General features: G+C 63.1%; 91 protein-coding genes and 3 tRNA genes (1 of these 94 cut by a window edge). 54 read left to right on the top strand and 40 right to left on the bottom strand.

Features of this window, described 5'->3' with window-relative positions; all coding sequences use genetic code 11:
• The 3 genes from UB31_RS34970 to UB31_RS34980 all read right to left on the bottom strand — a co-directional run.
• A protein-coding gene (locus tag UB31_RS34970) for a PepSY-associated TM helix domain-containing protein (RefSeq protein ID WP_045014118.1) crosses the window boundary here: on the bottom strand, nt 1-564 show its beginning. It extends 573 nt beyond the left edge of the window; only the first 564 of its 1137 coding nucleotides appear in the window; the start codon lies at nt 562-564; its stop codon lies beyond the left edge, outside the window.
• Nucleotides 565-586: 22 nt separating this feature from the next.
• Nucleotides 587-2839: a TonB-dependent siderophore receptor gene (locus tag UB31_RS34975; RefSeq protein ID WP_045014119.1), complete on the bottom strand. Its 2253-nt coding sequence runs from the start codon at nt 2837-2839 to the stop codon at nt 587-589.
• 176 nt (nt 2840-3015) lie between these two features.
• A complete protein-coding gene (locus UB31_RS34980; protein WP_045003115.1) occupies nt 3016-3531 on the bottom strand; it encodes a MarR family winged helix-turn-helix transcriptional regulator in 516 nt (171 codons plus the stop codon).
• A 170-nt stretch (nt 3532-3701) separates the two neighbouring features.
• Here UB31_RS34980 and UB31_RS34985 point away from each other — a divergent pair, with 170 nt between their 5' ends.
• The 3 genes from UB31_RS34985 to UB31_RS34995 all read left to right on the top strand — a co-directional run bounded on the left by UB31_RS34985 (nt 3702) and on the right by UB31_RS34995 (nt 6577).
• Nucleotides 3702-4892 carry an aromatic ring-hydroxylating dioxygenase subunit alpha gene (locus UB31_RS34985; protein WP_045014120.1) on the top strand — a complete coding sequence of 397 codons (1191 nt, stop codon included), beginning with the start codon at nt 3702-3704 and terminating at the stop codon, nt 4890-4892.
• A gap of 53 nt (nt 4893-4945) precedes the next feature.
• The gene (locus UB31_RS34990; RefSeq protein ID WP_045014121.1) at nt 4946-6241 is read left to right on the top strand and encodes a spinster family MFS transporter; all 1296 of its coding nucleotides are present in this window, start codon (nt 4946-4948) and stop codon (nt 6239-6241) included.
• A 132-nt stretch (nt 6242-6373) separates the two neighbouring features.
• Nucleotides 6374-6577: a hypothetical protein gene (locus UB31_RS34995; RefSeq protein ID WP_045003118.1), complete on the top strand. Its 204-nt coding sequence runs from the start codon at nt 6374-6376 to the stop codon at nt 6575-6577.
• A gap of 114 nt (nt 6578-6691) precedes the next feature.
• Here UB31_RS34995 and UB31_RS35000 read toward each other — a convergent pair whose 3' ends face one another.
• The gene (locus UB31_RS35000) at nt 6692-8914 is read right to left on the bottom strand and encodes a tetratricopeptide repeat protein (protein WP_349643880.1); all 2223 of its coding nucleotides are present in this window, start codon (nt 8912-8914) and stop codon (nt 6692-6694) included.
• Nucleotides 8915-9113: 199 nt separating this feature from the next.
• On the opposite strand from UB31_RS35000, the gene UB31_RS35005 reads away from it, so the two are divergent.
• The 4 genes from UB31_RS35005 (at nt 9114) to UB31_RS42735 (ending at nt 11382) form a co-directional block, all read left to right on the top strand.
• Nucleotides 9114-9190 (top strand) — tRNA-Asp (locus UB31_RS35005).
• 251 nt (nt 9191-9441) lie between these two features.
• Entirely contained in the window at nt 9442-9741 is a 300-nt protein-coding gene (locus UB31_RS35010) for an HU family DNA-binding protein (RefSeq protein WP_045014123.1), read from the top strand.
• A 116-nt stretch (nt 9742-9857) separates the two neighbouring features.
• Nucleotides 9858-11108 (top strand): peptidase T, encoded by a 1251-nt coding sequence (gene pepT / locus UB31_RS35015; RefSeq protein ID WP_045003121.1) that lies wholly within the window; start codon nt 9858-9860, stop codon nt 11106-11108.
• A 73-nt stretch (nt 11109-11181) separates the two neighbouring features.
• Nucleotides 11182-11382: a GDCCVxC domain-containing (seleno)protein gene (locus UB31_RS42735; RefSeq protein WP_045014124.1), complete on the top strand. Its 201-nt coding sequence runs from the start codon at nt 11182-11184 to the stop codon at nt 11380-11382.
• Between the two features lie 56 nt (nt 11383-11438).
• Here UB31_RS42735 and UB31_RS35025 read toward each other — a convergent pair whose 3' ends face one another.
• Complete coding sequence (locus UB31_RS35025) at nt 11439-12062, bottom strand: class I SAM-dependent methyltransferase (protein ID WP_045014201.1); 624 nt, start codon at nt 12060-12062, stop codon at nt 11439-11441.
• A 235-nt stretch (nt 12063-12297) separates the two neighbouring features.
• On the opposite strand from UB31_RS35025, the gene UB31_RS35030 reads away from it, so the two are divergent.
• The 12 genes from UB31_RS35030 (at nt 12298) to UB31_RS35080 (ending at nt 26532) form a co-directional block, all read left to right on the top strand.
• The gene (locus UB31_RS35030; protein ID WP_045014125.1) at nt 12298-12648 is read left to right on the top strand and encodes a hypothetical protein; all 351 of its coding nucleotides are present in this window, start codon (nt 12298-12300) and stop codon (nt 12646-12648) included.
• A 161-nt stretch (nt 12649-12809) separates the two neighbouring features.
• On the top strand, nt 12810-13364 hold the full coding sequence (locus tag UB31_RS35035; protein WP_045014126.1) for a sigma-70 family RNA polymerase sigma factor: 555 nt from the start codon (nt 12810-12812) through the stop codon (nt 13362-13364).
• Between the two features lie 162 nt (nt 13365-13526).
• A complete protein-coding gene (locus tag UB31_RS35040) occupies nt 13527-13817 on the top strand; it encodes a hypothetical protein (protein ID WP_045003216.1) in 291 nt (96 codons plus the stop codon).
• Between the two features lie 171 nt (nt 13818-13988).
• A complete protein-coding gene (locus tag UB31_RS35045; protein WP_045014127.1) occupies nt 13989-14384 on the top strand; it encodes a hypothetical protein in 396 nt (131 codons plus the stop codon).
• Nucleotides 14385-14517: 133 nt separating this feature from the next.
• A complete protein-coding gene (locus tag UB31_RS35050; protein ID WP_045014128.1) occupies nt 14518-14916 on the top strand; it encodes a FixH family protein in 399 nt (132 codons plus the stop codon).
• A complete protein-coding gene (locus tag UB31_RS35055; protein ID WP_045014129.1) occupies nt 14913-16367 on the top strand; it encodes an efflux RND transporter periplasmic adaptor subunit in 1455 nt (484 codons plus the stop codon). The genes UB31_RS35050 and UB31_RS35055 overlap by 4 nt, the downstream gene beginning before the upstream one ends.
• Nucleotides 16364-19522, top strand: coding sequence for an efflux RND transporter permease subunit (locus tag UB31_RS35060; protein ID WP_045014130.1), 3159 nt, complete (start codon nt 16364-16366; stop codon nt 19520-19522). Before UB31_RS35055 ends, UB31_RS35060 begins: the two co-directional genes overlap by 4 nt.
• 146 nt (nt 19523-19668) lie before the next feature.
• Entirely contained in the window at nt 19669-20040 is a 372-nt protein-coding gene (locus tag UB31_RS40920; protein WP_082078723.1) for a hypothetical protein, read from the top strand.
• Nucleotides 20041-20095: 55 nt separating this feature from the next.
• A complete protein-coding gene (gene ihpA / locus UB31_RS35065) occupies nt 20096-21370 on the top strand; it encodes a divalent metal ion exporter subunit IhpA (RefSeq protein ID WP_045014131.1) in 1275 nt (424 codons plus the stop codon).
• Nucleotides 21367-22344, top strand: coding sequence for a divalent metal ion exporter adaptor subunit IhpB (gene ihpB, locus UB31_RS35070; RefSeq protein ID WP_045014132.1), 978 nt, complete (start codon nt 21367-21369; stop codon nt 22342-22344). The genes ihpA and ihpB overlap by 4 nt, the downstream gene beginning before the upstream one ends.
• The gene (locus UB31_RS35075; protein WP_045014133.1) at nt 22337-25549 is read left to right on the top strand and encodes an efflux RND transporter permease subunit; all 3213 of its coding nucleotides are present in this window, start codon (nt 22337-22339) and stop codon (nt 25547-25549) included. The genes ihpB and UB31_RS35075 overlap by 8 nt, the downstream gene beginning before the upstream one ends.
• A 2-nt stretch (nt 25550-25551) precedes the next feature.
• Nucleotides 25552-26532 carry a cation diffusion facilitator family transporter gene (locus tag UB31_RS35080; RefSeq protein ID WP_045003132.1) on the top strand — a complete coding sequence of 327 codons (981 nt, stop codon included), beginning with the start codon at nt 25552-25554 and terminating at the stop codon, nt 26530-26532.
• A 215-nt stretch (nt 26533-26747) separates the two neighbouring features.
• Here the strand turns inward: UB31_RS35080 and UB31_RS35085 are convergent, their stop codons facing one another.
• Nucleotides 26748-27608, bottom strand: coding sequence for a class I SAM-dependent methyltransferase (locus UB31_RS35085; protein WP_045014134.1), 861 nt, complete (start codon nt 27606-27608; stop codon nt 26748-26750).
• Between the two features lie 217 nt (nt 27609-27825).
• On the opposite strand from UB31_RS35085, the gene UB31_RS35090 reads away from it, so the two are divergent.
• Nucleotides 27826-28188 (top strand): hypothetical protein, encoded by a 363-nt coding sequence (locus tag UB31_RS35090; protein ID WP_050031614.1) that lies wholly within the window; start codon nt 27826-27828, stop codon nt 28186-28188.
• A gap of 13 nt (nt 28189-28201) precedes the next feature.
• On the opposite strand, the gene UB31_RS41825 is transcribed toward UB31_RS35090, so the two are convergent.
• The 8 genes from UB31_RS41825 to UB31_RS35125 form a co-directional block, all read right to left on the bottom strand.
• Nucleotides 28202-28366, bottom strand: a complete 165-nt coding sequence (locus UB31_RS41825; protein ID WP_156162956.1) for a hypothetical protein — start codon at nt 28364-28366, stop codon at nt 28202-28204.
• Nucleotides 28367-28492: 126 nt separating this feature from the next.
• Nucleotides 28493-28569, bottom strand: a tRNA-Val gene (locus tag UB31_RS35095).
• A gap of 49 nt (nt 28570-28618) precedes the next feature.
• Nucleotides 28619-29023 (bottom strand): GFA family protein, encoded by a 405-nt coding sequence (locus UB31_RS35100; protein ID WP_045014135.1) that lies wholly within the window; start codon nt 29021-29023, stop codon nt 28619-28621.
• A gap of 82 nt (nt 29024-29105) precedes the next feature.
• A complete protein-coding gene (gene lon, locus UB31_RS35105) occupies nt 29106-31529 on the bottom strand; it encodes an endopeptidase La (RefSeq protein ID WP_045014136.1) in 2424 nt (807 codons plus the stop codon).
• A gap of 324 nt (nt 31530-31853) precedes the next feature.
• On the bottom strand, nt 31854-33125 hold the full coding sequence (gene clpX / locus UB31_RS35110) for an ATP-dependent Clp protease ATP-binding subunit ClpX (RefSeq protein ID WP_045014137.1): 1272 nt from the start codon (nt 33123-33125) through the stop codon (nt 31854-31856).
• Between the two features lie 461 nt (nt 33126-33586).
• Nucleotides 33587-34219: an ATP-dependent Clp protease proteolytic subunit gene (locus tag UB31_RS35115; RefSeq protein ID WP_045003137.1), complete on the bottom strand. Its 633-nt coding sequence runs from the start codon at nt 34217-34219 to the stop codon at nt 33587-33589.
• A gap of 269 nt (nt 34220-34488) precedes the next feature.
• Nucleotides 34489-35850 (bottom strand): trigger factor, encoded by a 1362-nt coding sequence (gene tig / locus UB31_RS35120; protein ID WP_045014138.1) that lies wholly within the window; start codon nt 35848-35850, stop codon nt 34489-34491.
• Nucleotides 35851-36031: 181 nt separating this feature from the next.
• Nucleotides 36032-36116: transfer RNA gene (locus UB31_RS35125), tRNA-Leu, on the bottom strand.
• A 153-nt stretch (nt 36117-36269) separates the two neighbouring features.
• Here UB31_RS35125 and UB31_RS35130 point away from each other — a divergent pair.
• A complete protein-coding gene (locus UB31_RS35130) occupies nt 36270-37577 on the top strand; it encodes a multicopper oxidase family protein (protein WP_045014139.1) in 1308 nt (435 codons plus the stop codon).
• A gap of 190 nt (nt 37578-37767) precedes the next feature.
• Here UB31_RS35130 and UB31_RS35140 read toward each other — a convergent pair whose 3' ends face one another.
• Nucleotides 37768-39267: a bifunctional ADP-dependent NAD(P)H-hydrate dehydratase/NAD(P)H-hydrate epimerase gene (locus tag UB31_RS35140; protein WP_045014140.1), complete on the bottom strand. Its 1500-nt coding sequence runs from the start codon at nt 39265-39267 to the stop codon at nt 37768-37770.
• Between the two features lie 375 nt (nt 39268-39642).
• Here UB31_RS35140 and UB31_RS35145 point away from each other — a divergent pair, with 375 nt between their 5' ends.
• A complete protein-coding gene (locus tag UB31_RS35145) occupies nt 39643-39981 on the top strand; it encodes a P-II family nitrogen regulator (protein WP_007603495.1) in 339 nt (112 codons plus the stop codon).
• A 152-nt stretch (nt 39982-40133) separates the two neighbouring features.
• Complete coding sequence (glnA, locus tag UB31_RS35150; protein WP_045003141.1) at nt 40134-41543, top strand: type I glutamate--ammonia ligase; 1410 nt, start codon at nt 40134-40136, stop codon at nt 41541-41543.
• 83 nt (nt 41544-41626) lie between these two features.
• On the opposite strand, the gene UB31_RS35155 is transcribed toward glnA, so the two are convergent.
• Nucleotides 41627-42400, bottom strand: coding sequence for a gamma-glutamyl-gamma-aminobutyrate hydrolase family protein (locus tag UB31_RS35155; protein WP_045003142.1), 774 nt, complete (start codon nt 42398-42400; stop codon nt 41627-41629).
• A gap of 244 nt (nt 42401-42644) precedes the next feature.
• On the opposite strand from UB31_RS35155, the gene UB31_RS35160 reads away from it, so the two are divergent.
• Nucleotides 42645-43790, top strand: a complete 1146-nt coding sequence (locus tag UB31_RS35160; protein ID WP_045014141.1) for an AI-2E family transporter — start codon at nt 42645-42647, stop codon at nt 43788-43790.
• Between the two features lie 6 nt (nt 43791-43796).
• Here the strand turns inward: UB31_RS35160 and UB31_RS35165 are convergent, their stop codons facing one another.
• The 6 genes from UB31_RS35165 to UB31_RS35190 form a co-directional block, all read right to left on the bottom strand.
• Entirely contained in the window at nt 43797-44093 is a 297-nt protein-coding gene (locus UB31_RS35165) for an antibiotic biosynthesis monooxygenase family protein (protein WP_045003144.1), read from the bottom strand.
• Nucleotides 44094-44192: 99 nt separating this feature from the next.
• Nucleotides 44193-44429 (bottom strand): hypothetical protein, encoded by a 237-nt coding sequence (locus tag UB31_RS35170; RefSeq protein ID WP_045014142.1) that lies wholly within the window; start codon nt 44427-44429, stop codon nt 44193-44195.
• Between the two features lie 69 nt (nt 44430-44498).
• The gene (locus tag UB31_RS35175) at nt 44499-45731 is read right to left on the bottom strand and encodes a GGDEF domain-containing protein (RefSeq protein WP_045003146.1); all 1233 of its coding nucleotides are present in this window, start codon (nt 45729-45731) and stop codon (nt 44499-44501) included.
• Between the two features lie 229 nt (nt 45732-45960).
• Nucleotides 45961-46437 carry a 30S ribosomal protein S9 gene (rpsI, locus tag UB31_RS35180; protein WP_045014143.1) on the bottom strand — a complete coding sequence of 159 codons (477 nt, stop codon included), beginning with the start codon at nt 46435-46437 and terminating at the stop codon, nt 45961-45963.
• 2 nt (nt 46438-46439) lie between these two features.
• Nucleotides 46440-46904, bottom strand: coding sequence for a 50S ribosomal protein L13 (gene rplM, locus UB31_RS35185; protein WP_018455120.1), 465 nt, complete (start codon nt 46902-46904; stop codon nt 46440-46442).
• Nucleotides 46905-47063: 159 nt separating this feature from the next.
• Nucleotides 47064-47492: a PaaI family thioesterase gene (locus UB31_RS35190; protein WP_045003148.1), complete on the bottom strand. Its 429-nt coding sequence runs from the start codon at nt 47490-47492 to the stop codon at nt 47064-47066.
• A 99-nt stretch (nt 47493-47591) separates the two neighbouring features.
• On the opposite strand from UB31_RS35190, the gene UB31_RS35195 reads away from it, so the two are divergent.
• From UB31_RS35195 to UB31_RS35210, 4 genes are all read left to right on the top strand, one after another.
• A complete protein-coding gene (locus tag UB31_RS35195) occupies nt 47592-48416 on the top strand; it encodes an enoyl-CoA hydratase (RefSeq protein WP_045014144.1) in 825 nt (274 codons plus the stop codon).
• Between the two features lie 101 nt (nt 48417-48517).
• Nucleotides 48518-49102 carry a CoA-binding protein gene (locus UB31_RS35200; RefSeq protein WP_045014145.1) on the top strand — a complete coding sequence of 195 codons (585 nt, stop codon included), beginning with the start codon at nt 48518-48520 and terminating at the stop codon, nt 49100-49102.
• 129 nt (nt 49103-49231) lie between these two features.
• Nucleotides 49232-50512 (top strand): O-acetylhomoserine aminocarboxypropyltransferase, encoded by a 1281-nt coding sequence (locus UB31_RS35205; protein ID WP_045003151.1) that lies wholly within the window; start codon nt 49232-49234, stop codon nt 50510-50512.
• A 120-nt stretch (nt 50513-50632) separates the two neighbouring features.
• Nucleotides 50633-50977: a hypothetical protein gene (locus UB31_RS35210; RefSeq protein ID WP_045014146.1), complete on the top strand. Its 345-nt coding sequence runs from the start codon at nt 50633-50635 to the stop codon at nt 50975-50977.
• On the opposite strand, the gene UB31_RS35215 is transcribed toward UB31_RS35210, so the two are convergent.
• Nucleotides 50974-52056 carry a COX15/CtaA family protein gene (locus tag UB31_RS35215; protein WP_045014147.1) on the bottom strand — a complete coding sequence of 361 codons (1083 nt, stop codon included), beginning with the start codon at nt 52054-52056 and terminating at the stop codon, nt 50974-50976. The two genes, UB31_RS35210 and UB31_RS35215, sit on opposite strands and share 4 nt — an antisense overlap.
• Nucleotides 52057-52152: 96 nt before the next feature.
• On the opposite strand from UB31_RS35215, the gene UB31_RS35220 reads away from it, so the two are divergent.
• Nucleotides 52153-52374 (top strand): DUF2842 domain-containing protein, encoded by a 222-nt coding sequence (locus UB31_RS35220; protein ID WP_045003154.1) that lies wholly within the window; start codon nt 52153-52155, stop codon nt 52372-52374.
• Here the strand turns inward: UB31_RS35220 and UB31_RS35225 are convergent.
• Nucleotides 52364-53407: a polysaccharide deacetylase family protein gene (locus UB31_RS35225; protein ID WP_045014148.1), complete on the bottom strand. Its 1044-nt coding sequence runs from the start codon at nt 53405-53407 to the stop codon at nt 52364-52366. The two genes, UB31_RS35220 and UB31_RS35225, sit on opposite strands and share 11 nt — an antisense overlap.
• Nucleotides 53408-53536: 129 nt before the next feature.
• Here UB31_RS35225 and UB31_RS35230 point away from each other — a divergent pair, with 129 nt between their 5' ends.
• Entirely contained in the window at nt 53537-54718 is a 1182-nt protein-coding gene (locus UB31_RS35230; protein ID WP_045014149.1) for a GNAT family N-acetyltransferase, read from the top strand.
• A 107-nt stretch (nt 54719-54825) separates the two neighbouring features.
• On the opposite strand, the gene UB31_RS35235 is transcribed toward UB31_RS35230, so the two are convergent.
• The gene (locus UB31_RS35235) at nt 54826-57066 is read right to left on the bottom strand and encodes a GumC family protein (RefSeq protein ID WP_045014150.1); all 2241 of its coding nucleotides are present in this window, start codon (nt 57064-57066) and stop codon (nt 54826-54828) included.
• 202 nt (nt 57067-57268) lie between these two features.
• On the opposite strand from UB31_RS35235, the gene UB31_RS35240 reads away from it, so the two are divergent.
• The 3 genes from UB31_RS35240 to UB31_RS35250 all read left to right on the top strand — a co-directional run bounded on the left by UB31_RS35240 (nt 57269) and on the right by UB31_RS35250 (nt 61487).
• On the top strand, nt 57269-58402 hold the full coding sequence (locus tag UB31_RS35240; protein ID WP_045014151.1) for a glycosyltransferase family 4 protein: 1134 nt from the start codon (nt 57269-57271) through the stop codon (nt 58400-58402).
• A 119-nt stretch (nt 58403-58521) separates the two neighbouring features.
• Entirely contained in the window at nt 58522-60069 is a 1548-nt protein-coding gene (locus tag UB31_RS35245; RefSeq protein ID WP_045014152.1) for an undecaprenyl-phosphate glucose phosphotransferase, read from the top strand.
• Nucleotides 60070-60230: 161 nt separating this feature from the next.
• Nucleotides 60231-61487: an O-antigen ligase family protein gene (locus UB31_RS35250; protein WP_045014153.1), complete on the top strand. Its 1257-nt coding sequence runs from the start codon at nt 60231-60233 to the stop codon at nt 61485-61487.
• Here the strand turns inward: UB31_RS35250 and UB31_RS35255 are convergent.
• The gene (locus UB31_RS35255) at nt 61456-61932 is read right to left on the bottom strand and encodes a MarR family winged helix-turn-helix transcriptional regulator (protein WP_045014202.1); all 477 of its coding nucleotides are present in this window, start codon (nt 61930-61932) and stop codon (nt 61456-61458) included. The genes UB31_RS35250 and UB31_RS35255 overlap by 32 nt on opposite strands.
• A 147-nt stretch (nt 61933-62079) precedes the next feature.
• On the opposite strand from UB31_RS35255, the gene UB31_RS35260 reads away from it, so the two are divergent.
• Nucleotides 62080-63276 (top strand): FAD-dependent monooxygenase, encoded by a 1197-nt coding sequence (locus UB31_RS35260; protein ID WP_045014154.1) that lies wholly within the window; start codon nt 62080-62082, stop codon nt 63274-63276.
• 133 nt (nt 63277-63409) lie between these two features.
• Here the strand turns inward: UB31_RS35260 and UB31_RS35265 are convergent, their stop codons facing one another.
• From UB31_RS35265 to UB31_RS35275, 3 genes are read right to left on the bottom strand one after another with little or no spacing between them, the layout of a single operon-like run.
• Nucleotides 63410-64588 carry a saccharopine dehydrogenase family protein gene (locus UB31_RS35265; protein ID WP_045014155.1) on the bottom strand — a complete coding sequence of 393 codons (1179 nt, stop codon included), beginning with the start codon at nt 64586-64588 and terminating at the stop codon, nt 63410-63412.
• 9 nt (nt 64589-64597) lie between these two features.
• Nucleotides 64598-65380 carry a DUF169 domain-containing protein gene (locus UB31_RS35270; protein ID WP_045003221.1) on the bottom strand — a complete coding sequence of 261 codons (783 nt, stop codon included), beginning with the start codon at nt 65378-65380 and terminating at the stop codon, nt 64598-64600.
• A gap of 54 nt (nt 65381-65434) precedes the next feature.
• Complete coding sequence (locus tag UB31_RS35275; protein ID WP_045014156.1) at nt 65435-66202, bottom strand: YdcF family protein; 768 nt, start codon at nt 66200-66202, stop codon at nt 65435-65437.
• A 218-nt stretch (nt 66203-66420) separates the two neighbouring features.
• Between UB31_RS35275 and UB31_RS35280 the strand changes: the two genes are divergently transcribed.
• The 3 genes from UB31_RS35280 to UB31_RS35290 all read left to right on the top strand — a co-directional run bounded on the left by UB31_RS35280 (nt 66421) and on the right by UB31_RS35290 (nt 68311).
• Nucleotides 66421-67362, top strand: a complete 942-nt coding sequence (locus UB31_RS35280; RefSeq protein WP_045014157.1) for an acetamidase/formamidase family protein — start codon at nt 66421-66423, stop codon at nt 67360-67362.
• A gap of 201 nt (nt 67363-67563) precedes the next feature.
• Nucleotides 67564-67761: a hypothetical protein gene (locus UB31_RS35285; RefSeq protein WP_007603456.1), complete on the top strand. Its 198-nt coding sequence runs from the start codon at nt 67564-67566 to the stop codon at nt 67759-67761.
• Between the two features lie 73 nt (nt 67762-67834).
• Nucleotides 67835-68311: a GcrA family cell cycle regulator gene (locus UB31_RS35290; protein WP_045014203.1), complete on the top strand. Its 477-nt coding sequence runs from the start codon at nt 67835-67837 to the stop codon at nt 68309-68311.
• A gap of 281 nt (nt 68312-68592) precedes the next feature.
• Here UB31_RS35290 and UB31_RS35295 read toward each other — a convergent pair whose 3' ends face one another.
• Complete coding sequence (locus UB31_RS35295) at nt 68593-70149, bottom strand: porin (protein ID WP_045014158.1); 1557 nt, start codon at nt 70147-70149, stop codon at nt 68593-68595.
• Nucleotides 70150-70559: 410 nt separating this feature from the next.
• On the opposite strand from UB31_RS35295, the gene UB31_RS35300 reads away from it, so the two are divergent.
• The gene (locus UB31_RS35300; RefSeq protein WP_045003173.1) at nt 70560-71066 is read left to right on the top strand and encodes a MarR family winged helix-turn-helix transcriptional regulator; all 507 of its coding nucleotides are present in this window, start codon (nt 70560-70562) and stop codon (nt 71064-71066) included.
• A 19-nt stretch (nt 71067-71085) separates the two neighbouring features.
• Here UB31_RS35300 and UB31_RS35305 read toward each other — a convergent pair whose 3' ends face one another.
• From UB31_RS35305 to UB31_RS35315, 3 genes are all read right to left on the bottom strand, one after another.
• Nucleotides 71086-72201: an alpha/beta hydrolase family protein gene (locus UB31_RS35305; RefSeq protein ID WP_045003174.1), complete on the bottom strand. Its 1116-nt coding sequence runs from the start codon at nt 72199-72201 to the stop codon at nt 71086-71088.
• A 252-nt stretch (nt 72202-72453) separates the two neighbouring features.
• Nucleotides 72454-73425, bottom strand: a complete 972-nt coding sequence (locus UB31_RS35310) for an SDR family NAD(P)-dependent oxidoreductase (RefSeq protein ID WP_045014159.1) — start codon at nt 73423-73425, stop codon at nt 72454-72456.
• Nucleotides 73426-73567: 142 nt separating this feature from the next.
• On the bottom strand, nt 73568-74476 hold the full coding sequence (locus UB31_RS35315) for a dihydrodipicolinate synthase family protein (protein ID WP_045014160.1): 909 nt from the start codon (nt 74474-74476) through the stop codon (nt 73568-73570).
• A 328-nt stretch (nt 74477-74804) separates the two neighbouring features.
• Here UB31_RS35315 and UB31_RS35320 point away from each other — a divergent pair, with 328 nt between their 5' ends.
• Nucleotides 74805-75044 (top strand): hypothetical protein, encoded by a 240-nt coding sequence (locus UB31_RS35320; RefSeq protein ID WP_045003179.1) that lies wholly within the window; start codon nt 74805-74807, stop codon nt 75042-75044.
• A gap of 192 nt (nt 75045-75236) precedes the next feature.
• On the opposite strand, the gene UB31_RS35325 is transcribed toward UB31_RS35320, so the two are convergent.
• Together UB31_RS35325 and UB31_RS35330 are read right to left on the bottom strand one after the other, a co-directional pair.
• Nucleotides 75237-76709: an outer membrane protein gene (locus tag UB31_RS35325; protein WP_082078724.1), complete on the bottom strand. Its 1473-nt coding sequence runs from the start codon at nt 76707-76709 to the stop codon at nt 75237-75239.
• 203 nt (nt 76710-76912) lie between these two features.
• Nucleotides 76913-77884 (bottom strand): alpha/beta hydrolase fold domain-containing protein, encoded by a 972-nt coding sequence (locus UB31_RS35330; protein WP_050044909.1) that lies wholly within the window; start codon nt 77882-77884, stop codon nt 76913-76915.
• Nucleotides 77885-78008: 124 nt separating this feature from the next.
• Between UB31_RS35330 and UB31_RS35335 the strand changes: the two genes are divergently transcribed.
• Both UB31_RS35335 and UB31_RS35340 read left to right on the top strand, forming a co-directional pair.
• On the top strand, nt 78009-78632 hold the full coding sequence (locus tag UB31_RS35335; protein WP_045014162.1) for a TetR/AcrR family transcriptional regulator: 624 nt from the start codon (nt 78009-78011) through the stop codon (nt 78630-78632).
• 240 nt (nt 78633-78872) lie between these two features.
• Nucleotides 78873-79448: a hypothetical protein gene (locus tag UB31_RS35340; protein ID WP_045003184.1), complete on the top strand. Its 576-nt coding sequence runs from the start codon at nt 78873-78875 to the stop codon at nt 79446-79448.
• Nucleotides 79449-79599: 151 nt separating this feature from the next.
• Here UB31_RS35340 and UB31_RS35345 read toward each other — a convergent pair whose 3' ends face one another.
• Complete coding sequence (locus UB31_RS35345) at nt 79600-80352, bottom strand: GntR family transcriptional regulator (RefSeq protein WP_045014163.1); 753 nt, start codon at nt 80350-80352, stop codon at nt 79600-79602.
• Here UB31_RS35345 and UB31_RS35350 point away from each other — a divergent pair.
• The 11 genes from UB31_RS35350 to UB31_RS41840 all read left to right on the top strand — a co-directional run bounded on the left by UB31_RS35350 (nt 80351) and on the right by UB31_RS41840 (nt 91802).
• The gene (locus tag UB31_RS35350) at nt 80351-81868 is read left to right on the top strand and encodes an MFS transporter (RefSeq protein WP_245306119.1); all 1518 of its coding nucleotides are present in this window, start codon (nt 80351-80353) and stop codon (nt 81866-81868) included. The genes UB31_RS35345 and UB31_RS35350 overlap by 2 nt on opposite strands.
• Nucleotides 81865-82974: an FAD-dependent oxidoreductase gene (locus UB31_RS35355; RefSeq protein WP_082078725.1), complete on the top strand. Its 1110-nt coding sequence runs from the start codon at nt 81865-81867 to the stop codon at nt 82972-82974. The genes UB31_RS35350 and UB31_RS35355 overlap by 4 nt, the downstream gene beginning before the upstream one ends.
• Complete coding sequence (locus tag UB31_RS35360) at nt 82971-83498, top strand: hypothetical protein (RefSeq protein ID WP_045014165.1); 528 nt, start codon at nt 82971-82973, stop codon at nt 83496-83498. Before UB31_RS35355 ends, UB31_RS35360 begins: the two co-directional genes overlap by 4 nt.
• Before the next feature lie 423 nt (nt 83499-83921).
• Nucleotides 83922-85190: a tyrosine-type recombinase/integrase gene (locus UB31_RS35365; RefSeq protein ID WP_045014166.1), complete on the top strand. Its 1269-nt coding sequence runs from the start codon at nt 83922-83924 to the stop codon at nt 85188-85190.
• 261 nt (nt 85191-85451) lie between these two features.
• Nucleotides 85452-85730, top strand: coding sequence for a hypothetical protein (locus UB31_RS41835; protein WP_156175698.1), 279 nt, complete (start codon nt 85452-85454; stop codon nt 85728-85730).
• Nucleotides 85730-86254, top strand: coding sequence for a hypothetical protein (locus UB31_RS35370; RefSeq protein WP_045014167.1), 525 nt, complete (start codon nt 85730-85732; stop codon nt 86252-86254). The genes UB31_RS41835 and UB31_RS35370 overlap by 1 nt, the downstream gene beginning before the upstream one ends.
• A complete protein-coding gene (locus UB31_RS35375; RefSeq protein WP_045014168.1) occupies nt 86241-86744 on the top strand; it encodes a hypothetical protein in 504 nt (167 codons plus the stop codon). The genes UB31_RS35370 and UB31_RS35375 overlap by 14 nt, the downstream gene beginning before the upstream one ends.
• Nucleotides 86745-87065: 321 nt before the next feature.
• Nucleotides 87066-90068 carry a bifunctional DNA primase/polymerase gene (locus UB31_RS35380; protein WP_197090885.1) on the top strand — a complete coding sequence of 1001 codons (3003 nt, stop codon included), beginning with the start codon at nt 87066-87068 and terminating at the stop codon, nt 90066-90068.
• Nucleotides 90069-90235: 167 nt separating this feature from the next.
• Nucleotides 90236-90877, top strand: a complete 642-nt coding sequence (locus UB31_RS35385; RefSeq protein WP_210168186.1) for a hypothetical protein — start codon at nt 90236-90238, stop codon at nt 90875-90877.
• 140 nt (nt 90878-91017) lie between these two features.
• Nucleotides 91018-91563 carry a hypothetical protein gene (locus UB31_RS35390; protein WP_045014171.1) on the top strand — a complete coding sequence of 182 codons (546 nt, stop codon included), beginning with the start codon at nt 91018-91020 and terminating at the stop codon, nt 91561-91563.
• A 74-nt stretch (nt 91564-91637) separates the two neighbouring features.
• On the top strand, nt 91638-91802 hold the full coding sequence (locus tag UB31_RS41840; RefSeq protein WP_156175700.1) for a hypothetical protein: 165 nt from the start codon (nt 91638-91640) through the stop codon (nt 91800-91802).
• 448 nt (nt 91803-92250) lie between these two features.
• Here UB31_RS41840 and UB31_RS35395 read toward each other — a convergent pair whose 3' ends face one another.
• Nucleotides 92251-92649: a hypothetical protein gene (locus UB31_RS35395; RefSeq protein WP_045014172.1), complete on the bottom strand. Its 399-nt coding sequence runs from the start codon at nt 92647-92649 to the stop codon at nt 92251-92253.
• Between the two features lie 617 nt (nt 92650-93266).
• On the opposite strand from UB31_RS35395, the gene UB31_RS35400 reads away from it, so the two are divergent.
• A complete protein-coding gene (locus UB31_RS35400) occupies nt 93267-93851 on the top strand; it encodes a recombinase family protein (protein ID WP_045014206.1) in 585 nt (194 codons plus the stop codon).
• A gap of 363 nt (nt 93852-94214) precedes the next feature.
• The gene (locus UB31_RS35405) at nt 94215-94892 is read left to right on the top strand and encodes a Crp/Fnr family transcriptional regulator (protein WP_045014173.1); all 678 of its coding nucleotides are present in this window, start codon (nt 94215-94217) and stop codon (nt 94890-94892) included.
• A gap of 251 nt (nt 94893-95143) precedes the next feature.
• On the opposite strand, the gene tnpC is transcribed toward UB31_RS35405, so the two are convergent.
• From tnpC to tnpA, 3 genes are all read right to left on the bottom strand, one after another.
• Nucleotides 95144-96772, bottom strand: coding sequence for an IS66 family transposase (gene tnpC / locus UB31_RS35410; RefSeq protein ID WP_044999807.1), 1629 nt, complete (start codon nt 96770-96772; stop codon nt 95144-95146).
• Between the two features lie 70 nt (nt 96773-96842).
• Nucleotides 96843-97190 (bottom strand): IS66 family insertion sequence element accessory protein TnpB, encoded by a 348-nt coding sequence (gene tnpB / locus UB31_RS35415; protein WP_044999806.1) that lies wholly within the window; start codon nt 97188-97190, stop codon nt 96843-96845.
• Nucleotides 97187-97582 carry an IS66-like element accessory protein TnpA gene (tnpA, locus tag UB31_RS35420; RefSeq protein ID WP_044999804.1) on the bottom strand — a complete coding sequence of 132 codons (396 nt, stop codon included), beginning with the start codon at nt 97580-97582 and terminating at the stop codon, nt 97187-97189. Before tnpA ends, tnpB begins: the two co-directional genes overlap by 4 nt.
• Between the last annotated feature and the right edge of the window lie 35 nt (nt 97583-97617).

Below are 97617 nucleotides of genomic sequence, written 5' to 3' on the forward strand. Positions count from 1 at the left end.
GTCCAGCCAGCGCACGCGGCGCGAGGCATGATCGCGGATGGTCGCAAAGCGCAGGCGGCGGGTGAACGGCCAGTAGAGCACCACGCCGGAGACGATCGCGACGGCGAACAGCAGGCCCATCCCGCCAAGAAACAGCTTTCCGGCCTGGCCTGCGAACATGTCGGTGTGCAGCTTGAGCACGATCAGCATCGGCCCGACACCGACCGGCCCGAGCAGCTTGGCCGAGACCGCATCGAAGGCGCGCAAGGTGGCGTTGTCGGGCGCACCATCGGGAGCGTTGTTGGTGAAGGCAATCACGATCCCGGGCTCGTCCTTGTCCCATGAAACGTATTGCAGGACGCGACCGGGATCGGCGGCGAGCGCGGCGTCAGCGACGACTTGGGGCGTCGCGCGCGCCGCGCTCGCATGAGCTTCGGGCTGGGGGGCGTAGCCCAGGAGCTCATCGATCTCGTGATGGAAGATCAGCGGCAGGCCGGTCAGACAGAGCAAAAGCAGGAACAATGTCGAGATCAGGCTGGTCCAGGTGTGGACCACGGACCAGAGCCTGACCGTGCGCGCCTTCACAAAACCCTCCCCTCGCCTGCGCCTACCATTTGTAGGACACGCTGGCGGTGACGCGCCGGCGATCGCCGTAGAAGCAGGACGAGGCCGAGGCGCAGCTCGCGACATAGATCTTGTCGGTCAGATTGATCACGTTGATGGCCGTGCGCCAGTTCTGCCATTCGTAGTGGACCGCGAGATCGCCGAGCACCACCGCGGGAACTTCCAGCGTGTTGGCCGTGTCGGCCCAGGACGAGCCGACATAACGCACGCCGCCGCCGAACCCGAATCCTTCGAGCGGCCCGTCCTTGAAAGTGTAGTCGGCCCAGCCCGAGATCAGCATCTCCGGCGTGTTGGTCGGCGTCTTGCCGATCAGGGTTGGATCGAGATCCTTGCTGGTGAAGAGGTGGTAAGCGGTGAACGAGCCGATCAGCTTCAGCTCCTTCGTGGCGTTGGCCACCGCCTCAAGCTCGATACCGCGCGAAGTGACCTCACTGGTCTGGTTTTGCAGCGTGACGATGGCGCCCGGCGCAGCGGACGGCACGTTCTGGCGTTTCAGATCGAACACCGCGGCGGTGAAGTAGCCGTCAAATCCCTTGGGCGCGACCTTCACGCCGATTTCGGCCTGCTGGCCCGTCTCCGGCAGGAACAGCTGGTTCGTCGCGTTGAGGCCGATGATCGGATTGTAGCTCGTCGCGTACGACACATACGGCGCGATCCCGTTGTCGAAATTGTAGATAAGTCCGGCGCGCCCGCTGAACTTGCTGTCGTCGCGCTGGCCGACGGTGGCGCCGGTGTCACGGGCGGCCTGCGTCGTCTCCACCCAGTCATTACGGCCGCTCAGCACCAAAGTGAAGTTGCCGAGCTTCATCTGGTCCTGGAGATAAGTGCCGGCCTGCTTCTGCGTGATCTGGAAGTTTCGGAACGGAGCGGTCGGTAGCGGAACCTCGGCTGCCCCATAGGCGGGATTGAGCACGTTGATCGAGGACACGCCGAACCCGAAGGCCTCATAGTCGTCGATCTGGTAGCCCTTCAGGTCGACCCCGAACAACATCGTGTGCTTTACCGGACCGGTGTTGAAACGGTACTCTAACTGGTTGTCGAGATCGGCCTGGTTGGCAGTGTTCTTCGCGTACCAATTGTAGCGATTGAGAGTGGCCGTCGCCGCATTGCCCCAATCGCTGCCGACGTAACCGCGATAAGTCACGTCGACATGCGCAAACCGCGCGTTCTGCCGGAACGTCAGATCGTCGGTGAGATTGCGCTCGAACTGATAGCCGAGCATCTCCTGCTCGCGCGTGAACTTGTCGACGCTGGGATCGCCGGCGAAGAAGCTGGTCGGAATCTTGCCGAACGGCGCGCTGGTCACCGTGCCCTGATAGGGCAGGAAGTTGATGCCGCGGGTATCCTGCTTCGAGGCCGATGCCAGCACGGTGAAGGTCGTGTCGGCATCCGGCTTCCAGGTGAACGACGGCGCGATGAAGTAGTTGTTGTCCGGCGTGAAGTTGACCTGTGTGTTGCCGTTCTGAACCTGGCCGACGACCCGGTAGAACAGCTTGCCGTCCTGGGGCTGCGTCGCGACGGGACCACCGGCATCGAAGCCGACATAGGCATTGCCGAAATTGTTGACGCCGGTCTCGATGTAGCGGACCGGCTCGGTCGGCGGCATCTTGCTGATGACGTTGACGATGCCGCTCGGGCTCGATCCGCCATAGAGCACGGCCGACGGGCCGCGCAGCACCTCGACCCGCTCCATGTTCGGCGGCTGGAGCTTCCAGCTCGCATAGGACGTGTAGAACAGCTGCATGCCGTCGAGGAACAGCCCGATGTCATCGGACTTGAAGCCGCGGATCAGCCACCAGTCGTTGCGCGTATCAGCGCCGAAGGTGCCGGCGCGCACGCCGGCGGTGTAGCGCAGGACCTCGTCGAGCTTGTTCGGCTTCTGGTCGCGGATCTGCTCCGCACCGATCACCGAGACCGCCTGCGGCGTCTCCATGATCGGCGTGTTGGTCTTGGTGCCGGACGAACTGCGGTTGGCGACGTAGCCGTGGACGGGGCCGCGCGCAGTCTCGACGAAGCCGACATTACGTTGCGGCTGCGGTTTCCGGTTGTTGGCCACGGCCGTTGAACGCTGCGCGCGGCGCGGAGCAGTCGTCGCCGCGCGGCGGCGCTGTTCCGGCGCGGTGACGGTCACCGACGGCAGGCTCTGCGCGCCGCTTTGCGCCGACGATTGCGCGAGCGACGCCTGCGGCATCAAAACCCAAGCGGACGCGGTCGCCAACACGGCCGACCGCAGCATACGAAGACTGTTCAACGCGCCACCCCAACACTGCATGTTTGATGCGTCATGCCGCCAGTCCCGTGACGGCATGCGTTTGCGGTGACGCTTATGTGAGGGCGCGCGATTTCCCTAATTGAAAGCTTCTTAGAGACGCTCTTAGAAGCGATCCAACATGTCCAGAGATTGCTGAGAGATCAGCGCGGCGCTTTCTCGGCCTCGAGCATCTCTTCCGCTGTCGCAGTGAGACGCTCGATCTGTGCGAGCAAGGTGTCGAACTCGTCCTTGCTCAGATGTTCCAGCAGCCGTCGATTGCGCTCCTGCGCACCGGCGACGATCGCATCATGCGCGGCGAGTCCTGCCGGCGTCAGCGACACCAGCACTTCGCGGCTGTCTTTGGGGTTGGCCGATTTCACGATCAGCTTGCGCGAGACGAGCTCAGCGAGCGCGCGGCTGATCTGTCCCTTGTCCTGGCCGACCGCTTCGGCGAGTCGCGCCACGCTCATCGGCGGACGCCGGCCGAGCGAGGCGACGAGGCCGAATTCGACCGAGGACAATCCGGCGAGCCGCTTGTAGCGCAGGATGGCGCCGCGCTTGAGCAGATTGGCAAGCACCATCAGCCGCGACGACAGCATCACGGTGATCGGTGCGGGCGCCCCGCTGTCGTCGGCCTCGGGCGATGCGCGCCCGTCCCTGCTCTGTGTCTCGCTCATGTCTCACCTGTGCCAAGAAAGCCGTGGTGTGCCAAGCCCGCGCACTGCAGCATCCAAATGCAATTAAGAGGCATTTTGAAAATCGTTGACAATGTCATCGATCTACCCTTCACTGGGTCAACAGATGAAGATGACTCGGGTCACCCAAGACCTGCGGCGGGAGGATCAGCATGAACATCACCCAGCGGGATCGCGATCTCGGCACCGCCTATGCGATGAAGCCGGCGCATACGCGCACCGAACTCACCTCGGTCGTGCGCGGCACGCCGATGGGCGAACTGCTCCGCCGCTACTGGCATCCGGTCGGGCTCACGCGTGATGCCACCGACACGCCGAAGAAGGTGCGCACACTCGGTGAGGACCTGATCCTGTTCCGCGACAAGCATGGCCGGGTCGGCCTGTTGCACGCCCGTTGCTGCCATCGCGGCACCACGCTCTATTACGGCAAGGTCGAGGAAGACGGCATCCGCTGCTGCTATCACGGCTGGAAGTTCGACACCGAGGGCCACTGCCTGGACCAGCCTTGCGAACCCGATGGCGGTCAATTCAAGGACAAGGTGCGTCAGCCCTGGTATCCGGTCGAGGAGCGCTACGGGCTGATCTTCGCCTATATGGGCCCGGCCGAGAAACGTCCGGTGCTGCCGGCTTACGAATGCCTGGAAAACATGGACGACGGCGAGTTCGTCGAGGCCGACGATTCCTCGATCGGCGGCGGCGGGCCGGCGATCATCCCCTGCAACTGGCTCCAGCATTTCGAGAACGTGGTCGATCCCTATCACGTGCCTGTCCTGCACGGTTCGTTCTCAGGGCCGCAATTCACCAACATGATGGCCTCGATGCCGGAGGTGACGTTCGACAAGACGCCGCGCGGGATCGCCGTGCGCTCGATCCGCAAGCAGGACGACGGCAAGGTGTTTTACCGCGTCACTGAAGCGGCGCTGCCCACCTTGCGCGTGGTGCCGAACCCGCGCGTCGCGCAGTTTGCCCGTGTCGAGTCGATCGGCTGGACGCTGCCGATCGACGACACGTCTTTCCGCATCTACGTCGCCGGCCGCATCAAGACGTCCGGCGACATCGGCCGCATGCGCTCGAAGTTCAACGGCAAGTTCTGGTGGGACATGACGGAGGCCGAGCACCAGCAATTCCCCGGCGATTACGAGGCCCAGGTCGGCCAGGGCGCGACGACCATCCATTCCGAGGAGCATTTTGGCCAGAGCGACCGCGGTATCCTGATGATCCGGCGCATGCTCAGCGATCAGCTCGATGCGATGGAAGCGGGCCGCGACCCGATCGGCGTATCATTTGACGCAGGCGCACAGCCGGTCGAGTTCGAAGCGGGGAACTACATCCGCGAAGGCTGACAGCCCGCAAGGGCTGGACCAACGACAACAACAAAGACACATTGGGGGAAGCGATGGTCGATGTGACGTCACAGGTGCCGGTGCAAACGGCCGCCGCGGCAACGCCGTCGGCGCGGCGCTACTACGTGCTGGGCCTGCTCACCATCATCTACGCGCTGAACTTCCTCGACCGCACGATCTTCAATGTCCTGATCGAGCCGATCAAGAAAGAGTTCCAGCTCAGCGACACCATGATGGGCCTGCTCGCCGGCTTCGGCTTCGCGCTGTTCTACTCCCTGCTCGGCATTCCCATCGCGCGCGTGGCCGACCGGCTCAACCGCCGCAACATCGTGGCGATGGCGTTCGCGTTCTGGAGCGCGATGACGGCGCTGTGCGGCATGGCGTCGAGCGTGACCGCGCTGGCGTTCGCCAGAATCGGGGTCGGCATCGGCGAATCCGCCGGCTCCCCCGCCTCGCAGTCGATCGTCGCCGATCTCTTTGCCAAGAACGAGCGCCCGCGCGCGCTCGGCATCTACGCCGTCGGCACCTATCTCGGCGTTTTCCTCGGCTATTTCGTCGGCGGCTATGTCAACCAGCACTATGGCTGGCGGATGGCGTTCTATGTCGCGGGCCTGCCCGGCATCCTGCTCGCGGCTGTCCTGTGGCTGACGGTCTCCGAGCCGAAGCGCGGCGCGATGCAGGAGAGTTTCGTGCCCGAGCCGCTCGGCCCGACGCTGCGCTTCCTGGCCTCGCAGCAAAGCTTTGTCATCGTGCTGGTCGGTTTCTGCCTCACCACCTACACCAATTATGCGACCGCAGCCTGGATCCCGCCGTTCCTCGCCCGCGTGCATCATCTGTCGAGCGCCGAGATCGGCACCTATGCCGGCACCTTCAAGGGACTCGCCGGCATGGCCGGTACCCTGCTCGGCGGCTTCGTGGTGGCCAATATCAGCCGCCGCGACGATCGCTGGAAGCTGTGGGCGCCGGCGATCACCTCAGGCCTCGCCGGCCCGGTGTTTGCGCTGTGCATGCTGACGCAGGATTTCGCGATGATGGTGGCGATGCTGGCGCTGACCTCGTTCCTGGTCGGCTTCCACCTCGGGCCGATCTTCGCGATCGCACAGACTGTGGCAAAGCCGAGCATGCGGGCGCTGGCCTCGGCGCTGATTGCGCTGACCGCGACCTGCTTCGGCCAGGGCGTCGGCCCGCTCGCCGTGGGCGTGGTCAACGACGCCCTGAAGGGCAGTTTTGGAGCCGACGCCGTGCGCTATTCCCTGCTCTCGGCGGCGGTCACGACCTCGCTCGGCGCCCTCCTGTTCGTCTGGGCCGCCCGGTCGATCCGGGCCGATATCGGCCGGGCCGCCGCCTGAGGCCGCCAGCCTGGCGAAACCAACCGGGCGCATTAATGAAACCATTTTGCGGAACCCGCGAAACCATCCGGAAACAGATGGTCTCTAGAAAAAGAGCCAACAGACGGGGGCAAAGCCCGTCGGGAGGCTCAGATGAACCATTCAATTCACTCTGCTGATCGCGGTACCCACATGAAGATCGTAGTGGTGGCACTGGTGGCCGGTATCGCAGTGGCCGCCTTCGGGATCGCAGCCCGCACCAACGCCGATTACAGCCAGACCGCCCAGTCCACCCACGTGCTCAAGGCCGGCAAGCCGGTGGTGATCACGAGCTCGGGGACCTCGGAAATCCGCTAATCGCGGAAAAGGTCCGGTTTGAGACGAAACGGCCGCTCCAGGGCGGCCTTTTGCTTTCCAGCAGAGGCTTAAGGCCGCGAGCCAAGCCTTTGAATTAACAGGCTTGGAATCAAATCAGTGGGCCTGCGAGGCGCAATAGTCGCGCCAGAATTGGCGGTAGGCCGCCTCGACGTGGCGAGTATAGATCTCGCCGTTGCCCGCGGCGGACGCCGCGATCCGTGCCGGCAGGTCCTCGCGCAGCGCAGCCAGCTCGGCGGGAGCCTCTGCAAACCGCTTTGCGATCGCGATGTATCCTTCGTCATCCTCCGCGACCCACTCGTCGAGCCCAATGGCCTTGAGAATACCACCGGCTGCCCGGCCCGAGGTCGAATGGCCGAGCTTGGCGACCACCGGGACGCCCATGTGAAGGGATTCCCAGGTGCCGGCGCCACCGTTCTGCGGGAACGGGTCGAGCGAGATGTCGATGTTCGCGTACTCGGACATATGCTCGTCGCGTGAACTCGGCCCCAGACACACCACGCTCTCGTCGGCGACGTCTTGTTCCACGAAACGGGCGACCAGACGGTCGCGCAAACCGGTATCGGCAAGCGCTCCGTGCTTGACGACGATTTTCGATCCCGGCACCGCACGCAGCAGCCTCGACCACACCGCCAGCACCTCATCGGAAATCTTGTCGATCCTGTTGAAGGTGCCGAAGGTGACATAGCCGTTGCGCAACATTGGCAGGTCGGACCGGTGCAGGCCCGACGACGGCGCCGTCATCGTCAGAATGCACGGCAAGTCGTGGATCTTTTCAGCGAAGACATCGCGCACCGCGTGCGGGATCGTAACCGGGTCCGCCAGGAGATAGTCCATGGTCTTCAGGCCCGTGCCGGTCGGCGCACCCCAGGCCGACACCTGGATCGGCGCAGGCTTGCGCGCAAAGACCCCCAGGCGATTGCCGGACGAATGCCCCGAGAGGTCGACGAGGATATCGACCTTGTCGGCCTCGATGCGATCCGCCAATTGCTCGTCGGACAGCGGCACCGCATCCACCCAACGATCCGCAAATGCGCGAAACTCGTCGGTGATCTCATCCTGCAACGGCGAGTTGGAATAACAGACAATCTCGAAATCGGCGCGATCGCGGTGGCGCAACACCGGCATGAAGATGAATCCCGCTGAATGCCGCCGGAAGTCGCCGGAGACATAACCCACCACCAGCCGCCTGTCCGGATCGAGCAGCCGCGGCGCGAGGCTCCGCCGCGGTTGCACCGCCCCGATCGCATCCCACCAGCCTTTGCGCGCCGCCTGGAGCATTGCAAAGTCCGCGCCCGGCAGGAAATCCAGGGCAAAGATCTTGTTGCCGATCGCGTCCTCATAAGCCGGATAGATCTCCAGCGCTCGGTCGTAATGCGCGATGGCCGCCGCAATGTCGCCGTGGCTCGCGAAGCACACCCCCATCAGGTTGATTGCGATCATGGACTCTGAATTCAGCTCGAGCAGCTTCTTGCAGGCCACCATCGCCTCGGTCGCATTGTGCATGATGAGGCTGACAGCCGCCTTGGTTCGCAATGCCAGTTCAAGCGTTGGCGCCAACGCAAGCGCCGCATCAACATCCGCATTCGCCTGACCAAGGCGTTGAAGCCGCAGATGAAGCCGTCCGCGATGTGCCAAGACCTTCTCATTGCCCGGCCTGAGCGCAAGGGCCGCGTTGAACGCGATTTCGGCTGCCGCATAGTTCCGGAGTTCGAGCAACGCAATGCCGCGGCCGGCCATCGCCTCCTGATGCGTCCGCTGGAATGACAAGGCGCGTTCGAAGCTTTGGAGGGCCTGCTCCGCCAGCTCGAGCGCCAGTTCGGCCATCCCGCGATTGCAGTAGGCGTCGGCGTAATCGGGCTTCAGCTTGATGGCCCGGTCATGGAGCTCGATCGCCTCCCGCGGCAGCCCGAGATGCATCTGGGTATTGCCGAGGTTGGTGAGCGCCATCGGAAAATTCGGATTGAGCGCCACACCCTTCTCCTGAATGGTCCGCGCGTCCTCATAGCGCTTGAGCTCGAACAAGACGGTGCCGAGGTCGCAATAGGCGTTGGCCGAGCGCGGGCTGGCGGCCACGGCGGCGCGAAGCACCGGCTCGGCCTCCTCCGGTCTTTTGACGTCGCTGAGAAACACTCCGAACAGATGCAGCGTCTCGAAATGATCGGGAAGGACCTGGAGGATCTGCCGGCAGATCGCCTCAACCTCGGCATGCCGGCCATTGCTGTAGGCCTGGTAGGCCGCCGCCAGCGCGGCGTCCGCGTCCTTCTTGAATTTCTTCTGGAGCCTTGCGTTCTGGAAGGCGCGCGAACCGACGGTCAAGCCAATTGTCCCCGGAAATTGCCTGTGGAGCTTGTAACACTATTGATTGATTCGGAGCCCCGAGGCAGCCGTCCTGGCCGTGGCAATACGGTCCTGCCCTGCTCCGCCCGGCGTTTGATCCCCGTGAATGCAACGTCCTTGACTTCACCATGTCCCCCCTTTAAGTCCCCCCTCGTTCCGCGCGCGTTCAGCGAGCCACGCGGGAGTAGCTCAGTTGGTTAGAGCGCCGGCCTGTCACGCCGGAGGTCGCGGGTTCGAGCCCCGTCTCTCGCGCCATTTTTTGGCAACACCTTCAAAACCTTAGCAGAAAACTCTCAGGCTGATTGACCGCGTCGTGCCAGACGTCGGTCGTTCTGCTCGTCCGGGACCGGCGGGAACGCCCGGAATCGCCTGAAAGATCACGCGAAAATCCCCCCGTCTCACAGCTGACGTAGTCAGTCCCATCCCGAATCGTCTAGGCCTGCGGGAACTTGGCAGTTTGGGAGCCCTGCGAGCTTCCGCGAGACAACCGAGGAAGGCCAGACAGCATGGCGAAGAAGGCACCCAGTCCAGTCACCGTCACGCTCAAACACCTTGCGGCCGACATCGCGGAAAGCCAGGACCTCTCGAAGAAGCGCGCCGAGGCCGTCCTCACCGAGATGGTCGAACTGATCACGAGGCACCTCAAGAAGGGTGACCGTGTCCGCATCGTCGGTCTCGGTATCCTCCAGGTCCGCAAGCGCGCCGCCCGCACCGGCCGCAACCCCGCTACCGGCGAGCCCATCCACATCAAGGCCAGCAAGAAGGTCGCGTTCCGTCCGGTCAAGGAACTGAAAGAGGCGATCTGACGCTACCTTTCGTTAAGCCTGATCCGCCTTCGTCCGGCCGCAACGCGGCCCGCTTTTCTGGTATACCGGTTGCTTCCCAAGACCTGCTTCCAAAAGACCCGGCGGTTTGACCAGAAATGTCCTCCCTCACCTTCACGCATACCGTGACCGAGCGCTTCCTGCGCTACGTCACCATCGACACCCAGTCCGATCCGGAATCCCCGGCCTCGCCATCCACCGAGAAGCAGAAGGATCTCGGCCGCGTGCTCGTCACCGAGCTGAAGGCCATCGGCATCGCCGACGCCCATCTCGACGATTACGGCTACGTCTATGGAACGATCCCGGCCAACACACCTAAGAAGGTGCCGGTGATCTGCTTCTGCTCGCACATGGACACCTCACCCGACGTCACCGGCAAGAACGTCAAGCCGCAGGTGGTGAAGAACTATCGCGGTGGTGACATCACGCTGCCGGGCGACACCAACCAGGTGATCCGCTTCACTGAACATCCCGCGCTGAAGAACCAGATCGGCAACGACATCATCACCACCGACGGCACCACGCTGCTGGGCGCCGACAACAAGGCCGGTGTCGCCGAGATCATGGATGCCGCGCATTTCATCATCAACAATCCGGATGTGAAGCACGGCACCATCAAGATCCTGTTCACGCCCGACGAGGAAATCGGCCGCGGCGTCGACAATGTCGACATCAAGAAGCTGGGCGCCGATTTCGGCTACACCATGGACGGCGAGAGCGCAGGCTCCGTCGAGGACGAGACCTTCTCGGCCGACGGCGCCACCATCACCATCACCGGCGTCAGCGCCCATCCCGGCTACGCCAAGGGCAAGATGGAGCACGCGATCAAGATCGCGGCCGCGATCGTCGAGCGGCTGCCAAAGGAAGGCTGCTCGCCGGAGACGACGTCAGGCAAGCAGGGCTTTCTGCATCCGGTCGGCATCGAGGGCGCGCTGGAGCAGGCGACGCTCGCCTTCATCGTGCGCGATTTCACCGAGGAGGGATTGAAGGAGAAGGAGATCCTGCTCGAGGGCATCGTCAAGGACGTGATGAAGGACTACCCGCGCTCCACCTACAAGTTCGAGGTGCGAGAGCAGTATCGCAACATGAAGCAGGTGATCGACCGCCACCCGCACATCCTCGAATACGCCATCGAGGCGATCCGCCGCGCTGGCTTGCGCCCGATGCGCACCGCCATCCGCGGCGGCACCGACGGCTCGCGCCTCTCGTTCATGGGCCTGCCCTGCCCCAACATCTTTGCCGGCGAGCATGCGTTTCATTCGCGTCTGGAATGGGTCAGCCGGCAGGACATGGAAAAGGCGGTGCAGACGATCGTGCACCTTGCGATGATCTGGGAGGAGAAGGCTTAGGGCTGCCCGGCAGGTTCTCCCGAGCCGACGACGAATGAAGGCAGGTGCCGTGGCGACTTGGAGTTCATCGCGAATGCAGTTGGAATCGACGCTGACCTGTCCGGAATGCGGCCATCGAGCGCACGAGGCCATGCCGACGGATGCCTGCCAATTTTTTTATGACTGCAAGGGCTGCGGCAAGCGACTGAAACCGAACGCCGGCGATTGCTGCGTATTCTGCTCTTTCGGATCGGTGCCCTGTCCACCGATCCAGGCCGGCGATTGCTGCTCGTAGATTGCGGCGAATAAGGCCAATGCGTACTCCAAAGCCACCGAACTGAAGCGCGCCGACTATTCTAGTCTGAGGAAGGTACTGAACTGAAAGTTCTGGACCGACTCCCACGGCGTCTTGTGCTGGTGTCGGCGGGTGTCCTTCAGTATGAACGCGGAACCGAGCAACACGCCGATCGTGTCGGCACTATGTCGCGTCACCGGCAAGCCGCTGCACTTCTCAGGTCCGTCGAGCGCGAACGTGCCAATGATCGCGTATCCACCGACCTTCAGTCCATGCCGAAGCCGTTCGATGTAAGCGGCTTGCTCCTCGGACGTGTTGAGAAAGTGGAAAGCTGCCCGGTCGTGCCATACATCGTACGTCGTCGCCGGACGCCACGCGGTGACGTCTGCGACAATCCATTTCACCCAATCGGCATCGCGACCAAGTCGCTCACGCGCCGCCGCGAGTGCCGCGGTCGACAGATCGAGCACCGTGACATCCCGGTGTCCCATGGCCAGCAGCGCGTCGACCAGCCGCGATGCGCCTCCTCCAATATCTACGATCGCGGACGACTTGGTGGCACCCGTGAGAGCAATGAGGTCGAGCGAGGGCGCCGGGTTTTCCTGAAACCAGCTGACCTGGCGCTCGCTCTTGGTCTCATATACGTTTTCCCAATGAGTCCGTCGGTCGGAATTGGTCATGGCTCTCTCCCGATGCCCCCCGATCCTAGAAAACGAGCCGGGCGCAAAATAATCGCTTCTGTCCATGGAACGATCCAGCACAAGGCACGTTGGCGATCCAAGTCCCAAGGATAGAGATTGTGAGCACAAAGGCCTCAGCCGGTCAGCCCCGGGCTGGGGCCTTTTCGCGTCTCGCTGGCCAAATTGTGATGGCGGCCCGGTTTACGGGTTCCGTCCCGGCATGCGACAAGGACACATGCTCCTGAAACGGTTCGCCAATGCTGTGGCGATGCTGCTGGTCGCGTCCGGGCTCCTGCTCGCGCCGCTGGCAACGCCTGTGCTTGCCGCGCCCGTCTCCGGCATGACGGATGCGGCCATGCCGACGATGTCCACCGACATGCCCTGCTGTCCAGATCAGAGCAAGGATTGCCAGTCCTGCCCTGTCCTTGCGCTGTGCCTGCTCAGCATCTCTCTGCCAGCCCCTTCCGGCATCGCATCGTTGATCGCCCGTAATCCGTTGCAGCGTGCGCCCGCCGTAAACGATGACCTCCTGATCGACGGACTGGGCGCTAATCCGCCGGACCATCCCCCTCGAACCCTCGTCTGATCGGCGCATCCGCGCCGGACTGGAGACGCGCGGCTGAAGGCAGCGCGCGCCGTCTCGTGCCGTCCCCATCAGACACTATCGAGGAACTACATCATGACGACGTTGAACGTCGCGTGCCGTCACTGCCGTGGAACACACCTCCGCCTGGAGGTCGACAAGGCATGACGCAATCCCAGGAAACCGAGTTCAAGGCCTTGGTGTTGCGCAGCCATTATGGCGACCCGGCCGCCTACCGCACGCTTCTCTCCAGGCTAGCTCCGCGCCTGCGCGCCTACCATAAGCGCAAACTGACGATGGCCGGGCGCGGCGTCGAGGAAGCGGAAGATCTGGTGCAGGAAACCCTGCTGGCCATTCACCTCAAGCGTCACACCTACGATCCCGATGCGCTGTTCACACCCTGGCTTCACGCCATCGCGCGCTACAAGCTCATCGACCACCTTCGCCGTGGTAGGGCATCGGTACGCGAGGTGCCAATCGACGAATATCACGACCTGATGGCCGCCGATGATCACGTTGCCCGCGAATGCACGCGCGATATGGCCACATTGCTCGACCGGCTTCCAACACAGATGCGGCTCGCGATCGAGTCCGTGAAGCTCGAGGGCAAAACCGTGTCCGAGACCGCCACACGTTATGGCATGTCGGAATCGAACGTGAAGATCAGCATCCATCGTGGCCTGAAGGCGCTGGCTGCTCTCATTGCAAGGCGGGATTGATTTCCCTCGCATGGACAACCTATTAACCGCCGCGATCGGGACCATCGCGGTGGTTTCGCGCCTCGCTTCACCTTGGCGTGAGGATGTAACCCGATGACGAAAAGCTCCGAACTCGTTTTCAGAGGCCGCACGGAGCGCGCTTCGACGAACAAGGAGCCAACAATGTCTACGCGGTTCACCAAGCCCGTTCTTGCGTTTTCCGTCCTCGCATCGCTGATGGCGTCGGCAACTGCCAATGCAGGCACGACGATTTCCGATCAACGATACTGGCCGAATGAGGTCGGCTCCGGGTCGTATCATGCCCGCACCACCCAACATCCAGCGCACGATGCTTTCGCCGCAGCTGGAACGGCCATCTCGCCCGCGATGTCCGCACCGCGCGACATTGACGCTTCGGCCACACGCTATGTGGGCGGCCCCAAATCCTCGATCGCACCGTCACGAGGCTTTTAGCGCGGCGCGCCGTCCGCTAGATGCGCGTGCGGGACAGAACGCCTAGCGCGCTGGTGATTTGATTGTCGTTAACGATCTCTCCCCCAGAGAAAGCCGGTGATGTCCCGTCCATGGCCAAATCGTGATAGTGAGCCAATTTGCGGGTTCCGCGGTAACGTGCGACAATAATCGATGCTTCTGAAACGGTTCGCCAACGCTGTGGTAGTGCTGCTGGTCGCGTCCGGGCTCCTGCTCGCGCCGCTGGCAACCCCTGTGCTTGCCGGACCTGCTTCGGGCGCCTCGCACGATATGCCGGGGATGTCCGATGACCTGCAAGCCCTGTCGGATGGCACTCAGACCATGGCTGACGACATGCCCTGCTGCCCGGACCAAACCGGGATCAAGGATTGCGGGTCGTGCCCGTTCGTGGCGCTGTGTCTGCTGAGCATCTCTCTCCCCGCCCCGTCCGGCGCCATGGCATTGATCGAGCGCCACGCCCGGCACAATTCGCTCGCGCTGAGCGATGATCTCCTGATCGACGGGCTCGGCGCCAAGCCTCCCGACCATCCCCCTCGAACCCTGGCCTGACCGGCGCTCACGCGCCTGATGAATGTGCGCGTCGGAGCCGACGCGCGCATCGCTGCCTGCCGTCTTGCCGCGCGTCACGCCCTGTGGCGTGCAGTCCTGGCGGCCCCATCAGACCCATCGAGGAATTGAAATCATGAAGATGTCCAACGTCGCGCGCGCCGCCATGGCCGCGCTGATCGGTGCTGCCGTTGCGGGCACCGCCCATGCCGAAATCAAGAACTACGAATTCCAGCTCGTTCAACCGACCATCAAGGCCGGAGCCGATCGCATCGTGACAGTGCGACTGGTCGACAAGACCTCCGGCAAGGCGGTGCCCGATGCGGTGATCTTCGCCAGCCGGCTCGACATGACGCCGGACGGCATGCAGGAGATGGCCACCAAGGTCACGCCGATGCCGGGCACCGAACCCGGCACCTATCGTTTCAAGGCGACCTTCGGCATGGCCGGGCGCTGGCAGCTCTCGCTCGGCGCCAAGGTGCAGGGCGAAACCGGGACGGTCGAAAACAAACTCGTCGTCACGGCCGAGAAATGAACCGCGCCAGCCTTGTGAGCACTGCCGCTGCGATGATCGCAGCGGCAGGTGTCGCGCTATTCGCCGCCGGCGCCATGCCGCGACAGCCGGACGTCAGCGAATTTATATCCACTGCGAACGCAGCGGACATAAATGACCCGATCTACTATCAGGACCCTGACGGCAAGCCGTTCTATTCGTCGACGCCAAAGAGAACGCCGGACGACCGAGACTATCGCGCTGTCCCCGCGAGCGCCGATATCAGCTTCGATGAGCCGGGCTCGCCGCCGGAGATGAACGCGGCCGAGACCAAGGGCGATCGCAAGATCAAATATTACCGCAACCCGATGGGCCTGCCCGATACGTCGCCGACGCCGAAGAAGGACTCGATGGGGATGGACTACATCCCCGTCTACGAGGGCGAGGACAGCGACGACGGCTCGGTGAAACTGTCGCCCGGCAAGATCCAGCGCAGCGGGGTCAAGTCCGAGCCGGCCGAACTGCGCCGGCTCCGGACGCTGGTTCGCGCGCCCGGCACGATCCAGCTCGACGAGCGGCGCATCTCGGTGGTCGCCATGCGCGCCGAAAGCTTTGTGCAGAAGGTCGCAGACGTCACCACCGGCAGCCGCGTGGCAAAAGGGCAGCCGCTGATGGATATCTATAGTCCGGCGGTGTCGTCCGCGGCGGCCGAGTATCTCGCGACCATCACCTCGAAGGCGACCGCAGGCATCGAGCCCTATGGCCGGGGCTCCCGGCAGCGGCTGGTCAATCTCGACGTCCCCGAACCCATCATCGCCGAGATGGAGAAAAATCATTCGGTACCGATCACGATCCAATGGTCGTCCCCGCGTGCCGGCATCGTGCTCCAGCGCAACGCGATCGAGGGCATGCGCGCCCAGCCCGGCGACGTGCTGTTTCGTATCGCCGACATCGCGGTGGTGTGGGCCACGGTCGACGTCGCCGAGCGCGACCTCGGCAGCATCGCCGTCGGCCAGCCCCTGACGGTACGGGCGCGCAGCTATCCCGGCCGGGATTTTGACGGCCGGATCAGCGTCATCTATCCGCAGGTGAACAGGGAGACGCGCACCGCGCGGGTGCGGATTGAGCTCGCCAACGCCGATTCTGCGCTGCTTCCAGACATGTATGTCGATGCCGAAATCGATACCGGCAATCCGGCATCGGTCGTCGCGGTTGCCGAGAGCGCGGTGCTCGACACTGGCAGCCGGCAGGCCGTTCTCATCGACAAAGGCCAGGGCCGCTTCGAAACACGCGAGGTCAAACTCGGCCGGCGCGGCGGCGGTTACGTCGAGATCCGACAGGGTCTTGCCGAGGGAGAAGCGGTCGTCACCTCCGCCAACTTCCTGATCGATGCCGAAAGCAACCTGAAAGCCGCACTCAAGGGGTTCTCTGAATCCGATCACGCGCAAGGAACTAATAGCGCCAGCGACAACACGATCGGAGCCAAGCCATGATCGCGCGCATCATCGCCTGGTCGGCACACAACCTGCTGCTGGTGCTGTTCGGCACCGGCTTCGCCGCCGCGGCCGGCCTCTATGCGTTGCTCCATTTGCCGCTGGACGCCATTCCCGATCTCTCCGACACCCAGGTCATCGTCTACACCGAATATCAGGGACAGGCGCCGCAGGTGATCGAGGACCAGGTCACCTATCCCCTCACCACCGCCATGCTGACGGTGCCGAAGTCGAAGGTGGTGCGCGGCTTCTCCTTCTTCGGCGTCTCCTTCGTCTACGTCATCTTCGAGGACGGCACCGACATCTACTGGGCCCGCTCGCGCGTGCTTGAATTTCTCAATGGCGCCGCCGCGCGGCTCCCCGCCGGCGTCACGCCGACGATCGGCCCGGACGCTACTGGCGTCGGCTGGGTCTACCAATATGCGGTGATGTCCAAGGAGTTGAATCTTGCGGAGACCAGGACGATCCAGGACTGGAACCTGAAGTTCGCCCTCGCCAGGGCGGAGGGCGTTGCAGAGATCGCCAGCGTCGGCGGCTTCGTCAGGCAGTACAACGTCATCCTCGATCCGCAGCGCATGCGCGATCTCGGCATCACCATGGCGAAGATGCGCGACGCCATCCGCGCCAGCAATGCCGACGTCGGCGGCCGCACCGTCGAGCTCTCAGAATTCGAGTATGTCATCCGCGGCAAGGGCTATCTCAAGAGCATCGACGATCTCGGCAACATCGTGCTGAAGACCGACAACGGAACGCCGGTCAAGCTGCGCGACGTCGCCCGTGTCGAGCTCGGGCCCGACGAGCGGCGCGGCATCGCCGAGCTCAACGGCGAGGGCGAGGTGGCAAGCGGTATCGTGCTCCAGCGCTTCGGCATGAACGCGCTTGACGTCATCGAGAACGTCAAGAAGCGCTTCAAGGAGATCGCAACCAGCCTGCCGAAATCGGTCGAGATCGTTCCGGTCTACGACCGCTCGAACCTCATCAAGGCTGCGATAGACACGCTCAGGCACACGCTGCTCGAGGAGAGCATCGTGGTGGCGCTGGTCTGCATCGTGTTCCTGCTCCACGTCCGCAGCGCGCTGGTCGCCATCCTGATGCTCCCGGTCGGCGTGCTGATGGCCTTCGGGGCGATGAAGCTGCTCGGGATCGGCTCCAACATCATGAGTCTCGGCGGCATCGCGATTGCGATCGGCGCCATGATTGACGCTGCCATCGTCATGATCGAGAACGCGCACAAGCATCTCGAACGCGCCGGGCCCGGCCGTTCGCGGGTGGCGATCCTGATCGAGGCCGCCACCGAGGTCGGCCCAGCGCTGTTCTTCAGCCTGCTGATCATCACCGTCTCGTTCATGCCGATCTTCACGCTGGAATCGCAGGAGGGCCGGCTGTTCAGCCCGCTCGCCTTCACCAAGACCTTTGCGATGGCGGCGGCGGCGCTGCTGTCGATCACGCTGGTGCCGGCACTGATGGTGATCTTCGTTCGCGGCAAGATCATCCCGGAGCACAAGAACCCGATCAACCGCGTCCTGATTTGGGTCTATCGGCCGGTGATCACGGGTGTGCTGCGGGTCAGGATCGTGGTGATCCTGCTCGCGCTCGGCGTGCTCGCCGTCTCGATCTGGCCCGCGCGCCAGCTTGGGTCCGAGTTCATGCCGAACCTCAACGAAGGCACCCTGCTTTACATGCCGACGACCTTGCCCGGCATCTCCGTGACCAAGGCGGCCGAGCTGATGCAGACCCAGGACCGCATCATCCGCACCTTTCCGGAAGTTGCGTCGGTCTACGGCAAGGCCGGTCGTGCGGCCACCGCGACCGATCCGGCGCCGTCTGAGATGTTTGAGACCATCGTCGACCTCAAGCCGAAGGACGAATGGCGCCCGGGCGTGACGATCGACAGCCTGATCGCCGAGATGGACAAGGCGCTCCAGTTTCCCGGCGTCTCCAACGCCTGGACCATGCCGATCAAGGCGCGCATCGACATGCTCTCGACCGGAATCCGCACGCCCGTCGGCGTCAAGGTCATGGGCCCCGATCTTGCCGGAATCGACAAGCTGGCCCGGCAGATCGAGCAGGTGCTCAAGGCGGTGCCCGGCACCTCCTCGGCCTATGCCGAGCGGAGCCTCGGCGGCTACTATCTCGAGATCACGCCGGATCGCGAGGCGTTGTCGCGCTACGGCATCATGGTGCAGGACGTTCAGGACACGATCGCCACCGCGCTCGGCGGCCAGACGGTGACGACGACAGTCGAGGGCCGGCAACGCTTCACCGTCAACATGCGTTATCCCCGCGACCTCCGCGACAATCCCAGGGCGATCGCCAGCGACATCCTGGTGCCGATGCCGGGCGGCGGCGCCGTCCCCCTTGGCGAAGTCGCGAGCGTAACACCGGCGCGCGGGCCGACCTCGATCCGGACCGAGAACGGGCAGCTCGCCACCTACATCTATGTCGACATCCGCGACCGCGACCTTGGCGGCTATGTCGCCGATGCACAGCAAGCTGTGCAGGCGAGCATCCAATTCCCGCCGGGCTATTATGTGGTCTGGAGCGGACAGTACGAATATCTGGAACGCGCCACGGCGCGCCTGAAGATCGTTGTGCCGGTCACGCTGCTGATCATCTTCCTGCTGCTCTATCTCAACTTCCGCTCGGTCACCGAGACCGCGATCGTGATGCTGTCCCTGCCCTTCGCTCTCGTCGGCGGGCTGTGGCTGATGTGGTGGCTCGGCTTCAACCTCTCGGTCGCAGTCGCCGTCGGCTTCATCGCGCTCGCAGGTGTCGCAGCCGAAACCGGCGTGGTGATGCTGATCTATCTCAACCAGGCGCTCTCCGAGGCCAAGGCGCGCTGCGCGTGCGCAGGCCGCGCCCTGACCCGCGACGATCTCGACACCGCCATCATGGAAGGCGCCGTCGAACGCGTCCGTCCGAAGATGATGACGGTGGTTGCGATCATGGCCGGCCTGCTCCCGATCATGTGGAGCAGCGGAACGGGATCGGAGATCATGCAGCGCATTGCCGTACCCATGATCGGCGGCATGATCTCGTCGACGCTGCTGACGCTGATCGTGATTCCCGCGATCTTCGGGCTGGTGAAGGGCTTTGGGTTGCGTTCGGGCGATGGGGCAGTCACGCCCGAGACGATTTCGGAGGCTACCGAATGAGCTTATAGGCCCTGCATGTTGCGGGCCGGAGGCAGTCGCATGACCACGCGCGGCTGCGACGATGAGTTCCGCACACGTAACATTATTGCAGATCGACACAGTTCCGGGTCCCATGCTACGAACCGGCACGCAACGAGAGTGACTTCGTGACTGCGATCCGCCGCCCGTTCCGACTGTTTCGCCTGCGCAACCGGCGCGGGCTGTTGGCTGCGTGCCTCGCAATCACCTATCTGCTGTCGGGCGTATTACATACCTGCCAATGCCTGGACGTGACCAATCCGTTCGGCCAGTTGGAGATCGCTGCGGCGTCTGGGCCGTCTTCTGGAGATGCAGACAGTTCAGATAGCAAGACGCTGGCGGCCCATCACTGCCATGGCTGTTTCTCGGTGGTCTTCGCGCAACTACTGCTGCCTGACGCAATGTCGGAGCTTGTCGCCGCGTCGAATCCGCCTCGCCTGACAGTGCTTGCGGGGGTCGTGCCCGATACTGACTCCCCGCCTCCCAAACGTCTGACCTGAACGGATCAACCGGGCGCCGCGTGCGCCCATCGATTCTCCTTCACAGGTCCTACTCATGTTTTGCAGGCGAACAGCCGCGCGCATGGCGTGCGCGATGGCTATTCTCATCAGCCCATCCTTTGCGCTGCCGTCCGAAGCCCAGACACTGACCATGCGCGCTGCGCTCGCGCGCGCGCTGGCCGCAAGCCCGCGGCTGACGGCGGCGGAGCGCGACGTCGGCATCGCCACGGGCCAGCGCATCCAGGCCGGCGCGCTGCTCAATCCGGAACTGTCCTACGAGCAGGACAATTCGCTCGGCTCCGGCATCTATCGCGGCACCAGATCGGCCGAGACCACGCTCCAGATCAGCCAGGCCTTTGAGCTGTTCGGCAAGCGCGACGCCCGGATCGCCGCAGGCGCGGCCGGCATCGAAGTCGCCGCGATCCAGCGCAAGGCGATCCGGCTCGAAGTGCTGTCGGAGACAGCGATTGCCTTCCTGAGCGTGCTCGGTGCGCAGCGGCGCATCCAGATCTTCGACGAGCAGATCACCGCGATCGACCGGCTGACGCCGCTGCTGCGCCGCCGCGTCGAGGCTGGCGCCTCCTCGCCGGCCGAAACCGGCCGCGCCGAGGTCGCCTCTGCGCTGGTGAAAGCCGACCGCGAGCGCTTCAAGGCAACGCTCGCCAGCGCCCGGCGCGAGCTTGCGGTGCTGATGGGCGAGCCCACGCCGAAATTCGGCGAGGTGTCTGGCCGGCTCGACACCACGGGACGGCCGCCGACGTTCCAATCGGTGGTCGCCGCCATCGATGCCAATCCGCAATTGGTGCGCTGGACCGCCGTCTATGCCCAGCGCAATGCCGAGATGCTGCTTGCGCGGCTCAAGCCTTATCCTGACGTTCGGATCGCCGCCGGCTGGCGCCATTTCAACGAGACCAATGACGACGCGGTGCGCCTCACCGTCTCGGTCCCAATTCCCGTGTTCGACCAGAACCAGGGCAACATCCTCTCGGCGCAGGAGAGCCTCGCCAAGACCAGGGCCGAGCGCGAGGCCAACCGCAACACGCTGATCGTGGTCGCCGGCCGTGCCTACGACTCGCTCCAGGGCTCGCTGCGTGAGCTTGCCGTGCTGCGCGAGATCGCGATCCCCAAGGCGGCTGAAGCTGCGGACGCGATCTCGCAAGGCTACGGCCAGGGCCGTTTCACGCTGCTCGAAGTGCTCGACGCCCAGGCGAGCGTCGCGCAAGCGCGTCTGCGCGAGCAGGAGGCGCTGCAAAACTTTCACGCGGGCGTTGCGACCATTGAGGGCCTCGTCGGCAATCCCTTCTCGCTCGCCCGGGAGAGCGCACGATGAAGGCATCCTCCACCATCGTCGTGGCAGTCATCGCCGCCGCGTTCGGCGCTTACGGCTATTCCCTGCTCGCACCGGCCACGGTCGCGCCCGCCCAGCAGGCCGCGGACAAGAAGCCGGACAAGCCGAATGACCATGTCGAGCAGGACGAACACGGGGCAGACCGAATCCGGATCAGCGACGTCAAGCTCGCTGCCGCCGGCATCGCGTTGGCCGAGGCGGAGAGCGTCACGCTGAACGACACGCTCGCCTTCAACGGCATTTTGCGCGCCAACCAGGAGGCCGTGGTGCAGGTGACGCCGCGCTTTTCCGGCGTTGCCAAATCGATCCTGAGGCGTATCGGCGACAACGTCGGCAAGGGCGATCTGCTCGCCTCGATCGAGAGCAACCAGAGCCTGACCGCCTATGACCTCAAGGCGCCGATCGGCGGCACCATCATCGAGCGCCAGATTTCGCTCGGCGAATACGTTTCCGAACAGAAGCCAGCCTTCGTCGTTGCCGACCTCTCGACCATCTGGGTCGATCTGTCGATCTACCGGCAGGACCTGAGGCGCGTTCGCCTGGGCGACGAGGTGCTGATCGACCCAGACGATGGCCGCGGCGAGATCAAGGGAGCGATTTCCTATATCGCCCCCGTGGGCTCGAGCGAGACCCAGACCGCGCTCGCGCGTGTCGTGCTGCCCAACACGGACGGAAGGCTCCGTCCGGGCCTGTTCGCGACCGCGCGACTTGTACTCGGAAAGCGCACCGTTGCAGTGGCGGTACGCACAGGGGCGATCCAGATGCTGGAGAACAAGACCGTCGTATTCGTCCGCGAAGACGACGACAAGATCGAGGCCCGCCCCGTCGAGCTCGGCGAATCCGATTCGAAGTTCGTGGAGATCCGTGCAGGCCTCTCAGTCGGCGAACGCTACGTCGCCGAGAACAGCTTCGTCGTGAAGGCGGAGATGGGCAAGGGAGACGCCGATCATGATTGATGCTCTCCTCTCTTTCTCAATCCGCCAGCGTTGGCTGGTGATCCTCATCGTGCTCGCGGTCGGCGCTTTCGGCGCCTGGAACTTCACGCGGCTGCCGATCGACGCCGTGCCTGATGTCACCAACGTGCAGGTCCAGATCAACACGCGTGCGCCCGGCCTGTCGCCGCTCGAATCCGAGCAGCGCATCACCTTCCCGATCGAGACCGCGATGGGCGGCCTGCCCAGGCTCGACTACACCCGCTCGATCTCGCGCTACGGCCTGAGCCAGGTCACCGTCGTGTTCCAGGACGGCACCGATATCTATTTCGCACGCCAGCTCGTCAACGAGCGCATCCAGCAGGCGCGCGACCAGTTGCCCGCCGGCGTCGTGGTCGCGATGGGTCCGATCTCGACCGGTCTCGGCGAGATCTACGTCTACTCGGTCGAAGCCAAACCAGGCGCGAAATCGCCGACCGGCCTCGAGTTCACGCCGACGGAACTACGCACCATCCAGGACTGGATCATCAAGCCGCAACTGCGCACCATTCCCGGCGTGATCGAAGTCAACTCGATCGGCGGCTATGAGCGGCAAATTCACGTGCTGCCGATCCCCGGCCGGCTGATGGCCTACCGCCTCGGCTTCCGCGACATCATGACAGCGCTGACCGCCAATAACGCCAATGTTGGCGCCGGCTATATCGAGCGCAACGGCGAGCAGTATCTCGTCCGCGCCCCCGGCCAGGTCGCCAATATCGACGAGATCAAGGACATCGTGATCGGCTCACGCGGCGGCGTGCCGGTGCGTATCCGTGACGTCGCCGACGTGCAGGAGGGACACGAGCTCCGCATGGGCGCGGCGTCGGCCAACGGCAAGGAGACGGTGCTCGGCACCACCATGCTGCTGATCGGCGAGAACAGCCGCACCGTGGCCCAGCGCGTGGCGGCGCGACTCAACGAGATCGCGAAATCGCTGCCCGAGGGTGTGGTCGCGCGCGCGGTCTACGACCGCACGCATCTGGTGGAGGCGACCATCCAGACCGTCGAAAAGAACCTCGTCGAAGGCGCAGCACTGGTGATCGCAGTCCTGTTCCTGATCCTCGGCAACATCCGCGCTGCGCTGATTACCACCTGCGTCATTCCCCTCTCGATGTTGTTTACGATATCAGGCATGGTCGAAAGCAAGGTCAGCGCCAATTTGATGAGTCTCGGCGCGATCGACTTCGGCATCATTGTCGACGGCGCGGTCATCATCGTCGAGAATTGCCTGCGGCTGCTCGCCGCCGAGCAGCACCGGCGCGGCCGGCTGCTCTCGCTGGAGGAACGGCTCCAGACCGTTCGCGCGGGCGCCAGCGAGGTGATCCAGCCGAGCCTGTTCGGCACGCTCATCATCGCCGTGGTCTATCTGCCGGTCCTGACCCTGACCGGCACCGAAGGCAAGATGTTCACGCCGATGGCACTCACCGTGCTGATGGCGCTCGCCGGCGCAGCGCTGCTGTCCGTGACTTTCGTTCCGGCCGCGATCGCGATCTTCGTCACCGGCAAGGTCTCGGAGACCGAGAACATCTTCATGCGGGCGGCCAGGCGGCTCTACGTGCCGCTGCTCGACCGCACCATCCGCTACCGCCGGAGCGTGGTGTTCGGCGCCGTCCTCATCGTCGCCGGCAGCCTGTTCGCAGCAACACGCATGGGCGGCGAATTCATCCCGAGCCTCGACGAAGGCGACATCACCATCGAGACCATCCGGATTCCCGGCACCAGCCTGACCCAGAGCGCCGACATGCAGATCCGGCTGGAGAAGGCGGTCAAGCAGGTTCCGGAGGTGGCGACGATCTTCTCCAAGATGGGCACCGCCGAGATCGCCAACGATCCGATGCCGCCGAATGTGGCCGACACCTTTGTGACGTTGAAGCCGCGTGAGGAATGGCCCGACCCGAAGAAGCCAAAGGACGAGGTGATCGAAGACATCGAGCGTGCCGCCAACACCCTGCCCGGCACGGCCTATGGCATGACCCAGCCGATCCAGATGCGCTTTAACGAGCTCATCGCCGGCATCCGCAGCGACGTCGGCGTCAAGATCTTCGGCGACGATCTCGAATTGCTCGCGGGCATCGCGCAGCAGGTCAACGGCGTCGTGCGCGGCATCGAGGGCGCCGCTGACGTCAAGACCGAGCAGATTGCGGGCCTGCCGATCCTCACCGTCAAGCTCGACCGCCAGGCGCTGTCGCGCTACGGCCTCAGCCTCAGCGAGGTGCAAAACCTGGTCGAGATCGCGATCGGCGGCAAGCCGGCCGGAAAGCTGTTCGAGGGCGACCGCCGCTTCGACATCGTGGTGCGTTTGCCGGAAAGCCTTCGGGCCAACCCGGACGCGATCAAATCGCTGCCGATCCCCCTGCCGCCGGGCGAGGATGTTGCGGCCGTCACGAAGACCGCGTGGCCGGGTGCGTCGGGCACGGCGCTCCGCTACGTCCCGCTGTCCTCCGTTGCGACGATCGAGATCGCGCCCGGCCCCAACCAGATCAGCCGCGAGAACGGCAAGCGGCGCGTGGTGGTGATGGCGAACGTCCGTGGGCGCGACCTGCGTTCCTTCGTCGCCGAGACGCAAGCCGCCGTCGCGGAGAAGGTCAAGCTGCCGCCGGGCTACTGGATCGGCTGGGGCGGCCAGTTCGAGCAACTGGTCTCCGCGACCAAGCGGTTGACAATCGTCGTACCGGTGGCGCTCGCGCTGGTGTTTCTGCTGCTGTTCATGGGCATGGGATCGGCGGCGGATGCGGCTCTGGTGTTCTCCGGCGTGCCGCTGGCCTTGACCGGCGGCGTCGCAGCGCTGCTGCTGCGCGGCATCCCGCTGTCGATCAGCGCCGGTGTCGGCTTCATCGCGCTGTCGGGCGTTGCCGTGCTCAACGGCCTCGTCATCATCGCCTTCATCGAGCGGCTGCGCAGCGAGGGGCGGCCCGTTGCCGATGCCGTGCGCGAGGGCGCGTTGACGCGGCTGCGGCCGGTGCTGATGACCGCACTGGTCGCCTCCCTCGGCTTCGTGCCGATGGCGCTCGCGACCGGCGCCGGCGCCGAGGTACAGCGGCCGCTCGCGACCGTCGTGATCGGCGGCATCATCTCCTCGACGGTGCTGACGCTGCTGGTGCTGCCGGCGCTCTACGTGCTGTTCCGACGTGACGGCGCGCGCGAAACGCCTACAATGGCGCCTGATTTGGCAGCTTCCGGGGAGCGATAGAATTGGGCAGCCACGACCATCACGGTCATGACCATGCCGACCACGCGCATGATCATAGTCACGACCACAGTCATGGTCATGGTTCTGGCCACGCGCATGTCCATGCGCCCGCCAGTTTCGGCAAGGCGTTCGCGATCGGCATTACGCTCAACACCGCACTGGTCGTGGCGGAAGCCGTTTACGGCTATCTCGGCAACTCCACCGCGCTGCTGGCGGACGCCGGCCATAATCTCAGCGACGTGCTCGGCCTGATCGTGGCCTGGGGCGCATCGATCGCGGCCCGGCGCGCGCCAAGCGGCCGCTTCACCTATGGCCTGCGCGCCTCCACCATTTTGGCGGCGCTGGCCAACGCGGTGTTCCTGCTGGTCGCGACCGGCGCGATCGGCTGGGAAGCGATCCTGCGCCTGCGCGAGCCGGAGCCGATCGCGGGCGTCACAGTGATGGTGGTCGCCGGCATCGGTATCCTCGTCAACGGCTTCACCGCCATGCTGTTCGCACGCGGACGCAAGGACGACATCAACATCGAAGGCGCCTATCTGCATATGGCGGCCGATGCCGCGGTCTCGCTCGGCGTCGTGGTCTCGGCGGCGCTGATCATCTGGACCGGCTGGCTCTGGCTCGATCCCGTCACCAGCCTCGTCATCTGCGCCGCCATCCTCTGGAGCACGACCAGTCTGCTCCGCGGCTCCATCGACATGTCGATGGCGGCAGCGCCGCGCGGCACCGACCTCGACGCGATCAAGACGTTTCTGTTGGCGCGCCCCGGCGTCTCAGGGATCCACGATCTCCATGTCTGGCCGATCTCAACCACGGAGACGGCGCTGACCTGCCACCTCGTCATGCCCGCAGGCTCCGCCGGCGATGCATTCCTGATGGAGACGGCGCATCTGCTGAAGACCTCCTTCCGCATCGGCCACACCACGCTTCAAGTCGAGACGCATCCCGACAATGGCTGCGCGCTGGCGCCGGATGATGTGGTGTGACGGCTCGTTAACACCTAGTCTCAATCTCCGCTGTCGTCCCGGACAAGCGCGCACAAAGCGCGCGTAGATCCGGGACCCATAACCACAGGGAGTGGTTTGGCGAAGACTCGGAGTTACCTGCTGTGCGCCACAACCACTCCCTGTGGTTATGGGTCCCGGCCTTCGCCGGGACGACACTGAGCGTGTGGTACCGACTTACACCACAGCAATCGCCCTTACGCCGCCTTCGCCGTCACGATCCAGATCGCGCCTTGCAACGCGACCGACTGCCCCTTGAGGAATGGCGCGAGCGTCTCGCGGATCGAGGCTTTGGCGGCCTCATGGGTCTCCGGCGGATGGCCTTGCAGCGCGCGGCTGGCGGGGCCGATCTGGAGCGAGCCGTCGACGGCGGCATCAAGGCCGCCGCCGATCGCGATATCCATCGCGAGATTGTGCGGCTCCATCGCGACGTCGACGAAGCCGGCGCCTTTGAGGATGCGCATCACACGCTCTTCGGATGCGAAGGCGAACGGGCCCGGCTCCTCCGGTCCGACCGGCGGCATCTTGGGGACGTGTTTGTAGACCGCCATCAGCGGCGTCATCATCCAGGGATTTTCCTTCGGCTCGCGCCAGCAGGCAAACGCCAGCCGTCCCGACGGCTTGAGCGCATGACGGAGGTTGGTGAAGGAGGCAATCGGATCGGCGAAGAACATGACGCCAAAGCGCGAGGCCAGGAGATCAAAGCTCGCCGGCTCGAACGGATGGACCGTCGCATCCGCCAGCACGAAATCGAGCGGCAGGCCCTTTGGCGCCATCGCGCGCGCCTGCGACAGCATGGGGTCGGAGACATCGAGGCCGAGCGCAAATCCGTTCGGCGCCACCGCCTTGGCGAAGGCGACCGTCGTCGCGCCGGAGCCGCAGCCGACATCGATCACACGCTCGCCCGGCTTCGGCTTGGCGCGATCGATCAGAACGTCGGCGATCGGTCCGAGCAGCCTCTCCTGCGCCGCGTGGCGGTCGGCCCAGCGTTGTCCGCTGGGTCCGTTCCAATAGGCGATCTGGTCGGCATTGGGTTCGTGGCCGGTAGTGCTGCCCATTATTCATTCCTCTCCAATATTGTCCAGACGACACGTCATATGACTGCATCCTGTCTCGTTCATCGCGTCGACTTCAGGGCAAGATCGACGGTTGACGGAACATCACCAGAGCCGGCGCCGCGCGTGCGCCGCATTGGTTTCACCGAACGGCCACATCAGAATCAGATGCCAACCAGATTTGGTCGATAGCTTTCCCCATTCCTCAAACTGGAAAGGCATGACCATGCGCAGCTTCACAGCATCCGTCATCGTTGCAGCTCTCTCCCTCGGAACGCCGGCTTTCGTGCATGCACAGGGAGCATCTTCGCAACCCGGCGCAGAGTCCTCGTCCGATCAGTCCAAAACAGTGATACGGAGCATACAGGTTGTCGATGTCAAGGAATTGCAGCCGGCGGTGCGAGCAAAAGTCGATGAAATCGTGGCGCAGACAAGCGATCAAGACATCCAGTCGCTTCGGAAGTCTATCGACGCCACGCCGCAGGCAGCGTCCGTACTCAAGGCCAAAGGCTTGAACTCGTCACAAGTCGTCGCGATCAACATCGCCGACGGTGTCCTGACGATGTTCACCAAGACAGCCTGACATCAGGCGGGAGTTACACGTCGAAGCGCTGCGCAGCGGCGGCGAGCACGGTCGTCACCTTCTCGATCGCGAAGGTGGCGCCGACATAATTCCTCGATTCGATGACGGCCTTCCCGCTGCGAGGAAAGAAGACCCTGCGGTGGGGCCTGCTGTAGGGCTTCTCGTGCGATGCGAACAAAGCCTGATCAAATGCTGACAGAGGCGCGCGAGGCCGAGGTGGCCGTCGTCTACTACGCCGTGTCGCGACAATGGATCGCCGATCGAAGTCTGCAACTGAGCCTCAAGGCTCCGTTGGACAAGGCGCTGGTGGGCGGTCACGGATTCGAACCGCGGACCCTCTCGGTGTAAACGAGATGCTCTAACCAGCTGAGCTAACCGCCCCTCGCCGCCTCTTTATCCCTACCCGCCCCTGAGGGGCAAGTCCGGAACCTCAATCCTGCGGCCTCCCCGGCAACACGGGCACCGCGTCGATCCAGACCGCCGCCGACTGGCACCAGATCTGCCTTGCGGGACGCAACGCGTCGCGCTGGTTGATACTGCCCCAGCGGATGCCCCAATCGTCGGCCTGCTCGCCCTCGCCGCTGGTGAACAGCGGGGAACCGCAGTCGCCGCAAAAATGCTGGAAACGCATCCGGCCATTGTCGCCACGCTTGCCGTAGACCCTTGGCTTCCCGCCCGTCAGCCGGATCGCGGCACCTGTACAGATCACCGTCACCCGGAACGGCGAGCCCGTCAGGGCCTGGCAGTCCCGGCAATGGCACACCGAGACCGTCTCAGGGTCGATCTCGGCGGCGTAGCTGATCTTCCCGCAATGGCATTGCCCGTCGATCTGCATGGCCCTGTTCTCCAGACAAGAACTGCCTCAAAACAAAAACGGCGCCCGAAGGCGCCGCTTTATCATGTCTCGTGCGATCTCATCAGTGAGCGGTCAGGCCGCCGGCGGCTTCATCGCCATCCGGCTTCACCGTCACCTTGGTGTCCTCTTCCCAGACGATCGGCACCGGCTTCTTGACCAGCGCGCGGGCGACGACGTCGTCCAGACGCGAGACCGGGATGATCTCCATGCCACCCTTGATCGCATCGGAAATCTCCGTGAGATCCTTGGCGTTGTCCTCGGGGATCAACACCGTCTTGATGCCGCCGCGGGCAGCGGCGAGCAGCTTCTCCTTCAGACCGCCGATCGGCAGCACGCGACCGCGCAGCGTGATCTCGCCGGTCATCGCGACATCGTGGCGAACCGGGATGCCGGTCATGACCGAGATGATCGCGGTGGCCATTGCCACGCCCGCGGACGGACCGTCCTTCGGCGTTGCGCCTTCCGGCACGTGCACGTGGATGTCGCGGCGATCGAACAGCGGCGGCTCGATGCCGTAGACGATCGCGCGCGAGCGGACATAGGACGCCGCCGCCGAGATCGATTCCTTCATCACGTCGCGCAGATTGCCCGTGACCGTCATCTTGCCCTTGCCGGGCATCATGACGCCTTCGATGGTCAGCAGTTCGCCGCCGACATCGGTCCAGGCAAGGCCGGTGACAATGCCGATCTGCGGCTCGCTCTCGATCTCGCCGTAACGATACTTCGGCACGCCCAGAAGCTCTTCGAGAGTCTTCTCGGTGATCTTGACCGACTTCTTCTTGGAGATCATCAGCTCCTTCACCACCTTGCGGGCGAGTGTCGAAAGCTCACGCTCCAGATTACGCACGCCCGCTTCGCGGGTGTAGCGGCGGATCAGAAGCAGCAGCGCATCGTCGTCGATCGAGAACTCCTTGGAGTCCAGGCCGTGCTTGGTCACCGCGTTCGGGATCAAATGCTTGCGCGCGATCTCGACCTTCTCGTTCTCGGTGTAGCCCGCGATCCGGATGATCTCCATGCGGTCCATCAGCGGGCCCGGAATATTGAGCGTATTCGCGGTCGTGATGAACATCACGTTGGACAGATCGTAGTCGACCTCGAGATAGTGGTCGTTGAAGGTCGCGTTCTGCTCGGGATCAAGAACCTCGAGCAGCGCCGAGGACGGATCGCCGCGGAAATCGGCGCCCATCTTGTCGATCTCGTCCAGCAGGAACAGCGGATTGGACGACTTGGCCTTGCGCATCGACTGGATGATCTTGCCGGGCATCGAGCCGATATAGGTGCGGCGGTGACCGCGGATCTCGGCCTCGTCGCGCACGCCGCCGAGCGACACGCGCACGAACTCGCGTCCTGTCGCCTTCGCGATCGACTTGCCGAGCGAGGTCTTGCCGACGCCGGGAGGTCCGACGAGGCAGAGGATCGGTCCGGTCAGCTTGTTGGCGCGCGACTGCACAGCGAGATACTCGACGATACGGTCCTTGACCTTCTCGAGCCCGTAGTGATCGGCATCCAGAACCGCCTGCGCGGCTTCCAGATCCTTCTTCACCTTGGACTTCTTGTTCCACGGGATCGACAGCAGCCAATCGAGATAGTTGCGCACGACGGTCGCTTCCGCGGACATCGGCGACATCTGGCGCAGCTTCTTCAATTCATGCTGCGCCTTCTCGCGCGCTTCCTTGGAGAGCTTGGTCTTGGAGATCTTCTCTTCGAGATCGGCGAGCTCGTCGCGACCGTCGTCGTCGCCGAGTTCCTTCTGGATCGCCTTCATCTGCTCGTTGAGATAGTACTCGCGCTGGGTCTTCTCCATCTGGCGCTTGACGCGCGAGCGGATGCGCTTCTCGACCTGGAGCACCGAGATCTCGCTCTCCATCAGGCCCAGCACCTTCTCCAGGCGCTGCGTGACCGACAGCGTCTCCAGGATGCCCTGGCGATCCGCGATCTTGACGGCAAGATGGGACGCAACGGTATCGGCGAGCTTGGCGAAATCGGTGATCGCCTGCACGACGCCGACGACCTCGGCCGAGATCTTCTTGTTGAGCTTCACATAGCTCTCGAAGTCGGACACCACCGAGCGCGACAGCGCTTCCGCCTCGACCGACTTCGCATCGGTGTCGGCGAGCGCAATGGCAGTTGCTTCGTAATATTCGGCGCGATCGGTGTACTTCTCCACGCGCGCACGCTCGAGCCCTTCGACCAGCACCTTCACGGTGCCGTCGGGAAGCTTCAAGAGCTGCAGCACGCTGGCAAGCGTACCAGTCTCGTAAATGGCATCGGGCGCCGGATCATCGTCGGACGCGTTCTTCTGCGTCGCGAGCATGATCAGCGCGTCGTTCTTCATCACCTCTTCGAGCGCGCGGATCGACTTCTCGCGACCGACGAAGAGCGGAACGATCATGTGCGGGAAGACGACGATATCGCGCAGCGGCAACACGGGATAAGCGTGCGTTTCGCCATGGACGATGGTTGGCCGGGGTTTTGGATTAGTCATGGCCTTTTCCTTTTGCTTTGCCCCCTCGCACGCAGCCCGCTGTGTTCATGCGCGACCGCCACAAGGTGCCGAATTGATCCGCAAAACCGGTCTACCATTCGTAGGTTGGACCGGGCTTGCCAGATCGGAACTGAGGCGAATCTTGAAGGGAATTCTCGCTCGCCGCCGACATTAGGTGGCTATCGACCCGGGGGGTGTCAAGTCATTGAAACACGCGCGCCATCAGGCGCTTACGCACGCGGATAAGCGACGCAACACCGGCTGCGGAGGTACATTCCGCAGCCTTGACTTGATGGGACGATTGGAGCGTTCCAGCGCCGCAATTTAGGCGCTGGCGTTCTCGACGGCGCGATCGGACCGATCGGCGTAGATGTAGAGCGGACGCGCCGTGCCTTCCACGACTTCGCGGGAAATCACGACTTCTTCCACACCTTCCAGGCCCGGCAGGTCGAACATGGTCTCGAGCAGGATCGCCTCGAGGATGGAGCGCAATCCGCGCGCGCCGGTCTTGCGCTCGATCGCCCTGCGGGCAACCGCGCCAAGCGCCTCGTCGGCGAAGGTCAGCTCGATGTTCTCCATCTCGAACAGACGCTGGTACTGCTTCACCAGCGCATTCTTCGGCTCGACCAGGATCTTCTTCAGCGAAGCCTCGTCGAGATCCTCCAGCGTCGCCACGACCGGCAGACGGCCGACGAATTCGGGGATCAGGCCGTACTTCAGGAGATCCTCGGGCTCGACGTGACGGAAGATTTCGCCGGTGCGGCGGTCTTCCGGCGCCAGCACCTGGGCGGCGAAGCCGATCGAGGTCGAACGTCCGCGCGCCGAGATGATCTTCTCCAGGCCCGAGAACGCACCACCGCAGATGAACAGGATGTTGGTGGTATCCACTTGCAGGAACTCCTGCTGCGGATGCTTGCGGCCGCCCTGCGGCGGGACCGAAGCCACCGTGCCTTCCATGATCTTCAACAGCGCCTGCTGCACGCCCTCACCCGACACGTCGCGCGTGATCGAGGGGTTGTCGGACTTGCGGCTGATCTTGTCGATTTCGTCGATATAGACGATCCCGCGCTGGGCGCGCTCGACGTTGTAGTCGGCGGCCTGGAGCAGCTTCAGGATGATGTTCTCGACGTCCTCACCGACATAGCCGGCCTCGGTCAGCGTCGTCGCATCGGCCATCGTGAACGGCACGTCCAGGATGCGGGCGAGCGTCTGCGCGAGCAGCGTCTTGCCCGAGCCGGTCGGACCGATCAGCAGGATGTTCGACTTCGCGAGCTCAACGTCGTTGTGCTTGGTCTGGTGGTTGAGGCGCTTGTAGTGATTGTGCACCGCGACCGACAGGACCTTCTTCGCATGGCTCTGGCCGATGACGTAGTCATCCAGCACCTTGCAGATTTCCTTCGGCGTCGGAATGCCGTCGCGCGACTTGACCAGCGAGGATTTGTTCTCCTCGCGGATGATGTCCATGCAGAGCTCGACGCACTCGTCGCAGATGAAGACCGTGGGACCCGCGATCAGTTTGCGGACTTCGTGCTGGCTCTTGCCGCAGAACGAGCAATATAGCGTGTTCTTGGAGTCGCTCGTGCCGACCTTACTCATTCATGTCTCCGTCCGCGGTTCGTCTCGTCCGCTCGATCGCCCCATCCCGACACATCGTCCGGCATAGGACTCAAATAGAGCAAATTCCGTACCAAAAAAGACCCTACGCGTTACATCCCGTGCGAATCACGGTCACTCGATTCTCCGCGATCTTAGCCGATCAATCGTAGCCAACCATGCTGTCACCCGACTATCAAGAATTCGCTAATCGGGAGGCCGCCGGCTACCCGTGACAATACCGTGATTTCAGGTCTTGGCACGGGCGAAGTGACCGAAATCACCCCGGCGTTGCTGGATTGCCACGAAAAACAAGCACGAAAGCGGAACTTTCTGCCTGTCGCAGGGCGCAAAATTGCATTTTGCGCCCGCGCGAAGTGCGCCGTTAACGTCAACGCCGCCCTGACGATCCCAAGGAATCCCCAAGAGATATTCCAGGAATCGATGTTGATGCCCCGGTCGCGTTACTGGGGCTTCGCCGCCGGCTCCTCGGCGCGCTTGTCGATGACCTTGTCGACCAGACCAAACTCCTTGGCGTCGGCCGCGGTGAGGAACTTGTCGCGTTCCAGCGCGTCTTCGATCGCCTTGTAGGTCTGGCCGGTGTGCTTCACGTAGATCTCGTTGAGCCGCTTCTTCAGGTTCAGGATTTCCTGCGCATGAAGCATGATGTCGGTGGCCTGGCCCTGGAAGCCGCCTGAGGGCTGATGCACCATGATGCGCGCGTTCGGCAGCGAGAAGCGCATGTCCTTCTCGCCGGCGGCGAGCAGCAGCGAACCCATCGAGGCCGCCTGCCCCGTGCACAGCGTCGAGACCGGCGGGCGAATGAACTGCATGGTGTCGTAGATGGCGAGGCCCGACGTCACCACGCCGCCCGGCGAGTTGATGTACATCGAGATTTCCTTCTTCGGATTTTCCGCCTCAAGGAACAGGAGCTGCGCGACGATCAGCGTCGACATGCCGTCCTCGACCGGACCGGTCAGGAAGATGATGCGCTCCTTCAACAGGCGCGAGAAAATGTCGTAGGCGCGCTCGCCACGGTTGGTCTGCTCGACCACCATGGGCACGAGGTTCATGTAGGTTTCAACCGGATCGCGCATGAGTCACCTAGGTTTTTCGGACGCGGACATCGCCACTCTTGACTGCCAGTATCTTGGCCGGAAGGCTGATGGACGTCCCGTGATGCAGGAACTTGGGTAAAGGGTGGAGCGACAGATATAGCCCAATTCGCGCCAGACAAGTGCGGATCGAATTAAGGCTTAATCCACGCGGCAGTTGAAGCTGATTCGCGCAAAGAGGCCCAGCCGGCCACCTGGCTAGCTGGGCCCCTTCCACTGATCATCCTTAATAGAAGGCTTTCTCAAAACCTTCAGGCGGCGGTCTTTTCCGCCTCGTCGTCCTTGTAGAGCTCCTCGCGCGAGACCTTCTTCTCGGTCACGTTGGCGAGCTCGAGGATGAAGTCGACGACCTTGTCCTCATAGATCGGTGCACGAAGCTGGGCCAACGCTTGGGCGTTGCTGCGGTAATAGTCCCAGACCTCTTTCTCGCGGCCGGGCATCGAGCGCGCGCGCTCGATCACGGCGCGGCCGACCTCGTCGTCGGTCACCGTGATCTTGTTCTTCTCGCCGATCTCGGAGAGCACGAGGCCGAGGCGCACGCGGCGGTCGGCGATCTTGCGGTACTCTTCCTTGGCGGCGTCTTCAGTGGTGTCCTCGTCGGCAAAGGTCTTGGCCGCGGAGTCCATCTCGGCCTTGACCGAGTTCCACATCAGATTGAACTCCTCGTCGACGAGCGACGGCGGTGCCTCGAAGCGATGCGCCTCGTCGAGCTGGTCGAGCAGCGCGCGCTTGACGCGCTGGCGCGTCGTACCCGCAAACTCGGCGGCCAGCCGCTCGCGCGCGGCTTCCTTGAGCTTGTCGAGCGATTCCAGGCCAAGCGTCTTGGCGAACTCGTCGTCGATCGTGAGGTCCTGCGGCGCCTCGATCGTCGTCGCGGTGGTCTCGAACTCGGCCGGCTGGCCGGCGAGCTTGTCGTTCATGTAGTTCTTGGGGAACGCCACCTTCAGCGTCCGGGTCTCGCCTGCGCCGATGCCGGTGAGCTGCTCCTCGAAGCCGGGGATGAAGGTGTTGGAGCCGATCACGACCTGGATGCCTTCGCCGGTACCGCCCTCGAAGACTTCGCCGTTGATGGTGCCCTTGAAGTTGATGGTGACGCGATCACCGGATTCGGCCTTCGCGCCCTCCGCCTTCGCCGCGTAGCCGCGGTTCGAATCGGCAATGCGCTTGATCGCTTCGTCGACATCGGTGTCGGAGACGTCAGCAACGGGCTTCTCGACCTGGAAAGCCTTGAAGTCTGCGAGCGCGATTGCCGGCACCACCTCGATCGCGACCGTGTAGGTCAGATCGGACTTGCCGTTGAGCAGCTCCTCGACCTCGGCCTGCTCGGTCGGCATCGTGATCTTCGGCTCGGTCGCGAGGCGGAAGCCGCGCTCGGAGAACAGCTGCGTGTTGGTGTCACGAATGGTCTGGTCGATGGTCTCGGCCATCACCGAACGGCCATAGACCTTCTTCAGGTGTCCGACCGGCACCTTGCCGGGACGGAAGCCGTTGATACGGACCTTGTCCTTGAGGTCGACGAGCTTGGCGCCAGCCTTGGCGTCGAGATCAGACGCGGGAACGCTGATCTTGAACTCGTGCTTCAATCCTTCCGAGAGGGTTTCTGTGACCTGCATGGCGTCCAATCTTCTTCTCGTTCGGTCCCGGCACGCATGCGTCGGGACGCTGTCATCAATCGATCCGGCGCGCGAGGCCAATGCCCCCAGCGCCGGTGGGTTCATCGGACCCGGCCCCAGACGGAAAAACATCCGCGAGGGAGCAGGCCCGTCAGTAATCCGTGCAAACGCTGAAAGCGCTTGGTGCGGGCGGAGGGACTCGAACCCCCACAACTTTCGTCACTGGAACCTAAATCCAGCGCGTCTACCAGTTCCGCCACGCCCGCGTAAATTTGCATCAAGACCGGCCGCGATGCCGCGGGCGGCGGGCTTATAGCATGTGCCCGCCTGTTCGCAGCAAAAAAATGGCCGTGTGGACGCCCACCTGAAGTAGGCGTGGCGGCTGGACTTATCCAGCGCGGCGTGGTCCGGATCGAGCCATGAAACCGCGGATTTTTGGCCCGTCCCGACGTGAGGTTTTAGCCGGCATGGCGGCCTCGGCCGCGGGCCTGCTTGGCGGCGGCGCCACGGCACCGGCCGCGACCGCCCAGCTCGCCCTTCTGGCAAGACCGGCAATGCTGGGTCTCAGGCCGGGTCAGCCAGCTACACCAATCTGGGAGCTGGCCGCCGTAAGCCATACCAGGGGCGTCCATCTCAAGCGCGGCGACCGCTGCGAAGTGGTATTTCGGAACGACCTACCTGTGCCACTTGCGCCAGTCTGGTACGGCACCAATGGCGCGGCGGCGGCCGACCCGCTGCGGGGCCGCGCGCCCATCGCGCCTGACGCGACTGAAACATCACTTATTTCAATACCAAACGCCGGAACTCTCCTCGCGGACTTCCGCCTCTTCGAGGATGGCCTCAAGCAGCCCGCGCGGCCACTTCCGATCATCGCCGAGGAGACCAGCCGCGTCGCCACCGATCGTGACGAGGTCCTGCTGATCGAGGAATGGCGCCTGCGGCCGGACGGAACCGCGCTTCCGCCGGGCCGTGACCCCAAGGATACGACCCCGCTCTTTACCCTGAACGGACAGACTTCATTCGAACTCTCAGCCGCGGCCAATGAGCGGCTGCGGCTGCGCTTCATCAACGGCTCCCAACGTTCTGTTCTGGCGATCAAATTGGAAAGCCACGAGGTCCGGGTGATGGCCCTGGACGGACAGCCGGCCGAGCCCTTCCCGGCCCGCAATGGCGCCCTGGTGTTGGCCCCGGGCGCCCGTGCCGACGCCTTTGTGGATACGGCCACCTCGGCGGCGTTCGTTCTGCATGACGGCAAGGAAGCACGCTCGATCGGGCGCCTTGTCGTCTCCGGCGCACGGGAGCGACCTGCGCCGCTGGTACCGCCGCAGCCGCTCCCTTCGAACGGCCTACCCGAGAAGCTCGATCTGAGAGGTGCCCTGCGGTTCGATGTCGCGCTCGGCGCCCCCGACGTCGGTTGGACCCGGTCTGGAACCTTCTCCACCGCCTCCGAACCGGCCTTTCGCGCCAAGACCGGCCGCACTGTCGTGCTGGCCGTGAAGAACCCAGGGCCGGTCACCAACGTCTTCCACCTGCACGGCCACCATTTCCGCCTGCTCGACCGCCTCGACGATGGCTGGAAGCCCTACTGGCTCGACACGCTCGCAATCGAGCCCGGCCAGATCCAGCGGATCGCCTTCGCGGCCACTTCACCGGGACGATGGCTGATCGAATCCGTCGTGACCGACTGGGCCGCGCCGCGGCTGGTGCGCTGGTACGCGGTGGAGTGAGCGGCGGTTCGGCCGTGCAGCTCGCGCGCGGGCAACGACGTTACGAGCGTGCGAGATGTAAGCTTCGTTCGGTCTTTAAGGCTTCTTCCATAAAGACGGCGACGGCCTCATCTGTCAGTAAATCGTCGGCGGGATCATAGGTCGTCAATTTCTCGGCCATCTCGTAGTACCCACTGAAACGCGCCAGAATTTAATACTCCACACCTAGCGCACCATAAACCCGCCGGTGCACGGCCGGCAGCGTCTCGGTCAGGTCTTCCGCGATCAATCCGGGGCCGGCTTCGTTAGCCGCCTCGCCATGCATCCAGACGCCGATGCTGGCGGCCTCGAATGCCGGAACGCCTTGCGCCAACAGCCCTGCGATGATGCCGGCGAGCACGTCGCCGGCGCCGGCGGTGGCAAGCCACGGCGGCGCGTTGGCGGCGATGGTGGCGCGGCCGTCGGGGGCTGCGATCGTGGTGTCAGGGCCCTTCAGGAGCACGACCGCGCCGGAGCGTTCGGCCGCAGCACGCACGCGCTCGAGCTTCGAGCGGCCCGGATATTTGTTGCTGAGGTCCGAGAACAGGCGGGGGAACTCGCCCTCGTGCGGCGTCAGCACCACCGCATTGTCCTGCGACGACTTGATCGATTCAAACAAGCGCTCGGGGTTCGCGGCAAAGCTCGTCAGCCCATCCGCATCGAGCACCAGATGCCGCTGCGCGTTAAGCGCCGTGTGGACGAAGTCGCAAGTGCGATCGCCGATGCCTGTCCCGGGGCCGATCATGCAGGTGTTGTAACGCTTGTCGCCGAGCAGCTCGGCGAACTCGACCGCGGTATCGACGGGGCGAACCATCACAGCCGTCAGCGCGGCTGCATTGATCGCGAGCGCCTCGCGTGGGCTCGCCAGCGTCACCAGGCCCGCACCGGCGCGCAACGCGCCGCGTGCAGCGAGCCGCGCCGCACCGGTCGCGGCTGCATCACCGGAGACCGCCAGCACGTGGCCTCGCGCGTATTTATGGCCGTCGATGCGCGGCACCGGAAAGGCTGCGCCCCAGAAATCCGGGTCGTTCTCGAAGATCTGTGGCCTGATCTCATCGAGCACCTGGCTCTCGATGCCGATATCGGCAACACGCACGCGGCCGCAATGCATCCGGCCCGGCAGCAGAAGATGCGCCGGCTTCTTGCGGAAGAAGGTGACGGTCTCGGTGGCATTCACCGCCACGCCGAGCACGGCCGCGCTAGTGCCGTTGATGCCGCTCGGCAGGTCGACCGCAAGCACCGGCGCGCCGTTGGTGTTGACCGCCTCGATCATCGCGCGCGCTTCGCCGTCGACCGGACGGCTCAGGCCGGCGCCGAACAGCGCATCGATGATCAGCGCGGGCTTGCCGATCGCCTGCGGATTGAACGGCAGCACCGGATGCTTCCAGCCGCGCGCGGCGGAGGCCGCGTCGCCTTGGAGCTGGTCGCGCTCGCACATCAGGATCACCGAGACCTCGCGGCCTTGGGCAGCGAGCTCGGCGGCTGCGACAAAACCATCGCCGCCATTGTTGCCGGGACCGGCCAAGATCAGGATCGGCCCCTCCTCCACCAGCGCGTTCGCAGCTTCCGCGACCGCCTGGCCCGCGCTCATCATCAGCTTGAAGCCGGGCGTGCCGGCCGCGATCGAGAGCTGGTCGGCCCGCTGCATTTCAGCGTTGGTCAGAACTTCCATGCCACTTCCCTAGTACAAACGCCTCTTCAACAGGCATCTTCCGTGCCGATCCATACAGGGAACGGCGACCTGCACACGCATTGACCGTTTGCCTATTTCGTAGTCTTCGCTATTTTGGGCCGGTCGGCTCCACCTATCAGAGATGCTCGTTAAAAGGCTGATAACGCTCCAATAATCAGGGCATTTGCAACTTGGCATAGACCCTGCTTTCGAGGAAGCCGCTTCGGTTCGTCGTGCTCACTGGCATTATCTAGGTGTGGCCGGCCGTCGCCGGGCCGGTCAGGCGACCCGGGACAGCGAAGACAAGTCCGTGCGTGAGAAAAGCGCATCCTGACGAAGACGTTGCTATTTGTTCGAAAGGCCGGGAGGCGCGCAGTGAAGAAAATCGAAGCCATCATCAAGCCGTTCAAGCTCGACGAGGTGAAGGAAGCGCTTCAGGAAGTCGGCCTGCAAGGCATCACCGTCACCGAAGCCAAGGGTTTTGGCCGCCAGAAGGGTCATGCCGAGCTCTACCGCGGCGCAGAATACATCGTCGACTTCCTGCCCAAAGTGAAGATCGAGATCGTGATCGGCGACGACCTGGTCGAGCGCGCCATCGACGCGATCCGCCGCGCCGCGCAAACCGGGCGCATCGGTGACGGCAAGATTTTCGTCTCCAATATCGAAGAGGCGATCCGCATCCGAACCGGCGAATCCGGGCTGGACGCTATCTGAGCCGGGTGCTATCCCGCCCTTTGCGACACTCTGAGAAGAAATAAGGCTGCTTCGGCGGCCTGATTTCGTTTATGCGGTCGCGCAAAACTCGCCGAAAGCGAGAATAATTTTGCTCATCTGGAAATCGACCCGCAGAGCCAAAAGGGGTATGCATGAAGACCGCCAAAGACGTCCTGAAATCGATCAAGGACAACGACGTCAAATACGTCGACCTGCGCTTCACCGATCCGCGCGGCAAGTGGCAGCATGTGACGTTCGACGTCAGCATGATCGATGACGACATTTTCGCCGAAGGGACGATGTTCGACGGCTCCTCGATCGCCGGCTGGAAGGCGATCAACGAGTCCGACATGTGCCTGATGCCCGATCCGGTGACCGCGACGATCGACCCGTTCTTCGCCGAGACCACCATGGTCATCACCTGCGACGTGCTCGAGCCGACCACGGGCGAGCCCTACAACCGCGACCCCCGCGGCATCGCCAAGAAGGCGGAAGCCATGGTGAAGTCGATGGGCGTGGGCGACACCGTCTTCGTCGGCCCCGAGGCCGAGTTCTTCGTGTTCGACGACGTGCGCTTCTCCTCGGGCCCCTACAACACCGGCTTCCGGCTCGACTCCTCGGAGCTGCCGAGCAACACCGACACCGAATATGAGGGCGGCAATCTCGGCCACCGCATCCGTACCAAGGGTGGCTACTTCCCCGTTCCGCCGCAGGACTCCGTGCAGGACATGCGCTCGGAGATGCTCGGCGCCATGGCCAAGATGGGCGTCAAGGTCGAGAAGCATCACCACGAGGTCGCTTCCGCCCAGCACGAGCTCGGCATGAAGTTCGACACGCTGACGCTGATGGCCGACCATTTGCAGATCTACAAATACTGCATCCACCAGGTCGCGCATATCTACGGCAAGACCGCCACCTTCATGCCGAAGCCGGTCTATGGCGACAACGGCTCGGGCATGCATGTGCATCAGTCGATCTGGAAGGACGGCAAGCCGGTGTTCGCCGGCAACAAGTACGCCGACCTCTCGGAGACCTGCCTCAACTACATCGGCGGCATCATCAAGCATGCCAAGGCGATCAACGCCTTCACCAACCCGTCGACCAACTCCTACAAGCGTCTGGTCCCGGGCTATGAGGCCCCCGTGCTGCTCGCCTACTCCGCGCGTAACCGCTCGGCCTCCTGCCGCATCCCCTACACGGCGAACCCGAAGGCCAAGCGTGTCGAGGTGCGCTTCCCCGATCCGCTCGCCAATCCCTATCTCGGCTTCGCAGCGATGCTGATGGCTGGTCTCGACGGCATCAAGAACAAGATCGATCCGGGTCCAGCGATGGACAAGGACCTCTACGATCTGCCGAAGGAAGAGTTGAAGCTGATCCCGACGGTGTGCGGCAGCTTGCGCGAGGCGCTCGAAAACCTCGACAAGGACCGCGCCTTCCTCAAGGCCGGCGGCGTGTTCGACGACGACTTCATCGACGCTTACATCGAGCTGAAGATGACCGAAGTCGCCCGCTTCGAAATGACCCCGCACCCGGTCGAGTTCGACATGTACTATTCGGGCTAAGGCGTCCGAACTTTACGCGACAAGCAAAAGGCGCTCCGCGAGGGGCGCCTTTTCGTTTTCGGGGTCGTCGTAGGATGGGCCGCCTACGCGATCGCGCGCTGCCGCTCGGTCAGAGCTTCGCCGAACGCCTCGAACAGCTTTCGGTTGATGGGATTTTGCTGTGGATCGTATTCGGCGTGCCATTGGACGCCGAGCGCGAAGGTCGGGGCCTCGGCGATGCGGATCGCCTCGATGGTACCGTCTTCGGCGACACCTTCGATCAGCACGCGCTTGCCGGGGTCCAGGATACCCTGGCCGTGCAGCGAATTGACCCTGATCTTCTCGCAGCCGAGCAGCCTTGCGAACGCTCCGCCGGGCGTGAGGTCGACGTCGTGGCGGTCGGCGAATACCACGGTCGGATCGGGATGGATCTCGCCATTCTCGAGCCGCGGCATGCGGTGGTTGATGCGGCCCGGGATTTCGCGGATTTCGGGATGCAGCGAGCCGCCGAAGGCGACGTTCATCTCCTGAAGGCCGCGGCAGATGCCGAACAGCGGAATGCCGCGGGCAACGCAGGCCACCGACAGCGCCAGCGCGACCTCGTCGCGGTGGATGTCATAGGGCTCGTGCTTTTCGCAGGGATCGACGTTGAAGCGGGTCGGATGGACGTTGGCGCGAGCACCGGTGAGCACGATGCCGTCGACGGCATCGAGCAGCGCGCCGATATCGGTGATGTCGGGCGAGCCCGCGAACATCACCGGCAGGCCGCCGGAAACCTCGGCCACGGCGCGCAGATTACGCTCGCCGACCATCTGGACCTGAAATCGATTTTCGACGCGATGGGCGTTCCCGATCACGCCGACGACCGGCTTTCTCATCTCCCGTTCAGACCTCCCCCGTAAGAAGATTCTCCAAACATGCCCCTCGGACGGAACAAATTCAACAGAAGGGATCGCGGGACGGCAATGCTATTTCGCGCAAATGGCCATCGGGGGGCAACGATGGCACTCCTTCACCTGGCCGGCGTTGGCTCCAGGAGGTCGCGGACGCGTCAAACCGGCGGCTTGCTCCCCCGCAGGATTTCACGAAAGAGTGGCTCCCGCCCTCCGAAAAGGAAATGAAGTGACGAATCCCGTAGATGAACGGCCCCGGACCCGCACCGATCTGGCTCGGGATCAGGCTTGGGCGATTTCGGTTGGGGGCATCGGCGTCGTGCTGTTCAGCGCCATGCTGGTCTTCACCTGGTATTTTGCCGCCACCCTGCTCCTGATCTTCGCCGGGATGCTGCTGGGCGTCGGGCTCAACGCGCTGACCAATGCACTGGGCCGTCGCATTCACCTGCCGCATCCGGCGCGACTTGCGATCGTCTGTGTTGCGCTGGCCCTGATGCTCGCGGGCGTCGCCTATCTCGGCGGTGCCACCATCGCCGAGCAGGCTTCGCTGCTCAGCAACACCATCAAATCGCAGATTGCACACGTCAAATCCTTCCTCGACAGCCGCGGCATCGACACCAGCTTCTTCGATCTCGGCAACGCCGCGCCCGCCGCCTCCACCAACGCAGAACCGGCGCCCTCGCCGAGCCCTGCCGCGCATGGCCAGTTGCCGGGTGCCGGTGCGCTGGCCTCCAGCGGCGGCGCGATCGTGAGCCAGACCTTCAAGCTGCTGTTCGGCGCGATCAGCGCCGTCGGCAACGTCTTCATCGTGCTGTTTCTGGGGCTGGCCTTTGCCGCCCAGCCCGGCATCTATCACGACGGCCTGTTGTTCCTCGCGCCGGCCCGGCATCGCACCCGCGCCGCTCTCATCATCGACCGCATCGGCGAAACGCTGGAGCGCTGGCTGATCGCGCAGATCATCGTCATGCTCGCAGTCGGCGTGGTGACGTGGATCGGGCTCGCCATCATCGGCATCCCCGGCTCGTTCATCCTGGGAATCCAGGCCGGACTGCTTGCCTTCATCCCGACCGTCGGCGCCATCATCGCCGGTGTCGTCGTGGTGCTGGCGAGCCTCGCCTCGGGCTGGATCCCGGCGCTCTCCGCGTTCATCCTCTTCCTCGGCGTGCACGCGATGGAGAGCTACGTGCTGACGCCGATCCTCCAGCGCCAGGCGCTGGACATTCCGCCGGCCACGCTGTTCGCGTTCCAGATCCTGCTCGGCGTCGTCTTCGGAATCTGGGGCCTGGCGCTGGCGCTGCCATTGGTCGCCATCGCCAAGGTCGTGATCGACCATTTCAAGACGTATGAAGCGCCACCGCTGGCCGAGGTAGCCTGATAGCCCTCAGGTCGCCAGCACGGTCTCGGTGTGCTCGACCTCGGGGGGCGAGGCGAAATACTGGCCGACGAGGCCGCGCCATTCGGCAAAGTTCTCCGAGCCGCGGAAATCGACGGTGTGATTTTCCAGCGTCTCCCACTTCACCATCAGCCGGTAGCGCTGCGGCTTCTCGATCGACTTGTGCAGCTCGAAGCCGTGAAAGCCCTTGGAGCGACCGAAGGCGGCCTTGGCCTTGGCGACAGCCGCCTCAAAATCCTTCTCGCTGCCCGGCTTGATGTCGATTTGCGCGATCTCGGTGACCATCGTTTCCACCCTTCTTGTTTGATGGGCGTGTCTACCGCAGCCGGGGACAAAGAAAAAGGCGCCTGAACGGCGCCCTGGCCGGCCTAAAACGCGGCGCTCTCAGGCGAACAGCAGGACCGTGCCAGCGATGACGAGCGCGCAACCGACGAACAGCGCGAGCGGCCAATAGCTGCGGCTCTGCGTGTAGCGCCCCTGCGCGCGGCGCTCGGTGATGACAGCGGTCTCGTATTCGTCCGCGGTCGAGAACAAACAGGCGAAACCGCCGCGTGCCGAGGCCGCAGCGGCTTCGAGCGACATCAGGGTAGCCTGCGGGTTCTGTCGACGGATCGATTCCATGACCGCAATGGTAGGAACCGAATGGTAAACAGAGGATTACCGCGAGGCCCCTTGAAGGCCTCTTGCGTCTCAGGCCGTGACCGGCTCTGCCTTGGATGGTGTCTTGGGCACACCGATCCGCGCGGCGCTCTGGCGGCGCCAGTTCTCCAGCGACAGCGGCAGCTCCTCCGCCGCCTCGACGCGGTTGCGGCCGCCGCGCTTGGCCTGATAGAGCGCGGTGTCGGCCGAAGCCAGCAGCACCTCGAGCTCGGTGCCGGCCGGCCCGCCGGACACGCCGATGCTGACGGTGGTGTCGACCGCGCCTTCCTCGACCACGACGCCGGAGGTCTCGAACGCCTCGCGCACGCGCTCGGCGACCAGCACGCCTTCCTCCAGCGAGCACGGCAACAAGGCCGCGAACTCTTCGCCGCCGATGCGGCCCGACAGGTCCGAGATGCGCAGATTGCTGACGACGACGGTCGAGAACAATTTCAGCATCTCGTCGCCGGCGGGATGGCCGAAGCGATCGTTGATCGACTTGAAGTGGTCGATGTCGAAGATCATCACGGTAACCGGACGGCCGCCCTTGGCCTCGCGCTCGATCATCCGCGCGCAGGCCTCGGAGAAGCCGCGTCGGTTGAGCATGCCGGTCAGGGGATCGGTGGATGCGGCCGTGCGGTGCGCGGTGACGGTGCGCTCCGACACCAGCATGAAGATCACGAACACGGTGCCGACTGCATAAAGCACGAGCTCGACCGCGAACACGGTGACCCAGACGCTGCCGGAGAAGCCGGCATCGTTCGGGCGCAGGAAGCTGCCGAGCAGGATCGGCAGCATCAGCACGCAGCCGTGCATCACCGGCACCACGAAGGCCGGCCAGCGCCGTTGCAGGCTCTTGCGCCGCTCGACCCAGAGCTCGCTCGCGGTCAGCGCCGCGTAGACCGAGACGATGCCGGCGCCGATGATCATGCGCAGCATGGACGCGGCAGGATCAAGCAGCGTCACGGTCGCGGCCCAGGCGAGCGCGCCGAGCACGAGACCGGGCCAGTTCGGCTTGCGGCCGTGGAAGACGCGCGCCGCATTCCAAACCATACCGCAGGCGACGAAGCCCACCGCATTCAGCGCGAGATAAAGGTGCGGGCCGAGCTTGTCGCCGGTCGCCGTCCATAGCGCGACAGACGCTGCGCCAAGGAGATATGCGGTGCCCCACCATTTCAGCGCGGGACTGTTCTCCTGCCTGCCGAAAAATACCATCATGGCGCCGAGCAATGCGGCAACCATGGTGGCGACCAAATAGAGCGTGATGCTATCGAGCGACATCATGTCGGCCCCCTCTTGAACATAGCAGTTACGCGATCGGCACATCCGACTTGCGCGCCCTTCCAGATGCGACGCTATGTCCGGCGAGTTCCATTGAGGTTTTCACGCGAGGCCAAGTTTTCGGGAAACTCGTCATCAATTTGCGTACAAACGAACAACAAAAAGGGCGCTGAAATCAGCGCCCTTTTGCATTTCATTGAAGCCGCTTTCGCGGCGAATGTGACCGAAGCGATTAACGCTTCGAGAACTGGAAGGACCGGCGGGCCTTGGCCTTGCCGTACTTCTTGCGCTCGACCACGCGCGAGTCGCGGGTGAGGAAGCCGCCCTTCTTGAGCACGGTACGCAGCTCCGGCTCGAAATAGGTCAGCGCCTTGGAGATGCCGTGACGGACGGCACCAGCCTGGCCGGACAGACCGCCGCCGGCGACGGTGCAGATCACGTCGTACTGGCCGGAACGCGCGGCCACGGAGAACGGCTGCTCGATCATCATGCGCAGCACGGGACGAGCGAAATAGACCTCGACCTCGCGCGCGTTGACCGTGACCTTGCCGGCACCCGGCTTGATCCAGACGCGGGCGACCGCGTCCTTGCGCTTGCCGGTGGCGTAGGCGCGGTTGAACTTGTCGACCTTCTTCTCGTGCTTGGGCGCATCGGGCGTCGCCGTCTTGAGCTGCGAGAGCTGGTCGAGCGACTGAATGGATTCGGCCATGATTATGCGGCCCTCGTGTTCTTGCGGTTCAACTTGGCGATGTCGATCTTCTCGGGCGTCTGGGCCTCGTGCGGATGATCGGCGCCGCCGTAAACGCGGAGGTTGCCCATCTGGACGCGACCGAGCGGACCACGCGGGATCATGCGCTCGACGGCCTTCTCGAGCACGCGCTCGGGATGCTTGCCCTCGAGGATCTGGCGCGCGGTGCGCTCCTTGACGTGGCCGACATAGCCGGTGTGCTTATAGTAGGTCTTCTGCTCGCGCTTGCGGCCGGTGAGGACCGCATGCTGGGCGTTGATGATGATGATGTTGTCGCCGCAATCAACGTGAGGCGTGTAGGTCGGGAGATGCTTGCCGCGCAGGCGCATGGCGACGATGGTGGCGAGGCGGCCGACGACCAGACCCTTGGCGTCGATCAGCACCCACTTCTTCGTCACCTCAGCCGGCTTTGCCGAAAAGGTTTTCATATCGGAGTTTCCGTGGACGGGGAGATATCGGCGCGAACACCGCACCGGACTGCGCGGTTTTCTAAAGAAGTGGCGCGTAACGGTCAATGCCCGAGAGCGCAAAATAGACAAGCGAAATCAGTATCTTAAAATTATGGTGCTATAATACCCGCAAAAAGCTCAAACATTTGGAATGGAATAGGTCGATGTGACATGAGCGATCGGATCGGGCGAGGTCCCGGACAACAGGTTCACCTCCCCGACCGCCAGGCGCTTGCCGAGCTTGAGAAGCCGCGCCTCCGCCAGCACGTCCTGCCCGGGCTGGCCCTTGCGCAGGAAATTGATGTTGAGATTGGTGGTGACCGCGAGCCCGATCGGCCCGATCGCCGACAGCAGCACCACGTACATCGCGAAATCGGCCAGTGCCATCAGCGTTGGGCCCGACACGGTTCCGCCGGGCCGCAGCATCTTTTCGCCGTAGCGCTGGCGCAGGAGGCAGGTCTGGCCATCCGCGCTCTCGATCGTGATGTCGTCGCCGCTGAAGGCCTGGGGAAACTCGTCGCGGAGAAACTGCTCAAGCTCCGCCACGCTCATTTTCGCTAATGCCATACCACGCCTCACCCTCGCTTCACGTCGCCTGTTACATTAGGTTATCTGCATCATCCATCTGCGTCATCCAAGTGCAATAATCCAACCGGAAACGCTTCAATGTCCGCCCAGGCAGCCCGCGCCCCCTCTCCGCAACCGCCGATCCTGTTGCGCGAGACAATCGGCAGCATCGCGGTTCTGACGCTCAACCGCCCGGCCGCCCGCAACAGCCTATCGGAGGCGATGATCGCAAGCCTGCATGCCGAGCTCAATGAGATCCGCGACGACAAGGCGATCCGCGGCGTGGTGATCGCGGCTAATGGCCCCGCCTTCTCCGCCGGCCACGACATGAAGGAGCTGACGGCACGCCGCAGCGATCCCGATCGCGGCCGCGCCTTCTTTGCTGAGATGATGAACGCTTGCAGCGCGATGATGCAGGCGATCGTGCATCTGCCAAAACCCGTGGTCTCCGCCGTCCAGGGCATCGCAACTGCGGCCGGCTGCCAGCTCGTGGCGAGCTGCGACCTTGCGATCGCGTCGGAAGCGGCGAGTTTTGCCACGCCCGGCGTCGACATCGGCCTGTTCTGCTCGACACCGATGGTGGCGCTGTCGCGCAACGTGCCGCGCAAGCAGGCGATGGAGATGCTGCTGACGGGTGAGCCGATCCCGGCCGCACGTGCCCGCGAGATCGGCCTCGTCAACCGCGTGGTCGCCGCCGGCACCGAGCGCGACGCCGCGATTGAGCTCGCGCAGCAGGTCGCGCTGAAATCGGCCTACACCGTCAAGCTCGGCAAGGAAGCATTCTACCGCCAGGCCGAGATGAGCCTTGCGGACGCCTATCGCTATGCGGCAGAGGTGATGACCGAGAACATGATGGCGCGCGACGCCGAGGAAGGCATCGGCGCCTTCATCGAGAAGCGCACGCCGACATGGCGGGATGAGTGACTCCCGTCATTGCGAGCGAAGCGAAGCAATCCAGGATTCCTCCGCGGTGACAGTCTGGATTGCTTCGCTTCGCTCGCAATGACAACAAGAAAAGACGACAGATGAACCACGACGCCTATCCCGACAATTACATCCGCGGCATCCTCAACAGCGTGAAGTCGATCGCAATGGTCGGCGCCTCGCCGCAAAATGTGCGGCCGAGCTATTTTGCGTTCAAGTATCTGGCGCAGCGCGGCTACGACATGATCCCGGTCAATCCGGGCCATGTCGGCAAGGACCTGCTCGGAAAACCCTTTGTTGCCTCGCTCTCCGATATCGGCCAGCCCATCGACATGATCGACATCTTCCGCAACTCCAGCCACATCATGCCCGTGGTCGAGGAAGCCCTGACGCTCGATCCGCTGCCGAAGGTGATCTGGATGCAACTGGGGGCGCGTGACGATGCGGCGGCAGAAAAGGCCGAAGCGGCCGGCATCAAGGTGGTGATGAACCGGTGCCCAAAAATCGAATATGGCCGCTTGTCGTCCGAGATTTCCTGGATGGGTGTGAATTCGCGCACGCTGAGTTCCAAGCGCCCGCCGGCACCGACGCAGGGCATGCGGCTATCCCTCAATCGGATGAGTGTCGGCGGTGGCGAGACCGCGGCCTCGGATCGCGCCGCCAAAAACAAGACCGAGCGAAGCTGACGCAATTGCGAAGGATCGATTTCGCGCACGCGACAATGCGTAGCACGATGTGAAGCCGCAGCTTGACGGCGGGCGCTGTGACGATCAGCATGCCGCGCGATTTCAGACCACAAGAACAGGACGCCCTCAATGAGCGATCGCCTTCCGGGATTTTCAACCCTCGCCGTGCATGCCGGTGCACAGCCCGATCCCACCACCGGTGCGCGCGCGACTCCGATTTATCAAACGACGTCTTTCGTCTTCAACGACGCCGACCACGCCGCTTCGCTGTTCGGATTGCAGTCGTTCGGCAACATCTATACCCGCATCGGCAACCCGACCAATGCCGTGCTGGAAGAACGCGTCGCCGCGCTTGAAGGCGGCACCGCCGCGCTCGCGGTTGCCTCGGGCCATGCCGCGCAGGTCGTGGTGTTGCAGCAACTGATGCAACCCGGCGACGAATTCATCGCCGCGCGAAAACTCTATGGCGGCTCGATCAACCAGTTCGCCCACGCGTTCAAGAGCTTTGGCTGGAACGTGGTGTGGGCCGATCCCGATGATGTCGCAAGCTTCGAGCGCGCGGTGACGCCGCGCACCAAGGCTATCTTCATCGAGTCCATCGCCAATCCCGCCGGCAGCATCACCGACATCGAGGCGATCTCGACGGTGGCGCGCAAGGCGGGCGTGCCGCTGATCGTCGACAACACGCTGGCCTCACCCTATCTGATCCGCCCAATCGACCACGGCGCCGACATCGTCGTGCACTCGCTGACGAAATTTTTGGGCGGCCACGGCAATTCGCTCGGCGGCATCATCGTCGATGCCGGCACCTTCGATTGGTCGACGGGCGGCAAATATCCGATGCTCTCCGAGCCGCGGCCGGAATATCACGGCATCCGCCTCCAGGAGACCTTTGGCAATTTCGCCTTCGCGATCGCCTGCCGCGTGCTCGGCCTGCGCGATCTTGGCCCGGCGCTGTCGCCGTTCAATGCCTTCATGATCCTCACCGGCATCGAGACGCTGCCGCTGCGCATGCAGAAGCACTGCGACAACGCCAAGGCGGTGGCCGAATTCCTCGCCGGTCATCCGGCGGTGGCCGCGGTGAATTATTCGGGCCTTGCCAGCGACAAGTACAACCAGCTCGCGCGCAAATATGCGCCGAAGGGCGCGGGCGCGGTGTTCACCTTCAGCCTGAAGGGCGGCTATGACGCCGGCGTCAGCCTGGTGTCGAAATTGCAGCTGTTCTCGCATCTGGCCAATGTCGGCGACACCCGCTCGCTCGTCATCCATCCCGCCTCGACCACGCACAGCCAGCTCGACGACGCCGCCAAGGTCAAGTCCGGCGCCGGTCCCGACGTGGTGCGGCTCTCGATCGGCATCGAGGACAAGGAAGACCTGATCGCCGATCTGGAACAGGCGCTGGCGGCTTAGTATTCCTTGCCGTCCGAGGCATGCGAAAGCGCGCCCCGGAACGCGCCCTCGTTAACAGTCATTAACCATATCTGCCGCATACATCGTCCTTGGATCGCCCTTTTTGATTCGGAGCCGACGATGCTGCGCTGGATGGTGCCTGCCCTTGCGGCGATGCTGACGGTGTCAAGCGCGCTCGCCGCCGATCTGCCGGCCACGCCGAAACGGCGGGCCGCCGCTCCGCAGCAAGAGCCGCCAAAAGTCTATGTCGAAACCGATCCGGACGCGCTGATCTCGCCGGCCTATGGCATCGGCAGCTACATTCGCAACCTGCCGGGCACGCCGCTGCTGCCGGGCTCGCATACGCTGCCGGGCAATTACGGCCGTCCCTGGGACTACGACTATCAGGGCTCGTATTACGGCGGCAAGCAGGTCGATTATTTCTGGCGACTGCCGTACTCGTGCGGCATCTACGGCTATTGCTAGCCGGGCTGCCCCACTGGAACCACGCGCGGCTGTGCTTCCGCGCTTTGCCGTGAGGCCAGCCGCTCCGCCTGCATCACCGCAAGCGTGAGCACCACGATCGCGACGGCCTGGTGCGAAAGCGCGAGGTCAATCGGTACCTGATTGAGCAGCGTAAGGATGCCAAGCACCGCCTGCAAACTCACCGCGCCCAACAGCCAGAGCGCGCCACTCGCCACCGAACCTGCGCGAGACCGCACCGCATCTAACGCGTGCAGCGCCGCGAGCGCGAACAGCGCATAGGCCGTCATGCGGTGCTCGAACTGCACGGTCAGCACATTGTCGAACATGTTGCGCCACCACGGCGTCTCGAACCACAGCCGGTCCGCGGGCGGAATGAACGCGCCGTCGATCTGAGGCCAGGTGTTGTAGGCGCGCCCCGCGCGCAGGCCCGCAACCAGCGCGCCAAAATAGATCTGGACGAAGGTCACGACGAGAAGCAACCCGCTCGTCAACCGCAGCCGCGCGGGCGCTGCGATCTGCGGCCGGTCTGCAAGCCGCCGCACAGTCCAGACGATGCCGGCGAAGATCAGGAGAGCGAGCACCAGATGTGTCGCCAGCCGATATTGCGACACCTCGACGCGCTCGGAGAGGCCCGAAGCCACCATCCACCAGCCGACTGCGCCCTGGAGCCCGCCGAGTGCAAACAAGAACCACAGCCGCCGCTTCAATTCACCGGACAAGCCGCCGCGCCACAGGAAGAACAGGAATGGCAGCAGATAGGCGATGCCGATGAAACGGCCGAGCAGCCGGTGGCTCCATTCCCACCAGAAGATCTCCTTGAACTCGGACAGGCTCATGCCGGCGTTGAGCTCGCGATATTGCGGGATCTTCTTGTAGGCCTCGAAGGCGTCGGTCCACTGCGCCTCTGAAAGCGGCGGCATGCTGCCGGTGACCGGCTTCCATTCGACGATCGAGAGACCGGATTCCGTCAGGCGCGTCGCACCTCCGACCAGCACCATCAGCGCGATCAAGGCGGCTACGGAAATCAGCCACCAGCGCACGGCGCGATGCGGCTTGGTCAAGGCGGAATTCGTCGTCATGTCAGGGGTCGAAACCAAGGCTTGAACCGGACTGCGTGCCCCTTATAGTCCCCCGCTCCCGCAGCGCAAGTTACGCGAAAGCCGCAATATTCCGCCATGACGATCCGCACCCGCAAGTTCCTCGGCGCCATCCTGCTCCTGGTGCTGGCCACCGTCTGGGCCCTGCTCGGCATGGCGGCGGCGCAGATGCCGTGGATCGCGGAGTCCGGCTGGCGGCAGGCGATCTATTACGTGGTGGTCGGCATGGGTTGGGTGCTGCCGGCGATGCCGATCGTGAGCTGGATGCAGCGGCCCGACCGCGCCAAATCTAGTTCGTAACGGCGCCGGTCGGTTTTACCGGCGGAAACGCAATTCCGGACACCAGGACGCGCATCATGCGCAGCGAGCGTACCCTTCCGTCCCAGGAAATCCGCGGCAGCGCGCGCAGATTGGTGCGCCCCTCCGCATCCACGATGCCCGGCAGCGTCGACACCGCGCTGGCAAAGCCGGCCTCCTCCGCCATCACGACGTGGGTGCGCCGGAACGAGGCGCGATCGCCGAACGGAAACGCCAGATGCCGTATCTCGCGGCCGAAGGCCGCTTCCGCGACCGCCTTGCCCATCGTGATCTCGCGCAGCGCAGCCGTGTCCTTCATGTTGGCGAGAACGGGATAGTTCACGGTCGCATTGCCGATCGTCACCAGCGGATCGGCTGCGAGCTTCGCCAGATCCTCCCAATTCATCGACGCTTCGCGCGAGAGCGTGGCGAGATCGATCCGGTAGCGGGTGCAGAGATCGGCGATCGCAGCCGACAGCTGCGCCGGCGTCAGCGAGCGCAACCAGCCCTCGACGAACGAGAACAGCGCCTGCTTCTCGGCATTGCCTGTGACGGTGAAGCGCTGCTCCCTGTCACCCATCATCAGGCTGAGGCGGCTCTCGCGCGCAATCACCTGTTCGAGCCCGAGCCACCACGCTTCGCCGACGCCATCGGGAAAGGCGGTCGGAACGTAGACAGTGAACGGAACCGCGTGGCGCGCCAATATCGGATAGGCAAAGCTGATGAGGTCCTTGGCAGCGCCATCGAAGGTGAGCGCCACGAAGCGCCGTTTCTCCGGCAACGTCACCGCGCGCCGGCAGACCTCGTCCATGCCAATAAAGTCATACTTCCAGCGCTTCAGCGCGCGAATGGTGCGATCGAGGAATTGCGGCGTGATCTCGTTTTCGCGCAACGGCTGGAACGCACCGCTCCGCCGTGGCCGCACCCGCTCGAAGCGCAGGATGGCGCCCTCGCCGCGGCTGCGCAGCAACGGCTGGCCGGTGAACCAGGCCAGTTCAAGCCGCAACCGCTCCAGCCATCTGTCGTCGGATGCCAATATCCCACCTTCGCGTAGGCCGGCGGCCTGTTCCCTCGCTTATTGTCATTACCCTTTGTTGACCTTTCTTTGCAAAGGTCGGCCACAAGCCGAAATACGCATTTTTTGATTTCTCGACAGGTTTCGCGAATGACCATGGCTGCGGCGATGCAAAGCCGGACGGCAGAAGCGCCAGCGCGGTCGAAAGCGAGCCGCATCGCGCATGTCGACATCGTCGCCGATCTCGGCCAGGCCGAGCCGGTCTGGCGCGCCTTCGAAGAACCCGGCCATCTCTCCACGCCCTATCAACGGTTCGATATGTTGAGCCCCTGGCAGCGGCTGGTTGGGAGCCACGAAGGCGCGCTGCCCTTCATCGTGATTGCCCGAGATGCCGAGCAAAAGCCGCTCGCGCTGCTGCCGCTGTCGCTCCGCCAAAGTCATGGCGTGCGCACCGCCTGCTTCATGGGCGGCAAGCATACGACCTTCAACATGGGGCTGTGGAACGCCGAGTTCGCCGCGCAGGCGGTCGTCGCTGATCTCGACGCGCTGGTTGCGCCGTTGCGCGGGCATGTCGACGTGCTCTCGCTGATGCAACAGCCCAAGCGCTGGCACGACCAGCAGAACCCGTTCGCGCTGCTGCCGAGGCAGAGCGCGATCAACGGCTGCCCGCTGCTGGTGATGGAGCCCGGTGGCCCGCCGGCGTCCCGGATCAGCAATTCCTTCCGCCGCCGCCTCAAGAGCAAGGAGAAGAAGCTCCAGGCACTCGCCGGCTATCGCTATCACCTCGCCACCACCGATGCGGACGTCACCCGCCTGCTCGACTGGTTCTTCCGCATCAAGCCGGCGCGGATGGCCGAACAGAAGCTGCCGAACGTGTTCGCCGAGCCGGGCGTCGAACAGTTCATCCGCAGCGCATGCCTTTCGACGCGCGGCGAAGGCCGCGTCATCGACGTCCACGCGCTCGAATGCGACGACGAAGTCATCGCGATCTTCGCCGGCGTCGCCGATGGCCAGCGCTTCTCGATGATGTTCAACACCTACACGCTGTCGGAGCATGCGCGCTACAGCCCCGGCCTGATCCTGATGCGCAACATCATCGACCGCTACGCCGAGCGTGGCTACCGCTCGCTCGACCTCGGCATCGGCTCGGACGAGTACAAGCGGATGTTCTGCAAGGATGACGAGGACATTTTTGACAGCTTCGTCCCCCTGACCCCGCGCGGCAAGCTCGCGGCGATGGCGATGTCCTCGCTCAACCACGGCAAGCGGCTGGTGAAGCAGAACCAGATGCTGTTCGACCTGGCACGAAGGCTGCGCCAGGCGTTCGGCTAAAGCATGATCCGGAAAAGTGCGAAGCGGTTTTCCGAAAAGATCATGCTCAAATAATAACCTAAAGCGCGATGACGATTCATCCTAATCTCATCGCGCTTTAGAATAGCCTACGCCGCCACCACGCGCGGTGCGGGCTCGCCGGCATCCGACGGCTGCACCGGCCTGCTGAGCATCGTCACCTCGCTGAAACCAACCGCCCTCAGCTGCTCGCACATCAGCGCGCGCGCATCCGGTTCCATCGACGCATCGGGCACCACGACGGCGCGGGCATTCGCCGTCAGCAGTTCCGCCGGCAGATCGGAGGCACTTCCGGCATCGATCAGCACGTGATCGTAGGCGCGCAGCAGCGCGTCGATCGCAAGCGTGACCCGCGGCGATTGAAGCAGACTGCGGTCGAAGCCTGGACGGCCGGCCGCAACCAGTTGCAGCCGCGAGAGCCTGTCCTTGGTGATCACTTGCGCAAACGTAGCTTCGCCCTGCATCAGCTCGGCAAGGCCGGGAGCCATCGGATCGGCGGACACTGCGGCAATCGTCGGCGAAGATCCGGCGAGATCGACCACGACGACGCGGGCATCGCGCGCCAGATGGCGGGCGAGCGTCAGCGTCGACAGCGTGATGGCATCGCCCGATGCGGTGCCGAGCACCGTGATCTTCTTTGCCGCAGCACCCGCGGCGCGCAGGTTCTCGGCCAATTGCCCGATCTCCGCGAATTCGCTGACAACCGCATCGGCCGTCATCTCCGGCTGTAGCGGCGCGGATTCCGCCACCACGGGATCGACGACGGGTTCATGACGAACCACTGCCGCCGCCGGAATCAGCGCGGCAACGGCACGCGGCGCGGTCTGGCGCAGGAGTTCGCCGGTGACGACGAGACCGGACGAGAGCAGCAGCGTCGCCAGCGTCGCGATCAGCACGATCGGCAGCTTCTTCGGATAGGCCGGCGTGTTCGAGACGATGGCGCGCGAAATGATGCGGCCTTCCGTCGGCGCGGTATCGATGCTCTCGCGGGTGCTGGCCTCGCGATACTTCCCAAGATACGTCTCGAGCAGGTCGCGCTGCGCCTTGGCCTCACGCTCGAGCGCGCGGAGCTGGACGTCCTGGCCGTTGGTCGACGTCGCCTGCTTCTTGAGCTGATCGAGGCTCGTGGTCAGATTGTCAACCCGGCCGCCGGCGATCCGCGCGTCGCTTTCGAGCGAGCGCGAAATCTTGGCCGCCTCGTCGCGAATTTGGTTGTCGAGATCGCCGAGCTGCGCCTTCAGCTCCTTGATCCGCGGGTGATTGCCAAGCAGCGTGGACGATTGTTCGGCGAGCTGCGCCCGCAGCGTCACGCGCTGCTCCGACAGCCGCCGCATCAATTCGGAGTTCACGACCTCGGACGCCTCGATCGGCTTGCCGCTCTGGAGCATCTCCTTGATCAGCCGCGCCCTGGATTCCGCGTCCGCCCTCATCGAGCGCGCGTTGTTGAGCTGGGTGTTGACCTCACCCATCTGCTGGTTCGACAGGGTGGTGTTGTTGGTGCCGACGAAGAGAGACGACTTGGAACGGAAATCCTCGACCTTGGCCTCGGCGTCAGACACCTTCTTGCGCAGACTCTCGATTTCGCCCGAAAGCCACTGGCTGGCGTTGCGCGCCTGGTCCTGGCGCGCGTTCTGCTGGAGCACGAGATAGCCGTCGGCGATCGAATTGGCGACGCGCACGGCGAGATCGGGATCCTGCGACTGGAATTCGACCACGATCACGCGCGACTTGTCGACGGCATAGGCCTGGAGGCGATCGTAATAGGCGTCGAGCACGCGCTCTTCCGGCGTCATCGAGAACGGATCGCGGCCGATGCCGACCAGCGCCGCAAGCGATTTCAGCGGCGAGACGCCTTGCAGCACCGGATCGAATTCCGGCCGCTCCGCAAGCTTGTTCTTCCTGATGATCTCGCGCGCGAGATCACGCGACAGCACGAGCTGGACCTGGCTCGTCACGGCCTCGGGGTCGAGCGCCTGTCGCTCCTCGGTGCTGCGGTCGCTGCTCGGCCGCAGGAATACGTTTTCGCGGCCGTCGATCAGGATGCGCGATTCGGACTTGTAGCGTGGCGTGATGAGATTGACGATGGCGACCGACGCGACGAGGGCCAGCACCGTCGGCACGATGATCCAGCTGCGCTTGCGCGCCAGCGCGCCGCCGAGCGCGTGCAGATCGATGTCACCGGATTCGGCTGGCGCCGGCTTCACGGCAACGGGCGCCGGTTTGGCTTCAACCTTGGGCTCGATCTCAGGCCTGGCTTCGGCTTTAAGCTTCGACACAGCCCGCTCGACGACCGCCTTGTCCTTGCCGGCACGCCAGAACGCTAAACGCATCGAACACTCCCGCAGGGCAACGCCACTGATCTACCTCAACCGGGGCGATTACACTCCATTAAGGTTGCCGCTGGGTTAATCGCGGCATCCCGCGACCGGCGCATGCGCGCTCGTCATCGTTTGTTAACCACGAGGGCTCTTAATCTATCTCGATATTTCGAGAACTTTGTTCGGCATTCGCCGTCGAGCGCTGGTTTTAATCATGCCCCCCTCTCCCGACCAGCCGCTTCGCATCCTCCACGCCGTTCGCGCTCCGGTCGGCGGCATCATTCGTCATATCCTTGACCTCGCCAACGGCCAGGTCGATCGCGGCCATCATGTCGGAATTCTCGCTGACAGCCTCACCGGCGGCGAGCGCGCCGACAAGGCGCTGGCTGAGCTCGCGCCAAGGCTGAAGCTCGGCGTGCATCGGATCGCGATCCGCCGCGAACCATCACCGGAAGACTTTATGGTGTGGCTTCGGATGCGGCGCCTGATCGGCAAGCTCAAGCCCGACGTCATGCACGGCCACGGCGCCAAGGCCGGCGCCTTCGTCCGCATGCGGCGGCGCGCCGACGACACCATCCGCATCTACACCCCGCATGGCGGCTCGCTGCACTACCCGCTCAACACCCTGAAGGGCGAGTTTTACGCGCGGCTCGAGCGGACGCTGATGGATGCGACCGACTTGTTCCTGTTCGAGAGCGCCTTTGCCCGCGACACCTATCAGCGCATCGTCGGCACGCCCAAGGGCGTGGTGCATTGCGTCTTCAACGGCGTAACGCCCGAAGAATTCGAACCCGTCATCATCGCCGATGATGCCACCGACCTCGCCTATGTCGGCGAGTTCCGGCACATCAAGGGCGCCGACCTGCTGGTCGATGCGGTGGCGCGACTGCACGCGGGCGGCAAGAAGGTCACGCTGACGCTCGGCGGCGATGGCGAAGAGACCGCCGCGCTGAAGGCGCAAGTGGAGAAGCTCGGCCTTGGCGGCGCGATCCGCTTCATCGGCCACGTCAAGGCACGCTACGGCTTTTCCAAGGGGCGGCTCCTGGTCGTGCCCTCGCGCGGCGATTCCATGCCTTATGTCGTGATCGAGGCGGGTGCGGCCGGCATCCCCATGATCGCGGCGCGCGTCGGCGGCATCCCCGAGATCTTTGGCAGCGAGAGCCCGGCGCTGTTCGCAGCGAGCAACGCCGAGGCCATGGCCGAGGCGATCGCAGCCGCGCTCGAAAACCCGCAAGGAACAGCGCAGCGTGCGACATCGCTCCGCGAGCGGATATCGGCGCACTTCTCCCAGCAGGCCATGGTCGACGGCGTGCTCGCGGGTTACCGCGCCGCATTTGCAAATCATTAACCATCCTTAAGGCCGCTTTAGAGAATCTTCCGATTTGTCCGTTATCCGATGAGCCTGGGGGATGCCCGCCCGGGACGTACAGCCGTGGCCCTGGGCTGTTGGAATGGACGTGGACGCCCGTGGAACCGCTCAACGCACGCTCGATGCTCGATGCCGCGACCAGCGCCGCGGCCAAGCCGGCTGAAACAGCCTTCGTCGAACGCCGCCGCCGGCTGACGTCGGCTGCGCTCGATGTCGTCAACCAGAAGGTCGCCCGTGCCTATTCGCCGATCGTGATCACCGGCGTCGTGCGCGCTGCCGACTTCGTGCTGCTGAGCCTCGTCGGCATCGCCCTGTTTGTCGGCTATGTCATGCCACTGTCCGGCTTCAGCTGGGTTTATCCGGCGGAGGTCATCGCCGTCGCGGTCGCCGCCGTGGTCTGCTTTCAGGCCGCCGACATCTACCAGGTTCAGCTGTTCCGCGGGCAGCTCCGGCAGATGACGCGGATGATCTCGTCCTGGTCGTTCGTCTTCCTGCTGTTTATCGGCATTTCTTTCTTCGCGAAATTCGGCAGCGATATCTCGCGGCTGTGGCTTGCCGCGTTCTATTTCCTCGGCCTCGCGGCGCTGGTCGCCGAGCGCCTTGTCCTCCGCTCGCTCGTGCGCAACTGGGCGCGCCAGGGCCGGCTCGACCGCCGCACCATCATCGTCGGCTCCGACCTCAACGGCGAGAAGCTGGTTGAGGCGCTCAACGCGCAGGAGGATTCCGACATCCATGTGCTCGGCGTGTTCGACGACCGCAACGACAGTCGCGCGCTCGACACCTGCGCCGGCGCGCGCAAGCTCGGCAAGGTCGACGACATCGTCGAATTCGCCCGCCGCACCCGCGTCGATCTCGTGCTGTTCGCTTTGCCGATCTCGGCGGAGACGCGCATCCTGGAGATGCTGAAGAAGCTCTGGGTGCTACCGGTCGACATCCGCCTCTCCGCGCACACCAACAAGCTGCGCTTCCGTCCCCGCTCCTATTCCTATCTCGGCGAGGTGCCGACGCTCGACGTGTTCGAGGCGCCGATCACCGACTGGGATCTGGTGATGAAATGGCTGTTCGACCGCATCGTCGGTGGCCTCGCGCTGCTCGCCGCGCTTCCGGTGATGGCACTGGTGGCCTTGGCAGTGAGGCTCGACAGTCCCGGTCCCGTCCTGTTCCGGCAGAAGCGGTTCGGCTTCAACAATGAGCGCATCGACGTCTACAAGTTCCGCTCGATGTATCATCACCAGGCCGACCCGACCGCGTCGAAGGTCGTGACCAAGAACGATCCGCGCGTCACCCGCGTCGGTCGCTTCATCCGCAAGACCAGCCTCGACGAGCTGCCGCAGCTCTTCAACGTGCTGTTCTCCGGCAATCTCTCCCTGGTCGGCCCGCGCCCGCACGCCGTGCAGGGCAAGCTTCAGAGCCGGCTGTTCGACGAGGCCGTCGACGGCTATTTCGCCCGCCACCGCGTCAAACCCGGCATCACCGGCTGGGCCCAGATCAACGGCTGGCGCGGCGAAATCGACAATGAAGAGAAGATCCAGAAGCGCGTCGAGTTCGACCTCTATTACATCGAGAACTGGTCGGTGCTGTTCGACCTCTACATTCTCCTGAAGACGCCGATCTCGCTGCTGACCAAGAACGAGAACGCGTATTGAGTTGATTTTCTCCGTCATGCCCCGGCTTGACCGGGGCATCCAGTACTCCGCAGCGCCAGCCGTTTTCTCCAATGCGCGCCGCGGAGTACTGGATCGCCCGGTCAAGCCGGGCGATGACAGCTAGCGTGTGTGTACCAGTTGCGTAGGCGTGTGAGCGTATAATGGCGTATGCGGCGACAGCCGGGGAAATGAACGTAGCCGCACCGGCTGCGCCCGGCGTGCTGGCCCTTCAGCGCGCGCTGGTGTGGCTGGTCGGCGCCTCCGGCGCCATCGTCTTCATCGAGCCCAGCCCGTACGAGATCGTGACGCTGCTGGCCACCGTCACCTTCTTCGCCACCGGCCTGCGGCTCAAGCTCGTGCTGATGCCGCTACTGCTGGCACTGGTCCTGCTCAATATCGGTTACACCATCAGCGCAATCCCGCTGCTCGAGCAGTCCGAAGTTGCAAGCTGGATCGCGACCTCCTGGTACATGGCGGTGACCGTGGTGTTCTTCGCCATGGTCATGTCCGAAGACACGGCGGCGCGACTCGACATGCTGCGCCGTGGCCTCGTGGTCGGCGCAATGGTCGCCTCGGTCTCGGCGATCGTGGGCTACTTCAACCTCGTTCCCGGCGGCCATGACCTCTTCACGCTCTACGAGCGCGCGCGCGGCACCTTCAAGGACCCGAACGTGCTCGGCGCCTTCCTGATCCTGCCGGCGCTGTTCTCGCTCCAGAGCGTGGTCTCGGACAAGCTCGGCAAGGCACTCCGCAACGTCATCGGCTTTGTAATCATGTCGCTGGCGATCCTGCTCGCCTTCTCCCGCGCCGCCTGGGGCGGACTGGTCCTGACCTCAGCGTTCATGCTGGCGCTAATGGTGCTGACCAGCCGCACCAACACGCAGCGCTCGCGCATCATCATCATGGCGATCGTTGCCGCGGTGCTGGGCCTGGCGCTGATCGCGGTGCTGCTGTCATTCGACAGCATCGCCGAGATGTTCAAGCAGCGCGCGAGCTTCGACCAGAGCTATGACGAGGGACGCTTCGGCCGGTTCGGCCGGCACATCCTCGGCGCGGAGATGGCGCTCGACCTGCCGTTCGGCATCGGCCCGCTGCAATTCCATCGCTTCTTTCCGGAGGACACTCACAATTCCTACCTGAACGCCTTCATGTCCGGCGGCTGGCTCTCCGGCGTGTGCTATCCGGCGCTGGTCTTCACCACCGTGATCATGGGTTTTCGTCATATCTTCGTGCGCGTGCCCTGGCAGCGCGCTTATCTTGCCGTCTTCTCTGCCTTCGTCGGCACCGTCGGCGAGAGTTTTGTGATCGACACCGACCACTGGCGGCACTTCTGGATGATGCTGGGCGCGATGTGGGGCATGATCGCAGCCGCACAGGCCTACAAGATCAGGGCTGGCGAGGACGCTTCTTCAGCTTGAGATCGGGACGCTTCTCCGGCGGTGTATCAAGCAGGCCCTTCAGCGCCGCGGTCGCCGCCAGCACGCCCTTGTAGCCCTCGGTCGCGAAACGCAGCAGCAGCCGCAGCTCCTCGTCCGAATAAGCGCTCCAGACCTTCTCCATCGCCTGCTGCATCGGCACATAAAGCTCGCCAATCTTCATGGCCTTCTCCGGCACGACGGCGATGAAAACCTTGCGGCGGTCGGTCTCGTCGCGCTCACGACGCACAAGGCCAGCCTTCTCGAGCCGGTCGACCACGCCGGTGATGGCGCCGGTCGTGAGCCCCGTGACCTCGGCGAGCCGGCCTGCGGTGACGCGTCCCTCTAGGTACAGGATGTCCATGCATTCGAGATCGGAATTGGCAATTCCGGCAACGTTCGCAACGGTCTGGCCATAGAGCACGCCCTGCGCGGACGACCGGCGCATCGCCTCCTCGACCTCCTGCAACAATTTCGCGCGCGCCTTCGTCCTTGACAAGGCTGACCTCATATCTTAGTCGATATATATCTTAGTTGCTAAGAGATTTAGCGACCGTAATTTCTCCTATCACCACGGAAGCATCCGGAGCAAGCCATGTCCAACCGTCCCCGCAAGGCCCTGATCATCGGCGCCGGCATCGCCGGTCCCGTCACCGCGATCCTGCTGCGCCGCGCCGGCATCGAGTCCGCGATCTACGAAGCGTGGCCCTACTCCAAGGGCATCGGCGGCGGCCTCCAAATCGCGCCGAACGGCATGCATGTCATGGATGAGATCGGACTTGCCGGCGAGTTGATCAGCCGCGGCTCCATCGCGGATTCCTTCGACTTCTACTCGCAGGAAGGCCGAAGGCTCGGTTCGATCAACCGCGACATGGCGCGGCGCTTCGGCCAGCCCTCGGTCAACGTCTGCCGCGCATCGCTGAACGAGATGTTGATCGACAAGGCCTGGTGTTCCTGCGTCTCGCTCTATTTCGACAAGCGGCTGATCAAGATCGAGGACCGTGGCGACCAGCCGATCGTCGCCTATTTCGCCGACGGTACCACCGCCGAAGGCGATTTCCTGATCGGCGCCGACGGCGTGCACTCGGTGGCGCGGCGCCAGGTAATCCCCGACGGACCCGTCCCGTTCAATACCGGCCTGATCGGCTTCGGCGGCTTCGTGCCGCATGCGGTGCTCAACGGCAGGCCGATCGGCCAACACGTCGAGACCACGTTCGGGCAGAGCGGCTTCTTCGGCTACGGCTATTGCAGCCCGGATCCGAGCGACGGCGTGATGTGGTGGAGCACCCAGCCTTCACATGGCATGGATGCCGCGATGTTCCGCGCGCTCGATGAGACGACGCTGAAGCAGCATCTGCGCGGCTTCCATCACGGCTGGCACGATCCTATCCCGGATATCATCGAGGCGGCCGAGAACATCGTGGTCACCGATACGCTCGACGTCGCCACCTTGCCGACCTGGTCGCGCAAGCGCTCGCTGCTGATTGGCGACGCCGCGCATGCGACGAGCCCGCATGCCGGCCAGGGTGCCTCGCTGGCACTGGAAGACGCGATGCGGCTCGCCCGTCTGATGCAGGACGGCCAGGAGCTCGGTGTCACCTTCCAGAACTTCGAGGCCGAGCGTCGCCCGCGCGCCGAGAAGATCGTCGCGCTGGCCCGCCGCAACGGCAACAGGAAGCGAGAATTCAGCGCCACCGGCGCCTGGGTCAGGAATCAGATGATGAAATGGCTGTTGCCGCTGGGCTCGAAGAGCATGGATTTCATGTACGCGTATGACGCGCGGGCGGTGTAGCGACGATCACGGTGTCATCGCCCGCGAAGGCGGGCGATCCAGTATTCCAGAGACTGTAGTGATTGAACCGAGAGGCCGCGGCGTACTGGATGCCCCGCCTTCGCGGGGCATGACACCGTCTTTGACGCAGCCGCTAGCTTTCCACCCCAAACGTCAGTCCCGCATGCTCTTGCAACCGCCTGATCAGCTTGTGCTGCATCGCTGCGCCCGGCGTCCAGAATCCGGCCGGCACATCCGTCACATCGCGCAACAGGCAGATCGCGCATTCGGAGATCATCTTCGAGGTTGAACCGTAGCCGGGATCGCGGTCACCGGTGACGCCGGCGCGGATTTGACGGCCGTCAGGCGCGATCGCGACATAGAGCAGATCGAAGCCGCCGTTGTCGCGCTCTTCCTTTGAAGGCCCCTCGCCCGGCTTCGGTGCGTTCGGGCCGGTCTTCTCGGCGTTCGCAGCCATCACGCGCTTGGCGTTGGCCTCGCCCTTCTCGCCGGGACCGGTCAAGACCATCTCGTCGTAGACGAAGTCCTGGCCGTAGGGGAAGCCCATCAGCATGTTGGAGCGATGGACGTTGCGGGTGTTGATCAGCGCCATCATGAACGGCGCGGCCCAGGATTGCAGATCTTCCTCGAGGGCCGCCCTGTTGCCCCTCGGCTGCTTCGGACCGGTGAACCCGGGCGTCAGCGCAAAGGGATCGTTCAGGATCGTGATGAGGCTGATGTCCTTGGCGACCGCATCGAACGTCGCCTTCGCGCTCGCCGCGGTGCCGCCCGAGAGCGTGCCGCGCATGTCGCGCACGCGGCCCTTCACGCGCAAGGTCGGCCCACCGAGCACACGCTTGGCCTCTTCCTGCACGAAGAACGCGCCGAGCTCGAACGGCACGGAATCGAAGCCGCAGGAGAACACGATGCGCGCGCCGCTCGCCTTGGCTTCCGCCTCGTACTTGTCGATCATCTGCCGCATCCAGATCGGCTCGCCGCAGAGATCGAAATAATCGGTGCCCGTTGCGACGCAGGCCGCGAGCAGTTCCTCGCCATAGAGCTGATACGGGCCGACGGTGGTGATCACCGACATCGTCTGCTCCGCCATCGCCCTCAGGGAGGCGGCGTCCGACGCATCCGCGACAATCAGCGGCGTATTCCCGGGCGCGCCGATCGCATCGCGCACCGATTTCAGCTTGCCGAGGCTACGGCCTGCCATCGCCCATTTGAGCCCGTGGTCGCCCTTGTAGTGCAGAGTCAGATATTCGGCGACGAGTTGGCCGGTAAAGCCGGTCGCGCCATAGACGACGATGTCGAATTTCGTAGAGCTCATGGTCGACCTTTACTTCTTCGCGTAACTCACGCCCATGCCGGCACGGACGTCGCTTTGAATCCCGTAGGGCGGAATCGGATAGCGCAGGCCGTTTTTGGCCAGCGCCTTCATCCCCTCGATCGCCTTGGCGAGATGCGAAGGCTTCAGGGCCATCAGCATCTCCTCGTCCGGCACGCCGCCATAGCGCCGTTCGGCATAGCATGGCAAGGATAGGCTGGGCTCGCCGGTTTTCAGCGCCCGCCCCCAGGAATCCGCGCACGCGGTCTCGCCGACCACGCCCCATTCGAACTTCTTGTAACCGGTATATTGCAGCCCGTTGATCAGGATGATCATCTGTCCTGGCGTCGCATAGACGAGGCAGATGTCGGGCGGATCGAGCCGGCCGCTTGCAAGCGGGCTCACCGCGAGCGCCTGGTACTGGCCGAACGGAACCACGTCCAGCGCCTCCTGGCGCTTGCGCGCGTCCTCCGCCGTGCCATGCCAGACGCCGACATAGTTTTCGCCAGCGAGCCATTTGTCGTCCTGGGGGCTAAGCCCGATCACCGCGCGGCACTGCGCACCCACGAGATCGTCGGCAGTGATGCCGACAGTCCATCCCAGGCGTGAGGCCATGCTGACGATCTGGTCGGTGGTGTGGACCGCATTCGGACGCCGGATCTTCGGGATCGCCTCCATGTCCGCAGCGCGCGCGAACAGCTTCATGCCGATCACCGTCGTCTTCAGCCGCAACAGGTTGTTGAGATCGGCCACGAGGCCGGCAAGATCGATCATCTCTGCATTCTGCTGTTGCATGGCGTCCTCCGGGCCGGCGATCATGCGCCGATCATCTTCGTATTCTCGTCGTTTCTAGTCCTTCGCCGGGCCTGGAAGCAAATCGGAAGTCCTGCCCATCAGGCGGTAGGCCACGAGCCCGATCCACTCGCGCGCGGCCACGTCGGTTCGGTTTAAACCTTCCGTGCCGTAGTTGGTGAAAGAGAACAAATCATCACGCCCGCCCATCCGCCAATCCACGGGATAAGCCTCGACGTCGAAACCGGCCTTGCGGAAGATCCCCACCGAACGCGGCATGTGGAAGGCCGACGTGACCAGGAGCCATCGCTCGCCCGGTTTTGGCTGCACCAATTGCTTGGTAAAGATCGCATTCTCGTATGTGTTGCGCGAATTCCGTTCCAGGATCAGACGATCCTTCGGGATACCTAGATTCTCCAAAATCGGGGCAGAGTAGTCGGCCTCCCTGGCGGCACCCATGACCAGGCTCGCAGAGCCGCCGGTAAAGACGACACGCGCATTCGGAAAACGTCGCGCCAGCTCGGCCGCTGCGAACAGACGATCGGCCGCACGAGGCACGACTGGCGTGTTATGCGCCGCCGAGAGATCGGTATCGACGGAACCGCCCAGCACGATGATGCCGTCGGGCGCTCCGCGCGACGGATCCCACGGGGGAAAGCGCGACTCCAGCGGATAGAGCACGAGATTGCCGAGTGGCGAAAAGGCGGCAAGCGCAAGCAGGACCAGCGTGGTCGCGGCCAACTTCCGGCCGAGCCCGGCAAAGCGCGTTGCCATCAGCACGACCGAGATGATCCCGAGCTCGATCAGCAAATTGATCGGCAGCACTGCGGCGCCAAGCGTCTTGGAAAGGACGAAGAACAGGACAACCTCGCTGAAATGATCGAGCCGATGGACATGCGGGCTTGACCCGCCCGCCCATCTTCAGAAATCTTCTTGGAAGAGGATCGATTGCCGGGTCAAGCCCGGCCATAACAAGTTCTCATGACGCGTTTTCTTGACGAGTCTTCTTGCCGCCCCCCGATGCAAACGACCGGACACCGCAAATGACCCATCATCACCTGAATGCAAGCCCCGAAACCTGCCATTGGGGCTTCTTCGAGGCCCGGCTCAAGCCGGTTCTGACGATCAAGAGCGGCGATGAGGTCACGATCGACACCATCAGCGGCGGCCCGGATGTGGTGCCCGATCGCAACAAGTTTCACGTTCCGCCCGAATTGTTCGAGGTTCATGCCAAATCCGAGCGGATGGTGCCCGGCCATATCCTCACCGGGCCGATCGCGGTCGACGGCGCTGAGCCGGGCGACGTGCTCGAGGTCGAGATCCTCGACGTCCAGCTGCGGCAGGACTGGGGCTACAATCTGATCAGGCCCTTGTCCGGCACCCTGCCCGACGATTTCCACGAGACCCGCCTCCTCAACATCCCGCTGGACCGGACGCGGATGGTCGGCCGCATGCCCTGGGGCCTCGACCTGCCCCTAAAGCCGTTTTTCGGCGTGATGGGCGTTTCGCCGCCGCCGGCCTGGGGCCGCATCACCTCTCTCATTCCGCGCGCCATGGGCGGCAATCTCGACAACAAGGAGCTCGGCGCGGGCGCGACGCTGTATCTGCCGGTCTTCGTGCCGGGCGCGCTGTTCTCCTGCGGCGACGGCCACGGCGTGCAGGGCGACGGCGAGGTCTGCGTCACCGCGATCGAGACTGCGTTGCAAGGCCGCTTCCGGCTGACGCTGCGCAAGGATTTGCGGCTCGATTATCCGCGCGGCGAAACGCCGACCCACTACATGACCATGGCGATGGACCCCGACCTCGACCAGTGCGTGGTGCGGGCATTGCGCGACATGATCGTGCTGCTCGGAGAGAGGCGAAACCTCTCGCGCGAGGACGCCTACACGCTGTGCAGCCTGACGGCCGATTTGCGGGTGACGCAGACCGTCAACGGCTCCAAGGGCATCCATTGCATGATCGAAAAGGCGATCGTGCACGGCTAGGCCCGCAGGCCCTTTCCCCTCCCACCCTGCTCTGTCGCCGCCCGGTCCGCCGGCGCGGTGTGCTGCGTCATGGCAATTTTCTTCAGTGATTCCAAAGGCCTCAACAACAGCCTGGATCAGGATTTGACTTCCACCCTCGAACCTAAATAGAGTCTTAATCGTTACTTTTATGTATCTAAGTATGAGGTTAGCGTTCGGACCATGGCCACCGAAAAAGCCGAGACTGACCGCATTCCCGTAACCTTGGCGCTCTCGACCATCACCTATCTCGAAAAACTGGTGAGACAGGGCACCCACGGCACCAGCGTTCCCGGCGTCGCACGAACATTGATCGAGGAAGGCATCCGTCTCGCCATCAAGGACGGGCTTTTGTCGATTCGCGACAATGGCAGGACGTGAGCGCGCGCCGGACGTGAGGCGGACGGATCTCGAGAGGCGGATGGCCGACATCTGCAACCTGGGACCGTTTCAAATGCCTGTTCTTGCACCAACCTGGACCGACGAACGCATCGAACTTCTGAAGCAGCATTTCGAGGCGGGCCTGTCCTGCCGCGAGATCGCCGCCGACATCGGCGTCAGCCGCAACGCCGTGATCGGCAAGCTGTCCCGATTGAATCTCACGCGCGGCCGCTCGGTCGACGAGCGCAGGCTCCAGGACAAGAATTTTACGCCGGCACGCGCGAAAGCGGTGCCCCGGCTGCAATTCGAAATGCTCGCCACGATCTATGGCGAAACCAACGAGGCCGCGATCGACCGTCCGATCGACGACGCCAATCGCTGCTCGCTGATGGAGCTCGGTGAAAACCGCTGCCGCTGGCCGATCTCGACGCCGGGTGCGGATGATTTCTGCTTCTGCGGCAACGCTGCATCTGACGGCCAGTCCTATTGCGCCGGCCACAGCCGCCTCGCCTACCGGCCAAACTCCCGCGCGCGTGTCGCGCGCGGCTGAGGCCGCATCATCATGTCCCAAAATGAAAAACCTCCGGCGGGGCATCGCCGGAGGTTTCTGGAGGCTTAGCATGAAGCTAAGAGCCGTAACTTTCGAAATCGGCTGAGAGCTATATAGCTTAGTAACTCAGGTAAGTAAATAAATTTGGCGCGATCGAATCGCATAGCTCATCTTCGTCACTTGCGTAGGAGATTTCGGGTTTTCGAAATCTTCGTTTCGCCAGAAAAAAGCCCCGGCGGTGTCCCGCCGGGGCTTCATCAGATCGTAAGAAGACCGGAAGCTTACCAGTTGCGCTGGGCGCGCAGCAGCAGGCTGTAGGTGTCCTGGTCCTTCAGCTCGTAAGTCGCCGCGGGCTTGGCAACCGCCGTCAGCGCCGGCGTCGTGATCGTGCCCGAGTACTTCTGGTCGAGGTGGCTGTAGACGAAGTCAGCCGAGAAGGTCAGACCCTTCACCGGCGTCCAGCGGGTGATCACGCCCACCTGGCCGATGTTGAAGTCCGGGTTGCAGGTGCCGGTCAGGGTCGCGAACGACGCACTGCCGCAGATCAGGCCCTTCGCCGTGCCGCTGTAGTTGACAGCCGCCCACGCACCGTAGAGCGCCGTGTTCCAGTACGGGCTCCAGTTGTGGGTGTAGGCACCACGGAAGCCGTAGGTCTTGGTCAGCTCAAGGCCGCCACCCGGAGCAAACACTGCGTCAGACACGCCGGCAAAGCCGATGCTCTGATACGCGGCGTTCGAGCTGCCGAACATCGAGTAGCTGGTCGCGGCCAGCTCCTGGAAGTTGTAGCGGCTCGCACCGTCGGTGTAGACGCCCGACACGTTGATCACGTCACCCGCACCGGTCGGGATGTTCTTGATCGACAGAGCGAGCTGGACAGCCCAGCCCCACTTGTCCTCCGGATGACCTGTGGTTTCGGTCGCGCCGTAGTAGCCGACATGGTTGTCGTGCGCGGCAACCGACGCCTGGAACAGGCCCCAGGCCTGATCGACGCGGACCATACCGACGAGATCGGGGGACCTGGACCCGCCGAGGTCGTTCGAGCCGTAGGCACCACCGAGCACGCCCGAGGTGCTCATGCCCGCAGTGTTCCAGATGTTGGTCTGGAAGACCTGCGTCGCGTCCTGCGCCGAGAACGCAGCCGTCACGCCCTGGCCGAAATCGGCCGTGTAGGTGAACTGGGTGACGCCGTTGGTGGTGCCGCTGCCGCCGACCAGCTGGTCGAAGTTGTTGCCGGGATAGTTGATCCAGGGCGCGTCGAACTGCGACACCGACTTACCCATGGTGAAGCCGGCGAACTGGATGAAGGCGTAGTAGACGCCGAGCGAGCCGCCCGAGATGCCGCCGTCGGTGCCGTTGACCGCACCGCCGCTCGAACCGGTCAGGCCGGTGCCGGCCGCATTGAGGCCGATCGTGCCGGTGTACTGGGTCGCGCCCGTGCCCGAACCGGTGCCGCCGTAGTTGCCGGTCGTCCAGGTGAAGACGGCGTCGAAATAGGTGCGGACCACGCCGTATTCCGTCGCGGTGCGCGTGTCGATGTTGAGATCTTCGCGAGCGCGCGCCGAGTAGTAGTTGTTCAGGCGGTTGTTGGCGGCAAACGTGCCGCTGTACTGTGCGCTGTAGTTGCCGCCGGCATTGAGCGCGACTTCCGCACGCAGGTAACCACCAAGCTTGATGCAGGTGTCGCTGCCCGGGATGTAGTAGAAACCCGCGCCGTAGAGCGAGCAGATCTTTACGTACTCGACGGCCTTGGCCTTCACCGGAAGATCAGCCGCCTGAGCTCCACCGACGGCGATCAGACCCGCCGCAGTGCCGAGCAAAAGGCTCTTCACTACTTTCATTTTTAAAACCTCCAACTTGTTCATTTTACGAAGACCGGACCGTGAGGCCCCCCAGATCCCCGTCTCTCCAAATCCGCCCGGCCGCTTCGCGCTTTCGGACACACCCGCTAAGAGCGCGAGGGACGTGAGCGAACCACCTGCAACGGGACGATCGAGTACCCCCCACCGTCACGGGTCAATATGCATGTGCCGTTATGGTAATCAAAATAGTTTATTAGATCAGCTTACCGGTTTCGCTAACTCTGTGTCCGCGGCGCAACACCAGCCTGGGACAAAAAGGCTGAGCTGATCATATTTGTAATTTCCGTGACAAAATAACTCTGCCCTGCACTTGCGTCAGGGCAGAGTTGCGTGGACTATGCCGTCCCACCAACACCGGCCAGAAAGAATCAGCCGCACGGGAGTGAGCTGTGTCAGCGACGAGGAAAGAAGGGGCGCGCCTCCGCTCCGGCGGCAATCTCGATATCATCAGGCGTTTCACCTGGGAGATATCGTCGATCAACATGCACCTGGAAGAGCTGCGTCAGTTCTGGGCCAGGACGCTCGGCATCAGCGGTCCGCAATGGCTGATCCTGATGGCCATCTCCGACCTCGACAAGGACGATGGCGTTCCCGTCAACGTGGTCTCGAAACTCCTTCACGTCGATCCGTCCTTCGTCACCACCCAGTCCAAGCTGCTCGAGAAGAAGGGCCTGCTGCGCCGGCGTCCGTCGCCGACCGATGCCAGGGTGGTGCGGCTGTCACTGGTCGACAAGACTCAGAAGCACATTGCGAGCCTCAACGAGCAGTACAAGACGATCCGCGAATTCGTCTTCCAGGAATTCGACGAGACCGAGCTGGCCGAATTCACCACCAAGCTCGCGACGCTGAAGACCCGCCTCGAAAAGGCGTGCGTCAGGATATCCCTCGACTACTGATCAGGACAGCAGGCCGCGCTCAGATCCGCCGGCCTGTGGCGCCGAGCTGCGATTCGAGCCAGTCGAAAATGTATTCGTTGGCAAGGCTCGGATTGTCCGCATGGGCCTGCGCCGCGCCGGTCTCCGCTGCGGTGAACACCTTCAGCAGGATCTCCGAGCTGCCGAGCCGGGATTTCTGCACGATCTGACGCGCCCGGTCGGCCTTGAGCCAGCCATCCTCGCCGAGCGTGATCAGCACCGGACAGTCCACGCTGGAGGCCATCAGCGGCGAATGCGGCACCGGGACAATGCTGAGATCGCTCATCGCGAAACGGCTGGCGAAGAAAGACCGCTCGTGCAGATCCCACAGGCCACCATCGCAGACGGCTGCTGCGAGCCGCGGCTCCTGCAACACCGCACGTGCGACAAAAGAGGAGCCCCACCCGTCCGCCACGATCGCGACGCGATCGAAATCGACGTCGCTGCGCGTCTCCAGATAGTCCATCACACTGGCAATCGAGCTCTCGAGATCACGGCGCTGCAACAGCAGGTCAACATGATCGTCGCGCTGGTCGCCGAGCAGGTCCAGGGCGAGCATCGAAAGGCCACGCTCGCGCGCGTGCGGCGCCAGCTTGAACAGAAACTCTTCCTTGCGATGGCCGGGCTCGCCGATGCAGATCACGGTCGGAGCCCGCCCGTTCGCGGATGGTGCAGGCAGGAAGTAACCCTGCAACGAATGTCCTTCGACCCACGGCACTGTCACGACTTCGCCGGCCGGGCTACGCGCCGCGAGAGAGCGGCGGGCGCAATCTTGCATCGCGAGCACCGCAACCCAGCGACGCTCGTCGGCCGGATCGAGCGGCATTGCCGCCGCGCTGTAGTAATTCATCGCGCGCAGCCAGTTGCGCTGCGCGGTCGCCATGTGGCCCTCAGCGAACGCAGCTTCGGCGCGATGCCGGTTGGCCCGCGCCAGCTTCTTCCATTCGCGATGCCATGACTGCTCGTCGCCGCGCTTCAGTTGCCGCGCGATCATCAGGCATTCCGCGATGGTGGCGCCGCCCTCTTGGGCTGCGGTGAGCAGCCGCGTGAATTCAGCGGAGATATCCTCTCTCTCCGGGCAGAGGATCCAGTCGTCGGAGAGGCATGCGGGTATCATCGGGAGCTACGCTCTATCGTGGCGTTACTCATGATTTACTAAACTATTTTAGTTTGCCAACCAAGCTGGCTTGCGCCGAATGAGACCCGTTCGAGATCACCATCGCTTGAACGCAGGATTTATTCCCGCATGCATGACATTCCGTTTCGTCATAAGACGGCGAACACGCGCGCGAGAGGCGCACATAATGACCTGCGCGCCTCTTGCCATGATGAACATCATACCTATATCGGCGCGCGATCGTTGACAGTCTCAGCCAAGCCGCCAACCGACGTCCTGGGTAAAACTTTCGTAGAAGGCACGGTCGTAAGCCTGCTCCGGCGTCGCGCGCACGCGCTCATCGAGCAGCTTGGCATCCTCGCCGACCAGGATGCGCCATCGCTCCGCTTTCACGCCGTCGAGAATGATCGTCGCGGCTTGCGCAGCCGTCGTCGGCGCATCTTCCAGGAAGCTGCGGGCGCGCTCGGCAAAGGCCGCCTGGATGTCGTCGTCCGACATTTTGTCAGCATCTGGCACGCCGGCCGCGATCATGCGCTTGCGGGTCAGCGCGACCTCGTCGGCGTTGAGACGCTCCGATCCATCGGCGCTCTGCACCTTGCGTGAGTTGGAGACGATCGAGGTACCGATATGGCCGGGCATCACCACCGAGCATTTGACGTGCGGCGCGTGCAGGCGAAGGTCGTTGACGAGCGCTTCGGTAAAACCCTTCACCGCGAATTTCGCCGAGCTGTAGGCGGTGTGGGCCTGGTTCATGCCGATCGATGCCCAGAAGCCGTTGACGCTCGCGGTATTGACGATGTGCGCTTCGTCCGCCTTGACCAGCATCGGCAGGAAGGTGCGCACGCCGAGATAGACGCCGCCCCAGCAGATGTTGAAGGTGCGCTCCCACTGCTCGCGCGTGTTGGTGAACAGACTGCCGCCACCGCCGATGCCGGCATTGTTGAACAGCAGATGGATCCTGTCCGTCATCTGCTGCTCGGCGAGCTCGTCGCGAAAACGCTTGAGATGATCCTCGATCGAGACGTCGGCGACATGCGTCGTGACGCGCAGGCCTTGCGGCAGCTTCTCGGCCTCGCAGAGCCGCTTGGTCTCGGCCATCGCGGCTTCCGAGACGTCGCACATCGCGACGTTGCAGCCCTCGGCAACGAGCTGCCGCGCGAGCTCCCGCCCCATTCCCGTGCCGCCGCCGGTGATGACTGCGATCTTTCCTGCAAATTCCTTCATGGGACTTCGGCCCCTCCCCTTATCGCTATGTTTCTTTCGTCCGTGCACGCGCCCTTTGGGCCACCTGCAAAATGTAGCAGCGCCGCATCCGCAGGTAAAAGCGGATCGGCCACTGCCAAACTCGGTTATTTCGATTGACGGACTATTCCGCCGCTTCGACGTGGTGTCCGTTCAATGCACCGAGAGCCTCGAGCGCCTTGCGGGTCGCAGCCTGCTGCGCGGGCGAGGCCTCCGGCATCGGCGCGCGCGGATATGTCTTGGGCAAGCCCTGAAGCGTCTGCGCATAGCGTGTGCAGGCCGGCAGATTGTCGGCGATAACAGCGTTCCACAGCGTCAGAAGCTTCTTGTGCAGGTCGAGCGCGCGCGGATGATCGCCCGCCTTCACCGCGTCCCACAGCGCCACCGAGGCATGCGGCGCCGCGGTCAGGATCGCGGCGATCGAGCCATGGGCGCCGAGCGTATAGGACGGATACATCAGGGCATCGACGGCGCTGTAGATCAGCTTGTCGGGTGCCATCATCATGAGATCCGCGAACAGCTTGAGGTCGCCCGCGCTCTGCTTGACACCGACGACCAGCGGCACCTCGGTCATGATCCGCGTCAGCAGCGCCGGCGACAGGTAGGACCACGGCACGACATTGTAGATGATGATGGGCATGCCGGTCTCATCGGCCATGGCGCGGAAGTGCGCGACCATCGCCTCGTCGTCCGGCTTGAACAGATAATGCACCGGCGTGACCTGTAGGGCTGCGACGTTCATGTCGCGCACCAGCCTGCCGCGGCGGATCGCATCGCGCGTGGAGTCCACGATGATACCCGCGATCACGGGGATGCGTCCCTTCACCGCCTCCACCGTCGCAGCCATCAGGTCGCGATATTCCTCGTGGTCGAGCGTATGCCCCTCGCCGGTCGAGCCGCCGGCCGCAACGCCGTGAGCGCCGGCGCCGATCATCCAGTCGACCTGGGGCGCCACGAGCTTGGTATCGATCTCGCCGTCTTTGCGGAACGGCGTCGTCATCGGCGGGATCACCCCGGTCGGTCGTACCTTCATATTCTACCCTCGCGTTTCCATGTCCCTTGTGGCGGTCCCGCTCTCCTGGCGAGTATCCGCGCAAGCCTGAGCCTACCGGCCGCACGGGCGCTGTGAAGGGCCGGCGGCGCGGCGCTGCCCTCACAATCGGTCATTCCTGCGGCCAACCGTGCCAGTTCCCCGTATTTGCCCGGCTTCGGTTTAAGGGGATTTTTTTTACAATCCGAATCGTCAAATAGGGGTGGACGCTGGGTCGAGTCGGCCAGGCCAGCGTGTTGTTTTCGTCACAGGCTCTGGCACTCCGCTTGCATCCTCTTCGTGGTCAGAAACTACCGATGAGGTGATTGGAATGTTCATTACCGTCGTTGCCGTGCTCTGTCGGCTTGGCACCGCTGCCTCAGGCAGCTGTGTCGAGGAAATCGTGACCGACAGCAACATGACGCCCGAGATGTCGATGATGGCGTGCGCGGTCGGCGCACAGGCCCCTCTTGCGAAATGGATGGGCGAGCATCCGATCTATCATGCCAACTGGCGCCTCGACCGCTACAAATGCGTGCCGGGTCACTACGAGATCAAGGGCCACGCCTAAAGGCCCCGCAAAACTACTGCTACCCGAGGAAACGCCCCGGAGGCCGCTTAGTCTCTCCGCGCGGGCTCACGCAGCGCCAGCCCCCATGAGGTGGCGCGGCTTTGTGACATCGATCACGCCCTCCCCTTAAGCCACCGCGGCGGAATGATCGCACGCGCCCGTCGCCTTTTCCGGCGTCGACGATGTGTCGTCCTAATTCACATCCAGCTTGTAGTTCAGGCCCGCGCGGAAGATATCGTCCCTGAACGAGGACTTGACCGAGAACGAGGTGTACAAGATGTCGGTGACTGCGAGCGAGTTGGTCGTGCTGCCGAGATCGAGATGGAGATACTCGGCCTTGCCGGTCCAGTTGCCGAACAGCCGGGCTTCGATGCCGCCGCCAGCGGACCAACCGCTGCGCGTTTGCTTCGAATGCATCGTGAAGGCCGCGCTCGACACCATCGTGCTGGTTTGTTCGATCTCGCCCCAAGCACCACCGCCGGTCACGTACAGCAGATAGCCGTCGTTCGCCCAGCCTAGGCGCGCACGCGCCGTTGCAAACCAGTTCAGCTGTTGGGCCTCGCTGTCACCTGAAACGCAGGCTTGGCCGCAGCCGACGCTGTCCTGGTTGGTCCATTGCGCGTCGCCCTCGACGCCGACAACGATATGCTCGATTTGCCAGTTGAAACCGCCCTGGCCGCCGATCAAGCCGCCCTTCGGTCCGAGCTTCTGGGGAACGAACGAGGAGTCATTATTGCTGATGCCGGGTCCCGGCGGGAGCACCGCGGGATCAATAAAGTTGTATTGCCGGAACGTCGTGTTGCCGGTGCCATAGCCGCCGTTGACGCCGAGATAGACGCCGGTCCAGCGCCATGCCGCGGCCGATGGATCGACCGGCGCCGGAGCGACCGCCGGTGTGTTCCAGAATCTGTAGTTCAGACCGACACGGGCGATGTCGTCGGTGACGTGGGTGCTGGCTAAATTCATGACATCGAAGCTGACGCCGTTGACGGGGCCTCCGACGATGTGGCTCGTCGTGCTCTTGCCGTTGAAGTCGAGGTGCAAATACTCGACCTTGCCGCTCCAATTGCCCCACAGCCGCGCCTCGATGCCGCCGCCCAGCGCCCAGCCGCTCAGCACATTGTTAACGGCGACTTCGCCTTTCGCATCATCGATCTGGCCCATCGCCGTCTCGCGCACCCCGGCCCACGCCGCGCCGCCGGTGATGTAGATCAGGTAGCCCTCGTTGGCGAAACCCACTCGGCCGCGCGCGGTCGCGAACCAGTTGAGCTCATGGCGCAAGGAAAAGGCGCCGATCTCGCCGTTGGCGGCGAGGATACATTCGAGGCCGCCGCAGCCCGTATCTCGCTGACCGGTCCACTGTCCGTCGCCTTCCACGCCCAGCACCACATGGCCGAGCTGCCAATTGTAGCCGAGCTGACCGCCCACCACGCCGCCGCGGGGCAGAACATGGCCGATGCCGGGGAGCGGCGTAGCACCGACAAAATTCTCGTCGAACGTGTCGTTGCCAAAACTGTACCCGGCATTGACGCCGGCGTAGAATCCGCCCCAGCTCCAGGAAGGCAAAGGCGGCGCCTTGTAAAACGCCTTGACGGGAAGATCGGCGGCGTTAGCCCCGATTGCCGTTGCCAGCAGCATCATGCCGGCCAAACCAACCCGCTTCATTCCAAGTCGCCCCGTCCAAAGCCGTCACGTTCAAAGTCTTGCATTCCCGGTTTGGCGCTGTCCGATCCGTGGCCGGGAAGAAGCCCGCGAATCTAGGGGTCGTCGTCACATCACCATAGTAGTCTTGGGCGGAACGGCCCGGCTGTAACTTAATCGCCACGCTTTTGTTTTTTCTCTACCGGAAGTCGAATCCAGCGATCACATCATCCCCCGGCAACGGCGCGCAGGATGATTGCACGTGCCTGTCGCCCCTCCGGCGTCGGCATCAATGCATAATTATGCGGCTGGTTGCGCAACAGATGCAGCTCGACGGGGACGCCCGCGCCCCTCGCCCTCGCGGCGAGATCGACGCTGTCGGGATGGAGCAGATCGCGCGTGCCGGAGAAGATGAGAATCGGCGCGAGCGAACGGAAGCCGCCATTCAACGGGCTGACGAAGGGATGGCCGACATCGAGCTCGCCGGCATAGAGCCGCGCCGCCTCGATGATCCCCGGAATGTCCTGGATCGGATCGCGCGCCGCGATTGCCACCTGCTCGGGGCGGCTGATCGAAGCGTCGGCCGCCGGCGAGATCAGCACCAGCCGGCTCGGCTGCCGATGCCCGCGATCGCGCAGCCATTGGCATGCGGCCAGCGCCAGGCCGGCGCCGGCTGAATTGCCGACCACCGTGACCTTTGCGGTCCCCGCATCCTCCAGCAGCATCCGCAACAGCTCGGCCGTCGCCGGCACGAGGTCTTTCGCGGTGGTGCGCGGCGCAAGCGGATAGATCGGCACGACGCACACGACGCGCCCCTTGCGCGTCATCTGGCCGATGAAGCGCCAATGCGCCGGCACGATCTCGTTGATGAAGCCGCCGCCATGCAGGAACATGACGTAGTTGCAGCCCTCGTGTCCCGAGGACGGCGCGGTGTAATAGACCGGCCATCCGCCCATCTTCGTCAGCATCACCTCGACGCCGCGACCGAGATTCGGCGGCTCAAACGAGGCCGGCTGCAAGGCGAGCTTCTGTACATGCGCCTGCACGGCCTCGGCTGATGCGAGCTGTTGCTTGTACGGAAGCAGCCCGAGCAGCAGATTGAAGGCGCGGCTTTGCAGGCTCGGCGCGGGATCGCTCGTCCGCGGTGCGCAGAAGTCCGGACAAAACTGCAAGGCCGACACGATTCTAGCGACGCTCATGGTCAGTTCCCCGTCTGGCTCGGCATCCATATGGCGACAAAGAGGCTTGCCGAAAGGCCGCCACATGCGAATATAATGCGAGCATTCGCTCGCTTTTTCCACTCGCATTCCGGATCGCAAGGCCATGGCGCGCAAGCCGCCGACAAATCCTCGAAAAAATGCCTCGCAGGCGCGTTCACGCGCCACCGTCGACGCGCTGGTCGAGGCGACCGCTCGCATTCTGGTCCGCGAAGGCTTTGAGAAAACCAGCACCAACCGGATCGCCGAAATCGCCGGCGTCAGCGTCGGCTCGCTCTACCAGTATTTTCCGGGCAAGGAGGCGCTGGTCGCCGCCGTGATCGATCGTCACAACCACGAGATCATGCAGGTTGTGCGCGCCGCGCTCACCGAGGTCGCCGACCTGCCGATCGACAAGGCCGTGCGCCGCCTTGTGACCGTCGCGATCGAAGCCCACCGCATCGACCCAAAGCTGCATCGCGTGCTCGCCGAGCAGACCCCGCGCACGGGACAGCTCGCCGACGTCGAAGCCTTCAACCGCGAGGTCCACACCCTCGTGCGCGCCTATTTCGAAAGCCGCCGCAAGGAGATGCGCAAGATCGACATCGATATCGCGACCTTCATATGCGTCAGCGCGATCGAGGCGATCGCGCACAACACGGTGCTGAACCAGGCGGAGATGCTGTCGGACAAGATGGTGAGGACGCTGGTGGATGAGACGACAAGGATGGTGGTGGGGTATTTGAGGTAGGTGCCGTGCCTTCGAACGTCTAACCACGCCTCAACACCTCCTTGAAATCGCTCTCTAGTTGCGGGCATTTGTTGCCACTCTGCGTTTTGTAAATTATAAGGAATTTCCGAAAGTAACAGACCTGCAGAGCGAAACTTCTCCAGCACCGCTATGCCTGCGCCGCATTGAACTCTTTGAGGTTTCTGCTTTGTGTGGCAACCAAGATTCAGCTCAATTCGTTGGAGTTTGGGGCAACGCTGGATGTTCGATGAGCAGAAGATCAAGTACCTACTGAATCATCGGATGCAGTCGGTCGCCATGCTTCGATGGGCCTTTGATTTGAGATCGAGCTGGCGTGAAGCGCCATCAATCGCCGTCTACGTCGACAGCAAATTGACAGTCGAAGGCAGTCTAGATGCGATCACCAATCCAATGATTGAGGTTGGATTGGTGCATTGCCGCGCACTGCTGGAGTTCTTAGGGCTGTGCGACAGCAAGGGGTCGCTCGGCCAGATCAAGGATCGGCGCAAGACTGACGTTGGAGTCGAGCACTTTCAGAATGCCGCCGGCCCTTTGAAAAAAGTCGAGCCAGAAGTTGCGCTGAGCCGGTATGACGGGGATCGGGCTGAAGCCGAAAAGGCACTAGTGGCCGTATTGCACGTCACAAACAAGGGGCTCGCGCACAACACGATGGATCTCATTGAAAGCCCCGAAGGGGCCAAGCTCATTGAGATCGCAAGTCGTGGCGTTCCAGCGCTGATGGTCAGCTACTTCTACACGCCACTTGGCCTGCAAAAGCCGGATTCCTGGATCACGACACGACCGAGAGAGCCGTAGTTAAAACAGGTGGCTCCTTCGGTGCATCGACAGTCCTGACCGTGACCGCCGTCGACCTTGAGTTCCTTGCTTACGTCACGGCGCGGATGATGGTGGGGGGTATTTGAGGTAGACGTCGTGACCGAAGGGGTGCCATCCGGCAGGCGCACCATCATTGCTTCAACATCGTGATCGGATGATCGAGTGCGATATCGAGCGCGCTGCTCACACCTCTCGTGAGGACATCCTGAATGCGCTGCCGGCCGAGATCGGCGTGTGAACGTCCCAAGGCATCCGCCTTGTCGGCGTCCCGATCCCTGATGGCAGCGACCATGGCGATGTGTTCTGTCAGGATCGTATTCATGTGCTTCTGATAGGCGGCTTTCGATGCAAAATGCTCGACATTGTAGGCCAGATAGGAAATCCGCAGCCCGAGCGTGAGCAAATGAAGATAGTTGCGTTCGATGAGCTTGTTGCCGCAGGCGGCGGCAATGAGCGCGTGAAACCGCCAATTGCTCTCGTTCATATCATCCGCTCGACCCGCCGCTTCCAGGCGTTCGAAAGCAATCCGCTCCGCATCCATCTCGGCAAGCTGCGCATCGGTTCGACGTAGCGCCGCCCATCTGTTGACGACCCGCTGCGCGATATCGAGCGCCTCGAGCATCTCCCGGACGTCGTCCCAATTGAGACTTGCGACGCTTGCGCCGCGGTTCGGCAGCAGCACCACCAGCGCTTCCGAGGCGAGCCTGACGAGCGCTTCATGCACGGGTGTTCGCGAGAGCCCCAACCTTGCGGCCAAGGCAGCCTCATCAAGCGGAGTGCCGGGTCGCAAGGTGAGCGAAACGATCTCGCGCCGGAGCAACGTGTAGGCGAACTCGACGCCCTTCCCTTTACCCGGCGGCGGAGGTGGTCTGCTGGCCATCATGAAATATCTTGCCTTGTTTTATTCATCGTGCATAAACTGTGCATGCACGATCATCCTATCACGGGTGCCGCGCAATGCGAGGGCGACTGCCGGGGCGTTTTCGCGCAAGCAAAGGATCTCGTCCATGAGCATCACTGCCCAAGGGCTCGTTGCCCGAATCGACCGGCTACCTCCCTCACGTTTCCACATTCAAGTCCTTATCATTGCTGGACTTTCACTGTTCTTCGATACGCTGGACACGGCCGTCACCGGCTTTGCCTTCGCAGCTTTTCGGACCGAGTGGAACCTCGGCCCGCTCGCTCTCGGCGTGACATCGGCGATCGGACTCAGCGGCTATCTGGTCGGATCCGTTCTGGTCGGTTTCGTCGCCGACCGGTTCGGGCGCAAGGCGGTCATGACTTGGAGCCTTGGCCTCTATTCGCTGTTCTCGGCGTCCCGTGCCCTCGCCGGCGGCATCGAGGTCTTCTGTCTGCTGAACTTCTTCACGTGGATCTTCGTCGGGATGGAGAGCTGCGTGGTGCCGCCCTATCTGGCGGAGCTATGGCCCTCGCGGCTTCGCGGCCGCTTCAACGGCTGGATGATGGCTTTCTTCGCGGTCGGCATCGCTCTGTCTCCCGTGTGGGCGCTTCTGTTCATTCCGACAGTCGGCTGGCGCTGGACGCTCGCGCTCACCTTCCCGTTCGCACTCCTGATTGGCCTGATGCGGACCTTCCTTCCGGAGAGCCCGCGGTGGCTCATGAGTCAGGGCCGCACCGAGGAAGCTGAACAGATTGTCGCGTCAATCGAAGCACGGGTGGCCCGGTCAAATGGCGGACGTCTTCCACCTATCGTTCCGATCGCGGCGCCCATCGCCCGCCCGGTCAGCAGGCGCGAGATTCTCGCCCCCGCCATCCTGCCGGTCACCATTATGCTTTGGCTCGTGTGGTTCACCGAGTACGGAGTTCTCTACACCTTCCAATCCGTGCTTCCGACGTTGCTCGCCATGGACGGCTTTTCCATCGTGCGATCGACCGAGTTCACTGTCGTGATCTTTTCGGGCTTCATCCCCGGCTACATTGGTGCGGGCTACTTCCTCGATCTCGTCGGTCGAAAATATTGGCTGATGATCTGCTTCGCCGGGATCGGGATCTCCAGCACGCTGTTTGGCCTCGCGAACACGCCCATCGAGATTATGGCCTGTGCATGGTTCACCGCTTTCTTCCTCGGCAATGGTTCGACCTGCATCTACACCTACACGCCTGAACTCTATCCGACCGAGATTCGAACGACGGCGATGGGAATGGCCTCGGCCTGGGGACGCGTTGGCGGCATCCTCCTGCTGCTGGCATTCGGGATCTTCGCCGTGCTGCACGGCCGGCTCGCGCTCTTCCTCGTGAGTGACGGCCTGCTGATCGCGAGCATCATCGTGGTGGCGCTGGTTGGCCCCAACACGAAAGGCAAAACGCTTGAGGCGACGTCGTCAGCGCGCGACGACGTTGTAGCGACGGCAAGCGGCGTTGAGGCACCGGCCGAATGACACGTACAGCAGTGATTGCCGGGGCCGGCTATGCCGGCCTCGCTGCCGCGGCCGTGCTTGCACGCGCGGGATGGCGCGTCACCGTGTACGAGGCCGATCCCGAGCCTAGAAGTGTCGGCGCCGGTCTCTATGTTCACGGCTTCGTCCATGATGCCCTTCGCAAGACCGGTGCCTACGACGATTTCATGACTGGGGCTTTCAAACCTGCCGCGCACTGCGTCTACATCGACGGCGCGCGGCAATCGAATGCGTCCACGGACGGAAATATCATCACCACGACCCGGGCGCGCCTTCATGTCGCACTGATCGATGCGGTGAGGCGTGCCGGTGTCGGCATCGTCGGCGGATCGCGGGCCGTTGCGGCTGATCCGAGTGGCGTGCTGATCCTCGCAGACGGCACGCGGCTCGAAGCCGACCTGGTCATCGCCGCCGACGGCGTGAGATCTACCATCTCTCAAGCCCTGGACATTCCGATCACGCGCGTCTCGCACCAGGACGGCATCACGCGGATCCTTCTCGATCGCGACGGACTGCGCGACGATAAATGGAACGACATTCACGACTACTACGATTACCGAGGGCGTCCGTTGCGGGTGCTCTACACGCCGTGCGGCCCGGACGCTTTCTACTTTTGCCTGATGGCGCCCATCACCGACGCCGAGGCGACATCTATTCCGATTGCCAGCGCGCTTTGGACCGCGAGATTTCCGGATCTGGCGCCGACATTGCAGCGGATTGGCAATGCAGGCCGCCACGACCGTTACGCAACGACAACGCTCTCGACCTGGTCGAAAGGACGCTCGGCGATCGTGGGCGATGCAGCACATGCGATGCCCTCGAGTCTGGGGCAAGGCGCCGGTGTTAGCATCGTCAACGCGGTCGCGCTCGCGGAGACCGTAGCGCAAGCCTGCGACATCGATGCCGCGCTTGGCACCTGGGAAGCTGCAATGCGCCCGATGGTCGAGGCGTGGCAGCGCCGGGTCGAAGACGTCGCAAGTCAACGCAGCCTTAGTCGCGCCGTTCGCCCATCCGAGCAGCGGCTCGTCGAACTCTCGTCCGAGGATTCGGATCGCAAACACGCCAGACAAGAAGGGACCAACGCATGACGCTCGTTCCAACCGCATCCTGGTACACTGACATCATCGCGGCCGTGGACCAGCAACAGGCCGGCATCAAGGATCATCTCGGTCGTCCCTGGGCGCAGCATTTCGAGCGCGTGGCGCTCCGCCTCATCTTCCGCAAACCGGACGCGACCCGCGCCCATATCGAATCTGCACTTCTGCACGACGCGATGATGGAACGTGGCGGCGGACGCGAGATGCTCAATTCTCTCGGAATCAGCCAGGAAGCTTGCGAGATCATCGACATCACGACCCCGCCGCCGAATGCGGACTACTATCGTCGTTTCCAGGATGTAGGCCCTGCCGAATGCGCGATCTATCTCGACTATGTCCGCGAGCTCTGCGCGTCCGGCAATCGTGCTGCGATCCAGATGAAACTTGCGGACATTACCGATACCATCGAAGCCTGCCGTACCGGGCGAACGCCGCTGCTGATCGATCAATTCGTCAATCGCTACGAACCGAGCCGGACATTGCTGGAGCGCGCCCTGGGATCGGAGTTGGACTAGCGGGTGACGCCGCCCGGTCGTCCATCCCACAGGCTAGCATGATGACATCATGCCCCTGTTTTGCCCGACGCGTCAAACCGCTTCGGAAAAACGTCATCTCGCCAATGGTTTCGCTACTGTGCATGGGGTTGTTTTCGGCATTTTAGTTTGCCGACCCCGACCAGCCACCCGCTACTTATCGTCGCGCATGCGTCACGGGCGGGAGAGACTCCACGCCGACGGTCATTCCACCCGACAGATGATTTGAGAAAAATGGTCGGAGCGAGAGGATTTGAACCTCCGACCCCTAGTCTCCCAGTGATGCAATTTCGGTTTCTCGGGGATGCTCAGTAAGCCTCAATTGTTCTCAGAAGTACTTGCACTACAAAGAGATTTGGCGTCTCGCCTTGTACCGGAACATCCCGTCGGATATCTTGGTATCCGATGCAAAAGTTTCCTCGGGTTTCCCGGAAAGCTCTGACGGACCGTTTTGTCCGGGCGCTAAAGGCGTCCTCCGATCGGATCGAGATCGGAGACGCCAGTTGCCGGGGCCTATCGATCCGCTGCACCCCCGCCGGCATCAAAACCTGGACGTTTGCCTACAAATTGAACGGCCGGATGCGTCGGATCACCCTCGGGGAATATCCTGACCTCGGCCTGGGCGAAGCCCGCGAGCAAGCCGATGAGCGGCGACGGCAGCGGAACGGCGGGAACGATCCTCGCGCCGTTCAGGATGCCGAACGCGCTACGCAGACTAGGGCGGTGCTGACCTTCGGCGAGCTCTGCGACCTGTACATCGCACATGTGAAAGCCAGTGGCAAAATCAGCTGGAAAACCGACGAAGGGTACCTGAAGCGTCCCAAGGCCAAGTTCGGAAAGCGGCCGGCGGTCTCCATCACCAAACGCGAGCTGATGGACTTCTTCGAAGAGATCGCGCGGACGTCCAAGTGCAGCGCGAACCGGACCCAGTCGACCGTTCGGACCATGTGGGGCTGGGCCGCGGAACGCGACCACATCCCGATGAACTTCCTCGCCGGACTCAAAAAGGTCGGAGGCAAGGAAACCGAGAAGGATCGCGTGCTCACGGTGGATGAGCTTCGGGTCCTCCTCAGCGCGCTCAGCGATCCTGAGGTGGAAGCGACCGAAACCGTCCGCCTGGCACTTAAAGGCGTCCTTCTGACCGCCCAACGCCCCGGCGAGGTGGCAGGGATGATGCTGTCAGAACTCCACGACCTCGACGGCCCTACTCCTCATTGGATCATCCCAAGGCTTCGGACGAAGAACAAGAAGACCGAGCACACGGTGCCTTTGTCGCCGACGGCCGTCGACCTAATCCGGCAAGCGCTCGAGCTGAGCGGCAAATATGCAAAGGGCCTGAATGACAAGCCGGTCTTCGCAAGCCGGTTCGAGAATGTTACCGCCCTCGCCCGCCACTCCCTCAGCCAGGCGGTTAGGCGGATCCTTGACGATAGGCGTTACAAGGATGCATTCGCGAAATTTACCCCGCACGACCTACGACGAACCGCCGCGACGCTTGCGCAGTCGTTGCGCATCCAACGTGACTATGTGAAGGCGCTGCTGAATCACACGGACGACGATGTGACCGCCATCTACGCACGTTGGCACATGTTCGATGAAAAGCGCGAGGCCGCACTGGCGATCGAAGCAGCGTTGTCAAATCTGCCGACGAAGTCGTTGGAATTGGCCGCGTGAGGGCCCGACCGTCTGAACTAGTCTCAACAATGCCCTTGCGTATATCACGAAAAAGTGAGACACTGAATTTGTAGACGTTACGCAACGGAGACGCGCGTGACGGGTAGCGAGGGATAAGGATCCCCGGCTGTGTAGCGGCGAACACCCGCAGGTACTACCGCAAGGTAGGCCGTCTGCTTCGGCAGACCCCACAAGGCGCTTAAAGCAAATTCGATCCGACCGCGCACTCGGGCTCCAAGATCAATCGATTGGAGCAAAGCTGTGTCCAGAATTCAAACCCGCCTTCTGCCAGATTTTCCAAATGAAAACCGCCTTGGTGATGCGCTTCTTTTCCGCGAGCTGCTCGGGAATCCCGGACGAAGCACCTTCGCCCGCTATCTGTCGCTGGGCTTGATCCCCCCTCCCGACAAGAAGCTCGGAACATTGAATCGCTGGTACGAAACCACGATCGCGGCCGCGGTCGAGGCGCTACCGACCGCACGACCACTAAAGGGTGCATCGGGCGAGCCCTCTTCCCCCAATGAAACGGCGGTGGCGTGATGACTCTTGGGCTCATCCCAGAAATCCGGCCCGCCAACGTCGTCTCGTTCCTCGAGAACGGAGCGGCCTGCGTCATTTTCTTTCCGTACGCGCCAGAACTTACCGAATACGAATGGGAAAAGATCGACGCGGCCCGTCGCGTCCGGTTCTTCCTCTACGCATGTTCGGACGCACAGGTGCCGCCAGGGGGTTCTGGTGTCGGCGGGAGCTTCGAAGACTACTACCCCGTCACCAGCGTGCGATCTGCGGTCAACAGATCGACATACATGCGCGCGGAGATCCTGCCCGTCCAAAAGCGTTCGCGCCAAGGGCTGATCGAAGCGCTAATGAGCCTCGCCGCAAAGGTATGCGGCGACGATCACCGCTGTGCTCTCCTGGGCGTGACCGATCGCCCGTCTCTTGTCGACGATTACGCGCTCTGTCGACCGCACCCGCGGCTGAAGTTCCGGCCGAACCTACGTACACGCCAAACGACTTCTGATCGGGACGGTCCAGTGGGAGGCAGCGCGCATGCAGTCCGCTGACATCAACAAGGTGTCGCCGGTGCCTCATGTACCGTTGCCCGCCATTGCCCTGTCGATTGACGAGGGCATCGCGATGATAACGCTCGAGCCTCACGTGCGGGAGCTGACGGCAGCAGAGAAGAAGGCCATCCTGGCCGCAAATCGAATCCGGGTTTTCATTGACGCCCGCGTCGCCGGCAACTTGTCGGGGCCGCTGCCCGACCCGATCAAGCTTTCCGATTATCCAGCCGACACACTTCGGTTCTGCGTCCAACACACCACGCTCGTCTGTGTGGGAGTCGTCGATTGTCGTAAAGAACACTCAGCAGAGGAAATCGAATCGCTGCTGAGGCAGTTCGACGGGAAGCACGTCGAGGACAGTCGCTTTGTGATCAGGATGCTTACCGATGCGCCGTACGATGTCGGCGATTATATCTCCCGACACAGGCCGTACGTACCGTTTCGTGTCGCCTCCCCGCATTACACGGAGACTGAGGAGAGCGACGCGTAAGCGCGGCGATGTCGTTAATAGCTGCCTGCAGTAGCGGCCTTCTGGCCGTGGTGGTTCGCAACCGCGCCAACTCTCGACGAAATTCGAGCATCTGACCACAGACCGGGTTGCCGAGCTGCTTCGCTTCAAAGCGAAAGCCCGGCCGGAGTGACCAGCTCCGAACCGGGCTTATAAGGTTTTGCAAGTGACCAATATACATGAAGACCGCGCGCAACACAATGTTGCGCCGTCTAACCATGCAGACGCGCCTTTGCCCTATAGGGCGCACGACGCTATTTGCATCGGCTTATGCCAATCCTCGCACCCGTCGAGGTGCGCCATATGACCGATGCACCGAATGTGGAACACGCACTCGACGCCGCCCGCCGCGGCCTCCGCGTGTATCCGTTGGCAGCTAACACCGACGAACCTGCTTTTCCCGAGGCCGACACTGCGGCCACCACTGACGAAAGCCAGATACGAGAATGGTGGGCCCTCTGGCCAGACGCAAATATCGGCATCGCGACCGACAATTTGCTCGCAATTCGGATTGATCCTCGATGCACTGACGAGGTGTTCCGCGACACGCTCGGCACACTATTCCAGCAGCATGGTGGGCGGACCGGTAGCCTCGTGCTCGTGGGAGAGCTCGTCGGCAGCTACGTCATGTTCGAGCTGCCAGCTGGCGCATTGATGCAAGGCCACTCTAACTTTCTGTCGGAGCACATGAGCATATTGTCGTCTGTCGATGATGTGCTGATCGGGCCAGGATCCACCATCAACGGTCTCGCCCCTTATCGCTTCCACAATGAGAGATCGCTATCGCCGGCGCCCCCGTGGCTGATGCAAATGTGCGGCGTCGAGCTGCCTGCAGAAAGCAAGTCAATGAACGTTGTGGCTCTGAAGAAACTCGCGCCAGTGGCACGGACATTGACCCCGATCAAAACAAAACTCGATTGGGCGCTCGAAGCCGCGGGGCGCGGTTTCAACGTCTTTCCGATCACGCCGAACGCCAAGATGCCGCCCCTCTTCGCCGATTGGCAGAACAAAGCCACACAGGATCCAAAGCAAATTGATGCGTGGTGGGACGAGTGGCCGGACGCCAACATCGGCGGCGCAACAAATGACTTCGTTGTCGTCGACATCGACCCGCGCAAAGGCGGTGACCAAACCCTTGAGTTTCTGAGACTCGTTGAAGACTTCCCCGAAACTGCGACGACGAAAACTCAGGGCGGTGGCCAACATCTGCTTTACGTCGCACCCGATGGCAAACCGGTCAAAGGCGGTAACGACAAACTGGGTCAAGGCATCGACGTGAAGGCGGCTGGGATGTACGTGCTGATGCCAGGCAGCACAATCGACGGCCGATCGTATACCCGAGCCAACGACCGGCCCCTGGCATTTGCTCCGCCCTGGATGGTCGAGCATTGCAGAAACGCAAAGCCGAAACCGAGTGCAGCCGGCAAACGGATCGTGGAGGAAGATGACATCGCGATCGAATTAGCCACAAACTTCATGCGCAAATTCGCGCCGACGGCGGAAGAGGGCAACAGAGACAACACCGCGCACAGTGTTGCGGCCGGTTTGTACGACTACGGCGTGACATATCCAACCGCGCTCGAGCTCATGCTCGAATGGAATGATCTGAAATGCTCACCTCCGTTGGATCTGGAGGACATCGAACGCGTCACTGGATCGGGTATCAGCAGCCGGGAAAACGCAATCGGCTGCAAGCACCCGTTGGCGCCAGGCTTCTACGCGGTAGAGATCGCGGAACGGGTATCGGCGGCGGCCGGCATTCCAACCGCGGTAACAGGCGATGCAGGTGCATGGGAGAATGAGCCTAACGCAATCTTCGTTGACCACCTAAAGCCCGCAGACCTTCCCACAGGCGTTCTTCCGGAACTGGTAGAGCAGTTCGCACGCGACCGCGCCCGTCGCCTAGGCGTAGACGCTGGCGCGCCAGCTGCCGCATTGGTGACTGCACTCGGCTCCCTTGTGCCGGCCGGAAACCGCCTGCAGATGCGCCAGCTTGATACCGAGTGGACCGTCAAGCCGATACTATGGACGGCCATCATCGGCCCCCCTGGCTCGAACAAGTCGGCAACCATCAACGCCGCAATGGGACCGGTACAAAAGCTGCAGAGCGCTTGGCGTAAATCGTTTGCGGCCGATGAGCACAAACGCAAGCTCGAGGAGACGCGCCGCGCGACGGTTGAAAAGGCAGCGAAGGGCAAGCAGGAAAGCACGGACAAGGTTTTCGAGGGCGAAGCCGAACCGGCTAAGCCCCGATTCAGGCAGAAGATTTACAACGACGCGACGACGGAAGCACTGGCCGTCGCCCTGTGCGAGAACCCGGAAGGGCTGCTGTATCACGCTGATGAACTTGCGGGCTGGCTGGCCGGCATGGACGCCTATCGTGCCAAGGGCGGAAAAGATCGCGCTTTCTGGCTGCAGGCCAAGGAGGGCGGTGACTTCACCGTCAACCGGAAACTGTCGGAGCGTATCTGCGTCGAAAACTGCGCGATCTCAGTCCTGGGCGGAATTCAGCCCGACAAGATTAAGTCGCTAAAACTTGGCATGTCGGACGACGGCCTGCTGCAGCGGTTCATGCCCATCATCATCCACCGGTCCGGAAACGGCGCCGACATCGCCCCCGATACCGTAACCGGCGAGCGCCTGGCGAACGCGGCCAATGCAATCGCGGATGCGGCCAACGGCGCGCTGTTTCGCTTCTCACCGGAGGCGGATGCGGAATTGCACGCCGTCGAAGCGTTCAAGGCCAAAGAGATCGCCCGGCCCGATGCGTCTCCCACGCTGCGCCAGTGGCTCGACAAGATGCCCAACGAGTTCGGCAGGCTTTCCCTCGTTTTCCACTTCATCGAGCACTACGGTTCTTCTGGCGGCGCCCGCGACGCACTTCCGGCCGCCTTCATCAGTCGCGACACCGCAGCGCGGGCGCGCCGATATCTGACAGAGTTTGTCTATTCGCACGCGTTGACGTTCTACTTGAAGGACCTGGGCGCATCAACGATGGATGAGCACGCCCTTTGGATCGCCGGCTTCGTGCTGGCGCGCCGGCTGCCCGCCATCTCGAGCCGGGACATTTATCGCGCCTATCCCGCCCTGAAGTCGCCGGAAAAGCGAAGCCTGATCGTGGCGACGATGCGCGTCCTGGAAATGCACGATTGGGTCAAGCCGGCCCACATCGATCGACATGGCGCCGAGGATCGTTGGACCGTTAATCCGGCGGTACATGACGGCAGGTTCGAAGAAATTGCGGCAACGGAACGCCGTCGGCGGGACGGGGTGCAGGAAGGCATCAAGCAGGGCGCAGCGGCATGATTGTCACCGTTGTCACCGCCTGTCGCCGCGTTTCCAGACAGTCGCGGCGTAACGGTTTGTCACCGTTGTCACCGTCTGTCACTTGCGCGCGTGAGAACCATAAAAGCCCTTCTTCTAATAATAGAAGCCAGGGGGCCACTGGCCGCCTTTCCTGCAAATTCCCTCAAGTGACAACGGTGACAACCGGTGCCGCTCCTGGGCGGTGCCAATTACGTCAACACTGGCCGATTCCAGAAAAGGAAAGCCGAATCGCCACCGGCACCCACCGAACCGATACACCTTTCGAGACTCTCAACATGCGGCGATCAACACCATCCGCCACTGGCACCAAATTCACCGTTCGCGGCCAGGTCTACATCCAAGCTGGCGCGTTCTTTCACGCCATGAGCAACGAGCGCGAGGTTCGCGTCCTCGAACTCGAAACGATCTGCCCGGATTGTTCGCAACCGTTTCAGGCCACGGCATCAATGCGCCAGATCAAAACCCGGCAGTTAGTCCGCCGCTGCCCGCCGTGCCGCAAGATCCACACAGGCCCGGTGTCGATCGCCAAGCCGGTCGCGCGCAAGCGCGCCAAAAAGAAAGCCCCTGGCCGGAAGATGCCAGCAGCGTCACGGCGACCTGTGGCCCGTAAATTTGAGCCGCCATCTCAAACAACGCTTTTGGAAATCCGGCCAGTAGACGTCCGACAAGGCGAAACGCCGGCGGCGGCGATGCAGCGGGCTTTGTCGGGGGTGCTCGACGGAGCAGCTGAGCCGCCGGCGGACTTGGCACAGCGCCAGTGGTGCGACGCCTCGGGCATGCTCGACTAGGACGGAGCGGTCAACGAATCGTCCTGTGTTATAATTTTGCGGGATATTCCGTCTATCCAACCCCGATTTTTGTGGCGGTTACCAGCCGCCTGCTGCGGATTTGGATCGTTGGTTAGATCGCATCACGACAAGGGATAGGCATGCCTGCTTTCAATCTCCAGTTCCCGGCGGATCCGGATGAATGGCTGGCAAACATCTGGCGCCTGCTCGACGAAGCCGACCAGACGTGGCGGTTTACGAAAAAAGGCGACAAGCGTCCGCACTGTGACGTCGCGAAATCCGTGGCGAGCAAAAAGCGCATCAGGGGCGAACGGCGGCAAGCGGCGGCGGAGCGCATCCTGGCTGCCGCTAGCGCTCGCAACCTGCGCCGAGCCCTCCCCGGTCAATCGATCGCCGATCGCATGCTGAGGGCGATGCGGCCAGGCGAATGGTACGGTATGGGCGATATTGCGCGCATGGCCGGAGTCCACAAAAGCGGCCGCGGCAAGGTTCACCAAGTTTTGCTGCGCCGGGGATGGATCGAGAAGGCTCGCAATCCGGCATACCAAGGGATCCTCGACCCTTGGCAGATTAAGGCCGGCGCGGAGCCGGAGCCGTTGCACCTCTTTCGGCTGACAGAGTTGGGCGAGCGCGTAAGAGCGGCCTTGCCGGCGTCACAAGCGCGCGCAGATCGATCTTTGCGTTAGACCAGAAAACATCGGTTGCCACCCACGCGGGGCGGGTACAAGCTCGCGTTTTACTCAACGAGAGGTTAGCCGCCATGACGGAAGCCATCGTGTGGATATTGGTTTTCTTTTTTATTGTTTTGCCGGTGGGGATTCTTGCCGGAAAATTGGTATGGTGGGCCTTCCGGATGGTGTTCTGGTTGTGCATCATTGGAATATCGATCGCCGGTGCAGCATGGCGCGGCGAGATGAAAACCTAATCGTTGGTTCGAAATCGTCGCACAGCGTGCTGCGATGTCGCGAAATCCGTCGCGAGCAAGAAACGCGCGAAGGCCGAACGGCGAAAGACGGCCACCCCTCTCATCCGGACAAAGCCCGCCACGCCTGTGAGCGCAGCTGGTTGTCGTTAGTAGAAGTTGCTACGAATCATCCGCGCACCCCAGCCGAATCAATCCTTGTGCAGCACGCTAGTCAGGCTTTTGATCGCGATCACGCCCCGCTGGATTACTCGGCTTCGTGCGTTTGCCATTTACCTTCCCGGATCTAGGCGTCGTGGAATCCAGGCTTCGAACCGTCAGGGTCGAATTCTGAGGCGCATGCACTTTTTTGGAATGAACCGGTAATTTTTCTCGACTGGCCGCCTCTGAGATCATTCTAAAAACGTCCACACCGACGGAGAACGGAACGCAAGCGTTCACTATCAAGTTTTCACCGCTCTGCGTGAAATCGAATGAAAAGAGACGCGCCATACTTTTTACTCCGGTTGTGAAGGATCGCCATTGACCGCGTCATTTTCTCGAAATCTATCGCCACGGCCAAAGGAATGCAGGCGTCGATAAAGTAATTGCCGTTGGGCTCGACCTGTGTGCATTCGAAAGCGAACGCGTCCCGGTCGTGACGCACAACGCTCGCATTTGGACAGGGCGGCGCTGACTTCCGCTCATAGTTTCCAAGCAAAATCATGAGCTGAATCCCAAAGATAGGGGGAACGCACGCGTCCAGGATAACGAAACCACGACGATCGACGGGTGAAATGTCTACACAGCCGTCGAGGACGTTGGACTCTTCCGTGTGCGCGAGCGGGAATTGCAGAACGATTGCTGACATTGGGTTAGACCTATCTCCGCGTTTCGAGCGGACTGCGTCCCGGCGCGAAAACGGCCGATCTAGATGGCCTACGCGCGTCTTTGGCTTTCGCTTGGACATTCACGCGCGTCGCCGGGACACTTGATTGGAGTGGGACACTGGGTTTTCGACCCGTAACGCGAAGATGCGCTCGAAATTTAATTCCGTCAACTACAAGCCATTGATTTTATTGATGTTCTCTCAGTTCACTACATTCTCGACAGAGAGAAGGCGCCAGAGTTCAGTTGCTTAGTGGTAAAATTCGACTGGCAAATTATTTTCACAACTCGACAAACGCCATCTGCGCATCGCGCACGGTTCGGCATCGCGCTCTCTTCGCGCTCGATGCAAATCGCCTATTGCACTACGTCGCCGACGCGGACGACCGTCGCGGACCAGGTACGCACGCGCGTCGAGCCGGCGCACAAAAGGCGCGGAAGCGGAAGAAGACCATACGGAAAACCCTGGCTCGCACCAGCGCTGCCAAGTGTTGCGATCACTCAACAATTTCTGCGCACTCCCGGTATACGTAAACCATTTGTTTTTCGTATGCCTCTCGCGTATCCTGTGCAATGCGCGACCCGCGCCAGGAGCGAGCCATGAAGAAGGTTGCGATCTATCTGCGAGTGAGCACCGACAGCCAGACGACAGCAAACCAGCGCCGCGAGCTCCAGGCGGTCGCGGCGCGCTCCGGCTGGCACATCGTCAAGGTCTACGAAGATGCCGGCATCAGCGGCGCCAAGGGGCGGGACAAGCGCCCCGGCCTCGATGCGATGATGAAGGCGGTCAACGCGAAAGAGTTCGATATGGTCGCAGCCTGGTCGGTTGACCGCTTGGGAAGATCGCTCACGGATTTGCTCGCCATTCTCCAAGCGCTCCGCGACAAAGGAGTCGACCTATTTCTGCATCAGCAAGGTCTCGACACCTCAACTACCGCCGGCCGCGCGATGTTTCAGATGCTCGGGGTGTTCGCCGAGTTTGAACGTGGCATCATTCGGGAACGGGTCAACGCCGGGCTTGCGCGCGCCAGGGAGAAGGGTACGCGCCTGGGTCGTCCGCGTACGGCGGTCGCGGTCGAGAAGCGCATACGTAGCCTGCGAGCCAAAGGTATGGGCGTCCTCAAGATCGGCCGCACCCTTGGCGTTGGCACCAGCGTGGTGCAGCGCGTCGTCAGCACCACGTGATCGACGCCGGCGGGCAGACCTCCTCCACCCCCGCCCACCCCCCTCCTCGATGGTTCTGAAGGTGCCGTATTGCCTTCCGACTAGTGCGCGATTTTTTGAGATTCAGAGGCGACAGCGGGGCTTGCTAGCTAGGTATCGTTGGCAAATCCATCGACCACCGCTTTGGTTCGCATTGCGGACGCAAGTCAAACACCGCCTTGAGTCCGAAATGTGCCATAAGCGGTAGCGGGCGACCTCAGAAGGTGAAGCCGCCTCCCTCTGTTTCACGCAGGCCTTCACGGCCCCCCGCCTCAAAACAACGTGGTTTTTGACGGCGATGGTGTAGGATCAGGAAACACTCACTTTCGGCGGTCCGAGGACGCCATGGCAACCAAACCAAATAGGGAGTCGTTTGACCCCCAAAAATTTCTCGCCAAAGTTGGGACCGGGAAAACGATATCGACATTCCGAACCGACCAAATCATCTTCGCTCAAGGCGAAGTGGCGAATAAAATCTTCTATATTCAAAAAGGGCGGGTGAAGGTCGTCGTCGTCTCCGAACAAGGCAAGGAAGCCGTGGTCGGCATTTTGGAAGCGGGACAATTCTTCGGCGAGGGTTGTCTCAACGGGCATGCGTTGCGCATCGCGACGACGACAACGTTGGAAGAGTGCTTGATCACCGCGATAACCAAGCCCGCAATGATCGCTGTGCTGCATGATGAGCCGAAATTTTCGGAATTGTTTGTGGCCTACTTATTGACCCGGAACAGCCGGGTCGAAGAAGACTTGATCGACCAGTTGTTCAACTCGAGTGAAAAGCGCCTGGCTCGCCTTCTCCTTTTGCTGGCGAATTTTGGCAAGGAAGGTAATCCAACGCCCATCAATCCGCATATCACTCAGGAAACGTTGGCCGAAATGATCGGCACGACACGATCCCGAGTCAGCTTTTTCATGAACAAGTTCCGCAAGCTCGGCCTCATCAGTTACAACGGAAAAATTGAAGTCCATCTCTCGCTCTTAAACGCCGTTCTGTACGAAAAGCCGGGGTTAGAACGAGATTAGCAAAACAGATCTGATTTAAGCGTGTGCGCAACCATGAACCCGGCAGGTTCCACGTTGCCACGATTGCTCTACCTTCTGCCGGTCCGCCGCTCGGCGTCCTCCGCAGGCTTAGTCCACTCTCCCGCCATTCGCAGCCAAGCTGCCTTGTCCGACTCTCTGGCCGAACGCTCGGCCTGAAGCTGGCATTCTTCCGCGTGCGCTCGGAATCTACGTAAGCATCCGGCGAAGACCGCGCGCGGGTCATTTTCGGCTCAGGCGGCTTGATCAACGTTCCGGATGGCAGAGCGCCAATTCCATGGCAGCAGTTCGTCGAGCCTTTGGACGGGATGCTCGGCGATGCGCGCCAGAACGTCGGCGAGCCAGGCTTGCGGATCGACGTCGTTCATCTTGGCGGTGACGATCAGGCTGTACATCACCGCCGCCCGCTCGCCGCCGCGATCCGAGCCGCAGAACAACCACGACTTCCGACCTAAAGCGATGCCGCGCACGCCACGCTCCGCCGCATTGTTGGACAGGCAGATGCGGCCGTCATCGAGGAAGCGGGTAAATGCGCTCCAGCGCTTGAGCATGTAGTCCATGGCCTTGGCGACATCGTTGCTGCGCGAGAGCTTGGCGCGTTGTGTGCGCATCCAGGCTTCCAGATCGGCCACGAGCGGCGCGCTGAGTTCCCGGCGAACTGCCTGGCGCCTTTCGGCGCTCTGACCGTTGATGGTCCGCTCGATCTCGAACAGGGCGTCGATCCGGCGGACTGTTTCCAGCGCCAGCGGCGAGATCACTGCCGGCCTCTTGCCCTGAGCCTTGCGACGCGCATTCTCGGCCAGATCAGCCATCACGAAGAACGGCCGCCGGGCATGGACCCAGCACGCGGCTTCCAGGATCGGACCTGCGTTGCGGCCCGGTTCGTAAAGCCTGCCATAGCCGCCATAGGCATCGGCCTGGAAGATTCCGCTGTAGTTGGCCAAGTGAGCCTGGGGATGCTCGCCGGCCCGATCGCGCGAGTAATAGAACACCGCGCCCGGCGGGGCCTGCCCTCCAAAAGGCTTGTCGTCGCGCACATAGACCCAGATCCGGCCGGTGTCGGTCTTGCCTTTGGCCAGGACCGGAACCGTGGTGTCGTCCCCGTGCAATCGCTCGGCGCTCAGTACGTAGGCCTCGAGGCGCTTGAACAAAGGTGCCAGCGCCGCGGTGCAGCCGCCGACCTGGTCGGCCAGGGTCGACAGACTGATCGGCACGCCCTCCTTGGCATAGCGCTCCGCTTGCCGGTTCAGCGGCTGATGTTGACCAAACTTCTCGAACAGCACCATCGCCAGCAGGCTTGGCCCCGCCCAGCCGCGGGCAAGCACATGGAACGGCGCCGGAGCCTGGCTGATCTTCTCGCAATCACGGCAAGTAAACTTCTCGCGGACGTGCTGGATCACTTTCCAGGATTTCGGGATCACCTCCAGCGTCTCGGTGATGTCCTCGCCGAGCTTGGACAGCCGCGCGCCGCCACAGCAGGCGCACGCCACAGGTCCCGGCACGATCACCCGCTCGCGAGGTAGATGCTCCGGGAACGGCTGGCGTGACGGCCGCTTGCGCGTGAACGACGCCACCTTCGTGGTTTTGGCCGCGGCCATTTCGGCGGCGAGTTCGTCCTCCGTCGCCGAACTCTCCAGCTCCTCCAGCGTCAGTTCAAGCTGATCCAATAGCCGCGCGGTACGCTCCGAGCGCGGACCATGGCGGTCGCGGTTGAGTTTCTCGATCTGCAGCTTCAGATGGGCGATCAACGCCTGGTCGTCGGACTGCCGGGCACGGGCGGCCGCAGCCTCCGCCCGAGCAACGATCAATGCCGCTTGCAGCGTTTCGATGTCGTCTGGCAGCGATTCAAGGCCGTCACCCATGGCCCCGATGGAATCACAAAAGAGGCGATTTGAGGCGTCTTTTCTTCCGCACCTCAGAACTTTTTTGAGCCTATCCTGCGCTCTGTGGCCGCCACGTGTGCTGCGGATTGCGCCAGTCGATCGCCTCCAGCAGATAACTCATCTGCGCCGCGCTCAGCCCCACCACACCGCCCACCGTCGCCGGCCAGACAAAACGGCCACGGTCCAACCGCTTCGCGTAGAGCGACAATCCAATTCCATCGTGCCACAAGGCCTTGATCAGCGAACCGCCGCGTCCGCGGAACACGAAGACATCTCCGGCGAACGGATCGCGACCAAGGCTTTCCTGCACCAATAATGACAAACCCTGCATGCCCTTGCGCATGTCAGTGTAGCCGGTCGCAATCCAGATGCGTGCGCTCGAAGAGACTGGGATCATCGACGCTCCAGAACCTGCAGCACCCGCGCCAGGGCGGCCGCATCGACGCCCGCATCGACAATCACCCGACGATCCCGGCCAACGACGATCACCATCTGCCCGCTCGTCGCTGTGGCAGCAACCGCCGGCTCGACCTCAGCGGCAAGGACGACCCGCGCAAAGCCGGATTGCTCGCTTTGAGGGCTGATCGGCTCGGGACCGAACGAGCGCCGCCATGTCATCAGCAACGAACGTGATATGCCATGGCGTCTTGCTGTCGACGATATCGCGCGCGGCGCTTGAAAGCTTTCGGTCACGATCCGCAGCTTTTCGTCATCCGACCAGCGTCGCCGGCGACCAGTCTCGACCACCTCAAGCCGTTCAAGCTGAGTACTGCGCTTATGGCTGTCCATAAGGACTGTTACGCACCAATTGGACTAATCCAACA

The organism is Bradyrhizobium sp. LTSP849 (assembly GCF_000938255.1).
GTDB lineage: Bacteria > Pseudomonadota > Alphaproteobacteria > Rhizobiales > Xanthobacteraceae > Bradyrhizobium.

Coding starts and splice junctions, on each gene's coding strand:
- UB31_RS34975 (WP_045014119.1), bottom strand. CDS start 2,839: ATGCTGCGGTCGGCCGTGTTGGCGACCGCGTCCGCTTGGGTTTTGATG.
- UB31_RS34980 (WP_045003115.1), bottom strand. CDS start 3,531: ATGAGCGAGACACAGAGCAGGGACGGGCGCGCATCGCCCGAGGCCGAC.
- UB31_RS34985 (WP_045014120.1), top strand. CDS start 3,702: ATGAACATCACCCAGCGGGATCGCGATCTCGGCACCGCCTATGCGATG.
- UB31_RS34990 (WP_045014121.1), top strand. CDS start 4,946: ATGGTCGATGTGACGTCACAGGTGCCGGTGCAAACGGCCGCCGCGGCA.
- UB31_RS34995 (WP_045003118.1), top strand. CDS start 6,374: ATGAACCATTCAATTCACTCTGCTGATCGCGGTACCCACATGAAGATC.
- UB31_RS35010 (WP_045014123.1), top strand. CDS start 9,442: ATGGCGAAGAAGGCACCCAGTCCAGTCACCGTCACGCTCAAACACCTT.
- pepT (WP_045003121.1), top strand. CDS start 9,858: ATGTCCTCCCTCACCTTCACGCATACCGTGACCGAGCGCTTCCTGCGC.
- UB31_RS42735 (WP_045014124.1), top strand. CDS start 11,182: ATGCAGTTGGAATCGACGCTGACCTGTCCGGAATGCGGCCATCGAGCG.
- UB31_RS35025 (WP_045014201.1), bottom strand. CDS start 12,062: ATGACCAATTCCGACCGACGGACTCATTGGGAAAACGTATATGAGACC.
- UB31_RS35030 (WP_045014125.1), top strand. CDS start 12,298: ATGCTCCTGAAACGGTTCGCCAATGCTGTGGCGATGCTGCTGGTCGCG.
- UB31_RS35035 (WP_045014126.1), top strand. CDS start 12,810: ATGACGCAATCCCAGGAAACCGAGTTCAAGGCCTTGGTGTTGCGCAGC.
- UB31_RS35040 (WP_045003216.1), top strand. CDS start 13,527: ATGTCTACGCGGTTCACCAAGCCCGTTCTTGCGTTTTCCGTCCTCGCA.
- UB31_RS35045 (WP_045014127.1), top strand. CDS start 13,989: ATGCTTCTGAAACGGTTCGCCAACGCTGTGGTAGTGCTGCTGGTCGCG.
- UB31_RS35050 (WP_045014128.1), top strand. CDS start 14,518: ATGAAGATGTCCAACGTCGCGCGCGCCGCCATGGCCGCGCTGATCGGT.
- UB31_RS35055 (WP_045014129.1), top strand. CDS start 14,913: ATGAACCGCGCCAGCCTTGTGAGCACTGCCGCTGCGATGATCGCAGCG.
- UB31_RS35060 (WP_045014130.1), top strand. CDS start 16,364: ATGATCGCGCGCATCATCGCCTGGTCGGCACACAACCTGCTGCTGGTG.
- ihpA (WP_045014131.1), top strand. CDS start 20,096: ATGTTTTGCAGGCGAACAGCCGCGCGCATGGCGTGCGCGATGGCTATT.
- ihpB (WP_045014132.1), top strand. CDS start 21,367: ATGAAGGCATCCTCCACCATCGTCGTGGCAGTCATCGCCGCCGCGTTC.
- UB31_RS35075 (WP_045014133.1), top strand. CDS start 22,337: ATGATTGATGCTCTCCTCTCTTTCTCAATCCGCCAGCGTTGGCTGGTG.
- UB31_RS35085 (WP_045014134.1), bottom strand. CDS start 27,608: ATGGGCAGCACTACCGGCCACGAACCCAATGCCGACCAGATCGCCTAT.
- UB31_RS35090 (WP_050031614.1), top strand. CDS start 27,826: ATGACCATGCGCAGCTTCACAGCATCCGTCATCGTTGCAGCTCTCTCC.
- UB31_RS35100 (WP_045014135.1), bottom strand. CDS start 29,023: ATGCAGATCGACGGGCAATGCCATTGCGGGAAGATCAGCTACGCCGCC.
- lon (WP_045014136.1), bottom strand. CDS start 31,529: ATGACTAATCCAAAACCCCGGCCAACCATCGTCCATGGCGAAACGCAC.
- clpX (WP_045014137.1), bottom strand. CDS start 33,125: ATGAGTAAGGTCGGCACGAGCGACTCCAAGAACACGCTATATTGCTCG.
- UB31_RS35115 (WP_045003137.1), bottom strand. CDS start 34,219: ATGCGCGATCCGGTTGAAACCTACATGAACCTCGTGCCCATGGTGGTC.
- tig (WP_045014138.1), bottom strand. CDS start 35,850: ATGCAGGTCACAGAAACCCTCTCGGAAGGATTGAAGCACGAGTTCAAG.
- UB31_RS35130 (WP_045014139.1), top strand. CDS start 36,270: ATGAAACCGCGGATTTTTGGCCCGTCCCGACGTGAGGTTTTAGCCGGC.
- UB31_RS35140 (WP_045014140.1), bottom strand. CDS start 39,267: ATGGAAGTTCTGACCAACGCTGAAATGCAGCGGGCCGACCAGCTCTCG.
- glnA (WP_045003141.1), top strand. CDS start 40,134: ATGAAGACCGCCAAAGACGTCCTGAAATCGATCAAGGACAACGACGTC.
- UB31_RS35155 (WP_045003142.1), bottom strand. CDS start 42,400: ATGAGAAAGCCGGTCGTCGGCGTGATCGGGAACGCCCATCGCGTCGAA.
- UB31_RS35165 (WP_045003144.1), bottom strand. CDS start 44,093: ATGGTCACCGAGATCGCGCAAATCGACATCAAGCCGGGCAGCGAGAAG.
- UB31_RS35170 (WP_045014142.1), bottom strand. CDS start 44,429: ATGGAATCGATCCGTCGACAGAACCCGCAGGCTACCCTGATGTCGCTC.
- UB31_RS35175 (WP_045003146.1), bottom strand. CDS start 45,731: ATGATGTCGCTCGATAGCATCACGCTCTATTTGGTCGCCACCATGGTT.
- rpsI (WP_045014143.1), bottom strand. CDS start 46,437: ATGGCCGAATCCATTCAGTCGCTCGACCAGCTCTCGCAGCTCAAGACG.
- rplM (WP_018455120.1), bottom strand. CDS start 46,904: ATGAAAACCTTTTCGGCAAAGCCGGCTGAGGTGACGAAGAAGTGGGTG.
- UB31_RS35190 (WP_045003148.1), bottom strand. CDS start 47,492: ATGGCATTAGCGAAAATGAGCGTGGCGGAGCTTGAGCAGTTTCTCCGC.
- UB31_RS35195 (WP_045014144.1), top strand. CDS start 47,592: ATGTCCGCCCAGGCAGCCCGCGCCCCCTCTCCGCAACCGCCGATCCTG.
- UB31_RS35200 (WP_045014145.1), top strand. CDS start 48,518: ATGAACCACGACGCCTATCCCGACAATTACATCCGCGGCATCCTCAAC.
- UB31_RS35205 (WP_045003151.1), top strand. CDS start 49,232: ATGAGCGATCGCCTTCCGGGATTTTCAACCCTCGCCGTGCATGCCGGT.
- UB31_RS35210 (WP_045014146.1), top strand. CDS start 50,633: ATGCTGCGCTGGATGGTGCCTGCCCTTGCGGCGATGCTGACGGTGTCA.
- UB31_RS35215 (WP_045014147.1), bottom strand. CDS start 52,056: ATGACGACGAATTCCGCCTTGACCAAGCCGCATCGCGCCGTGCGCTGG.
- UB31_RS35220 (WP_045003154.1), top strand. CDS start 52,153: ATGACGATCCGCACCCGCAAGTTCCTCGGCGCCATCCTGCTCCTGGTG.
- UB31_RS35230 (WP_045014149.1), top strand. CDS start 53,537: ATGACCATGGCTGCGGCGATGCAAAGCCGGACGGCAGAAGCGCCAGCG.
- UB31_RS35235 (WP_045014150.1), bottom strand. CDS start 57,066: ATGCGTTTAGCGTTCTGGCGTGCCGGCAAGGACAAGGCGGTCGTCGAG.
- UB31_RS35240 (WP_045014151.1), top strand. CDS start 57,269: ATGCCCCCCTCTCCCGACCAGCCGCTTCGCATCCTCCACGCCGTTCGC.
- UB31_RS35250 (WP_045014153.1), top strand. CDS start 60,231: ATGGCGTATGCGGCGACAGCCGGGGAAATGAACGTAGCCGCACCGGCT.
- UB31_RS35255 (WP_045014202.1), bottom strand. CDS start 61,932: ATGCGCCGGTCGTCCGCGCAGGGCGTGCTCTATGGCCAGACCGTTGCG.
- UB31_RS35260 (WP_045014154.1), top strand. CDS start 62,080: ATGTCCAACCGTCCCCGCAAGGCCCTGATCATCGGCGCCGGCATCGCC.
- UB31_RS35265 (WP_045014155.1), bottom strand. CDS start 64,588: ATGAGCTCTACGAAATTCGACATCGTCGTCTATGGCGCGACCGGCTTT.
- UB31_RS35270 (WP_045003221.1), bottom strand. CDS start 65,380: ATGCAACAGCAGAATGCAGAGATGATCGATCTTGCCGGCCTCGTGGCC.
- UB31_RS35280 (WP_045014157.1), top strand. CDS start 66,421: ATGACCCATCATCACCTGAATGCAAGCCCCGAAACCTGCCATTGGGGC.
- UB31_RS35285 (WP_007603456.1), top strand. CDS start 67,564: ATGGCCACCGAAAAAGCCGAGACTGACCGCATTCCCGTAACCTTGGCG.
- UB31_RS35290 (WP_045014203.1), top strand. CDS start 67,835: ATGCCTGTTCTTGCACCAACCTGGACCGACGAACGCATCGAACTTCTG.
- UB31_RS35295 (WP_045014158.1), bottom strand. CDS start 70,149: ATGAAAGTAGTGAAGAGCCTTTTGCTCGGCACTGCGGCGGGTCTGATC.
- UB31_RS35305 (WP_045003174.1), bottom strand. CDS start 72,201: ATGATACCCGCATGCCTCTCCGACGACTGGATCCTCTGCCCGGAGAGA.
- UB31_RS35310 (WP_045014159.1), bottom strand. CDS start 73,425: ATGAAGGAATTTGCAGGAAAGATCGCAGTCATCACCGGCGGCGGCACG.
- UB31_RS35315 (WP_045014160.1), bottom strand. CDS start 74,476: ATGAAGGTACGACCGACCGGGGTGATCCCGCCGATGACGACGCCGTTC.
- UB31_RS35320 (WP_045003179.1), top strand. CDS start 74,805: ATGTTCATTACCGTCGTTGCCGTGCTCTGTCGGCTTGGCACCGCTGCC.
- UB31_RS35325 (WP_082078724.1), bottom strand. CDS start 76,709: ATGAAGCGGGTTGGTTTGGCCGGCATGATGCTGCTGGCAACGGCAATC.
- UB31_RS35330 (WP_050044909.1), bottom strand. CDS start 77,884: ATGAGCGTCGCTAGAATCGTGTCGGCCTTGCAGTTTTGTCCGGACTTC.
- UB31_RS35335 (WP_045014162.1), top strand. CDS start 78,009: ATGGCGCGCAAGCCGCCGACAAATCCTCGAAAAAATGCCTCGCAGGCG.
- UB31_RS35340 (WP_045003184.1), top strand. CDS start 78,873: ATGTTCGATGAGCAGAAGATCAAGTACCTACTGAATCATCGGATGCAG.
- UB31_RS35350 (WP_245306119.1), top strand. CDS start 80,351: ATGAAATATCTTGCCTTGTTTTATTCATCGTGCATAAACTGTGCATGC.
- UB31_RS35345 (WP_045014163.1), bottom strand. CDS start 80,352: ATGATGGCCAGCAGACCACCTCCGCCGCCGGGTAAAGGGAAGGGCGTC.
- UB31_RS35355 (WP_082078725.1), top strand. CDS start 81,865: ATGACACGTACAGCAGTGATTGCCGGGGCCGGCTATGCCGGCCTCGCT.
- UB31_RS35360 (WP_045014165.1), top strand. CDS start 82,971: ATGACGCTCGTTCCAACCGCATCCTGGTACACTGACATCATCGCGGCC.
- UB31_RS35365 (WP_045014166.1), top strand. CDS start 83,922: ATGCAAAAGTTTCCTCGGGTTTCCCGGAAAGCTCTGACGGACCGTTTT.
- UB31_RS35370 (WP_045014167.1), top strand. CDS start 85,730: ATGACTCTTGGGCTCATCCCAGAAATCCGGCCCGCCAACGTCGTCTCG.
- UB31_RS35375 (WP_045014168.1), top strand. CDS start 86,241: ATGCAGTCCGCTGACATCAACAAGGTGTCGCCGGTGCCTCATGTACCG.
- UB31_RS35380 (WP_197090885.1), top strand. CDS start 87,066: ATGACCGATGCACCGAATGTGGAACACGCACTCGACGCCGCCCGCCGC.
- UB31_RS35390 (WP_045014171.1), top strand. CDS start 91,018: ATGCCTGCTTTCAATCTCCAGTTCCCGGCGGATCCGGATGAATGGCTG.
- UB31_RS41840 (WP_156175700.1), top strand. CDS start 91,638: ATGACGGAAGCCATCGTGTGGATATTGGTTTTCTTTTTTATTGTTTTG.
- UB31_RS35395 (WP_045014172.1), bottom strand. CDS start 92,649: ATGTCAGCAATCGTTCTGCAATTCCCGCTCGCGCACACGGAAGAGTCC.
- UB31_RS35400 (WP_045014206.1), top strand. CDS start 93,267: ATGAAGAAGGTTGCGATCTATCTGCGAGTGAGCACCGACAGCCAGACG.
- UB31_RS35405 (WP_045014173.1), top strand. CDS start 94,215: ATGGCAACCAAACCAAATAGGGAGTCGTTTGACCCCCAAAAATTTCTC.
- tnpC (WP_044999807.1), bottom strand. CDS start 96,772: ATGGGTGACGGCCTTGAATCGCTGCCAGACGACATCGAAACGCTGCAA.
- tnpB (WP_044999806.1), bottom strand. CDS start 97,190: ATGATCCCAGTCTCTTCGAGCGCACGCATCTGGATTGCGACCGGCTAC.
- tnpA (WP_044999804.1), bottom strand. CDS start 97,582: ATGGACAGCCATAAGCGCAGTACTCAGCTTGAACGGCTTGAGGTGGTC.